At 40.4% G+C, this 115343-nt stretch carries 108 protein-coding genes, 1 pseudogene, 3 riboswitches and 1 other annotated feature (2 of these 113 cut by a window edge); of the genes and pseudogenes, 29 read left to right on the plus strand and 80 right to left on the minus strand.

Annotation, left to right across the window (positions count from 1 at the left end):
- Window positions 1–487, minus strand: the 5' portion of a protein-coding gene (locus ACQKFO_RS19070) for a metal-dependent hydrolase (RefSeq protein ID WP_427600410.1). 194 nt of this gene lie to the left of the window's left edge; 487 of the gene's 681 nt are visible here — the first part of the coding sequence; it begins with the start codon at window positions 485–487; the stop codon falls past the left edge of the window.
- A gap of 169 nt (window positions 488–656) precedes the next feature.
- On the minus strand, window positions 657–1022 hold the full coding sequence (locus ACQKFO_RS19075; protein WP_427600411.1) for a winged helix-turn-helix transcriptional regulator: 366 nt from the start codon (window positions 1020–1022) through the stop codon (window positions 657–659).
- Between the two features lie 181 nt (window positions 1023–1203).
- Between ACQKFO_RS19075 and hxlA the strand changes: the two genes are divergently transcribed.
- Window positions 1204–1836 (plus strand): 3-hexulose-6-phosphate synthase, encoded by a 633-nt coding sequence (gene hxlA / locus ACQKFO_RS19080; RefSeq protein ID WP_044339358.1) that lies wholly within the window; start codon window positions 1204–1206, stop codon window positions 1834–1836.
- A gap of 7 nt (window positions 1837–1843) precedes the next feature.
- Window positions 1844–2401 (plus strand): 6-phospho-3-hexuloisomerase, encoded by a 558-nt coding sequence (gene hxlB / locus ACQKFO_RS19085; RefSeq protein WP_341356776.1) that lies wholly within the window; start codon window positions 1844–1846, stop codon window positions 2399–2401.
- 159 nt (window positions 2402–2560) lie between these two features.
- Here hxlB and ald read toward each other — a convergent pair whose 3' ends face one another.
- A complete protein-coding gene (ald, locus tag ACQKFO_RS19090; protein WP_427600412.1) occupies window positions 2561–3679 on the minus strand; it encodes an alanine dehydrogenase in 1119 nt (372 codons plus the stop codon).
- Window positions 3680–3920: 241 nt separating this feature from the next.
- Here ald and ACQKFO_RS19095 point away from each other — a divergent pair, with 241 nt between their 5' ends.
- Window positions 3921–5249: a purine-cytosine permease family protein gene (locus ACQKFO_RS19095; protein ID WP_427600413.1), complete on the plus strand. Its 1329-nt coding sequence runs from the start codon at window positions 3921–3923 to the stop codon at window positions 5247–5249.
- A gap of 195 nt (window positions 5250–5444) precedes the next feature.
- On the opposite strand, the gene ACQKFO_RS19100 is transcribed toward ACQKFO_RS19095, so the two are convergent.
- The 4 genes from ACQKFO_RS19100 to ACQKFO_RS19115 are packed head-to-tail and all read right to left on the minus strand — an operon-like array spanning window position 5445 to window position 15104.
- Window positions 5445–10733 (minus strand): DEAD/DEAH box helicase, encoded by a 5289-nt coding sequence (locus ACQKFO_RS19100; protein WP_427600414.1) that lies wholly within the window; start codon window positions 10731–10733, stop codon window positions 5445–5447.
- A gap of 6 nt (window positions 10734–10739) precedes the next feature.
- Complete coding sequence (locus ACQKFO_RS19105; protein ID WP_427600415.1) at window positions 10740–11657, minus strand: hypothetical protein; 918 nt, start codon at window positions 11655–11657, stop codon at window positions 10740–10742.
- Entirely contained in the window at window positions 11654–13600 is a 1947-nt protein-coding gene (locus ACQKFO_RS19110; protein WP_427600416.1) for a hypothetical protein, read from the minus strand. Before ACQKFO_RS19110 ends, ACQKFO_RS19105 begins: the two co-directional genes overlap by 4 nt.
- Before the next feature lies 1 nt (window position 13601).
- The gene (locus ACQKFO_RS19115) at window positions 13602–15104 is read right to left on the minus strand and encodes a hypothetical protein (protein ID WP_427600417.1); all 1503 of its coding nucleotides are present in this window, start codon (window positions 15102–15104) and stop codon (window positions 13602–13604) included.
- Window positions 15105–15668: 564 nt separating this feature from the next.
- On the opposite strand from ACQKFO_RS19115, the gene ACQKFO_RS19120 reads away from it, so the two are divergent.
- The 3 genes from ACQKFO_RS19120 to ACQKFO_RS19130 all read left to right on the plus strand — a co-directional run bounded on the left by ACQKFO_RS19120 (window position 15669) and on the right by ACQKFO_RS19130 (window position 20334).
- Window positions 15669–15938: a hypothetical protein gene (locus ACQKFO_RS19120; RefSeq protein ID WP_427600418.1), complete on the plus strand. Its 270-nt coding sequence runs from the start codon at window positions 15669–15671 to the stop codon at window positions 15936–15938.
- 584 nt (window positions 15939–16522) lie between these two features.
- A complete protein-coding gene (locus ACQKFO_RS19125) occupies window positions 16523–18520 on the plus strand; it encodes an AAA family ATPase (RefSeq protein ID WP_427600419.1) in 1998 nt (665 codons plus the stop codon).
- Window positions 18520–20334: an ATP-dependent helicase gene (locus tag ACQKFO_RS19130; protein WP_427600420.1), complete on the plus strand. Its 1815-nt coding sequence runs from the start codon at window positions 18520–18522 to the stop codon at window positions 20332–20334. Before ACQKFO_RS19125 ends, ACQKFO_RS19130 begins: the two co-directional genes overlap by 1 nt.
- 671 nt (window positions 20335–21005) lie before the next feature.
- Here the strand turns inward: ACQKFO_RS19130 and ACQKFO_RS19135 are convergent.
- The 11 genes from ACQKFO_RS19135 to ACQKFO_RS19185 all read right to left on the minus strand — a co-directional run bounded on the left by ACQKFO_RS19135 (window position 21006) and on the right by ACQKFO_RS19185 (window position 33734).
- Window positions 21006–22001, minus strand: a complete 996-nt coding sequence (locus ACQKFO_RS19135) for a hypothetical protein (protein ID WP_427600421.1) — start codon at window positions 21999–22001, stop codon at window positions 21006–21008.
- Window positions 21998–23878: an AAA family ATPase gene (locus ACQKFO_RS19140; RefSeq protein ID WP_427600601.1), complete on the minus strand. Its 1881-nt coding sequence runs from the start codon at window positions 23876–23878 to the stop codon at window positions 21998–22000. Before ACQKFO_RS19140 ends, ACQKFO_RS19135 begins: the two co-directional genes overlap by 4 nt.
- A gap of 484 nt (window positions 23879–24362) precedes the next feature.
- Window positions 24363–24797 (minus strand): hypothetical protein, encoded by a 435-nt coding sequence (locus ACQKFO_RS19145; protein WP_427600422.1) that lies wholly within the window; start codon window positions 24795–24797, stop codon window positions 24363–24365.
- 378 nt (window positions 24798–25175) lie between these two features.
- Window positions 25176–25832 carry an SLATT domain-containing protein gene (locus ACQKFO_RS19150; protein WP_427600423.1) on the minus strand — a complete coding sequence of 219 codons (657 nt, stop codon included), beginning with the start codon at window positions 25830–25832 and terminating at the stop codon, window positions 25176–25178.
- 830 nt (window positions 25833–26662) lie between these two features.
- Window positions 26663–27802, minus strand: a complete 1140-nt coding sequence (locus ACQKFO_RS19155) for a restriction endonuclease (protein ID WP_427600424.1) — start codon at window positions 27800–27802, stop codon at window positions 26663–26665.
- A 267-nt stretch (window positions 27803–28069) separates the two neighbouring features.
- A complete protein-coding gene (gene rbsB / locus ACQKFO_RS19160; RefSeq protein ID WP_427600425.1) occupies window positions 28070–29008 on the minus strand; it encodes a ribose ABC transporter substrate-binding protein RbsB in 939 nt (312 codons plus the stop codon).
- 10 nt (window positions 29009–29018) lie between these two features.
- On the minus strand, window positions 29019–29972 hold the full coding sequence (gene rbsC, locus ACQKFO_RS19165; protein WP_159362499.1) for a ribose ABC transporter permease RbsC: 954 nt from the start codon (window positions 29970–29972) through the stop codon (window positions 29019–29021).
- Window positions 29965–31455 carry a sugar ABC transporter ATP-binding protein gene (locus ACQKFO_RS19170; protein WP_427600426.1) on the minus strand — a complete coding sequence of 497 codons (1491 nt, stop codon included), beginning with the start codon at window positions 31453–31455 and terminating at the stop codon, window positions 29965–29967. Before ACQKFO_RS19170 ends, rbsC begins: the two co-directional genes overlap by 8 nt.
- Window positions 31456–31473: 18 nt before the next feature.
- Entirely contained in the window at window positions 31474–31860 is a 387-nt protein-coding gene (gene rbsD / locus ACQKFO_RS19175; RefSeq protein WP_224939702.1) for a D-ribose pyranase, read from the minus strand.
- Complete coding sequence (gene rbsK, locus ACQKFO_RS19180) at window positions 31857–32747, minus strand: ribokinase (protein WP_427600427.1); 891 nt, start codon at window positions 32745–32747, stop codon at window positions 31857–31859. The genes rbsD and rbsK overlap by 4 nt, the downstream gene beginning before the upstream one ends.
- Before the next feature lie 6 nt (window positions 32748–32753).
- Window positions 32754–33734, minus strand: coding sequence for a LacI family DNA-binding transcriptional regulator (locus ACQKFO_RS19185; protein ID WP_427600428.1), 981 nt, complete (start codon window positions 33732–33734; stop codon window positions 32754–32756).
- 60 nt (window positions 33735–33794) lie between these two features.
- Here ACQKFO_RS19185 and ACQKFO_RS19190 point away from each other — a divergent pair, with 60 nt between their 5' ends.
- From ACQKFO_RS19190 to ACQKFO_RS19200, 3 genes are all read left to right on the plus strand, one after another.
- Window positions 33795–34037, plus strand: coding sequence for a glycerol-3-phosphate responsive antiterminator (locus ACQKFO_RS19190; RefSeq protein ID WP_427600429.1), 243 nt, complete (start codon window positions 33795–33797; stop codon window positions 34035–34037).
- Window positions 34038–34047: 10 nt separating this feature from the next.
- Window positions 34048–34185 (plus strand): glycerol-3-phosphate responsive antiterminator, encoded by a 138-nt coding sequence (locus tag ACQKFO_RS19195; protein WP_427600430.1) that lies wholly within the window; start codon window positions 34048–34050, stop codon window positions 34183–34185.
- Window positions 34186–34606: 421 nt separating this feature from the next.
- Entirely contained in the window at window positions 34607–35254 is a 648-nt protein-coding gene (locus ACQKFO_RS19200) for a hypothetical protein (protein WP_427600431.1), read from the plus strand.
- 445 nt (window positions 35255–35699) lie between these two features.
- Here the strand turns inward: ACQKFO_RS19200 and ACQKFO_RS19205 are convergent, their stop codons facing one another.
- From ACQKFO_RS19205 to ACQKFO_RS19225, 5 genes are all read right to left on the minus strand, one after another.
- Window positions 35700–35867 (minus strand): hypothetical protein, encoded by a 168-nt coding sequence (locus tag ACQKFO_RS19205; RefSeq protein WP_427600432.1) that lies wholly within the window; start codon window positions 35865–35867, stop codon window positions 35700–35702.
- A 278-nt stretch (window positions 35868–36145) separates the two neighbouring features.
- Window positions 36146–37342, minus strand: coding sequence for a M20 family metallopeptidase (locus ACQKFO_RS19210; RefSeq protein ID WP_427600433.1), 1197 nt, complete (start codon window positions 37340–37342; stop codon window positions 36146–36148).
- A 12-nt stretch (window positions 37343–37354) separates the two neighbouring features.
- Complete coding sequence (locus tag ACQKFO_RS19215) at window positions 37355–38191, minus strand: MetQ/NlpA family ABC transporter substrate-binding protein (RefSeq protein WP_427600434.1); 837 nt, start codon at window positions 38189–38191, stop codon at window positions 37355–37357.
- 11 nt (window positions 38192–38202) lie between these two features.
- Window positions 38203–38865 (minus strand): methionine ABC transporter permease, encoded by a 663-nt coding sequence (locus ACQKFO_RS19220; protein WP_427600435.1) that lies wholly within the window; start codon window positions 38863–38865, stop codon window positions 38203–38205.
- Entirely contained in the window at window positions 38855–39880 is a 1026-nt protein-coding gene (locus tag ACQKFO_RS19225) for a methionine ABC transporter ATP-binding protein (RefSeq protein ID WP_427600436.1), read from the minus strand. The genes ACQKFO_RS19220 and ACQKFO_RS19225 overlap by 11 nt, the downstream gene beginning before the upstream one ends.
- Window positions 39881–40000: 120 nt before the next feature.
- Window positions 40001–40107, minus strand: a riboswitch (SAM riboswitch).
- 632 nt (window positions 40108–40739) lie between these two features.
- Between ACQKFO_RS19225 and ACQKFO_RS19230 the strand changes: the two genes are divergently transcribed.
- Both ACQKFO_RS19230 and ACQKFO_RS19235 read left to right on the plus strand, forming a co-directional pair.
- Window positions 40740–41309, plus strand: a complete 570-nt coding sequence (locus ACQKFO_RS19230; RefSeq protein WP_427600437.1) for a glycerol-3-phosphate responsive antiterminator — start codon at window positions 40740–40742, stop codon at window positions 41307–41309.
- A 44-nt stretch (window positions 41310–41353) separates the two neighbouring features.
- On the plus strand, window positions 41354–41821 hold the full coding sequence (locus tag ACQKFO_RS19235) for a GNAT family N-acetyltransferase (RefSeq protein ID WP_427600438.1): 468 nt from the start codon (window positions 41354–41356) through the stop codon (window positions 41819–41821).
- Window positions 41822–41925: 104 nt separating this feature from the next.
- Here the strand turns inward: ACQKFO_RS19235 and ACQKFO_RS19240 are convergent, their stop codons facing one another.
- Entirely contained in the window at window positions 41926–42459 is a 534-nt protein-coding gene (locus ACQKFO_RS19240) for an MgtC/SapB family protein (protein WP_427600439.1), read from the minus strand.
- A 379-nt stretch (window positions 42460–42838) separates the two neighbouring features.
- On the opposite strand from ACQKFO_RS19240, the gene ACQKFO_RS19245 reads away from it, so the two are divergent.
- The 3 genes from ACQKFO_RS19245 (at window position 42839) to ACQKFO_RS19255 (ending at window position 48007) form a co-directional block, all read left to right on the plus strand.
- Window positions 42839–45823 (plus strand): lamin tail domain-containing protein, encoded by a 2985-nt coding sequence (locus tag ACQKFO_RS19245; RefSeq protein WP_427600440.1) that lies wholly within the window; start codon window positions 42839–42841, stop codon window positions 45821–45823.
- A 796-nt stretch (window positions 45824–46619) separates the two neighbouring features.
- The gene (locus tag ACQKFO_RS19250; protein WP_148996070.1) at window positions 46620–47852 is read left to right on the plus strand and encodes a helix-turn-helix domain-containing protein; all 1233 of its coding nucleotides are present in this window, start codon (window positions 46620–46622) and stop codon (window positions 47850–47852) included.
- Window positions 47853–47854: 2 nt separating this feature from the next.
- Window positions 47855–48007, plus strand: coding sequence for a hypothetical protein (locus ACQKFO_RS19255; protein WP_427600441.1), 153 nt, complete (start codon window positions 47855–47857; stop codon window positions 48005–48007).
- A gap of 258 nt (window positions 48008–48265) precedes the next feature.
- Here ACQKFO_RS19255 and ACQKFO_RS19260 read toward each other — a convergent pair whose 3' ends face one another.
- The 9 genes from ACQKFO_RS19260 to ACQKFO_RS19300 all read right to left on the minus strand — a co-directional run bounded on the left by ACQKFO_RS19260 (window position 48266) and on the right by ACQKFO_RS19300 (window position 53754).
- Window positions 48266–48574, minus strand: a complete 309-nt coding sequence (locus tag ACQKFO_RS19260) for a hypothetical protein (protein ID WP_315634306.1) — start codon at window positions 48572–48574, stop codon at window positions 48266–48268.
- 23 nt (window positions 48575–48597) lie between these two features.
- Window positions 48598–49155: a DUF2812 domain-containing protein gene (locus tag ACQKFO_RS19265; protein ID WP_148996072.1), complete on the minus strand. Its 558-nt coding sequence runs from the start codon at window positions 49153–49155 to the stop codon at window positions 48598–48600.
- A 12-nt stretch (window positions 49156–49167) separates the two neighbouring features.
- Window positions 49168–49476, minus strand: a complete 309-nt coding sequence (locus ACQKFO_RS19270) for a PadR family transcriptional regulator (RefSeq protein WP_148996073.1) — start codon at window positions 49474–49476, stop codon at window positions 49168–49170.
- Window positions 49477–49812: 336 nt separating this feature from the next.
- Complete coding sequence (locus ACQKFO_RS19275; RefSeq protein ID WP_315634304.1) at window positions 49813–50451, minus strand: DUF2599 domain-containing protein; 639 nt, start codon at window positions 50449–50451, stop codon at window positions 49813–49815.
- Window positions 50452–50578: 127 nt separating this feature from the next.
- Entirely contained in the window at window positions 50579–51178 is a 600-nt protein-coding gene (locus ACQKFO_RS19280; RefSeq protein WP_148996075.1) for a DUF2599 domain-containing protein, read from the minus strand.
- A gap of 80 nt (window positions 51179–51258) precedes the next feature.
- Window positions 51259–51681, minus strand: a complete 423-nt coding sequence (locus tag ACQKFO_RS19285; RefSeq protein ID WP_427600442.1) for a disulfide oxidoreductase — start codon at window positions 51679–51681, stop codon at window positions 51259–51261.
- A complete protein-coding gene (locus ACQKFO_RS19290; protein WP_427600602.1) occupies window positions 51678–52373 on the minus strand; it encodes a thioredoxin domain-containing protein in 696 nt (231 codons plus the stop codon). The genes ACQKFO_RS19285 and ACQKFO_RS19290 overlap by 4 nt, the downstream gene beginning before the upstream one ends.
- Before the next feature lie 293 nt (window positions 52374–52666).
- Entirely contained in the window at window positions 52667–53254 is a 588-nt protein-coding gene (locus tag ACQKFO_RS19295) for a zf-HC2 domain-containing protein (RefSeq protein WP_427600443.1), read from the minus strand.
- On the minus strand, window positions 53251–53754 hold the full coding sequence (locus ACQKFO_RS19300) for an RNA polymerase sigma factor (RefSeq protein ID WP_427600444.1): 504 nt from the start codon (window positions 53752–53754) through the stop codon (window positions 53251–53253). The genes ACQKFO_RS19295 and ACQKFO_RS19300 overlap by 4 nt, the downstream gene beginning before the upstream one ends.
- A gap of 619 nt (window positions 53755–54373) precedes the next feature.
- Between ACQKFO_RS19300 and ACQKFO_RS19305 the strand changes: the two genes are divergently transcribed.
- Window positions 54374–55180: an enoyl-CoA hydratase/isomerase family protein gene (locus tag ACQKFO_RS19305; RefSeq protein ID WP_427600445.1), complete on the plus strand. Its 807-nt coding sequence runs from the start codon at window positions 54374–54376 to the stop codon at window positions 55178–55180.
- A gap of 289 nt (window positions 55181–55469) precedes the next feature.
- Here ACQKFO_RS19305 and ACQKFO_RS19310 read toward each other — a convergent pair whose 3' ends face one another.
- The 4 genes from ACQKFO_RS19310 to ACQKFO_RS19325 all read right to left on the minus strand — a co-directional run bounded on the left by ACQKFO_RS19310 (window position 55470) and on the right by ACQKFO_RS19325 (window position 60412).
- Window positions 55470–56003, minus strand: coding sequence for an N-acetyltransferase family protein (locus tag ACQKFO_RS19310; protein WP_427600446.1), 534 nt, complete (start codon window positions 56001–56003; stop codon window positions 55470–55472).
- Window positions 56004–56433: 430 nt separating this feature from the next.
- Complete coding sequence (locus tag ACQKFO_RS19315; protein ID WP_427600447.1) at window positions 56434–57705, minus strand: PucR family transcriptional regulator; 1272 nt, start codon at window positions 57703–57705, stop codon at window positions 56434–56436.
- A gap of 106 nt (window positions 57706–57811) precedes the next feature.
- On the minus strand, window positions 57812–59443 hold the full coding sequence (gene pruA, locus ACQKFO_RS19320; RefSeq protein WP_427600448.1) for an L-glutamate gamma-semialdehyde dehydrogenase: 1632 nt from the start codon (window positions 59441–59443) through the stop codon (window positions 57812–57814).
- A gap of 51 nt (window positions 59444–59494) precedes the next feature.
- Window positions 59495–60412, minus strand: a complete 918-nt coding sequence (locus ACQKFO_RS19325; protein ID WP_427600449.1) for a proline dehydrogenase family protein — start codon at window positions 60410–60412, stop codon at window positions 59495–59497.
- A gap of 409 nt (window positions 60413–60821) precedes the next feature.
- On the opposite strand from ACQKFO_RS19325, the gene ACQKFO_RS19330 reads away from it, so the two are divergent.
- From ACQKFO_RS19330 to speE, 6 genes and pseudogenes are all read left to right on the plus strand, one after another.
- Window positions 60822–61118, plus strand: a complete 297-nt coding sequence (locus ACQKFO_RS19330; RefSeq protein ID WP_427600450.1) for a 3-isopropylmalate dehydrogenase — start codon at window positions 60822–60824, stop codon at window positions 61116–61118.
- Window positions 61119–61928: 810 nt separating this feature from the next.
- Window positions 61929–63097, plus strand: a pseudogene (locus tag ACQKFO_RS19335) (cation:proton antiporter).
- A gap of 98 nt (window positions 63098–63195) precedes the next feature.
- Window positions 63196–63768 carry a TetR/AcrR family transcriptional regulator gene (locus tag ACQKFO_RS19340; protein WP_427600451.1) on the plus strand — a complete coding sequence of 191 codons (573 nt, stop codon included), beginning with the start codon at window positions 63196–63198 and terminating at the stop codon, window positions 63766–63768.
- Window positions 63769–63782: 14 nt separating this feature from the next.
- A complete protein-coding gene (locus ACQKFO_RS19345; RefSeq protein WP_427600452.1) occupies window positions 63783–64124 on the plus strand; it encodes a DMT family transporter in 342 nt (113 codons plus the stop codon).
- Window positions 64124–64438, plus strand: coding sequence for a DMT family transporter (locus ACQKFO_RS19350; protein ID WP_427600453.1), 315 nt, complete (start codon window positions 64124–64126; stop codon window positions 64436–64438). Before ACQKFO_RS19345 ends, ACQKFO_RS19350 begins: the two co-directional genes overlap by 1 nt.
- A gap of 15 nt (window positions 64439–64453) precedes the next feature.
- On the plus strand, window positions 64454–65281 hold the full coding sequence (gene speE / locus ACQKFO_RS19355) for a polyamine aminopropyltransferase (protein WP_427600454.1): 828 nt from the start codon (window positions 64454–64456) through the stop codon (window positions 65279–65281).
- A gap of 179 nt (window positions 65282–65460) precedes the next feature.
- On the opposite strand, the gene ACQKFO_RS19360 is transcribed toward speE, so the two are convergent.
- The 14 genes from ACQKFO_RS19360 to ACQKFO_RS19425 form a co-directional block, all read right to left on the minus strand.
- Entirely contained in the window at window positions 65461–66246 is a 786-nt protein-coding gene (locus tag ACQKFO_RS19360; RefSeq protein ID WP_427600455.1) for an HAD-IIA family hydrolase, read from the minus strand.
- 273 nt (window positions 66247–66519) lie between these two features.
- Complete coding sequence (locus ACQKFO_RS19365) at window positions 66520–67260, minus strand: MBL fold metallo-hydrolase (protein ID WP_427600456.1); 741 nt, start codon at window positions 67258–67260, stop codon at window positions 66520–66522.
- Window positions 67261–67271: 11 nt separating this feature from the next.
- Window positions 67272–68081, minus strand: a complete 810-nt coding sequence (locus ACQKFO_RS19370) for a carbohydrate ABC transporter permease (protein ID WP_299739206.1) — start codon at window positions 68079–68081, stop codon at window positions 67272–67274.
- Window positions 68082–68096: 15 nt separating this feature from the next.
- A complete protein-coding gene (locus ACQKFO_RS19375; RefSeq protein WP_427600603.1) occupies window positions 68097–68981 on the minus strand; it encodes a carbohydrate ABC transporter permease in 885 nt (294 codons plus the stop codon).
- Window positions 68982–69079: 98 nt separating this feature from the next.
- Window positions 69080–70354, minus strand: coding sequence for an ABC transporter substrate-binding protein (locus ACQKFO_RS19380; protein WP_427600457.1), 1275 nt, complete (start codon window positions 70352–70354; stop codon window positions 69080–69082).
- Between the two features lie 293 nt (window positions 70355–70647).
- A complete protein-coding gene (locus tag ACQKFO_RS19385; RefSeq protein WP_427600458.1) occupies window positions 70648–72093 on the minus strand; it encodes a spore germination protein in 1446 nt (481 codons plus the stop codon).
- Between the two features lie 181 nt (window positions 72094–72274).
- Window positions 72275–72694 (minus strand): CBS domain-containing protein, encoded by a 420-nt coding sequence (locus ACQKFO_RS19390; protein ID WP_427600459.1) that lies wholly within the window; start codon window positions 72692–72694, stop codon window positions 72275–72277.
- An 11-nt stretch (window positions 72695–72705) separates the two neighbouring features.
- Window positions 72706–73857 carry a KdpD-like non-kinase potassium sensor gene (kdpDN, locus tag ACQKFO_RS19395; protein ID WP_427600460.1) on the minus strand — a complete coding sequence of 384 codons (1152 nt, stop codon included), beginning with the start codon at window positions 73855–73857 and terminating at the stop codon, window positions 72706–72708.
- 70 nt (window positions 73858–73927) lie between these two features.
- On the minus strand, window positions 73928–74503 hold the full coding sequence (gene kdpC / locus ACQKFO_RS19400; RefSeq protein ID WP_427600461.1) for a potassium-transporting ATPase subunit KdpC: 576 nt from the start codon (window positions 74501–74503) through the stop codon (window positions 73928–73930).
- A 22-nt stretch (window positions 74504–74525) separates the two neighbouring features.
- A complete protein-coding gene (kdpB, locus tag ACQKFO_RS19405) occupies window positions 74526–76541 on the minus strand; it encodes a potassium-transporting ATPase subunit KdpB (RefSeq protein ID WP_427600604.1) in 2016 nt (671 codons plus the stop codon).
- Between the two features lie 129 nt (window positions 76542–76670).
- Window positions 76671–78332 (minus strand): potassium-transporting ATPase subunit KdpA, encoded by a 1662-nt coding sequence (gene kdpA, locus ACQKFO_RS19410; RefSeq protein ID WP_427600605.1) that lies wholly within the window; start codon window positions 78330–78332, stop codon window positions 76671–76673.
- 31 nt (window positions 78333–78363) lie between these two features.
- A complete protein-coding gene (locus ACQKFO_RS19415; protein WP_427600606.1) occupies window positions 78364–78441 on the minus strand; it encodes a potassium-transporting ATPase subunit F in 78 nt (25 codons plus the stop codon).
- The gene (locus tag ACQKFO_RS19420) at window positions 78438–78545 is read right to left on the minus strand and encodes a signal peptide protein (protein WP_427600462.1); all 108 of its coding nucleotides are present in this window, start codon (window positions 78543–78545) and stop codon (window positions 78438–78440) included. The genes ACQKFO_RS19415 and ACQKFO_RS19420 overlap by 4 nt, the downstream gene beginning before the upstream one ends.
- A gap of 18 nt (window positions 78546–78563) precedes the next feature.
- Entirely contained in the window at window positions 78564–79028 is a 465-nt protein-coding gene (locus ACQKFO_RS19425; RefSeq protein WP_427600463.1) for a hypothetical protein, read from the minus strand.
- A gap of 363 nt (window positions 79029–79391) precedes the next feature.
- A riboswitch (cyclic di-AMP (ydaO/yuaA leader) is annotated at window positions 79392–79534 on the minus strand.
- A 241-nt stretch (window positions 79535–79775) separates the two neighbouring features.
- On the opposite strand from ACQKFO_RS19425, the gene ACQKFO_RS19430 reads away from it, so the two are divergent.
- Window positions 79776–80144 (plus strand): DUF2294 domain-containing protein, encoded by a 369-nt coding sequence (locus tag ACQKFO_RS19430; protein ID WP_148996093.1) that lies wholly within the window; start codon window positions 79776–79778, stop codon window positions 80142–80144.
- 362 nt (window positions 80145–80506) lie between these two features.
- On the opposite strand, the gene ACQKFO_RS19435 is transcribed toward ACQKFO_RS19430, so the two are convergent.
- Together ACQKFO_RS19435 and ACQKFO_RS19440 are read right to left on the minus strand one after the other, a co-directional pair.
- A complete protein-coding gene (locus ACQKFO_RS19435; RefSeq protein WP_427600464.1) occupies window positions 80507–81337 on the minus strand; it encodes a methyl-accepting chemotaxis protein in 831 nt (276 codons plus the stop codon).
- Window positions 81338–81451: 114 nt separating this feature from the next.
- Window positions 81452–81536, minus strand: a riboswitch (cyclic di-GMP riboswitch).
- A 102-nt stretch (window positions 81537–81638) separates the two neighbouring features.
- On the minus strand, window positions 81639–81884 hold the full coding sequence (locus ACQKFO_RS19440; RefSeq protein ID WP_427600607.1) for a GNAT family N-acetyltransferase: 246 nt from the start codon (window positions 81882–81884) through the stop codon (window positions 81639–81641).
- A gap of 131 nt (window positions 81885–82015) precedes the next feature.
- On the opposite strand from ACQKFO_RS19440, the gene ACQKFO_RS19445 reads away from it, so the two are divergent.
- The gene (locus tag ACQKFO_RS19445; protein WP_427600465.1) at window positions 82016–82762 is read left to right on the plus strand and encodes a DUF2087 domain-containing protein; all 747 of its coding nucleotides are present in this window, start codon (window positions 82016–82018) and stop codon (window positions 82760–82762) included.
- A gap of 22 nt (window positions 82763–82784) precedes the next feature.
- Entirely contained in the window at window positions 82785–83135 is a 351-nt protein-coding gene (locus ACQKFO_RS19450; protein WP_427600466.1) for a GIY-YIG nuclease family protein, read from the plus strand.
- A 111-nt stretch (window positions 83136–83246) separates the two neighbouring features.
- Here the strand turns inward: ACQKFO_RS19450 and ileS are convergent, their stop codons facing one another.
- The 3 genes from ileS to ACQKFO_RS19465 all read right to left on the minus strand — a co-directional run bounded on the left by ileS (window position 83247) and on the right by ACQKFO_RS19465 (window position 87813).
- Window positions 83247–86339, minus strand: a complete 3093-nt coding sequence (gene ileS / locus ACQKFO_RS19455; protein WP_427600467.1) for an isoleucine--tRNA ligase — start codon at window positions 86337–86339, stop codon at window positions 83247–83249.
- A gap of 50 nt (window positions 86340–86389) precedes the next feature.
- Window positions 86390–86646 (minus strand) — a binding site (T-box leader).
- Window positions 86647–86925: 279 nt separating this feature from the next.
- Complete coding sequence (locus ACQKFO_RS19460) at window positions 86926–87015, minus strand: putative holin-like toxin (protein ID WP_219927342.1); 90 nt, start codon at window positions 87013–87015, stop codon at window positions 86926–86928.
- Window positions 87016–87336: 321 nt separating this feature from the next.
- Complete coding sequence (locus ACQKFO_RS19465; protein WP_427600468.1) at window positions 87337–87813, minus strand: Lrp/AsnC family transcriptional regulator; 477 nt, start codon at window positions 87811–87813, stop codon at window positions 87337–87339.
- A gap of 211 nt (window positions 87814–88024) precedes the next feature.
- Here ACQKFO_RS19465 and ACQKFO_RS19470 point away from each other — a divergent pair, with 211 nt between their 5' ends.
- Entirely contained in the window at window positions 88025–88963 is a 939-nt protein-coding gene (locus ACQKFO_RS19470; RefSeq protein ID WP_427600469.1) for a DMT family transporter, read from the plus strand.
- 110 nt (window positions 88964–89073) lie between these two features.
- Here the strand turns inward: ACQKFO_RS19470 and ACQKFO_RS19475 are convergent, their stop codons facing one another.
- The 10 genes from ACQKFO_RS19475 to ACQKFO_RS19520 all read right to left on the minus strand — a co-directional run bounded on the left by ACQKFO_RS19475 (window position 89074) and on the right by ACQKFO_RS19520 (window position 98762).
- Window positions 89074–89328, minus strand: coding sequence for a zinc ribbon domain-containing protein (locus ACQKFO_RS19475; RefSeq protein WP_427600470.1), 255 nt, complete (start codon window positions 89326–89328; stop codon window positions 89074–89076).
- 12 nt (window positions 89329–89340) lie between these two features.
- Window positions 89341–89979, minus strand: coding sequence for a hypothetical protein (locus ACQKFO_RS19480; protein ID WP_427600471.1), 639 nt, complete (start codon window positions 89977–89979; stop codon window positions 89341–89343).
- 79 nt (window positions 89980–90058) lie between these two features.
- Window positions 90059–90967, minus strand: coding sequence for a helix-turn-helix transcriptional regulator (locus ACQKFO_RS19485; protein WP_427600472.1), 909 nt, complete (start codon window positions 90965–90967; stop codon window positions 90059–90061).
- A 70-nt stretch (window positions 90968–91037) separates the two neighbouring features.
- Window positions 91038–91868 (minus strand): sugar nucleotide-binding protein, encoded by an 831-nt coding sequence (locus ACQKFO_RS19490; RefSeq protein WP_427600473.1) that lies wholly within the window; start codon window positions 91866–91868, stop codon window positions 91038–91040.
- Window positions 91869–92365: 497 nt separating this feature from the next.
- Window positions 92366–92959, minus strand: a complete 594-nt coding sequence (locus tag ACQKFO_RS19495) for a YdeI/OmpD-associated family protein (protein ID WP_427600474.1) — start codon at window positions 92957–92959, stop codon at window positions 92366–92368.
- A gap of 35 nt (window positions 92960–92994) precedes the next feature.
- Window positions 92995–93366 (minus strand): iron chaperone, encoded by a 372-nt coding sequence (locus ACQKFO_RS19500; protein WP_427600475.1) that lies wholly within the window; start codon window positions 93364–93366, stop codon window positions 92995–92997.
- A 97-nt stretch (window positions 93367–93463) separates the two neighbouring features.
- The gene (locus ACQKFO_RS19505) at window positions 93464–94003 is read right to left on the minus strand and encodes a GNAT family N-acetyltransferase (RefSeq protein ID WP_427600476.1); all 540 of its coding nucleotides are present in this window, start codon (window positions 94001–94003) and stop codon (window positions 93464–93466) included.
- A gap of 95 nt (window positions 94004–94098) precedes the next feature.
- Window positions 94099–94752 carry a hypothetical protein gene (locus tag ACQKFO_RS19510; RefSeq protein ID WP_427600477.1) on the minus strand — a complete coding sequence of 218 codons (654 nt, stop codon included), beginning with the start codon at window positions 94750–94752 and terminating at the stop codon, window positions 94099–94101.
- A gap of 159 nt (window positions 94753–94911) precedes the next feature.
- Window positions 94912–96702: a YhgE/Pip domain-containing protein gene (locus tag ACQKFO_RS19515; protein WP_427600478.1), complete on the minus strand. Its 1791-nt coding sequence runs from the start codon at window positions 96700–96702 to the stop codon at window positions 94912–94914.
- Between the two features lie 2 nt (window positions 96703–96704).
- Window positions 96705–98762, minus strand: coding sequence for an efflux RND transporter permease subunit (locus ACQKFO_RS19520; protein WP_427600479.1), 2058 nt, complete (start codon window positions 98760–98762; stop codon window positions 96705–96707).
- Between the two features lie 158 nt (window positions 98763–98920).
- Between ACQKFO_RS19520 and ACQKFO_RS19525 the strand changes: the two genes are divergently transcribed.
- A complete protein-coding gene (locus tag ACQKFO_RS19525) occupies window positions 98921–99487 on the plus strand; it encodes a TetR/AcrR family transcriptional regulator (RefSeq protein WP_427600480.1) in 567 nt (188 codons plus the stop codon).
- Window positions 99488–99616: 129 nt separating this feature from the next.
- Here ACQKFO_RS19525 and ACQKFO_RS19530 read toward each other — a convergent pair whose 3' ends face one another.
- Together ACQKFO_RS19530 and ACQKFO_RS19535 are read right to left on the minus strand one after the other, a co-directional pair.
- Complete coding sequence (locus ACQKFO_RS19530; RefSeq protein WP_427600481.1) at window positions 99617–100267, minus strand: YdbC family protein; 651 nt, start codon at window positions 100265–100267, stop codon at window positions 99617–99619.
- 178 nt (window positions 100268–100445) lie between these two features.
- Entirely contained in the window at window positions 100446–100598 is a 153-nt protein-coding gene (locus ACQKFO_RS19535; RefSeq protein ID WP_427600482.1) for a hypothetical protein, read from the minus strand.
- Between the two features lie 107 nt (window positions 100599–100705).
- On the opposite strand from ACQKFO_RS19535, the gene ACQKFO_RS19540 reads away from it, so the two are divergent.
- Window positions 100706–101158: a universal stress protein gene (locus ACQKFO_RS19540; RefSeq protein WP_427600483.1), complete on the plus strand. Its 453-nt coding sequence runs from the start codon at window positions 100706–100708 to the stop codon at window positions 101156–101158.
- Window positions 101159–101220: 62 nt separating this feature from the next.
- Here ACQKFO_RS19540 and argH read toward each other — a convergent pair whose 3' ends face one another.
- Complete coding sequence (gene argH, locus ACQKFO_RS19545; protein WP_427600484.1) at window positions 101221–102615, minus strand: argininosuccinate lyase; 1395 nt, start codon at window positions 102613–102615, stop codon at window positions 101221–101223.
- Entirely contained in the window at window positions 102612–103823 is a 1212-nt protein-coding gene (locus ACQKFO_RS19550; protein WP_427600485.1) for an argininosuccinate synthase, read from the minus strand. Before ACQKFO_RS19550 ends, argH begins: the two co-directional genes overlap by 4 nt.
- Before the next feature lie 210 nt (window positions 103824–104033).
- Between ACQKFO_RS19550 and ACQKFO_RS19555 the strand changes: the two genes are divergently transcribed.
- On the plus strand, window positions 104034–104351 hold the full coding sequence (locus ACQKFO_RS19555; RefSeq protein WP_427600486.1) for a hypothetical protein: 318 nt from the start codon (window positions 104034–104036) through the stop codon (window positions 104349–104351).
- Window positions 104352–104370: 19 nt separating this feature from the next.
- On the opposite strand, the gene ACQKFO_RS19560 is transcribed toward ACQKFO_RS19555, so the two are convergent.
- From ACQKFO_RS19560 to sppA, 8 genes are all read right to left on the minus strand, one after another.
- Window positions 104371–105210: an EcsC family protein gene (locus ACQKFO_RS19560; protein ID WP_427600487.1), complete on the minus strand. Its 840-nt coding sequence runs from the start codon at window positions 105208–105210 to the stop codon at window positions 104371–104373.
- A 683-nt stretch (window positions 105211–105893) separates the two neighbouring features.
- The gene (locus ACQKFO_RS19565) at window positions 105894–107087 is read right to left on the minus strand and encodes an acetate kinase (RefSeq protein WP_148970924.1); all 1194 of its coding nucleotides are present in this window, start codon (window positions 107085–107087) and stop codon (window positions 105894–105896) included.
- Between the two features lie 637 nt (window positions 107088–107724).
- Complete coding sequence (locus tag ACQKFO_RS19570) at window positions 107725–108708, minus strand: class I SAM-dependent methyltransferase (protein WP_427600608.1); 984 nt, start codon at window positions 108706–108708, stop codon at window positions 107725–107727.
- 132 nt (window positions 108709–108840) lie between these two features.
- Window positions 108841–109341, minus strand: a complete 501-nt coding sequence (tpx, locus tag ACQKFO_RS19575; RefSeq protein ID WP_427600488.1) for a thiol peroxidase — start codon at window positions 109339–109341, stop codon at window positions 108841–108843.
- A 130-nt stretch (window positions 109342–109471) separates the two neighbouring features.
- Complete coding sequence (ytfJ, locus tag ACQKFO_RS19580) at window positions 109472–109954, minus strand: GerW family sporulation protein (protein WP_148970926.1); 483 nt, start codon at window positions 109952–109954, stop codon at window positions 109472–109474.
- A gap of 15 nt (window positions 109955–109969) precedes the next feature.
- Window positions 109970–110680 (minus strand): DUF2953 domain-containing protein, encoded by a 711-nt coding sequence (locus ACQKFO_RS19585; RefSeq protein WP_427600489.1) that lies wholly within the window; start codon window positions 110678–110680, stop codon window positions 109970–109972.
- 356 nt (window positions 110681–111036) lie between these two features.
- Window positions 111037–111522: an RDD family protein gene (locus tag ACQKFO_RS19590; protein WP_427600609.1), complete on the minus strand. Its 486-nt coding sequence runs from the start codon at window positions 111520–111522 to the stop codon at window positions 111037–111039.
- Window positions 111523–111593: 71 nt separating this feature from the next.
- Entirely contained in the window at window positions 111594–112604 is a 1011-nt protein-coding gene (sppA, locus tag ACQKFO_RS19595) for a signal peptide peptidase SppA (protein WP_427600490.1), read from the minus strand.
- Between the two features lie 160 nt (window positions 112605–112764).
- Between sppA and ACQKFO_RS19600 the strand changes: the two genes are divergently transcribed.
- Complete coding sequence (locus ACQKFO_RS19600; protein ID WP_315634273.1) at window positions 112765–113565, plus strand: NAD kinase; 801 nt, start codon at window positions 112765–112767, stop codon at window positions 113563–113565.
- A 167-nt stretch (window positions 113566–113732) separates the two neighbouring features.
- On the opposite strand, the gene rarD is transcribed toward ACQKFO_RS19600, so the two are convergent.
- Together rarD and ACQKFO_RS19610 are read right to left on the minus strand one after the other, a co-directional pair.
- On the minus strand, window positions 113733–114650 hold the full coding sequence (gene rarD / locus ACQKFO_RS19605) for an EamA family transporter RarD (protein ID WP_427600491.1): 918 nt from the start codon (window positions 114648–114650) through the stop codon (window positions 113733–113735).
- Window positions 114651–114723: 73 nt separating this feature from the next.
- Window positions 114724–115343 carry the final stretch of an amidohydrolase gene (locus tag ACQKFO_RS19610; protein WP_427600492.1) on the minus strand. 982 nt of this gene lie beyond the right edge of the window, so 620 of the gene's 1602 nt are visible here — the last part of the coding sequence; its start codon lies off the right edge, out of view; the stop codon is at window positions 114724–114726.

The following is a 115343-nucleotide window of genomic DNA, read 5'->3' on the forward strand; positions in this document are numbered from 1 at the left end:
GGAAGGCAAGGTCGATTGGATGACGTTCCCCGATCAGTTTCATGTCGGAGAATAATCCGGTATCCCCTGCATGGAAGATGGTTTTCCCTTCAATCATTAAGAGAACGCCTGCTGGCATACCCATGTAGATGATTTCATTGCCGTCTGTGATCAGACCGGATCCGTGGAACGCCTGTGTTAATTTCACTTTTCCGAAGTCGAATTCATACGCTCCCCCGACATGCATCGGATGGGTTTTCACTAATTGCCAGCTTAAGTAGGTTGCCAGTTCATGGTTGGCGATTACCAATGAATCATTCTTTTTCGCAAGCTCGACGGTGTCCCCTACGTGATCGTTGTGACCGTGTGTAAGGATGATCACATCAGGTTTCTCGTCATCCACTTTAAGATCCGTCAGTTCGTTTCCATTGATGAAGGGATCGATTAAGATCGTTTTTCCATTTGTTTCGATTTTCACTACTGAATGTCCATGGTATGAAATCTTCATTTTGCATCTCCTCCAAATAAACTTATCTATTTTTCTTACTCTCGTATGCTACTCTATGTTATACCCCAATTTTATAAAAATAAGCGAGTAGTGGCAATTAAGTTGTTGTCTCTACTCATATAAAACAGTAATAAAAAAACCAAGATTAACCCTTGGTAAGTGATATTTTCTATTTTACAGCTGATTGATCATCCGTTTCCTTTTCCAATACATTCTCGACATAATCTTTGCCCCAATCATACATAGCCTCTAAAATCGGTAACAGTCTTTCACCATGCTCGGTAAGTGAGTATTCAACTTTAGGCGGGACTACAGGATAAACTTCTCGGTGTACAATTAAATGATCTTCAAGTTCGCGTAGTTGGTTTACAAGCATTCTTTGGGTAATTCCCGGCATAAGGGACTTCAATTCACCAAATCGTTTCGTTCCTTCCTTGCCTAGATGCCATAAAATTAACATTTTCCATTTACCACCGATTACTGCGAGCGTTAATTCTTTCTCACAGTTAAAATTTTTCTCTCCTAAATTTGGCATTTACGTCAACTCCCCTTTATTTCATCCAATAGTATACTTTTTGTCACTATATGCGATAAAAGTGCGTACTTTAAATTTATTTACATACTGATTATACTAAATAGCATGCTAGTGAGTAAATACATTCTCATGACAACACTTAGCATAACCAATTAAAATTTATTATAAGGAGCGAATATAAATGAAGTTACAATTAGCATTAGATCTTGTGGATATTCCAGGAGCCATTGCATTAGTAAAAGAGGTAGAAGAGTATATTGATGTAGTAGAAATTGGTACACCCGTGGTGATCAATGAAGGCCTAAAAGCAGTGAAAGAAGTAAAAGCAGCATTCCCTGACTTAACCGTATTAGCGGACTTAAAAATTATGGATGCAGCTGGATATGAAGTAAGCCAAGCATCTGCTGCGGGTGCTGACATCATTACGATTCTTGGAACGGCAGAAGACGAGTCCATCAAAGGCGCAGTAGAAGAAGCCAGAAAACAAGGGAAACAAATCCTTGTTGATATGATTGCGGTGAAAGACGTAGCTGCCCGTGCGAAAGAATTGGATGAACTTGGTGCCGATTATATCTGTGTACACACAGGTTATGATCTACAAGCTGTCGGAAAAAATTCCTTTGAAGATCTACACACGATCAAAAGCGTTGTGAAAAATGCCAAAACGGCCATTGCCGGTGGAATCAAATTAGAAACACTACCGGAAGTTATTAAAGAACAGCCTGACCTCATCATTGTAGGTGGCGGGATTACAAGCAAAGAAGATAAACGAGCGACTGCACGTGAAATGCAGGAATTAATTCACCAAGGGTAATGAAACGATGAAGTCTACTCAATATTTAGCCAAAGTCGTTGAAGAATTAAGACAAACAGTGCACTTAATCTCTGATGAAGAGGCAGAGAAATTAGTAAACCTGATTCTAGAATCCAAGAAAATCTTTGTGGCTGGTGCTGGCAGATCTGGATTGATGGGGAAATCTTTTGTGATGCGAATGATGCACATGGGGATTGATGCCTATGTCGTTGGGGAAACAGTAACAGCCAACTTAGAAAAGGATGATCTATTAATCATTGGATCAGGCTCAGGAGAAACCAAAACGTTAGTGGCCATTGCTGAAAAAGCAAAGAGCTTGGGAGGTACCGTCGCAGCAATAACCATTTCTCCTGATTCAACCATTGGAGAATTAGCTGATCTGACCGTTACATTACCAGGAGTAACGAAAGACCAGTCCGAAGGTGATTACAAAACGATCCAACCAATGGGCTCTCTATTTGAGCAAACGATGTTGTTATTTTATGATGCCATCATTCTGCGCTTCATGGAGAAAAAGGGATTGGATTCTACTAAAATGTATGGGAAACATGCAAATCTCGAATAGAGTAAAAATACAGAAAAAGCCACATTTCAGGATGTGGCTTTTTCTGTATACTCCCATTTTGTTATGTAAAGAATTGCACTCCAACCGAGGCTTCATACTCTCTCCTATATTTACATAAAAAAGCCGACTGAACATTCCCATGCAGTCGGCTTCGTGGTGTTATTGTTGCTCTAATTGTGTTCTTGTGTCTGAATAGTCTACAGCATGTGCTTCGGCAACGGCTTGGTATGTTACATATCCGTTCAATGTGTTGATACCTTTTAATAGCGCTTCGTTGTCCAGGCTTGCTTGTTTGTAACCTTTGTTTGCGATTTGAACCGCGTAAGGTACGGTTACGTTTGTCAGTGCGATGGTAGACGTACGTGGTACGGCACCAGGCATGTTGGCAACGGCATAGTGTACAACGCCATGCTTCACATAAGTTGGATCGTCATGAGTCGTGATGCGGTCCGTTGTTTCGAAGATTCCACCTTGGTCGATGGCGATATCGACGACAACAGATCCAGGTGTCATCGCTTTGATCATATCTTCTGTTACCAATTTAGGTGCTTTCGCTCCCGGAATCAGAACAGCTCCGATGACAAGATCCGCTTCTCTAACAGCTTGTTCGATATTCAGCGGGTTGGACATAAGCGTCGTTACGTCACTACCGAAGATATCATCAAGCTGACGAAGGCGATCCGGGTTAAGATCAAGGATTGTTACGTTGGCACCAAGTCCGACAGCCATTTTCGCTGCGTTCGTACCGGCAACTCCTCCACCGATGATCGTTACTTTACTGCGGCGAACCCCTGGTACACCTGATAGTAATACACCTTTACCACCGTGGATTTTCTCTAAGAACTGAGCACCGATTTGAGTCGCCATACGTCCTGCTACTTCACTCATCGGAGTCAATAATGGAAGGGCACGATTCAGTTCAACCGTTTCGTACGCGATTCCGATCACTTTATTATCGATTAACGCTTTCGTTAATTCAGGTTCTGGAGCAAGATGTAAATATGTAAATAAGATAAGTCCCTCACGGAAATAAGAGTACTCACTTGGAAGTGGCTCTTTTACCTTCATGACCATGTCCATGGACCATGCTTCCGCTGCAGAATCGACGATGTGTCCACCTGCTGCTACGTAATCTTCGTCTGTGAATCCTGAGCCTAATCCAGCTCCTGATTCGATGTAAACCTCATGTCCAAAAAGAACCAGATTCACAACACCTGCGGGAGTCATAGCCACCCGATTTTCATTATTTTTAATTTCCGTTGGTACACCAATACGCATACTAAGCCAGCCTCCTAAATGCACTATTGCTCCTTGGAGCATTCACTTCCTAAATATAACACTATTCATATATAATAGCGAAGGGCAATTACTCACCCTGTAAGCACTTACATTCTAACAAATAAATAAGGAAATATCTCTATTTTTCTTTAAAAAATTTAATGATTATTTCTTCGCTTTTTTCCAAAAATTCTTTAAAATAGAAACCATGCATCTTAGTATACCCAAAGGAGACTTTTTCATGAAACAACCCATGATCGAAAGACTCGGACTTGAAAAGGTCCCTGCTGAATTAAAATCAACCACATGGATCGAATACTTCATCATACAACTCGCCTTCTCAGTGAACGCAGGAAACTTCCTCATCCCGGCACTGGCCGTCCTTGAAGGCGGACTATCCTTTCAGGCAGCGTTCCTTGCCACCGTACTCGGAGCAAGCGTCGCCTTCCTATTCGTATCATTCTTATCTCTACCGGGCTCCCGCTACGGCCTGCCAGCTCAATACGTCCTGCGGTCCATCATCGGAACCCGGCTGTCGATGCTCATCGCATCCCCCATCCGGTCCCTGACGTCCCTCTACTGGTTCAGCGTCCAAACCATCGGAGGAACCTTTGTCATCATCTCCATGGTGGAAAAAGTAACACCGTACACCATACCATTCATACCGGTCGCCATCGGACTCGCCATCATCATGACCCTTCTAGCCCTCATCGGCTTTGAAGCCGTCAAAAAAGCGACCAAACTATTCATCCCGATCCTCGTGATCGGCCAGGGAATCATCCTGTACCTATTCCTAACGAAAGGAGCCGATTCCCTCACAACACTAAACCAAGGCCAGGAACCCTTCTCCATCGGAACGTTCCTATTCTACTCAAGCCTAGTCTTCGTCCAATACATCTCAGGCGTCAGCGCATCCTCCGACATCACTCGCTACAGCAAAAGCGACCGCCATGGATTCTGGGGCTTATATGGAGGAAACGTCGTCGGATTCATGATGACCGCACTGCTTGGAGGATTGAGTGCCAGCTTGTTCAAGGATTTGAATCCATTTGTTGCAGCAAGTCAACTGACCGACTCCAGTCTGCTTCTATTGGTGATCACGGCTTGTGCAATGGTATCGATGATTTCTATTAATCTAAGTAATGCGTATACAGGAGGATACAGTTTGCTTAACGCACTACCGTCCCTATCACGGATTCAAAGTGCACTGTTGTTCAGTGTAGCCGGAATTATTTTAAGTTCGTTTCCGCAGCTGGTTTATAATGCGCAGGAGTATATTTCTTATCTTGGAATCCTGATAATTCCGATATCGGCGATTGTGGTGGCTGATTATTTGGTTATTAGGAAAGGGAGGATTTCGGAGAGTGCGTTGGTTCAGCTTGCGAGTGGGGAGGCTAATTTTAATCGTGAGGCGTTGTACGTTTTAATGATTGGGATGGTGATTTATTTGGTGATTCCTGATTCGTTTTCGCCGGGGTTTAGTTGTTTTTTTATAACGTCTACTCTTTATACCTTAAATAAAAAATTAGGGAGATTAGAAAAAGGAAATCCTATTCAAAAACTCGGTTAAAGCAAGAGAGTGAATCTGTTGGCCAGATTCACTCTCTAATTGTAAAAAGTTCTATCATATTTTTAGAATACTTTAGTATTAGCCTTCGACTTATTAGAATCTAGAAACAAAAAATGTGATTACACGTTATTCATTTGACTCGTTATCCCATTTTATAAGTCTAAGAAGTAATTGCTCTAGTATCTTTCGAAATATTTATATTAATTCATATACATTAGGTAAATCAAATTTTATTTCATATGGTGAATAGTAGTAAAGATTTTTAGAAGACAACTTTTTTTCAATATTGTTTTTCACCCCAATCATTACACCATCATCTAGCTTAATATACATATTTCCATTTTCCTCTATAAAATTCGCATAATTTTCTCCATGATGTAAATTAAATGCTGCTTTTACAGGTTTAAGAAAGTGAGTTTGCTCTGAAAGAGTATATCTAGTTAACTTCCCATTCACTAAATATGTTAAAAGTTCTAATCCAAGTGGTCTATTTAAGTGCTCATGTTTCATTTGGTTTTGATAATTCCTCATACATTTATAACATGAAGATTCACAATTGTTTGGACAATGTTTAAGCACGTTAAAAGTTTCTTCAATTATCTCCTTAATATACTCTCCTGCTACAAAGGAATAACCTGCACCCCCAGATAATGTATCAAAAATATATAAATCCACATAGCTATCACCTTGTTCATTATGAACAATTCTGTATCCTGCTGTTAATTCTTGAGCATCAATGTCCAATATTCGACTTGCCGCTAGCACTATACCCTCCCCAAGGGTTAGTAGTGCATCATGTAACCATTGCTTACTAGCATTAAAATCAATTTTTCGATCTATATTTAGCCGGATTAAAAATAAATCTGAAGTGAATCTATTACCAAGATAAATTTGATGTAAACTTCCAGAACATTTGGTTTCAACCATACCTTGACGCTGAAAAGGCTTAAAGTGACCTTTAGATAGATCTTGATTTTCAATTACTGGTTTAATAAAGCCACAATCTTCACACATTAAGAATCCACTTTCTCCGTCAATCCCTCTATTTATTATAATAAGATCCTCATTCTCTCTATGCTCAAATTGAATAAAAGCTAGTTTATTTAAATTTTTAAAATCTATTTCTTCAGTTTCATTTGGTACAGGTAATTGAGGAGTACTTGCAAAACTATACTCTTGTGTTAAATCTCCCTTATTTACTTCTCTCCCTCTTTCTGGTGAAAAACCAGTTGGGCGAATGTAAGGCATTGATTTAAGGTCTTCTTCACAATTAGGGCATTTTTCAAGTTGCTCACTAGATATTCTAGTATAATTACATTTTACACAAAGAGCTACATATTCCCCATGTAAATTCAAATCTCGGGCAGGAGCATCTGGGTTTTTAGAAAAAGGATTATAAATACCACCTACACGATACGTTTTTTTATTTATAACAATTTGTCTACCAGGTGCATATTCGCCTAATGCTCTATTTAATTCTAGCTGAGGTCTTTGTTCGATTATTACTTTATTTCGTTTGTCACGCCCTTGAATATATAGACTTGATAAGTCTTTTGGAAAAGCATATGTAGGTAAGAATCCGTGATTAAACAAAAAATTCAGTAATAATTCATCGGGATGTTGCTCACTGAATTGGTCTTCCTCATCTATTAATTCTTCATATGAATTTAACTCTTCTGCAATTTTACAGTAAACATCATATAAATCTTGTGATAAATTATCTGCTGATTCTTTAATGAGCTTCCACTTTTCATCTTCATTAGTTATAGCTTCTTCTGGGATGATACTAAAAATTTCAGGGTACTGTTTAAACTTTATTTTTACTAGCTTTATTAACCATTCCTCAAAACTATCTAGATTAAAAGGTGAAAGGCTTTTAAAGAAATCATTTGTAGTACCTAACGTCTCTGAAATATTACTTATTTTACGTTCCCCGTCACTTGAATGGAAATGGAAATAAGTTTGGATTAAAATAGCATTTAGATGACGCCTAATAATTTTTTTATTATTAATATATATTAATGCTTCCCTTGTATTGCCGCTAATAATCTGCTGTGGATTATTGAAATAATAATGGTCATGTGGACCATCCTGGGCATAGGTTATGACAGTTGATAATGATGAACCTCGCCGACCGGCACGTCCAGCTCTTTGCTGGTAATTTTCACGTTGTGGAGGTATATTCCGCATTCCTACAGCAGTTAAAGATCCGATATCAATCCCCACCTCCATAGTGGTAGTACAGCTTAGGATATCTACAATACCTAAGCTCTCGTCTAATACAATATCTTGGAATGACATCTCATATTGTTCGGTAGTAGCCAGTGCTATACTTGGGTCTTTTTGTGATAACTGTGCAGTATGCTCTTCTACAGTAACATTTGTAATCTTTTTACCTATTAAAACTTCTGTGATGGGCGTCCGCCAGTAGCCTTTTTCAGCTTTTAACATATCGCTATTAGGTGGCAACTCTACAATCGTTTTAGCATTACAACTTGGGCATAAATTATGTGGCACAACTGCATGAATTTGCTTACATGAAGTACATTTATACCATGTTAAGTTAATTCCATCCCTAATTTTCAACTTATCTAAATCTAAATAATATTTATCTAATTGACTTCGACAAAGCTGATCAAATAATTGTTGAATCAATGTTTCTGTGTGTTTTTCACCTACATATCCATTTATAATTGATTTAAGTTGTTTTGAAATAGTATGGCTTTTCTTTCCCCATTCTGAATCATCTCGATAAACACCAAGTAATTCACGTCTATCATATACGTCTAAACTTATATCGATAGCGACATTATCTAGTAATTCTTTAATAAAAAGTATAGCTATCTTTTCTAAATCTTCTTTTGTAATCCATTCTTGGATTTGATTATCACGATAAAGACGTCTCATATTTGCTGGAATTACAACACCAGTGGTTGTGTCATAAATTGAATATCCTGGAGAAGCAATTATTTCTAACATACGCAATTTAAATTCTTCTCGAATGGATATGGAGATTTCATCAAACTCAACGTTAGATAACTCCTGTTCATAAAATTCTTTTACGTAGCTTTTAACGTCTTTAATCAAATCTTTTCTCTGAAGTTGTGAAAATAAAAGTAAATCATTTTCATGAATATAATGTAAAACAGTTGGGTACAATTCTCTTCCGATGGTTGCACGAATTCCATGGCTTTCAAGTTCATATGCGGCTTTTAAAATCAGTTGACGAATTGCATCCTTTTCTACCTCACTTGGAATATCTCGTGCTAAACGTGCAGCTTTTTGGCGCCCATCTGAAAAAATAAGAACCTTTCGCCCTTCGTTTACATTCTCTTCCTTTCCCTCTACGGGTGGCTGAATAATAAATTGTTCACGTATTAGATTGGCAAATGGTTGTTCCCCTTTAATACGCAAATCTCTTATATTATACTTTGCACTTTTTAAGCAACATGGACATTTTTCAAAGGAGTAAGCATTAGAGAAATACCTGTTATGTCTACGTTTTGATATCTTTTCTACAGATTCATATACTTGAATATAGCCTTCCATAGAAGCTGGAGGAACATTATTAATATATCCAGTCTCTATATGTATCCATAATGGAGAAATTCTATTTTTTTCTAGTGCATTTTCATGAGGTTGTTCTACTAATAAATGAATCTCTTTTAGTTTTTCCCCAACAATTCCGTGCCCACTTTCATTCCAAAGATAAGTTGGGTATTGTACATTCTCTTGGATATATCCTTTTATAAAGGCAGACCCACAATAACGATGTGTCAATACTTCATAAACACGACTACCACAATCGCATGTTAATCTATAATCGTCGAAAATTTTTCCGCCTAGCTCTTTGTCTATATCGCTAGTACACTTTGGATTTATACATGTAAAGATGCCTGATAAGCCTCTAAAAAAAACATGTACACGCGCAGGAAGTAAGACACGGCCATTTTTTTGAGCAGAATTTGCTAATAATAAGAGATTGCTAATTGCTTTCTCTCCAATATTCGAATCGATATCTGGACAAATAAGTGCTACCATCTCCTTTAATGAAGTTGCCTGTCCACTAATTTGATTTATCACTTTATCTAACGGTCCAAATTCATTTAATTGATCAAATAAATATTCGGCAAATTTTTTATGTTCTATAGGTGGGTTTGGCCACATCATGGAATCAAAAAACTTTTGCATACCTTGGATATTTCCTTCATAATTCGTTTTGCAGTTAATAAATAAATTACTGTCCATACTAGCTAAGGTCAGCATTTCCTCCAATGTTGCATTTTTAGCTTGAATTCGCATTTCTTTTGTTCCTTTGATTAGCTCATATTTCCTCCTTTTAGGCTTTCCAGTTAATTGTTCTGCAAATTTAATTGGACCTTCTTTTTGATCTTCTTTTCCTAAGCTTGCAGATGTTAATATACATTTCATTCGATCTCGCTCTATGCCTAATCTTGATTGTAAACGGCGTATCAATAAAGCTACTTCAGCGCCACCAGTGCCCCGATACATATGTGCTTCATCTAAAATTAAAATAAATTGATTTTCGTCATTTTCATCTAGCCATTCTTTTGTTTCCTCCCATATAAAGCTTTCAATTGGACGCATAAGCATATACTCCAACATTGAGTAGTTTGTAACAAGGATATCTGGAGGAGTATCTTGCATTTCATGTCTAGTAAATAATTCTGCATCAGAAGGTTGACCATGGTAGCGATCTCTATTATTTTTTTTAGAGTTTTTAAACGCTTTTAAATCTTTTGCTGGCCACTTTCCCCGTTCTCTCATTAACTTAACTTTATCAGGCATAGTTTCTTCTAATTTAATATAATAATCTAAAATATCATTTAATTGATATCGATCTTTACTCGCAGAATGCGCACCTGCATAGGGAGTTCTAGAAGTATACATGCCGAATTGAATACTTCTATCAGCGGCATTATGAAATATTTTCTTAACACGTTCATCACCAAATAAACGACGTAATCTTGTCATTTGATCACTGACTAGTGCATTCATTGGATAAAGAATTAATGCTCTGACTGCACGTTTTTTGAAACCTTTCTTTCTCTCACTGGCTTCTTTATATAAGGTGTTTAAAACTGGATGTAAAAAAGTTTCAGTTTTTCCGGAACCAGTTCCAGTCGAAACTATTAAATCATTATTGTGTGTTATAAAAGACTCCATTGCTTTTTGTTGATGAAGGTATGGCCGAGGAAAAACACCAACTGATGGATTTAAAGATGCTAATTCTGTCATTAGATTTTTTGCAGTCGCAGGGATATCCATATTCATGTATAAGTCTCCTGGCTGATATACAGGAGTTGATTCTATAAAAGGGTCTGTCGAAATTACGCCTGACTTATAAAGTAGCTCTGTCCGTTTCCTTTGTAGAGACGGTTCACTGATTGGATATTGTGTCTCAATATATTCAGCTAGTTTCCGGTGTAAACGTTCTGTTACAAAGCTAATTGTATATTCCATCTACTTTTATTCTCCTTCTTCTCTTAACTTGTAATATTTTAAAATAGAACGCACATTTTCCTTTTGATCATAGGTAGTTATATATTTTTTGGCCCATTTATATTCATTTGGCATAGAAAATAATCTCATTAATATATTTTCTTCTCTAGGGAGAGATGAATTTAATTTTATTTCGATATAGCCGTTCTCTCTTTCACAAATACGGAAAGAAGAATGTATATTCCTACGTGACCGAAGTGCTTGTCTAAGACGAAGATACATATTATTTGGAATCTGAGTCAAATACCATTCCCCATTTTTCCATTGTGCAAGATACTTCTCCGGCTTTATTTTCCCTCCAATTATTCGATCATAAAAAAGTATATAGAAATCATCTTCACGCATATTTCTAATACTTGCAGTTTTGTAAGAACCTTTCTTAGAAAAAACTAGCATTTGGTTAGGTTCAATATCATGATTATTAGTTAACTTCTTTTTATAAAAATTAAAAACTTCATCAAGTTGAGGACGATAGATATATTCGCTATACATAAGTGAATAAGAAAGTTGTCGCGTTTGATGGCCAATACCTAGCCATTTATCATTCCCCATATCTTCCAATGAGCTCACTACCACAGATTGGCCATTTGGTAGCTGAATTGACCTTACAGGAGGTAAAGTGTAATAACCGTTGCCTAAGTGAAATATTTCGCCTTGTTCGGAAAGGAAGTGAATAAATTGTGTACTAGTAGACTCTTTTTCAGAATTAAAAAAAGAAATAAATTCAATAGATTCCTTTTCAAAAAGTCTTCCAAGCAAAGGAATTATTCTATTATGATGTACTCTGTTTGTTTGAAATTCCTCACATAATCCACTTATTAAATGTTTAACATAGTAACTATATTGAATAAGGGTACGTCTCACGGATAACATATCATCCATCAATTTACTTTTACTTCCATTTTGGTATTTTTTAAAGCGCCTCCAAATATTCTATAACTCCATTCAAAAAGCTCATTTTTTGAAGTTAATGTGTTTAACTGATTCAGCCACTCAACAATTTGATAAGGAACTTCCGAATCCTTGCCTTTATAGTCTTCAATCCATTCTCTAAATTCTCTACGAATAGAAAGAGTATTTTGGTTAGTAACGTTTTGTTCAAGATACTCTAACTTTATCTGCCCTGACTGAAGAGCCTTAAAGTTGGTTTTATTCACAAAACAAGATACATAGTCTTTAGAATTGATAAGAGGTGCATATGGCATATTTTTTATAAAGGGTAAGCCTTCCTCTAAGGAATCAATTGAAATAATTGTTAAATTTGGGAGGAAAGGGTCATCGATCCATTTATTTTGTTTAAAGAGTGCAGGTAAACTATATAATGCTCCAGTAGAGTGTGGATTATGAATAATAAGTGATTTAACTATATCTTCCATTGTAAAATTTGAATACTGTTGAATCATCTCATTAAGAGTAAAAGTCTCAATTTCTGGAATCACCGTTAACATTTGCTCGCAAGCAATAGTTAGCGAAATACATTTTGCTAAATCAAAGCTATTTTCTCCAATTATAATAATCGGTTCCCCCAAAATAACAGCACTTGTAGCTGTCGCTGCTAGGGTACCATTTTTATCATTCCCTCTAAAACGGGAGAGATTTTCATTTAAGAGATTACTAAACTCACTATGATCAGAAAGTGTTATCCCCGAGATTGATTGAAAGTTAGCAAATCCTCGATTAGTGATATTATTAATAGGGGAATCAATTGTAGCTGGTAATTTTAATTGGGTAAGTTTCTCTGCATAAATACTAGTAAAATCATCCTGTAAATCCACAATTTTTTGTTCCATTGTTTCCTTTAAATCCGTATACTGTTTTTCAATTCTTTGTAACTCTTGTGATTTTTTATTATAATTCCTTTTTAAATTTTCTAATTTTTGTGTTTCTATATTTTTTTCTCTCAAAAGATCTTTATTATTTTTTAGAAATTCTTGATATTCTAATTCAAATAACTCTTTAACTCGTTTCTCAATAGCTTCTTTTGTCACCTCTAAATCCAGAACTAACTCTTCGAATAACGCGACCTCCACATTCGTTAAGGTGTGACTTTCCATTATTCGTATCGCATGTTGAATTCGATCTTGTAAGTGAGGAACTTGGGATTTATCAGAATCGTACCATAATTTTAATCTTGCAATCATTTTTCTTGATAATTCAGCTAGTTCAGTATTTTCTTTTAGTTCTTTTAGTGCATAACTTATTACACGTTGTTCATTTGCAACATCAATCCATCCGATTAAATTTTCTTTATCCATTTGATTTATACAAAAAAGGCGCATTTGATTTTCAAAGGTTTCAATTATTGGAATGAAATCAACTTGTTGCTTATAATATGGGACAAATTCTGATTCTTTACTCACATAAAGGCCGTTCTTGATTTCCATTTTAATGGGTCCTATTATGTAATCATCTGCTGTTCTAAAAATTACGAATTCAGATAAATTATAAGAAAAATCGAAGCCTTGCCTTAAAATTCTGCCTATACCACACTTATCATTTTCAATTGTTTCATCAAGATCTATTACTTCAAAAAGTGTAAGTTCTTCTATTTCTCTACCTAATGTATATTTACATGAATTGAATTTAGATTCATCAAAAGTTGAAGATTCAATAACTTCATAGAATTGATAGTCTTGATCTTTAGGTATCTGAAAATAAGTTGGGACAAAAACTTTTCCTGTATTTGCAAAAATAGAATGAATATCATCTTCGGTAAAAGGATGTATATTTCCATTTTCATAAATGGCACAAGGGCGCGCACCAGCTGCTTCGAAAGTATTCCCATCCCTTTGTATATTTTTTTTGTAAAATTTAAGTAAAGCAATCATTTTACTGTTTCGACTCCTTTATTATTTGGCCTACGGGACTAGGCATATGTAAACCAAATCGACGAATAAAGTATAAAAGTTTCTCTTTATAGATAAAGTTACTATTTAGCACTATGAGTTTAAGCATTTGCAATTCATTTAATGTACAAAGAATCCTTGGGTAAAGATGGTACTTTTCATAAAACAACCAAATATCATCAACAGAAATTTTATTCGAGTTTACTAAGGGCTTTTTTATATCAACACTCCACAGTGTGGGAATGTCTATACGAATGGGTGCACTAAAATAATGTTCTCCTCCGTGCTTCAATTCATAATTAATATCAAATTCTGTATTAACAACCAAGGATAAATCTGTCTCAACTTTTATCTTTTCTGTGTTCAATTTACTAATTTCGAATAGTACTTCCGTATTGTCAATGAAAACGTTTCCTCTAAAATTAGAGTAATGCTCTAGATTTCTCTTGTAACGAAGAGTAAGTATTTCGGTAATCTCTTGATCAACATATAGCAAATAATCCCCAAGTTCTGAAAGATTTAAATCTACGATACTATTTGGGGGAACCTTTAATATTTTTCTCTGTTGATTTGGACTAATTAAAATAAGTCTTTGCTCTACACGTCTTGAGCCTATATTCGTGACTAACCATGAACTCTTACTACTACTTATTTCAATAGTCGTACCCATTTTTTTAAAACAAGCTGGCTTAATTAAATCTAAATAACACGTAGAACTTAGGAGTGTATATCCAATGATTCTCGCAAACCAATTCTTCAAGTCATCAGAAAACTCTACTGGAGCCATTAATTCATAAATAAAAAAATTATTTTGTCTACAGAAGTTAATAACCTCTAAGTCTGAGTGAATTGATACAAGAGGACCAGCTGAGACCACAAAAAACCTTCCTGAAAGTGTTAATCTACGATATGGGACACTAATAAACTGATCCCGTACTTTCTTAAAAATAATTGGACCCTCTTTCAGCGGTTCAAAACTCCCACTAATTCGTAGCCCAAGTATTTGCTCATATTTTGGTTTTTCACAATAAAAATCATATCTATTTAACAACGGCGCTGCAAAGGAACAATGTTTTCGCGCTGGTAACATGAGTACAGTGTTTAATTTAAAGGCTGTAAGCTGTTCACAATAATACGTAAAATACATATTATTCTGTTGCATTTTAATTGCTTCTGACTGTTGTATTAGTGGAAAGACCAATTCAAATTGGTAATCATTATTTTGTTTTTTTAATTCAAGTCTAACGCATTGCTGTGCAACAATTTCTTGCTCTTGTAAAGAATAATCTCCTAGGTTCTGAGAATATAATTCACAAGTATCTTTCACTTCTTTTGGGACATGTTTACCATGTCTGAAATGTGGTTTGTTTTTTGTACCTGGATAAAAATGAAGTTCGCTATTACAAAAAGAACAAAAATACTTTCTACCTTTAACCGCATCAACTGCCTTGATAAGCTGATAATCGGCAGTATAGGCTCTATCCATGTATTCACCTCTTGAATAAATTCGCTTAACTATATGTCTAAATTGAGTTCGGATATAAAAACTCTAAATTAATATCCAAATAATAAACACTTACACTATCTTCCCTACCTTTAAGTAATTTACCTGTGGCATAAAACAGTTTTCGATAATTCAGTGGTAGTAGATAGTTTCGGTAAAAGGCCAGTCCCCCCGTATGCATATATATAAACGGATTGGTGACCTGGCATTTTAAAAGTTAGAGTATCTTTCATATGATTTATTACAGCTATTATTATACTCATTGTATATTTTCGTAACTAACATTTCTACAAATTTTTACATTTTACTGGTTATAGTAAACAATAGTCAACTGGTTTTACCTAGCCTACAATTTTTTTCTACCCAACTCGCTAAATCACTCTTTTATTAAACTTCTCCGTACTTGCGAAAATTGGTGTCTGACGCCCAGTACATTAATACTTCAACGCACCGAGGATCGACCCCAATATTTCCGACATCTCCCGCTACAGCAAAAGCGACCGCCACGGATTCTGGGTCTTATACGGAGGAAACGTCGTCGGATTCATGATGACCGCATTGCTTGGAGGATTGGGTGCCAACTTGTTCAAGGATTTGAATCCATTCGTGGCAACTAGTCAACTGACCAACTCAAGTTTGCTTCTATTGGTAATCACGGCTTGTGCAATGGTATCGATGATTTCGATTAATCTTAGTAATGCGTATACAGGCGGATACAGTTCGCTTAACGCACTTCCTTCCCTATTGCCATCAAAGTGCACTGCTATTCAGTATTGCCGGAATCATTTTAAGTTCGTTTCCGCAGCTGGTTTATAATGCTCAAGAGTATATTTCGTATCTGGGGATCCTGATCATTCCGATATCGGCAATTGTGGTGGCTGATTATTTGGTTATTGGGAGAGGGAGGATTTCTGAGAGGGCGCTTGTAAGGCTTGCGAGTGGGGAGTCGAATTTTAATCGTGAGGCGTTGTATGTTTTAGTGATTAAGATAGTGATTTATTTAGTGATTCCGCCTTCTTTTTCGCCGAGGTTTAGTTGTTTTATTGTTACTTGTGTTATTTACGTTTTGAGTAAGTTGCGAGGTAGGTTGGAAAGACAGAAGCCTATTGAGAAGCTTGGTTAAGGTGAAAAAGTGAACCTGAATAGTAGATTCACTCTTCACTTATTAGAAAAATTAAAGGCTTTTTCTAAATTTATATTTTATTTAAAATTAGTTTATCCACTCGACATCAGTGACAGTAGGTGGCAGAACAAACAGGTGTAGTAGTGTTTACCGACCCTACAACTTCTTTAATTTATGGATCATCTCCTTCGCTTCGTTAATTGAGCAACCACTATTTGTAAGTCTATCTGCATTAATTTATTATTATAGGAAGAGAGAATTTAGGAGGTTTATAGAGATGTTGATTCCCGACGCTCCATACATATCAAGAGTTCAAATCCAAAATTTCAGGAATTTTAAATCGGTAGATGTAAAATTAACTCACAAACAAATAATAATTGGTGAAAACAACGTTGGTAAAACAAATTTTCTAAGAACCATACAGCTTATCCTTGACCCAAAATTATCGGATGAGGACCGATTTTTAAATGAAAATGATTTTTTCGAAGAGCTTGAATCTCCTATGGAACAAGGAGAGGAAGTGAAAATATCAATCGATATAAGAGGCTTCGAACACAATAAAACGTTATTGGCAATATTAAGTGACGCTACCATAAAGACTGTTCCTGCAACATTGAGGCTCACCTATCACTACTATGCTACAAAAAAGATTGATGGTTCCTATGAATATCAATTTAAAATTTATCAAGGCGAAAAAGAAGATGTCCCATTTAATCATTTACACAGGAAGTATTTAAACATAAAAGTTATACCTGCAATAAGAGATGTAGAGAGTGAATTGAAAAACACACGGAAATCTCCTATCAATCAACTTCTGAACCATTACGATATTAGAAAAGAAGAATTAAAAGACATTGCAGATAGATTAAAAGAAACCAGTGACGAAGTACTTTCTATTGATGAATTAGTTCATCTTACTTCTAGTATTAATAATAGATTTTCTACTATAATTGGTCAGCATGCAGATTCATCCATATCGTTAGAGACCATTGATTTAGACCCAAATCGCATTCTTAACACACTTAAGTTAATGGTTGGGCAAGGACAGCGACCTGTAAGTGATACAAGCCTTGGACTTAATAACATACTTTATATTTCGTTAATATTAATATCATTGGAAGATAAAACCATTTCCCCAATACTCAAAGAAGAGACTTACTTGAGGCTGCTTGAAGAGGAGGGATGTGAAATAGTAAAAGATTGCTATGAACAGAATGATAATAAAAATTATATTTTAAAAGACGAGATAACTCCTGGATCCTTATCTACTCTTTATTCCTTTATGGATACAAATATTGGACAAAATAATGGCTTTACTATTTTAGCTATTGAAGAACCTGAAGCACACTTACATCCTGCACTTCAGCGTCTAATTTTTAAAGATGTGATGAAGCAAAATACATCTATATTGATGACTACACATTCACCCCATATTACATCAGTTGCACCCGTAAATTCTATAGTTCATCTTCGTACAATGAGTTACGGAACTAAGGTAAAGACAACTGCTTCTTTGAATCTAAGTGATAGAGATTGCAAAGATTTAGAAAGATATGTTGATGTAAAAAAAGGAGAAATCTATTTTGGTAAAGGTGTTATTCTGGTTGAAGGAATTGCAGAAGAATATTTAATTCCAAGCTTTGCAGAATCCCTTCATATGCCTTTAGATAAGAAGGGCATTATATGTTGTAATATAAACTCGACAAATTTTAAACCATATGTTCAATTCCTTGATGCTTTAGGCATCCCCTATGTAGCCATAACAGACGGAGATTATTATCACAGAATAAACAAAAATAAAAATGTATTAAAGGTTTTTGGTGACATGTATGAAAATCACCATAGTTCTATTGGGTATGATGGGTTGGATAGAATAAAGAAGCTATTAATTGATACAGAAAAGATTGAAGAAAAAGATTATCCTACCACTTTTAGGAAACAAGATAAATTATGTTCAAGTTATGGTTTTTTCATTGGTGAATATACATTTGAAATTGATATGATGGAAACAGCTTTTAATAACAATTTCATCAATGTTTTTGCCGATGTCTTTAATGACTTGACTTTTGGGGGACCAAAACAGAAACAAAATTTCAAGAGTTCTCTAGATGCTAAGGACTACGTGAGTTGTTTAAACAAAATAGAAAGCAAGCATTCCCGAATCGGAAAGGGACGCTTTGCACAAGGTCTTTCTTCTGAGTGTATAAACGAATGTGTACCTCCTTATATCGAAGAAGCCATAAAAACAATCTTTGCAAAAATGGATGATTTATAATGGACATTTATTCATTAAAATTAGAACAAATAAAGAATGACCCGGACCAGTATGCTGCATTCAAAGCAAACATGAGCACAGTTGTTAAAGCAGGACCAGGTAGTGGTAAAACGACTGTTCTTTCGCTAAAAATAATGCAGTTATTAAGAGAAAAAATAAAAAAGCCGAGGGGACTAGCTTGTATCACATATAGTAATGAGGCAGCCAGAGAATTTACAAGTAGATTAAAAGCTTTTGGCTATCAAAAAAGGCAGAATGTTGTTTTGGATACAGTGCATTCTTTTTGTATATCAGAAGTCATTGTTCCATTTGCTCACCTATATGACACTTCTATCTCCTTGCCATTGAATATAATTGCAAGAAGCGACAAAACAAGACTTTTTAATGAAATACTTGCAGAACGTGGAATCAATAACAAAGCTCTAAAAATTGATGCAATGGATAAGGAAAGGAACCAACAAATTGGTGAAGATAGTTCTATCCAAACGAAACCAAATCAACTAGCAAGAGAAGTTGCAATTGTTTTTGAAAATCGCCTTCAGGTAAGACAACAGGTTGATTTTGTAGAGATTATTAAATGTGCGACAAGACTAATTAAAGAACAAGAATATGTCAGACAATGCCTCGAGGCAAAATTCCCTTGGATTCTAATTGATGAATATCAAGATTTAGGAAAGCCCCTTCATGAAATGATATTGTCTTTGTTCAATAATACAAATATTAAAATCTTTGCAGTTGGAGACCCAGATCAAAGTATTTATGGGTTTCAAGGTGCCATTCCCGATTATATGTTGGAACTGTATGATAATCCAAATTTCATGTCTATTGACTTAAAAACCAACTATAGAAGCAATCAAGAAATAATAAATGCTGCTTCAATAGCTTTAAATTTAGATGATAGAGAATACAAAGCTGGGACAAGATTACATGAGAAAGCAGATTTCCATTTTGTTACTTGTGAAGCTGAAATGGATGAACAATTTCAACATGTTGTCCACAATATAATTCCTGATTGTTTATTAAAAGGGATTCCCTTAGAGGAAATTTGTGTACTTGTCGGTAACGGCGACAATGTAAAAGCCTTAAGCGTGGTAATGTCCAAAGCACAGATACCTCATTATTTAGCAAAAAATGAATTTTTAAAAAGTAATATTATTTTGTGGTTAAAGGACTGTGCTTCCTGGATTATGGATAACACCTCTATTTCATTTACTGACCTTTCTGTATATTGGATAAATCTTTTGGTTAACCACAAGGGAGACATGTCAGAAAAGGATAAACTACATGAAAGAAAACAATTCTTATCTCTTTTACACCAAAGCAGAGAATGTCAGCATAATCTTTCTTACTGGTATTCTTTCTTATTAAATAAACTTAACCTAGACCAAGTTATTATTAGTGCTAAGAATAATGAATCTGAAATAGAAAAAATTAATTCTTTCCAATATCATTTAAAAAATGGGGATTTAAAAGATTATGATTTACTTTCTTTTTCAAGAATTGGTAAACCAGAAAACCAAGTAACTATATCTACTAGACACAGTTCAAAAGGACTTGAATTTGAGGTCGTAATTATGTTGGGCATGGAGGAGGGGGTCTTCCCCTACTACTCCACTATCAACAACCCAAAAGAGTTAAACGAGCAACGAAGAATATTTTTTGTGTGTCTCACAAGAGCAAAACGAGTTTGCTATTTGTTACGGTCCAAACAAATAACATCACGAACAAAATATGGCTTAAGAACTCATCATAAAAACCCATCGATGTTCTGGAAAGAACTGTTTTTATACCAACAAAAAAAGAATACTGTTTAAAACCTTTAAGTTCCCACAAACTCCATAATAAAATACTATAGTAACAACGTTTGCAAAACTGATATCCTCATAAATAATTAATCCTTTAAAGGACCAGATAAACGATTAACAGTTTTTGTTTAGAGGTGAAAAATAAATACCAACTACGATTTGGGTATTAATTCATATGAATTGGTATCCTTTTCTTTATTTATATGAGGTTAGATTTAACAGGTTTTTATTCAAAGTAATTAGTTAACCAGCAGACATCATCTATTTATTTGCTAAACCGCACAAAATGGGGTCTGACCCCAATATTCATGAAAATATTTATAAATGTTATCTTCGAAGGGCTAACAAATTTCATCAAACTTCTATAAAAACTATAGTACTGATAATTTTCATTACCAATTTCGGGATTTTGATTTTGATATCTCTGAAATAATTTTGACACTTTAAAAATTTCTACATCTAATTATTTCTTCTAAAACTACCCTTAAACCGTGTTTATATTTATTATGGGTACCTTATACATTCCTTCGATCTCATTTTGACTTAAAATTGTTGCTGTGTAGGGAAGCTAAGAAAAAGGATTTAAAAGGAATTTGATTTATAAAATTTAAAATACATGAGCTTTTGGAATACCTCATCAATCGATAAATCCCTCAGGACTCTTACAAAATTAACTATGTCTATTCCAACTCTCTTTGTACAATATCTTTTGTTAACTTCGATAGTATTACTTTATTCATTTCATTTTCATCGGGAATTAAATGTTTTTTCATTTCAGTATGATTATTAAACAACTTATTAAAAGTTTCCGATAATTGAGATAAATACAATTCATTATATATTCTTGATTTTATGATTAAATCATTTAGATACCGTTTGTGATAGGAATTATATATATCTTCAATGTGAAAAAGTTGACTATTTCTTTTGATTTTTTCTTTCAATGCTCTTGGTGCTCTATTAAAATTTATTATAATATCGTAATTAGTACTTTCACCTATTATTGATGAATAATGATCTAGGTTTTCTTTTTTATGTATTCTTTTTTCAAAATATGCCATATCTTCGAAACCCTCTTTAAAAGGATTTAAGTTATATTCCATTTTCTTTGTTCCCTTAAAATCTGAATTGCACACTTTACAACACGGTATTAGATTTTGTATTGAAATTGCTAAATATGGGTAGTCAGATTTACTAAAATAGTGGTCTAGTACTGGACGACTTTTCCCTTCATCTGTGTAATAATGGAAAACAAACTGTGAATTGCAATATGGACAAATAGTTACATCTAACTCTTGTAAATATTTATATGCTGACCAGTAATCATATAATCCTAATTCTCTATCTACAAATTGATCATAATCTTTTACAAATACATCTTTACAAATTTCCATGAAATCATTCCACTTAGTCTTGTTGTTATTTAATAAAAATAGTTTTCTTTTATTTACTGCTGATATAATTGAATATAGTACTTCTGGTGTTCCAATTAGTATTTCTTTAATGTTGTTTTTTAAAAAAACCAACAACTTTTTGACATCTAAATCTTTAGCAGATTGTATTTTCTCATTTAATTTATCTTTGCACGATATTCTTTGTGTTTGATTTTTCTCCATACCGATCCCAAATGCATAGTGTTTATTTAATATCTCCTGTGTTAAATCAATTTTCATCATCTCTTCATCTTCCTTAACTCATCAATTTGCTCCTGTAACCTTGCTATTTTACTATCAATATTAATTACATCTGTCCCTATTCTATCTTGCAATATACTAATTATCTTTTTTTTAACTAGAGGCTCTCCAATCGTTTCAATTTCTTTTTGGATTGTGTGATTCTTAGATTTTAATAACTCAACATTCGAGTTTAATATAAAATCAATTAGTTTATTAATCTTATACTTAGCAAAAGTACCACATAGGCCATTCTTTATAAAAAAGGAATCCATAAGTAATGTGTGGATGTTTGAGGCAAATGTCTCTATTTTTTCATCTAGTCCTTTACCTACTATTGTATTTCCCTCTAAATCTTTCTTTAGGAAGATAACATTATTTCCTGGTAGGTCTGACAATACAAATGGTGAATGAGTGGTTAATATAATATGGATTTCCCTACCAACAAACATTTGTGATATCAAGTTTATAAATAGCATAAACCATTCCTTTTGCCATTGTGGATGAAAATACAAATCACCTTCATCAATAAGAATTAATATATTTTCAGTTGAGTCTCTTGATACTGAATAAAATCTTCCGAACAAATTAAGTAGGGCATGTTCACCACTACTAAGTTCAGACCAAAAAAAATTTATATAAGAATAATTAGGAGTTGTTGTGTTGTAAAGCCTTACAAATTCTTTTATTGAAGGATGATTTGTTCTTAGTTTTAGTGAGCCTTTATCAAACAATGAATCGTCATAGATCTTATTAAAATGTTTTTCTAATTTTAACCTACTATTTATAAACAATGATGTTTTTTCCTTTAACTGTGTAATTAAATCTGTTATATCATCTTCTATTGATTTAACAGTATTAATATCATCCAATTTATCAAAAAGTATTTTTTTTAAAATTATATATATTGAGTGGTTCTTTTCTGGATTATACTGATAAAAAAGTTCGTGAGAAGTATCTTCGATTTCTTCTCGCAATGAATTACGAATAAATGTTCCAACATCCATTTTGCTTATTTCAAATAATAAATCAGAGAAAAAAGACATTAGAAGATGTTTTTGAAAAGCTATTTCAAATGAATTAAAATTCATATTAACAAGAATTTCTGTGAATTCATCATCAATATCAGATATTATATTGTAATACCCATAATTTTCAGTACTAGAATACTCTACCTCACCATCATTTATCTCTCCAAAGTCATTCATCGAAATAGTTATATTTTCTGGAATATTCAACCCTGTATTAGTTAATATTCGCTCCTCGTATTCTTTTAAAAAAATGAATTGCTTTGTAAAATCTGAACGTAGTGAATCTGTAAAACTTTCATTATATTTAGTACTAATATAATTAGTAGACAAGTTAATAATCTTAGTACCTGCATTTGCATATTTATTAATTTTATCTGCAGCTCTAGCATCATAAATATTTGAGAAAAAGATAATAGAATTACTGGAACCTAGACTCTGGTTTTGGTAATCTGTATTGTTCATTCTGAACGAATTCGAGATATCCTGTATTTTACCTTCTATTATTAAGAAAGACTTCTCTAAATTACACTGATAATAATATTTATCTTTGACAGCATAAATAACAAAATACCTTGTATCAGGATGGGAAGAGTTTATTGATCCACTAAAAACGCGAAGTAAAAATTCTAAAATAGATGATTTTCCAGTTCCGTTCTCGCCTACAATTCCTGTCACATTTTTTAGATTAGCTCTTTTAAACTCATCATTTAAATTGAAAAAGCCCGAAATATGTTTTTCATTAAAACTGCAGTACAAGTGTTCAGCATTTGAAAAAGTATATTTATGGTCTCCTCCAAAATTACACTGAAGATTTTTTATATTTTTAAAGTTTTGTATCCATATAAACATTATATTCACAATTAAATAACCTCTAAACATTAATTAATAATTAAGTTACTACCTATATTGATTTTTAGTAATCCGAACCTATCCAATCCAACATAGGAACCGAAAAATCAGGGTCAGACCCCCAGCACATTAACACTTCACCGTTCCGAGGGTCTGACCCCATTAATCCCTACAATATATGAGAAGCCCAAATTTTTTGACTCCTCATAGAATTAAGTGGTTAAGTTTATAGAATCTTCACATAAATATGTCATGGTGCCTTAATAGTTTTTTTATTAAATATTATCTTTGTACTGTGCAGCAATGTTTCTTTTGTTTTCATTTATATTGTTCAACATTAGCCCTGTCGCAATTAGAACAAAGGGAGAGAGAATTTTACGATATAGTAAAAAAAATTACCCATAACGTATAAATGTCCTTTTGGAACTGCATCACTACCCACTGGAGATTCTATTATGTAAACGAACCCGTTAGAGCTCCCTTACTATTTGAGTTTAGAACTTAGAAATTCTTTGGCAGTAAATAACATTCCCTTAGTAAAACTTTCACTTTTTGCATCCATAATATCTTGTTTTTTCATTATATTTTCTAGTTCTTTACACCATCTATTAATTCGTTCTTGATTATAATCTTCTTTGCCTTCCTCTTGTTCAATTTGCAATATTAATGTTTCAGCACGTTTATTCAAAATTTTTCTTTTATCATCTCTTACAAGTTTTTGAGTTTCTTGATCTAGTTCAATCTTTTTCTTGATAGCCTCTAATGCAATTGGTATAAATGCTTTCCCTGCTTCAACTGCCATGGTAACTGCAATTTCTTTACCTACTGAATTAAAACTTTCCTTTGTTCCTAGAACCTCAATGTCTTTAGAATCTACTTTTATTACATCTACTTTAGATGGCTTAGCCTTATTAGTCATTTTTATCTCCCCAGTATAATTTTATAAATTTACCAAGCTTTTAATGTAAATACTAAATGTCTTATCAATTGTTTAACCTGCAAAATACTTTTTACCACAACAATAACAAACTCTTGTTTAAAGTTCCCTTCATAAATTTACTTTTTACTCACCTTCAAAATATGCGAAATCTACTTACTTGATCACAAATTTCTTTTTATTTGTAACACCAATATTATTTTCAATTATTAACCTCGCTAACTTTTTACCATATATTAATACTAAAAACGGGGTCAGACCACCAGCTCATTAACTCTAATTCACTGTTCCCAGGGTCTTACACCAGTGATACGGTTCACCACGAGGGATCTATATGAGGTTTTTAGTAATAGCCTCCATTCACCAAAAGTTATTTAAACAGAACTCAATTAAAAATATAAGAACTAAAAGTAAAGGTACAGATAAAAATGCTATTACTCTTTTTAGATACTTCCATCTGTTAAAGATCTTTATTTTCTCATCAGCAGTTTTTACTTTTTCAGTGTTTTCTTCTTCTTCTCTTTTTACCGCCCTCCAATAATCAATATCATCATGGTTATCAGATTGCGTAAGTAAAGAAGCATACCTATTTGAAAATTCCTTATAATCTTCATTAACTATTTCTAACTCTGACTCACCCTCTCTCGTATACGAAGTGTTAGCAAGTTGAATATCTGCAAGTAATCTTGTTAATTCCATATAGTTAGATTGAAATCTACCTACTTTTTCTCCAGCATTTTTTATGGATACATACATCGTAAATAGAGTAACAAAAACTGACATAACTAAAAGTAGAATCGAGAGCTTTTGATTCCCGCTTGGATTCAAAGTATCCAAACCAAAAGCAAATCTGATTGAGACGACAGTAACAATAATAGAGTAAAATATCGTGATGAACCTGTAAAAGTTATCATCTTCCTTATATCTTTTTGACGCTTCGATTCTTGAACTTCTAATTATCTTACTCCTTCTTTCTAACTCTTTCATTAGGTTATAAACATCAGTAACTTCCCTCAACGTAACGACCTCTTTTTAAAGATTTTTTTAATGTTTGTTTACAACTCTTCATAACCATATTCTTTAAATAATGAGTCTAACCTTTGCATTAAATAGTCATGTACTCTTTCTAGGAAAATCGGTGTCAGACCCCCGGTACAGTGCCGAGGCTCTGACACCATCAATCCAGGTACCTTCCCTAATCATCTGAAAATAAATAGTCTGAATTAATTGGGTTATGCAATGTTAATTTTGGCATAGATGTACTTAGAAAGACTAATAAATTGAATAAAATATTGGGATCTTGTTCTCTAAGTATCTGTATATACCCCACTCCGAACTCCCCTAGTAAACTTGGGTCTCTATATTTAAATCTTAACTGACCCTTCCCATCACCATAGTTGGTAATAGTGCCTCTATCTAAAATATAGATTCCGTCTATTTGTTGATGAATGTACAAGTTGTTTTCTTCGTTGAATAAGATTATCTTCTTATAAATAGTTTCTCATGTTAGTTGTGATTTAAAAGCGAATAAAAAAAATGGTCTTTTATCTATAAATCTTTTAATATCTGACATGTTACCAAATACAGTTGCATCCTTTTGCATCTTTATGTGCATGTTTTTAAATCTTTGACATTTCTTAACGTTTTCTCAATATCTGCACTTCCTAAATTACTTTTAACGAATTTGAATCTGTTTTAATTTCATCTCCATTTGTTCTTGTAATAAACTTAATTTATTCTTTAACATTTCCATCCCCTAAAATAAATCTTCGTGCTAAACACTAAGGAATTGGTATCATACCCCGGTGTCTTAATGCGCAAATGTATTATGGTCAGTTACAATAATCTCATTCCCCTTCAAAATATGAAAAGTCCACTTCTTTTACAACAAACTTTTTCTTGTTACTAACCCCAATATTATTTTCTATCATCAACTTAGCTAATTTCCTTCCATCAATCAGAACAATTTTCTTAACATCTACCAATCTTTCAACATATTCTTCTGCTGCCTTTGAAAAGTTAGAAGTGGTAATAAAAATTCCTTTTTTGGCACCTTTAGCATCTAATGCACCTGAGAATCCCATCACTTCTGGACTTCCTACTGTATTTTCCCACCGTTTTGCTTGAACGTAAATATTATCCAGGCCTAATTTATCTTCTTTAATAATGCCGTCTAAACCACCATCATTGGTCCTTTTAGTAACTTCTCCATCACCATGTCCCATTGAAGTTAATAACTCCACGACAATCGTTTCTAACCTCCGCCTATGGGCTTGTTTAAGATGGTCGATTAAATCTTTAATTAAATCAGACTCAATTTCTTCAACTTTTTCTTGAATGGTTTCAAATGGATCAACAACTTTTTCAAGCTCCTCAATTTCATCTTCTTTTTCTTTAGAATTGTCATGGAGAAGCTCTAAACCTTCTTCAGTGATTTGATATGTATATTTACTTACCTCTTCGATATAATCTTCTTTCTTTAGTGAGTATCTTGCTGATCTCATTCTATGAGCAAAAATAAATTCTTTACTATAGGAATAGGTGATGTTTAATTGCTCCTCTGATAATCCAAGTTGATCAATAACTCCGTCGTTTATCATGGTTGTGGTATAAGGTTTTTTATCCCTTAGTACATTTAATAAGGGAATCAAAAGTTCTTTTTGAGCAGGAAGAGAATTAGCAATTTCTTTGTCATGATACTTAACAGATATATTGTTTGTTATTAAATCAGTGGTTTCTTGTTCTGTTCTTGGAATGCCACTGTTTTTAAATATCTTCAATATTTCATTCTTTGTAAGACCATTTTCGCTTAAAAATTTTATTTTAGACAAAACATCAAATGACTCGTCATTGAAAAACTTCTTTCTACCATCTTTCTTTACTGGAATAAACTCTGCAAAATGTTTTATCCATCCTCTACCATTTGCTTCAGACCAACCTACTTTTTTGGACAATGCAATTTGAGTCATATAAAATGTTTTTTTCATGATATAACAACCTCAGGATATTTTAGTTATATTTTACCATAAAAATAGATGTAATTAGTAATTTAGTAAATTTAAAGAAACAAAAACGTGAGTAAGTTGCAGCGCTTTCATATAGTGAGAGGAAGAGTAGGCTCGACCAACTTTCTGCTTGAACAGGATAGATCAAACCTGAAAGAATATGCATGTTTTTTAACATTCCCCACTGGTTTTATCACAATAGAAAAACCTCTTTCGGGCATACGCACGAAAGAGGTTTTCCACCACATTTTATTCTGAAGATTCCTCTACATTCTCCTCCGTCACCAACTTCAACGGCACCGGAATCTTCTCTTTCACTTTCTTCCCTGACAACACATCAGCCCCAGCCTGAACGGCCAACTGACCAATCTTCTCAGGCTGCTGAGCGACAGTCGCAGACAGGTTACCATTACGAATGCTAGTCATCGCATCTTCATTTCCATCAAATCCAACGACTAATACATCACGACCGGAACTCTGGATCGCCTGCAATGCTCCCAATGCCATTTCATCGTTATGGGCGAACACAGCTTTGATATCTGGATTCCCCTGAATCAGGTTTTCCATCGTATTCAATCCTTGCGTACGATCAAAGTTTGCAGTCTGCTTGGCTGTTACATCAAGCTGTTTGTCGGCGATGTTGTGGAACCCGGCTCCACGCTCACGAGTAGCGGATGCTCCAGGAACACCTTCAAGTTCTGCAACCTTTGCTCCTTCACCAAGCTGTTCGACCAGATATTCTCCGGCCATTTCGCCGCCCTTTTCGTTATTCGAGCTGACAAGAGTAGCGACGTCTCCTTTTTCCGCTGAGCGGTCAAGGGTCACGACGGGGATACCAAGGCTGTTGGCGGATTGAACGGCTGTTGAGATGGCCGCTGAATCTGTTGGGTTGATCAATAGGACGTCAACACCCTGTTGAATGAGGTCTTCTACGTCATTGATCTGTTTGGCGGCATCGTTCTGGGCATCGACGACGACGACTTCCATGCCTTGTTTCTTCGCTTCGTCCTGCACGCCGTTTTTCATGGAGACGAAGAATGGGTTATTCAGTGTTGAAACGGATAGTCCGATTTTGATGTCTTCAGGATTTGAGCTTTTATTCGGCTTCGCCCATTCCGGCGGCTGCAGGGAGCAGGCACCCAGGAATAGGAGTGACAAACTGATAAGTAGTAACCATGCTTTTTTCATAGTATCCCTCCTACGCTGCTTTCTTTCGGTCGATGAGAACGGCGATGATGATGACGACACCCTTTACGACCATTTGGAAGAAGGATGAGACGCCGAGCAGGTTCAGACCGTTATTTAACGTTCCGATGATGAGTGCACCAATCAGTGTTCCGACGATCAGTCCTCGTCCGCCTGATAGGCTTGTCCCGCCTAGGACGACGGCGGCGATGGCATCGAGTTCATAGGATGTACCCGCTGTTGGCTGGGCCGAGTTCAGGCGTGACGTCAGGATCGCTCCAGCGAGTGCTGCCAGTAAGCCTGCCAGCGAGTAGATCATCACTTTGATGCGCGGTACTTTGATTCCTGAGATCAGGGCTGCTTTTTCATTCCCGCCGATGGCATACGTTTTTCGGCCGAACGGGGTTTTATGCAGGATCACCCACAGGATCGCGAACGTCAGGATCATCGTGACGGCCGGTACAGGGATTCCAAGGAAGTATCCTCTTCCGAACAGTTGGAATGCATAGCTGTCGCCCAGTCCCGTGATTGGGTTTCCGTCTGTGTACACAAGCGTCAACCCACGGAACATCGTCATCGTTGCAAGTGTCGCGATGAATGGCGCCATTTTACCTTTTGTAATTAATAATCCGTTGACCATTCCCATCAGAGCTCCGAGGATACAGCCGATCAGGATCGCAAGGATCGGGTCGATTCCAGATACCATCATCCCTGCCATCAGGGCACTGGATAAGGCGAGGATCGATCCGACGGATAAGTCAATTCCCCCGGTCAAAATGACGAAGGTCATCCCGTAGGCAATCAGGGCGTTGATCGCGACCTGACGTAATAGATTCAATAAGTTCAAGGGTTCTAGAAAACTAGGGTTGATGATGGATACGGTCGCAATCAGCACAAACAGTCCGAGTAGTGGACCGAGCTTTTGCATCAGATTGCCGACGTGATTCGTTTTGAGTGCGTTATTCATGTGCGTGACCTCCTGTCGCCAATGTCATGATTTTTTCCTGTGTTGCGTCTTCCTTAGAAAGCTCTCCTGCGATGGTCCCTTCATGGACGACAAGGATGCGGTCGCTCATCCCGAGTACTTCTGGCAGCTCGGATGATACCATCACAATTGCGACGCCGCGGTCGGTGAGCTCGTTCATCAGTTGATAGATTTCCCGTTTCGCCCCGACATCGACTCCCCTTGTCGGTTCGTCGAGGATGAGCACTTTCGGACCGATTCCGATCCATTTGGCGATGACCACCTTTTGCTGATTCCCGCCGGACAGGTTCTTTGCGTGGGTTCGTGCTGATTCAGTCTTGATTGTCAGCCGTTTGATGAGCATTTCCACAAAGTCCTGTTCGCTTTTATCATTGATCAAGCCCTTCTTCGTGAAGCTGTATAGGCTTGGAAGGGCGATATTATCCTTCAGGGAGAAGTCGAGGACGAGTCCTTCATCCTTCCGATCCTCGGTGATGAATCCAAGACCGAGCTTCACTGCCTGATCGGGTGTTTTAATGGTGACCGGTTTCCCGTTCACGAGGATTTCGCCTTCATAACGGCCGTCGAGTCCGAAGATGGTGCGCATGATTTCTGTTCGGCCCGCTCCCATCAATCCAGACATACCGACGATTTCTCCTGAACGCACTTCAAAGCTTACTTTCTCAAACAGTCCCTTTTTCGTCAGGTTCCGTACTTCAAGCATCGTTTCACCTGGCTTTGGTTGGCGTTTTGGAAAGCGGTCTGTTAATTCACGTCCGACCATTTTCTTCACGACCTCATCGAAGTTCGTCTCGGGGATCGGCGTCGTATCCACCGTGCGTCCGTCCCGCATGACTGTGATGGTGTCACAAATCGTGAAAATTTCTTCCATCCGGTGGGAGATGTACACAATCGACACGCCGGCTTTTTTTAGCGCACGGATAACAGTGAAGAGCGTATCGATTTCCCGGTCCGTCAATGCCGCCGTCGGCTCGTCCATGATGATGACTTTTGCATCCGTCATGAGGGCTTTGGCGATTTCGATCATCTGCTGCTGCCCGACCGAGCACTGTCCCGCTTCTTTTGTGAGAGGGATGGAAATGTTCAGTTTCTTAAACTGCTTATTCGCAACCGCTTTCATTTTTCTCGTATTAATGAGACCGAACTGTGTAACCGGTTCCTTATTGATGAAAAGATTCTCAAGAACGGTCATCTCCGGCCATACATTCAGCTCCTGATGGATGAAGGCAACGCCAAATTCCTCGGCCTGCTTCGGATTATCGAACGTCATGTCCTTCCCGTCGATGGTAATCGTTCCCTGATCCTTCTTGTGAAGACCTGTCAGGATATTCATCAGGGTCGACTTTCCGGCGCCGTTTTCCCCCATCAGGGCATGGACTTCGCCGTCCCCGATCTTGATGTCGACGCCTTCAAGGACCTTGTTCGTCCCAAATGCTTTATGGATATTCTTCATGCTGATTTGCATGCTACTACCCCCTTTGTTTTAAAAAATGACTCCCGCGTGAAGGATACAATTCGCGTACGGTGTGACTTCCCCCGTCCGGATGACGGCCTTCGCTTTATGGGTTTCTTTCTTGAAGTCTTCATGGGATACATACTGAATCCCGTCGAACCATGATGTCATTTGTTCTTTAACCCCTTTATTTGTTTCGACTTCTTCAGCTAGCGTGACGGTTTCAACTACCATTTCTTCCTTTAACAGTTGGACCACGTCAAGGAAAGATGGCTCTCCAGGTTTCAATGCCAGATCGATTTTCACGACATCTGACGGAATTGGAAGACCGGCATCGGCCACGACGATCGTATCCGTGTGGCCGAGATCGGCTAGTATTTTTGCAATGTGACTGTTCAAGATGCCATGTCGTTTCATTCTGCCAGCTTCCTTTCCACTTCGTCTCTTGTCGGCATTCCGCCCTGTGCCCCGAATCCGGTCACGGAAAGGGATGCTGCGCGGTTTGCGAACCGGAGACTTTCTTCCATTGATTGACCTTCAGCCACCGCTGTTCCAAATGCGGCGTTGAAGGTATCACCGGCACCTGTCGTATCTACCACTTCGACTTTGAAGGAAGGAACGAGGATTTCTTTTGTTCCGTTATGATAGCGAACTCCCGCTGCTCCTTCGGTGATAATGACTTTGTCAGGATATTGTTTCAGTGCTTCTGACGGCTTCATTCCATTAAAAAGCACATCCGCTTCATGTTCATTCGGTGTCAGGTAGCTGGCACCATCGATGACTTTCTGCGAAATTTTCCGTGCCGGTGCGGGGTTTAGTAGCAGCGGAACTTCAATCTTTTTGCAAAGGTTTGCCACGTACTCGACCGTTTCCTCGGGGATTTCCTGCTGGATCATGATAAGATCACATGTTTTGAGGAAATCAGCTGTTTTCTCGACGTATTCTGGTGTCACAAGATCATTTGCTCCTTTTACGACGACAATGCTGTTGTCCCCTTCAGCGAGGATGATATGGGCGGTTCCGGATTTCTGACCTGTAACCGGTTCCACATAGTCGGTATGAACACCGTTTCTCTTAAAGTTTTCTAAAATCTCTTGGCCGTAAGGGTCATCGCCTACGCATCCGATCATGTAGACGTCTGCCCCAAGCCTTGCCGCGGCAACGGCCTGGTTGGCTCCTTTTCCGCCGGGTACCATGTCAAAGCTGTCGCCGAGTACCGTTTCCCCTGCTCCGGGGCGTTTCGCTGATGTCACCACCAGATCCATGGATGAACTGCCAATCACGGCAATTTTCGCTTTTTTCATCTTCCTTCATCCCTTTCGTGTTGTATTTCTCTGTATGAGTTCAACCGGAAGCTGAACCGTTGTATCGATGTCTTTTTCTTTTTTTATCAGTTTAATCAGAAGTGCCGCGGCCTGCCTCCCCATTTCGTAAGCCGGCTGCCTGATCGTGGAAAGCGCCGGATAGGAAAGGCTGCTCTGGGGGATGTCATCGTAGCCGATGATCTGTACGTCTTCCGGGATCTTTTTCCCGAGCCTCAAGGCCTCATGGAGAATGGCGATCCCGACGATATCATTGCTCGCGATGACCCCGTCCGTATCAGGATAGGTGGCGAACAGTTCCTCTGCCCAGCCCTTTGCGTCTTCAAAGGAGAACGAGGTCGTGGACATCACCGTGAAATCAACGTCTGTTCCGCTTAAGTACTCGACGGCCCCACGGAATCGGTCCTGTGCCGGCTTCACGTGAGCCGGTCCCTTCATGACGGTGATTCGCTTCGCCCCTTTTTCAACTAAGGTCTTTGCCGCCAGGCGCCCCCCTTTGCGGCCGTCGGCATAAACAGCCGGATAGTTGTCCGTGATCCGGTCAAGGAGGACGAGTGGAAGATTCAATTCACTATACAGCTGATCATGCTCCACATGATTGGTCGCAGAGATCATGCCGACGACATTGTTCTGCACGAAGGTCTGGATATAATCCAGTTCCTTCTGAATGTTCTCGTCGCTGTTTCCAAGGAGGAGCCTGAACCCGGCCTCACTCACTTCATCCTCTACCCCTCTCGCCAGCTGCGGGAAGTACGGGTTCGTGATATCCGGAAGCAGCAGTCCGATCAGTCTCGACTCCCGTTTATAGAGAGAGCGTGCGACCTCGTTCGGGCTGTAATTCAGCTTCTCGATTGCCCGCATCACTTTCTTCCTCGTCTCGGCTCCTACATAGCCGTTATCATTGAGCACCCGGGAGACCGTCGCCACCGACACCCCCGCTTCACTCGCCACATCCTTGATTGTTGCCACGCCTGTCACTTCCTGTTCGTTTGTTGGTTATTGTGTAACCGGTTACACATACATTAACATATGTTTGTAAACGTTTGCAATTCTTTAATCTTAAAACTCATTAAGTCAGCATTTTGTTACAACTTAATTACTATGGACGGGTGTCTGAAGCACCTGAAAGGAGCAGGCAAAACCACGTTTATACATATCGATTTCATCGATGAACTGTCGAATACAAAGAACGCAATTAAATACATCGCAGAAATCTGGAAGCCTGCAGGGATCATTACAACGAAGAACAACTCGATCAAATATGCGAATTGAATAGGGATAAATGGCGATTCAACGTCTCCTTCTGATTGACCGTAATGCTATTGAAGAAGGAATGGACATTGAACAGAACTGTAAGCCCGATGCGATTAAAGAGCTTCCCGGTTTGATGCCGACTGTCATTGATCAACTACGAATATGACATCGCTCCCTATTATTGCGGATGGGTTGATTAGTACTATGGAAGATATTTTGAATGGTTTGAGAACGCATAAGGAAAGGACTTCTATATCTAAAGGCTAAAATGATATACTCTATAAACTCTTGAGTGGTAGCCTGAAAAAGCAAAAAAGACTCTTCTATTAACGAGTCTTTTTCCATTTCCAAAGGGGTAACTTTATAGCTTATTCACCTTTAAAGCCACCTATAATGGATGTTTCAGTTTTTGGGATATAAAACCATCCTCTGAATTGGATATTTAAGGATTATTTAAGGACGTTATTTATGTCGGTGGATTTTTATTATGGTAATATATAAATATTCCGGAATAAAACACAATATTTGTAAGGAGTCTCCTTAAAAAAGATAAATAATATATATACAAAGGCGGACTGAACTGAACAGTGAGAAAAGCATTTATTTTAGGAGCAACAACAATAATAACTTTAGGATTTTCTAATGGATCTCTATCAGCTATCGCTCATGCAAATGAAAATATTTCAAACGAAATTACAGGATTGCAAGTAGCTTCATTAACTGAAGATGCTTCAGAACTTATTTTAGAAGTAGCACCTTATGTTCATAAAGATGAGCAAGGTTTTCTATATGTAGATCATAATATCCCACAAGATATATATACAAAAAATGAAGTTGACGTTTTAGAGGAATCTTTTAGAGAAATTAACAGACAAGTAGAAAATGGACTAGTAGTAGTTAATGACGATTTATCAATCTCTAATAAATCTAAATTCCAAGCTATGGCTAGTGCTAGTACTAGTAAAGGCTATACTTCCAAAACTTATTGGTGGGGAATAAGAGCTACATATACTGACTCCCAAGCTAAAAAAGCAATTAAACAATTGGAAGATGCATCAGATCATGAACAAACGCTAGGTACAGTATTATTCTGGTTACCTCCTGTAGCTGGTATTGCAGGTATCACAGGGTTATACTGTAAAAACCTTGGGAAGTCTATGAAGTCGCATAATAAAGGAAAAGGTGTTATCCTTGATATGACTTGGGCTTTGACATATAAAGTTAAGTCTAGATAAAATAATATTGTGAAAATTGGCGGTGAGCGTATGTTGGAAAATATATATCTATTAATTTTTATTGTGTTAACAATTATGTATATATATATTTTTTATTCTAAGAAAATTAAATTTAGATTGATATATGCTCTATTATATCTAATTGTATTTGTAGTGTTTTTTCGGATATACATGAATTAATGTAATATCACGTAGATATTAGTAAAATAGTTTAATTGAAAAGGAGGGCGCTTAGAAACGCTCTCCTTTGTTAATTTCGTTAGCTGATGAAATACACCTTCTACAGATCCCTATAAACTTTTCAAAAATACATTATATATATTTCTTCCACACTACCTAATCCTTTAATAAAATCACTGAAATAATCGATAAAAAATTCGAACTAATTTGACTCCTTAAAGGTAAATTAGTTCGGACTTTACTTATAAAAATCTCGAATGCGCTTTTAGTGATGTGGAATGATTATTCGCTCAAATCTTCTTTCATGGACGGTGGTTTCTCCTATTTCATCCATCGCTGTTAATTCAGCAGAATAGGAATCGAGATCCATCCCCTTTTGAATTCGTTCCTGCAGCTTCTCACTGCCGAGCAATTCGGCCGCCTGCTCGTCCATTTCCTGGGTTTCCTGCTGATTACTTATTTCTGCCGTATCGCTTGAGGTATTTCCTTCGGGTTCAGCCTCTTCTTAACCGCTTGCTCCCAGTATAGTTCGAAAAAAATTTTCCCTTTGTCAGTAGTTTTTTCATGTCATTTTCCTATCGTTGGTTTCTACGATACAATCTCTCATTCATTATCCGCTTAGTATTTTTGTTAAACATTGGAACATTCTTAATTAAACGCCGCATATCTTCCACACAAAAAGACAGCCCTGATTTGGCTGTCTTTCCATCCTTATTGACTTGAACCGAACTCTTCCCATATTTCCTCCAAAAGCCCCTTATCCGTCAGCAGTTCATACCCCGTCAGCGCAAGTGCCTTTGCCCCGATCACAAGGGCACGGTCACCCTCGGTGGATTTAGCCGCTTCCCTGAATTCGTTCGTGTGGACGACGAGGGATTCGGGGCCGATTTTGATATAGGGGTGGATGGTCGGGACCACCCGGCTGACGTTTCCGGCGTCGGATGAGCCGAGTCCCTTTCGTTCCGTATCGTCGAAGTATTCCCCTAGTGACTCGATGGAGCGCTGGAATACTTTATCGAAACGACGGTTGAGCTGAAAGTGATCGACTTCATTTTGGATTTTGATGACATTCAGTTTCGTCCCGGTGGCAAGTGCCGATCCCTCAGCGATCGCTTTCACTTTCTTCGTGACCTCGTTGCACGCTTCCCTGGTTGCAGCGCGTATATAGAAGCGGGCTTTTGCATAGTCAGGGACGATGTTGGGCGCGTCCCCGCCGTGGGTGATGATGCCGTGGATCCGTACATCATCGGTCACGTGCTGACGAAGGGCGTTAATGCCGTTGAACAGCTGGATCACTCCGTCGAGGGCATTGATGCCGTCTTCAGGGGAAGCTGCCGCATGGGCAGACCTTCCTTTAAATTCGAAATCAAGGGGATCCACCGCCAGGGTTTTCCCTGTCTGCGTTGTCCGGTTGAACGGATGGACCATCATGCATGCATCCACTCCTTCGAACAAGCCTGCCTTTACGAAACTGCCCTTCGCACTTCCGTTCGGACCGCCTTCCTCGGCAGGAGTCCCGAACACCACCACTTCCCCTCCTGTTTCATCGAGTACGGACGACAGGGCGATGGCCGCCCCGCAGCTTGCCGTCCCGATGATATTGTGACCGCAGGCGTGACCGAGTCCAGGCAGTGCGTCATATTCAGCCAGGTAGCCGATGACCGGCCCTTCTTTCCCTGAATGTTTGCGTGCCACAAAGGAAGTCTCATGACCCGCCACTCCCCTTTCAATGGAGAACCCATTGGCTGCAAGGAGGGTGGTCAAGGTCTCTGAAGCAAAAAACTCTTCGTTTCCAATTTCAGGTTTGTCGTGGATCTGATGGCTGGTCGACACGAGTTTCACAGCCAATTGATCGACTGCTGAGAGGATGTTGTTTTTACGATCGGCAATCGCTGCTGGTTGACTCATCTCTTTTCCCTCCTAATGCAATTCACTGACCGGCACGAATGTCGGGATCAGGGAATCTTTGTATGTTTTCTTGATATGTTCTGCTACGTCATCTTCCTGATAGAGCTCCACAATCTTTTTATAAGTCTTATTGTCCTTATCTTTTTTCTGCGCCGCAATGATATTGATGAACGGCTTGGATTCCGCCCCTTCGATATAGATGCTATCATCAACCGGTACGAACCCTGCTTCAACAGCCACACCATTATTGATGATCGATGCTGCCACATCCGGTAATACCCTCGGTGTCTGGGCAGCGACGACCGGTGTGAATTCAAGGTTTTTCGGGTTTTCTTTTATGGCTTCCAGACCTTGTGACTGGTCAAATCCTTCTTTCAGTTGTATCAAGCCTGCTTCCTCCAGTAGGAGAAGGGCACGGCCAAGGTTCGTCGCCTCTTGAGGAACGGCTACTTTACTGCCTTTCGGTAAGTCTTCTACCGATTGATATTTTTCCGAATAGATTCCCATCGGCGCGATGATTGTCGAGCCGATCGGTACAAGGTCCAGGTTATGTTCTTCAACGAAAGAATCAAAATAGGAAATCGTCTGGAAGGCGTTCAGGTCGATATCCCCATCGGCCAGCGCCTGGTTCGGCCTCACGTAATCGGCAAACTCCACAATCTCGATTTCAATCCCTTCCTTCGCTGCTTTCTCTTTCATATACTCCCAAATCGGCACCCCAGATCCATTCACTCCGACTTTAACGACTTCTTTTTCACCTGAGCCGGATGCACTGTCTCCCGAGCAGCCGCTCAATATAAGGGTGATTATTAGAATGCCGATACTTGCAAGGCTGATTGATTTTTTCATATTCCTCTCTCCTAACGTCTTCTGATGATTTTTGATAATGTATTTCCTGCTGTCTGCAGTCCCTGCACCATCACGATTAAAATGATGACGGTCACGATCATGACGGATGTTTCAAATCGCTGATAACCGTAAGCGATGGCCAGATCCCCGAGGCCCCCGCCTCCGACTGCCCCGGCCATGGCCGATGCACCGACAAGGCCGATGGTCGCAATCGTAATATTCAGGACCAGTGTACTCAATGCTTCCGGAATGAGTATCCCGAAGATGATCTGCCACGGCCCGGCCCCCATGGACTCCGCCGCTTCAATGACACCCGGTTCCACTTCAAGGAGCGAGCTCTCTACCAGTCTTGCTATATACGGTGCCGCAAATACGACAAGCGGCACGACCGCTGCCGCCGTTCCAATCGATGTGCCCACTACCAATCTTGTAAAGGGGATGATGGCCACCATCAAGATGATGAACGGGATCGAACGGAACACGTTGATGATGCTGCTCAATATGGAAAAGACGATTTTATTTTCAAGTAAGTGCCCCTTTCTCGTCACCACGACGATGATGCCGAGGGGAAGCCCAATCAACGTTGCAAATATAAGGGAGAATGACACCATCGCCACGGTATCCCATGTCGCTTCTATAATTCTTGGCCAGAATAATTCCCAGTTAACTTGCACGCTTCTCCACCTCGCTTACTAATAATCTGTTCTTCCAATAATCCAGGATTTCTTCCGTTTCTTTCTTGCTGCCGATGATCTGTACGATGAGATTCCCGAACGGCTTACCCTGGAGTTCCGTGATCTGGCCGAATAACACATTGATGTGGGCATCGAATTTCTTTGCCGTTTCGGAAAGGATCGGCGTGCCCGTCGAATCACCCTTGAAAATGAGGCGGCAGATGCGCCCTGCTTTGCTGTCATTCAATTTGTCGAGAACCGATGCCGGCAGCTGATCATTCATGACACTCTTCACAAAATTTTTCGTCGTCGGGGTCTGCGGGTTGGAGAAGATATCGAAGACGCTACCCTCTTCAACGATTTCTCCATTTTCCATGACAGCGACCTTATCACAGATTTCCCGGATGACCCCCATTTCGTGGGTGATCATCACAATCGTAATGCCATACTCCGCGTTGATTCTCTTTAATAAGTTCAGAATCGAATCCGTCGTCTGAGGATCAAGTGCGGATGTTGCTTCATCGCAGAGCAGGATCGAAGGCGATGTCGCCAGGGCTCTTGCTATTCCCACTCTTTGCTTCTGCCCTCCTGACAGTTGATCCGGATAATGCTTCGCTTTATCTTCAAGTCCGACAAACGCGAGCAGCTCCTTTACTCTCTCGCTGATCTTTTCTTTTGACCATTTTGCAAGTTTCAGAGGATAGGCGATATTCCCTGCCACCGTCCGTGATTGAAACAGATTGAAGTGCTGAAAGATCATCCCGATGCGGTGCCGCTCTTTCCTCAGATCGATTGCCGACTGATCTTTCAGGCTGCGCCCCTCTATGAAAATATCACCCGATGATGGTTTCTCTAAAAAATTGAGACAGCGGACAAGCGTGCTTTTTCCCGCTCCGCTGAATCCGATCACACCATAAATCTCTCCCTTCTTCACTTCGAAGGAAACATTTTTTAAAGCGGTGAATGGGCCATCCTTCGTCTCGAATACTTTCGTAACATTCTGAACTCTGATCATACAGGACTTGCTCCTTTCGCTATGTATTCTTCTTGAAGCCTGTGTTTGAAGGACTTGGCAGAAAATAAAAAGTGCCCCCCTTCATAAGAAGAGAGGCACAAATATGTATATGTCCCGCTCTTCTCATCTTTCAAGTCACATGACTTGATGGAATTGGCACGGTATTCATATAAGAACCCGTTGCCGAGGTATCACAGGGCCAGTCCCTCCACCTCTCTGGATAAGAAGATATTGCTTTATTAAGTTAAAGTTATGATGCTTTTAAGCATTAGGGTTATGGTAAAGGATTCTAATTGGTTTGTCAATCCGGTTTTTGAATTAATTGTATTATGTTGGACAAACCGGGGACGGTCCTTACTCTACTTTATGGCTATAAGAGAAATTGAGATTAGTCGAAAGAAGAAGATAGAATCGTAATCTGCCACACTCTACGATAAAGAAAAATAAGCGGAGATTTTCCGGTTACATTCAGTTTGGAACTAGATTTGAGGGGAAATAAGCGGAGGTTTTCCGGTTATACAAAAAAAATCACCCCTTATTGTACTTATAGAGTCAATAGGCGGAATATGTCCCCTTATTTCAACCTTTTTTAATCGTCATGGCGAATTTAAGCGGAATATTTCCGTCTATTGATTAGCTCTGATACTTAACCGGATCTCACTACCGATAATTGTGCTAGTTATCTTTTAACAGGCAGTCTAATATATTCACCTATAAAGGTACCATCCACACTCTCTAAAGGAGCGACCAATATATCATCAATTCTCAGATCATCGCCTCCATTAAAGAAGAATCCCCAAACAACTATGCTATACTAAAAGAAAAAACAATATTCAGATTATTAAAAGGGGCCAATTCCATGAAACCTAACATTATCGACATCGTCCAATCCCAAGTCATCGCTTCCATAAAGGAAGAAAAAGACTTGGAAAAGGCCATACAATCAAACGCCAACATCGTGTTCATCCTAACCGGCAATTTGATTACGATGGATGGGTATCTGAAAAAGTTAAAGGAATCCGGTAAAACCACGTTTATCCATATTGATTTCATCGATGGATTATCCAATACGAAGAGTGCCATTAAATACATAGCAGAAATCTGGAAGCCGGCTGGCATCATTACGACGAGGAGCAACCTGATCAAATATGCAAAGGAAGAAGGCTTGATGACGATCCAGCGCCTTTTTCTCATCGACCGCAATGCCCTTGTGAAAGGGATTGATATCGCACAGAACTGCAAGCCGGATGCGATTGAGGTGCTTCCCGGTCTTATGCCGTCTGTCATTGATAAACTGACGACCATGACTACGCTGCCCATCATCGCTGGTGGCCTAATCAGTAATAAGCAAGATATTCTGAATGGATTGAGAGCCGGTGCACTTGCCATTTCCTCTGGGGATCCTAAGCTGTGGAATCTGGACTTTTAACCAAAATGGTTAGTTAAATCAGATTAAAATAACTGAGGTGTCGTATGTCAGATATAAGTATTAAATTAATCAGTGATGACAATTGGCGAGAAGCACTTGAACTATCCGTCCATGATGAACAACTGAAATATGTTTCATCTATTCATCCTCCCGTCGCTATTGCCCTTGCTAAAGCGTATATAAGACCAGGTGGAAAAGTGGTAGAGCCATATGGCATTTACAATCAAAATAAGATGGTGGGCTTTTTCAATCTGCATTATACTCCAGGGAGTAGAGATGATTACTGGCTGTTTCATTTTTTCATAGATAAAAGATTTCAAAGAATAGGATTGGGTTCAAAAACGTTAAATGAAGTAATCAGACATATAAAAACCACCAATCATTCTTGTCATCGTTTGAATTTAACGGTTCATCCCGAAAATGAAGCAGGGAGGTTATTTTATTTAAAATTTGGTTTTTCGGAAGAAAATATAATGACCTTTGATGAGCCCACTTTTTCCATTTTGATATAACAATAAGAAAAGGCATACGAATTCATTTGGGAATTCGTATGCCTTTTCCTTTGTAATGATAAATTTTTCGTAACTGAATTGCTTACACTGAGGTTGACCTCACTTTAAGTTCCTACCTTTTTTTCTACGTCCTCTGCCTTACTTTTTTTCCGGGTCCAAGGAAAGCGCACTGACGTGATTTCATGCTCTTCAAAGAAGTTTCCTATCTTCGTAATGATGAAGGTTACAAATGTCGCGAAGATGACAATGGAATAGAAGCCGGCTCCGATACCTATCCCGATTCCCCCAACGTAAAAAATCATCGCAGCTGATGTCAGTCCTTTCACCCGTAATCCATCTTTCAGGATCACACCTGCACCGAGGAACCCGAGCCCGGATACAATCTGGGCTGCCAGTCGAAACGGATCCATCACCTTTCCACTGTCCGGTTGACTGAGCATATTCGCCCCTTCGATGGACACGATCGTGATCAATGTACAGGCCACCGATACATACGTGTATGTTTTTAAACCAGCGGGCTTATTTTTCGATGTCCTGTCCCACCCGATGATGAATCCTAATACAGCACTGACCAAAATCCGGAAATAGATATCATGCTGCCAGAAAAATTCCGTTGCTTCATTCATGTAATGCGCCATCTCGCCATCCTCCTTAAATGAAAAAGAGACCGCGCCACAAAACGAATGCCTGACTTCTCCACCCCAATGTGAAAAAATCATACAGTTCGCTTCATAGGTGATCTCTTCTCCTCTTCCTACCAAGCTTCATTCCTCTTAATATTCCTTTTATCATACACCAATCTTCCCTTCATTTCAACGATATATCTAAAAATTCCAAATATTACAGAATGACCATTGCCACCCCCAGGCGCTCATTGTATGATGGAGTTAGTAAGATATATATCGGGTAGAGATGAGGAGAACCCTGTGTCAATCGCGTGTACGATTATCGTGCACCCCATTGCCATGGGGTTCTTTTCATTTATACACAAATACCATTTTAAAGGAGGAAATAAAGTTGAAAAACAGATCAATCAGCCGGATAGTTGTCCTTCTTGCTTTAGGAATCTCAGGACTTTTATTGCTTCAAGTTCACAGCGCAAATGCGAATGAAACCACCCCGCCTCTTGTCATCACGGAAATCGTCACCAAATCAGCAGGCATAGGGCAGCCCTATGAGTACGTCGAAATCTATAATACCACCTCAGAAGCCATCAATCTACAAGACTATCAGCTCCAATACTTCACGAGTAACTTCTCAAGCCCGGCCAACCGATGGCCCATCGATGACAAAACCATCGAGCCGAAAGAATCCCTTGTACTCTGGTTAAAGAAATTCGCTTATCCTGATGTACCGCTGTGGGATTTCAACTCTAACTATGACATGTACCTCACTCCCGATGACGTATACGAAATCAAGCTGACGACTTCCGGTCAAGGACTGCATGACAGCAGCCTTCGCCAGGTAGGGCTTGCGGATGCGGAGGACAATATTCTCAGTACTGCGTTGATCAATGATGGGGAAGTCGATGGCATCATAAACCGAAGCATCATTTATGAAGCAAACAGCTCACCGGCAATGACGAAGCTCCGCAACGGAGAACAACCAACTCCCTCCGTCCTTTTGACTGAACAGGTGGCAGGTCCTGCGACACCAACCAACGTGACTGCAACTCCCGCCAACCAATCGGTTACCCTTGATTGGGAAGCTTCAGAAGATGCAGTCTCCTATACTATCTACCACTCTGATGGAACGACCACTTCTACAGACGCCCCCACTTCAATCATTGAAGAATTGGAAAATGGGCATGCATATACTTTCCGGGTGACGGCTGTGGACGCAGAAGGAAACGAATCCCCGGCAACAAAGGAAGTCCGGGTTGTCCCACAGGAAGTCGTGGACAGAGAAGCTCCCGTTACTCCAACCGGACTGAAAGCAACTCCAGGCAGTGATCATGTCAAGTTATTGTGGACCGCCAATACAGAGAGTGATCTTGCAGGATACCACGTCTACATTAACGGAACACTTTACGGTACAGTCGCCCCTGACAAGAAGAGTTTGATTATCTCCCCTCTGGAATTGAACAGGGAGTACTCTTTCGAAGTTACGGCACTCGATCAAGTCGGAAACGAATCGGAAGCTACAGCACCACTCGTCACAGGACCGTCAGAAAACGTACCGACACCAAATCTACTGATCACCGAATTGATTCCGAACACCGATAACTATGCAGGCTACGATGCATTCGAATACTTTGAGCTATATAACAACAGCCCGGACCCGATCGATTTGAAAGGGTATCGTTTCTCCTCCTATAACTGGGATGAAGAAATCGGGGACACTCACATCTTGAAGCCTTGGGATACAGTAGTGATCTGGACTAGAAACGCAAGCATCAACCCTATTTCCCTGGAAGCATTCAACTATAACTATTTCTATTCGTACAAAAGCAAGTATCTTCAAGAAGAGGATACGATCGTCCTTGGTGATATCGCTGGTTTGGTCAACGGGGGTAATACACTGACCGTTTATGACCCTGATGGACTTGAAGTTGTCAGAGCCGAATACTCTGGAGAGGACGTTTCTTTAAAACAAACCGTCACTTATACCTATCCAAAAGATAATACCCGGACAATGGAAAAATTGGCAGCTGGCCAATATCCGACTCCGGGATGGGTTGTTGAAGATCAAGCACCGGATCGTCCCGTGTCAGATGAAGAACCACCGCAATCACCGACCAACCTTGAGGCAGCTCTGGGCAACGGAGAAGCCGTTTTGACCTGGGACGCTTCAACTGAATCCGATCTATACCGTTATCACATTTACAAAGATGGCGAACTTGAATACTCCGTAGATCCATCCAAGACGGAATTTACACTCTATACATTGGTTGGTAATCAATCGTACTCGTTACAAGTAAGCGCCGAGGATACATCTGGAAACGTATCGGAGAAATCAGCGCCTGTACTCGTAACGCCGGAACACCAGATCATCACGCAGCTGGAACGGTGGGAACATGAAAAAGATCCCGCCTACCAAGGTTTATGGGATATCAGTTCCGACGGACCGGTAATCGCAGGACTATCCCAAGGGCTCGTTCCTCAAGGATTGACCTATTATAAGAAAAAAGACTGGCTGCTTACCGTCAGCTACGTCGATGATGGGATTCGGCCGGGTACCATTACCGTAACAGATCGTACAACTGGAGAATTGGTGAAATCCGTTGTTCTTTACAATACGGACGGCACACCGTATACCGGTCATGCAGGCGGAGTCACCGTCAGTCGTGATCACGGCTGGGTCGCATCCGAAAATCACTTGTTCACCTTCAATTTAAGCGACCTGGAACAAGCAGAAAATAACGGAGAAATCCAGTTCAACAAACAGATTCCATTACCGGTCGAAGCGGCTTACACCGTTTATGATGAAGGCATTCTCTGGGTCGGGGAATTCTACGAGGCAAACTCCTATCCGACTGATCCATCGCACCATATCGAGAACAGGGACGGGGAAATGCACTATGCATGGATGATCGGATATGATTTAGAACGAAATAATGACATGCTTAGTAAAGAACAGTGGAACGGCTCGCCTGACCACAATGCCGTGCCGGATTACGTTCTCTCGACGACAGGGAAAGTCCAGGGAGCCATCATGCAGAAGGCGGCAAGAAATGGCGTCACCCTTAGTACCTCCTATGGAAGAGCCAACGACAGCGTGCTGTACCGATATGAATACCCGTTAAAAGAAGATCCTCATGCCCATGTTTCGGTTGAAGGAAAACAAGTGCCTCTGTGGTTCCTTGATGGCCACACGGCAAAACCGCGTCAGAGCATAGAAGCCATTCCAATGCCTGAGGGAATCGTGGAAGTACAAAAAGAGCTCTACGTGGTATTTGAATCCGGTGCTGATAAATATCGTTATACGACCACCTACCCGATGGACCGGATGCTTAAGATTGATATGAAGAAGTTGATGAAGGATGATAAAGGTATTGAATAGTGAGAGGAAAAAGAAGTAGCGTTCAATTTAGTGGATTTCGTTTAGGGAGGGAAAACTTAAAATCATAACTGGATTATTTTAAAATGACAGTGCATTTAGCATTGTATTCAATAATAGAAAAGACCTAGAATCATAAGAATCTGGGTCTTTTAAAAAAGGCTCTTTTCTCAAATATTTTTGCTTTTTAAATAAAATGGAGAATGGGGTCAGACTCCCGGTACATTAATGCTTCCCCGTGCCGAGGGTCTGACCCCAATATGATTTCCTTAACCGATGTTATGCGTACTTTACCCACTTTCACTTTTATACTTGGACAATAAATATAAAAACTTAAAATTAAAGAGCAGTCCAAAACCTTTTGGACTGCTCTTAGATTTAAGTATTTGATTTTGTAATTCCCTTGGCTTTATCCACTCATTGTTTTTTAACAGATCTTTAAATACCACTCATATTCCTCCTTTTCACACGAATAACATAGGCTAAAACAACCATATAAAAAATTTCACCCTACTCGTCGCAAGATATTAATGTTGAAAAAATTAAAGGTTTTCCCCTAAATAATCTTCATTTTTCTTATTTTAGTTTCAGGCATAATACCATGCTATTCTATTGATTCTACATAGCCTAAACGTTCATTAGCTGCAGGAAAATGCAAGAAAAAATACTTGTTTTAAAGCACTTAAAAAGTTTTTGACGCTTCTTTCAACCAGTCTTGTAAATTACATTTTCACACAAAATGTTACAAATTCTGATAATATGTAGGTAAAAGGAGGTGTGAAATATACAAGAGTTTACTTTGGGAAGTCGAATTAAATTCGAGAGAAAAAAGCAAGAGATCCCTCAATCCGCTCTGGCCTATGGGGTATGTTCAATATCTTATCTTAGTAAAATTGAAAACGATAAGATAAATCCGAATCCTGAAATCGTTTCTCTTATTTGCGATAAGCTAAATATACAGAACATCCAATCAGATGATCCTAGAAAGCTAATTCCAAGATTTAGAGATGATATCGAGAGGTTATATACTGCAATAAAATATTCTGGAGAAGAAGAAGTCGTATCCTTATTCAACAGGATTGAGAAAGATTATGAATCACTTACTCTCCCTTCATTCTATCTTGTGAAGAAACTATTTTCATTAAGAATCGACTTGCTAAGGGGTCTAGTTGAAAGGTCTGAACAAACCTATTCAGAAATCCTGAATTTAACCGAATATCTCGACCCATTTTCATTTGATTTTTATCATAGGTTCTGTGGATTATATAACTACATGCTCGGAGACCTAAAACTTTCTCTTCATCACTACAAAGAAGCAGAACTATCATTGGAGAGACAGGACATCGAGGAGGTATATTACCAGATGGGCCTGGTATATACTAAACTTGAAAATATATCTTTATCGACCTATTACACAACCATGGCTCTCTCTCGATATGAGAATATATTAAATTACAGATTATGTAAAAATTGCAATCTTCTCCTGGCAGTAAACTATCGCAAAATGGGGGAAAACGATAAAGCTTTAGCTATGTACCAGGCCATCTTAAATGGATTAGACAATAATTCAGATGAAAAATTAAAAGCCAAAGTATTTCACAATATGGGTCTCATACATAACCAAATGGAGAAGTATATAGAAGCGGTAAAATATTATAAGAAATCTATTTCTTATAAAGGGGAGAGCGGGGACCCAAGTAATACCTTGTACCTTTTAGCTAAAACCCATTTACATCTGGATGAATACAGAGAGGCTCAGGAAATCGCTTTAGAAGGTCGTAGATATTCTTCTAATAAAGAAAACACCGAATATCTTATCAAATTTCAAGTTCTTCAATTTTTCATAGAAAAAACTGAGAAGTCCGCCGCTTTTGAGGAATACATGCAATCAACCGCTTTACCACACTTTAAAGCAAAAAAAGATCGGGCAACCGTAGTTGAGTTCACTCAATTATTAGCTGATTATTACGAAAACAACCACAAGTACAAAAGTGCTTACCTATTACTTAAAAACCTATCAAAGGAGAAATGAAAATGAAACTCAAATTAAAGTCTTTATTTATTACTACACTCTTATTACTAGTCGGCACTACTGTTGCAACATCCACATTTGCTGACGATGAACTACCAGATCCTCGAGTGGGCGATATTAATACAATGACGGTCAACACATCTTCTTCAAAGTAATCTATCGTCATAAATGTTCTGTTATGTATTAAGCAACCTCCCCTAAGCCATATTAATGAGGAGGTTGCTTTTGTTCAATTCAGCCTTTATATGGAATCAAATAATTAAACCCCTTTGATTATTAGTGGTAAGAAGTTCGTTCGAGAGCGAAAAAAAGCCCATTTTTAGTTGATTTTTCGATGCCCAATAAACATTGTTTTGAGCTGTAAGCCCTAATACAATTAAAGTGCTTGTTCCTGTTCCCCTGAGTTACTATCATTATCTTTTTTTGTTATATACAATTGCAGTAATTACATTAAGTCCTATAGTTCCTATAGCTAGTAGGGATGAAAGACGGACCACACCTTTAGAAGTGTCCATAAGCGCTGACCAATCCTCTATTCTGACTAAGTAATCATTGTATAAAATTTGAAAAATCAGGGCTACTACACAGGCACTAATACTTACTATAGAAAATATAACCCAAGTATTGTTATTTTCTTTATTGCGCTTTGCCAGACTTGCAATAGGCAATATCCATGCAATCAAACCTAACAAAAGACTACCGATATTTAAGAAACCATACATTGTCATGTCTCCTTTTCTAAATTTTAATTTTCTTCAATTATTTTCTTAAGTTTGATAAAGCCCGATAAATACTTCGTTGAGTAAAGAGTTAGCATTAATCCTCCAAGCGATACCAGCGATACAATGAAAATGATTCCTAATGGGAAAAATCTATAATGAAACATATTTAATGCTAATACACACGAAACTAAAACGGAAATGACCGATAGCGGGATAAGTTGAACTAACTTACGTTTGATAATCTTTCTGCACATAGCGATTTTCGTTTCACGATCACTGAATATTTTCTCTTCGCTACACTGTAGAGCAGGTTTTGAAAAATAAAAGCTACCGTCTTTTTCAGTGATGAAGTCCCATCCAAAATCAGCAAATAATTGTACATATTCACTTTTACGCTGTTCTTTAGGATTAAAGTCAATCTGATAGGTAACAGCTTCTTTATTGCATTCTTCAAAAAAGTATCTCTTACCTTTTATATCAGTCAATCTCCATCCTGCATCGTGTTGGGATGATAAATATTCTTGCTCCTCCTCAAAATCTGAAATATAGAAATTCTTTCTGATTGATTTCTTCTTAAGCATAATAATATCCCCCTATGCTCTAGTGTTTTTGTATAATCTCTCAATACGCATGATTTCTATGTCTAAGATTTCACGTCCTAAATCAGTGATTTTATAAAACTTTCGCTTGCTCTCTGTTTTCACAAAAACAATTAGTCCATCTTTTTCCATTTTGGACAAACTAGTATAAACCGTCCCTGCACCTAAAGCTATTTCACCATCTGTAAGATCTTTCACATATTTCATGATACTATAACCATGCATTTCATTTTGCAAAGCAAACAGAATATAAAAGCTAGTTTCTGTCATTGGCATATAAAATCTACGTATTCTTTTGTCCAATTAAACACCACCTTTTTATATCGTAGTATGATATAAAAATTATATCGTACTACGATATAATTGTCAAAACCTCATTTGCGACGAAAGCTTGCTGCAAGCACTCCCACCCCAAGGTAGTAGCGGACACGTTTTTTTGCTATTACAGGAGCAGGGGAACAGCAAAAAAGTACCCACCCTAAGTTGATGTGGCGCTAATAGATTGAGTGGTCGGTATTACCAAAAAAGTGCTCCTATAAATAGGAACACTTTTCTTATAGCTTTGTATAAGCCATCTACCGGGCTACCTTTCTTAAGTGAAAAAGTTGTTTTTACCAAAAACGTATTTATTACATTTAATTACTCTGGATTGCAACGTGATGTAAACATTTTCGTTCCAGAAACAATCGGTCTACCCACCTCTAAATCCCAGCTTCCTGCTACTGCACCAAAAACATCATAATCCCAGTGGCATTTATATTGGTTCCATAGGCTTCCGTTGTCGTTGCGGATACCATAATAATTTCTTCCTAATTCATCCCAAGCAGCCTCCATTGTTGGTCCCCAAAGTCTGACGGACCACTTTGGTTCCATTGAATATGTCCAATAATCACCACGTTTATGATACCATACGTCATTAAAGTATTCGTCAAGATTTCCGCTAAGACTTGCGATTTGCACCATAGAGTTATCGCTAAGACTTGCATTTTTCACCATAGTGTTATCGCTTAAAAGACGCTTAACTACATCATTTTGCTCCTCTTCTGGAAAGGTTTCTAAATAAGCTTCCAGTCTCTCTCCAATTTCATCAATCCATTCACGGTTATCTTCTTCGTATTGAGTTCTTTCCTCAGAAGGTACAGCGTCAATTGTTGCGATTGCGTCCTTTAAGTACTCAAATTCATTCGTTTCAGTTGCTGCGGAAGCGGGAGTGAAATTGCCCAACACCATCAGTGTAGTTAATGCGATGAAAACCATTTTTTTAAATTTGTTTTTCATTATTGTTTCTCCTCTCATAAAAAATAATTTGTAGTTTTTCAATACTTTATTGCCCGTCGGTTCTTCAAAATGTTGCCTCTCTCAACCGACTCTCGCATTTAGTGGGTAAAGGGGGTTATTTCTTTTATTATGGATTACACAAAGCAGCAATTGTCTTAATTAAACCTACATCTGGTCGCCCTTGTTCAATATCCCAATCTGATTCAATGAACGCTTCAAAATGGCACCAATATTGATCTTCCAAACTATTTGTATCAATGTTTGAATAATAGTTTGTCAGTTCAGTCCATCCAGCACTAGCATAAGATCTCAACAATCTAGTAGATGTTTTTGGCCACATACTATAAGTCCACATACCATTTCTTTTGTGAAAATAATGATCGTTGAAATATTTGGAAGAGACAGCCATTGTACTAAATTGATTATCTCCATCACGTAAATTTAACAATTCAGCTTCTTTTTCATCTTCAGGAACACTAGCCATATGAGCATCAAGTCTGTCGTTTACGTCAGCAATCCACTCTTTATTTTCTTCGTAAAAACTCTCTAGTTCATCAGGGCTTACACTTTCAATTTTTGCGATATCTTTTTCCAGTTTATCAATTTCCGTTTTCTCTTGTTTCAGTTGATCAACATTCATATTTCCTTTAGTGTTCTCAGCCGCGAAAGCAGCAGACGTACTTAGACTCATGATTGCTACAAAGAACAAAACAATTAACTTCTTCATCCAATTTCCCCTCTCTGTTTTTAGTTATGTATAGAATGTCGAATTTCTAAGTCCCTACATTTTTCTCACCCCTTTCAAATTCACCTAAGCGGTTTGATTGATAGCAGAATGGCTATTGTCATAAACGCAATCATTGCTAAGAGCGGTATTGTAATAAAACCCCAGATGTTTATATATTCCATATTGCAAGGTACCCCATAATTGCAAGACTCTACCTTTAATCCTGGAACCTTCTGATGGAGATAATGATAGAGTGATAGGAGACTCCCTATTATAGCTATAGGCAAAACATATCTTTTAACCGCAGAATCTTTTAAAAATGTACCTATACCCAGAATCACTATTAAAGGGTACATGAGAATACGTTGGTACCAACACAAATCACATGGGACAAATCCTCTAATTTCACTAAAATAGAGACTTCCAAGGGTCCCGGCTATGGATACTAACCATGCAAGGTAGAGCAACCAATTCGACGATGCTTTATTCTCTATTTCTTTCATGTCCCTTCTCCGTGCCCATTGATCGCTTTTTCAATCTCTTCATAGTCAAATGGGTTTTCTAAAAGTCTTCCATTAATCATTAGAGATGGTGTTGGAGATACCCCATGCTCTTTAATTAGCTTCTTATCCAACTCCAACTCTCTTGCGAATTCAGGCTTTTTCATATCTTCATTTAGATCCTCTATTGCAATGTCTGTGTGTTTTTTTATAAGTTCTTCTATTCCTTCTTGGTCTATTTCTCTTTCTTTTTTAATATGACGGAACAAGTTGTCATGAAACTTCCAATAGGAGCTGGGATCTCTCTTGTGTACTACCTCTGCAGCTAAAGAAGCTAGTTCCGAATCATCATGATAGAGCACATTTACGAAAGAAAATTTTGCTTTCCCTGATTTTATATAGTCTTCTTCAATCATTGGAAAGACCGTTTCATTCCACGTCTGACAAGCCGGGCAAATAAAATCTCCAAACTCTACTATCTGAACACTTACCTCCTCATCTCCAAGAGTAGGCTGGTCTTTAATTGAGTTTTCATTGAGTTCAACCTCTACGACATCTGTACTATCCTTATCTTCATTCGTGGTTGCTGTACTCGGTGTACTTTTAAAATTAAAAATAACAATGCCACAAAGGACAATTAAAAATGTTGTAATGATAACTATGAATTTATACCCTTTAATAATTATTCCCCCTATATGAACAGAACCGAGTAGAGTTTATGTTCAATTGTTTATGATTTCCAGTATTTCTTATACATTAAAACTAACAAGTAGAATAAGGAATGTATATGTATTATTGTTGAGAAAATCGAAGGTGAATTTATAACAGAAAAGTAAAAATGCCTGATGTTTTTTCAATATATATTTAGAGCAAACTGAATCACTATTATGTACAATATTAAGTCTATGGATATTTTTCATTAAGATAAGAAACACAAAAAAACTTGTAGAGGTAGTCCCCCTACAAGTTTCTAAATCTTAATTGCCTTTTACCGATGTATTAACTTCTTTACAGTAAATATTAGAATTAGAAGAACTAAGCCTACATTTACCCAACGCATATACAGCCAGAACCATCCACCTGAAGCCTGAATTACGTTTCCACCATAGTCATCTGCATACACACCCAGATTAAAGAATAGTTTCAAAGAAATTATTATAGAAAACAAACTTGCTATTAAAACCGTAATAAGAAACGATTTATTATTCATATTGCCCCTCACTCCTTCATTTTTAGTTCTAATCACGAAAAACACCAACGCAATACCCAATACAACTAGCGATAGCATTAGGTTAAAGAATACTAAGGAACCAATGAAAACACCAACCAGCAAAGACAACAATATAAGGTTGTTCATTCTTCGTTTAACACCGTTCAGTAGCTGCTGATCGGATTTATCGTCAATTGAACCTGTTGATTCGTCTGTTGGCAGAACCTTTTCAATACCCTCCAAGTAATCCTGACATTCTTTACATGACTCCACATGATCCTCAATAAATTGGTTTGTTTCTTCACTTGTAAGATCCTCTTTATACATCGGAAGTAAATCTTTAACTACACTACATTTCTTACTCAAGTTTCTACACCTCCATCAAGAATATATGACAACTTACCCTTAGCTCTATAGAAGTTAACCCTTGCCCATAAATCAGTTTTATCAAAAATGTCACCGATTTCCTTAAAACTCAATTCATTATAAAAACGTAAAATCATGATTTCTTGTTGTGGTTGTTTCAGCTTTTTTATTGCATTCATTAAGCGGATAGATTCTTCTTTTTTTTCATATATTTCCTCAGGTGTTTGCTGGAAAGCCAAACTCTCTTGAATAGTAGCGGGATCTATATTTCTATCAATCTTCTTATTCTTCCTCATATAAGTATAAAATGTATTCTTGGCAATCTGGAATAACCAAGTAGACACTTTGCTTTCACCTTTAAAACGATGTATTGACTTAAATGCTTGAAAAAATGTCTCTTGGGTCAACTCTTCAGCGAGATGTTTGTCTCCAACTAAATAAAATAGGTATTTAGAAATCTGTTTTTCATGTTTATCGTATAATTGTTTAAATTCATCCAATAATGTACCTCCTTTCAGTGCTGTCATATGTTTAGTAACTTCATAAAGAAAAACGTTACACATTTATGAAAATTTTTAAAAACCAAGAGAATTTACAACGGGTTCCGTATAAGGTGAGAATACCTTTAATCATACCGAAATAGCATCAGGAATAGCAGTGTGAATAACACTGTATTTAACAATAAAAACCCAAGCCAATGTGACTCTGTGTTTTTTACGATTTTATTAACTTCTTATTCCGTTATAGCCCCCGTTAGTTAAATGCGCCCCTTTTATTTCACCTCTATCCTTTAACCAATCTGTAACTTTCTCCCACATAACTTTTTGCAACTACTAGTAATTGACCACTATTAGGTAGTACGTGTCTGACAAATATTTTTCAGCCCAATCAAAACCTTTAGGGAAATGACATCTTCGCTGATCCCTTTACCATGTCTGAAAAACGAATCTATTTGTACCAGAACCTTTAATGTATTCATCTTCTTTTGGGTATTAATTGCCCATATCCAAATCATCATATTTCCGGCATTAAACGATTCTAACAGGAGAATACAATCAGTTTATCGAATCTAAGAACCAGGACTAAATTGTTATTTTTTGTTACAAGAAGGAGGAAATAATGTTGGAGCAGAACTATGTACAATTAGCCATTGAGAATCGTGTCGGAATCATTACATTAAACCGCCCGGAAGCAGGGAATTCAGTCGATTTGAAAACTGCAAAAGAATTAATGGAAGTCGCTGTTACTTGCTCAGAAAACGAAGAAATACGTGCAGTAGTTTTGACTGGAGTTGGAGATAAGTTTTCATTTGGTGGGGATTTAAGTAGTTTTGCGAATGAAGGCGATGAAATCGGAGCTCATTTGAAAATTGTAACCGCCTATCTCCATCAGGCCATTTCCCATTTTGCCAGAATGAATAAACCAATTATTGCAGCTGTAAATGGAGTAGCGGCAGGCGGAGGAATGAGTTTGGCGTGTGCGTGCGATCTTGTCTATGCTTCAGAGGATGCAAAATTTGTGACCGCTTATAACCAAATTGGTTTGACACCGGATTGTGCTGGAAGTTACTTCTTACCGATCCTTGTTGGGGTGAGACGTGCTCTCGAATTATTTTATACCAATCGTCCAGTTGGTGCGATGGAGGCAAAAGAGTGGGGAATCGTCAATGATGTATTACCTACTGATAACTTAATGCCATTTGTCCTTGGTTTAGCTGAAAAATTAGCAAATGGACCAATGAATGCTTTTGGAGCTACCAAAAAATTAGTGTATCAGTCCCACCAAGAATCACTAGAGTCACAAATGACTTTAGAGTCTCTAAGTATTGCGGAGAGGGCAAGTAGTAACGAGGGTAAAGAAGGGATTTCGGCATTCCTGGAAAAACGTCCAGCAGATTACACAAAAGAATTGAAAATCAATCATTAAAGGAAAGCACATCAACCACCATTGCAAGTGGGTGGTGCTTTCCTCAAGAAATAGTGGATATTCATCTGTATTTGGGAATTAAAAAATGCTATAAACGTCAGTATGTTTTATGAAGGTAAAATGAGCCAAAATACGCAAGTAGTGAATAAAAACTTGCATATTTTTGGCTCTAAATATTTATTCTTTATTGTGCTAGAGCACCCGTTAATTGAATAACGAGGGTAAATCCAATAATTTATATTTACTGGTGTTTGCTTAACTAACTCTTAACAAACACCATATTAGGTTATTATACAAATTTGTACATAAGAACATCATCAATATATTCACCATGATTTAACTTGTATTCTTTAATTAAACGACCTTCTTCCAAAAAACCCATCTGCTTGTACAAGGAAATTGCTCTTTGATTTGTTGAAAAGACCCCTAAACTTACCTTTTCAATTAATGGGTTTTCTTCTGCCCAGTCTAATAATGCCTTTAAAAGCGCCTTTCCTATTCCCATGCTTCTGTAATCTTTGCTTATCGACATTGAAACAGAACCAGAGTGTGATAATCTCTTCCTAGTTTGCGAACGAAATTCTATCGATCCTACAACTACACCATTCACTTCCGCTACAATAAGAGTTTCTTTTATATTATCCAATATTCTTTGTATTCGTACTTTCTCCTCATGTAATGGCGTTTTTTCTACTTCTTCTGATACTGCGATAAAATATTTGCCCTCAGAAATAACAGATCTTCCAATATCCAAAAGTACCTCGGCATCCTCTAATTGTACATTTCTAATTATGTATTCTACATTATCTTTAAACATTGGCATTAAAACCTCCAAAGTGATGATCTCAAAGAAATAAATACGACATCGGATTATAATATCCTTCTTCAACGATCTAGCCCTATTGTTGAAGATCTGCTAAATCCATTTACTCCGTTAACTCCCCTTTACTTGATCAAAGGGAGGTTATTAATTGCATTTCAAGCATTTTCAATCTCACCAATACTGTGCTCATAAAAGGATGGTTCTCCATAAACACAGACTTTGGATGAACAAGTCATTTAGCACCCTAAGTAGCACACCATTTTTTAGTAGTTCGCTCTAATTAAACACACAATTGAATAAAAACATTGTAAAAACAACAATAAAGCAGGTCTAAATCATTTGCGATTTAGCCTGCTTTTTGTAATTCTCTCCAAAACGGATACCAATACTCACTTGGAACTATGGTGTTCTTTTTCTATTCAATGAAGCGTCATATCCCCTTCAAAGCATCCTTATACCTCTGATAATAAGCCTCCACATTATTGAGCAACAATAACTCCGTATACAAATACACCTTCATATTAAAATCATTAAAATCAATCGTAGTCAGATCCTGTATCTTCTTGATCCGATAATTCAACGTGTTCGGATGGATGAACAGTTCATTGGCGGTCTGTTTCCCCTTCCCATCATTCGCCAGATACACCTCAAGTGTCTTAAGAAGGTCAGTTTGTTTCTTCACATCATTCTTGATCAATACCAACAAGTCATCACTGTAATAGTCCTTTGATGTGTTTTTCTCATAGAGCGTTGGCAAGTAACGATAAATACCCAACTGAGCAAATTCCCGCGGCATTGATTCCGGACGCGGACTGATGAAGTTAGCCGTTTCAATGACTTCCGACGCTTCCAAAAAGCTCTTTCTCATTTGATATAACGTGGTGTATTCCTTCCCGATCCCGATCAGGAAGTGGTAGAATTCTTCTACCCCTGTTTGTTCTTTCACCTTTTCGACTAGATCTCTGGCTAGTTCCAGGGAGGAAGACGGTGTGTCTGCTTTGCCGTAGAGGACGAGGATCACCTGGTATTCCGTTCGTAGTGAATAAATCTTTGTGTTGAAGCTTGATTCCTGGACCAACTTCTCCAATTGGTCGAGCATAGGCTTATAGTCCGACGATGCGATCGAGTACACCGCTACCGTGAACCGTTCAGGCAGGGTCAGCTTGACGAGGGATGCATCATGGCGGAGCTGGCTTTCACTTCCGTACTCGTGCTGCAGGAGATGCCACAGTACTTCTTCTTTTCTGTCCTTTTTGATATTGACCTTTGCGAACATATCATTGATCAGGTTTCCAAGATGAGCGGAGATTTCTTCAAGGAAAGCGAGCTCTTCATTTTCGAGAAGACGGTTGGATTCTTGAACCCAAATATATCCCATCGTGTTTCCCAGGTACTTTGCGGCAATGACGACGCGCTGGTGAAAACCTAACTCTTCCATCGCCTGTACCCGGATCGGATCCGTATGTTTCTCGAGCTGGTGGACGATGCCCTCTTTTTTCAGTCGATCGATGATGAAGACCGGACATTTTTTCGTGAGGATTGTCTTAAGCTGTGTTTGATCGAACTTATTAGAAGAGGAACTGTATGAAATCAGTTCGAAATTTTTGTTTTCAATGATGACGGGATTGCCTAATTTTGAGCTGATCAATTCCGTCGCTTTATGAATGTCTTCTGTTTGGAGGATGATATCAAGTGCTTCCATAGGAATCTTACCTTTCCACGAGTGTTTGTGATTCCTATTATAGCGTTAAATCCCTCAATAAAAAATGAAAAGCTCCCCCTGATCGGGAGAGCTCATCGTATTCGAATTATTCCTCATCCATAAATGGATAGGTAATGTCTGTTGTTGGCGCGAAGTTTTCTTTGATGATACGAGGACTGGTCCAACGAATCATGTTGAAAATAGAGCCTGCTTTATCGTTCGTACCTGAACCGCGTGAACCACCGAATGGTTGTTGGTTGATCACCGCACCCGTTGGTTTATCGTTGATGTAGAAGTTACCAGCTGCACCGGAAAGACGGCGTTCCAAGTGCATGATCGCTTCACGGTCTTGTGCAAAGATCGCACCCGTTAAGGCATACATGGAAGCAGTATCCACTGAAGTCAGTGTTTCTTCTAATTGTTCGTTTTCATATACATAGATCGTTAAAACAGGTCCGAAAATTTCTTCGGTCATCGTTTTGAAGTTTGGATTCGTTGTCACGATGACAGTCGGTTGAACGAAGTATCCAACAGAATCATCATACGTACCACCGGCAATGATTTCAGCTTCTTCAGAATCAGCCGCATAGTCGATGTAGCTTGTGATGGAATCAAAGGCAGCTTTGTCAATGACCGCACCCATGAAGTTCCTGAAGTCTCTTACATCACCGACTTTAAGCTTCGCCGTTTCTTCCACGACACCATTTTTCACTTCTTCCCACATGCTTGCAGGGATGTAGGCACGTGAAGCCGCTGAACATTTTTGACCTTGGTATTCGAATGCACCACGAACAAGTGCAGCCACTACTTTGTCTGCTTGAGCCGTTTCGTGAGCGAAGACAAAGTCTTTACCGCCTGTTTCCCCAACTAAACGAGGGTAGGATTTATAGTTTGTGATGTTTTCCCCGACTGTCTTCCAGATCGTCTGGAACACGCTTGTTGATCCAGTGAAGTGGAATCCGGACATGCGTGGGTCTGTTAATACGACTTCTGATACTTGTGAACCACGGGATGGAACAAAGTTGATAACGCCCTTAGGCAGTCCAGCTTCTTCCAGGATACGCATGAAGTAATAGTTTGATAGTATAGCCGTTGTTGCCGGTTTCCACACAACCACGTTCCCCATGATGGCAGGAGCTGATGGAAGGTTACCACCGATAGCCGTGAAGTTAAATGGAGAGATCGCTAGTACGAAACCATCTAATGCACGGTATTCTAAACGATTCCAAATGTTCTTCATGCTGTCCGGCTGCATTTGATAGATTTGGTTCGCATAGTCTACGCCAAAGCGTAAGAAGTCTGCTAATTCTTGTGCAGCATCAATTTCCGTTTGGTACGCTGTTTTGGATTGACCTAACATCGTTGCAGCATTGATGACATCACGGTATGGACCAGAAATTAAGTCAGCCGCTTTCAAGAAGATGGACGCTCTGTGCTGCCATGGCATATTGGACCATGATTCTTTCGCAGCCATTGCCGCTTCCACTGCATCGCGAAGTTCTTTTTCACCTGCTTGTGAATACGTAGCCAACACATGTTTGTGATCGTGTGGCATTACCACTTGCTTCACTGTATCTGTCTTGATTTCCTCACCATTGATGATGACCGGGATCTCAACCTCTAGACCAGCTTGGCGCTCTAATTCAGCTTTTAGCGTTTCTCTTTCTTTCGTACCTGGGGCATATGTATTACCAGGCTCATTTGTAGGTTTTGGGATGTTGTACACTCCGTTACTCATTCTCTTCACATTCCTTTCTGATTTCAATCTGTCTGGATGTTTTTTAATAGTTTACTTGCTGAAAATTCCCTTCAATGCAAATGCGATGTTTGCCGGCCGTTCTGCCAGGCGTCGCATGAAATACCCGAACCAGTCCTCGCCATATGGCAGGTAAATGCGGACGGTGTATCCTTTTTCCAACAATTCGGATTGCAGTTGGTTCCGCATTCCGTAAAGCATTTGGAACTCGAAGCGGTCATTCGGGATATTGTGTTCTTTCACTAATCCGATGGTGTAATCGATAATCGCTTCATCATGGCTTGCGATCGCTGTATAATGACCGTTCAAGAGCTGCTTCTTGATGAGATGCTTCAGATTGTCATCCACCTTTTTCTTCTCCTGGAACGCCACTTTACCCGATTCATTATATGCACCCTTCACAAGCCTCAAATAAGGGGAACACTGATTGAGATCATCCACATCCTTCTCTGAAACATAGAGATAAGATTGGATCACCGTCCCCACATTGTCGTACTTTTGACAGAGCTTCTTGTAAACGTCAAGGATGGCATGGCACCTCGAGGAATCCTCCATATCGAGAGTGACCGTGATTCCGCTTTCTTTTGCCTTCGCAAGAATCAACTCCATACTTTCCATGACAAGATCTTGACTGATATCCAATCCCAGGGAAGTCAGCTTGACAGAGATTTCAGTCTCCAGCCCATGATAGGCAATGGCACTGATACTCTCAATACATCGTTGGACATTCTCCCGCACCACCTCTGTAGAATCGACGAACTCACCAAGATGATCGACCGTAACCTGGAATCCCTCTTCGTTCAATTGCGTAATCAATGGAATCGCCTGTGCAAAGGTTTCTCCCCCTACAAGCTTATTAGCCCCAAATCTTGACCCCCACCGTTTGGCCATCTTATCCAACGCCTTATTGTGAGAAAGAAACAAGAAAAAACGCTTACTGATTGCTTCCATGATTACAACACCTCCTTATAGTGACTGTTACCTCAAGTGTGAGGTGATTAAACGAAGAAATGTAAATCTTAAGAAAATTATAAAGGGAAAAGAGGCTCTGAAACAACGTGCTCGGGACACAAATATTTGTGGGTGGAGTTATGGTGGGAGCACAAAAGGGGGGATAAATTGAAACTTCCCGTTATCCGTATTCGTCTAATCCATAAACATATGGTAAGGAGAGTTAAAAGTGGAAAAGAAAAAAGAAAAGCATGATACCTTCCATCATCTTCGGTTCTATTATTTTGTTCTCTGTTCTGGTGTTGACCTTCTTTATCCTTAATGGAGATCTAGAGGGTATCAGAGATGGATTCACTGACGATGTTATAACGTTTAAAGATAATAAAAATACGTCGATGGGGGGAATGAAATGACAAATCTCTTTATGATCCTTATGGGGTTTTTCATTGTCACTTCAAATATTTTTGGGTATTTTTCATATAAGAAGAAGAAAAGCTTATATTCTGCTGCCTTCACCATTCTTCTTCTGGCGGCTTTGTTTGCGTCAATTGGGGGATTATTGGCACTGTTAATCATTCGAGATGCCTTTGCGGTATTTTATGGCCTGCAGGTTGGCTATTATTTACTTATTAATAGCCTGGTTGTTTTATTGATTGCTGTGGTGGTAAGCGTTATAAGAAAATACAACATTGGAAATGAAGTCTAGGTTGAGAAGGAGTCTGCGCTTTCACAATCACACCTCTAAAGAGGAAGGATGAAGGAAAAGGTGGGGTGTGAACTGTCCCTGCCTTTCCTTGTGAATTTTTTCGAGATTAGCAGAAAAGTAGAGTGAGTTTAAGTACCATGATTTACCAAAATACGCAATTATGTTGGAGAATGACGCAATAAATAAAAGAACGACGCAATTATCCCGAAAATGACGCAATCACCCCTTAAAATGACGCAATTATCTGGGTGATGACTCAATGAAGCACAATGGAAGTCCTTCCAAAGATGATTATGGAAGAAAAATCGGTATAATTTAGGATAAGCACGGCCTTGATGATCAGCTGCTTACCTTTTCCTTAATGTTTTTGACTATATTTTCAATAGATGCATTCTCCGTACTTATATATTCTCCAAAAGCGTTTTTCGAATATGCCTTCAAGCACTTATCCGTTTGTTGAAAATGTAAACATGCTTCATCAACCCACTACGTCGATTCCTGAATCAAATCGTTCTCAAATAATGTAAATAAATTAATGAACAATAACACCGCGCGCCCAGGTGCATTCTCTCCTTGAGGAGGCTACTATGACCTGCGTCGTCGCTGCGTAACTTCCTTCATACTTCGCCTTCTTGGGTTTCACTAAACCAGTTTGATAGTTTACATCTGAATAAGATGTTGTTAGTATTACCTTACGAACGTTCGTAAGGTATCTTAAAAAACTATATATAGGTGCATGACATGGAGGAGTCAGTCAACCCGGCCCCTCCATGTCTTTTTTTATCTTAAGTGAATAGGAGATGATTTAAAATGATTGTCTTACAGATTGTACTGATCTTACTAGCAACGAAAGTGGCAGGTCAGATCAGCGTTAAGTTAGGTCAACCCTCTGTCTTAGGTAAGATTATTGTAGGGATTATCATAGGTCCTGCAGTTTTAGGGTGGATACACGCTGGTGAAATGATAAAAACGTTTAGTGAAATTGGTGTTCTGCTACTTATGTTTTTAGCTGGGCTAGAAACCAACTTAAAGACTCTAAACGAAAATAAAAAAGCGGCAATATTCGTTGCAGTTGGCGGGATTATTGTACCTATCCTATTAGGGTACGCAGGTGCTGCACTTTATCATTTTTCACTTGCTGAATCTATTTTCATTGGTTTATTGTTATCCGCTACATCGGTCAGTATTTCAGTGCAAACTTTAAGAGAAATTGGTTGGTTAAAAAGTAAAGAAGGATTCACTTTGCTGGGAGCAGCTGTATTGGATGACGTTATTGTGGTGATATTGATTGCTGTTGCTCTCAGTGTTTTTGCAGGTTCAGATACAAATCTCGCGTTCCTTATTTCAAAAAAGATTCTGTTTTTTGTGATGGTAATTTTGGCTTCTAAATGGTTGGCACCTTCATTTATCAAGCTATTTTCAACCTTTAAAGTCACCGAAACGGTCTTAAGTGCAGGGTTAATTGTTGCCTTTGGTTTTGCTTATTTTGCTGAGTATTTAGGAGTTGCCGGCATTATCGGAACCTTCTTTGCCGGGGTCGCTATTTCTCAAACAAAATTTAAAGAGGAGATGGAACATAAAGTTGAACCTCTAGCAAATGGATTATTTGTTCCCTTCTTCTTTACAAGTATCGGTCTAAGTATCTCGTTTAGCAGTATGAGCAGCCAAATAGGCTTTATTGTACTCTTTTCAATCATTGCAGTTGTATCTAAATTTGTTGGATCTGGCTTAGGTGCTAAGTTCTCAGGCTTCAACAATCGTTCTCAATGGGCATTGGTGCTGGAATGATATCCAGAGGAGAAGTTGCATTAATTTTGGCTGCAATGGGATTAGATAGTCAATTGTTACCTGTCGATTACTACACATCTATTATCGTTGTGATTATTGTAACGACGATTGTCACACCTCCATTATTAAAGCTATTTTTTTTCGCAAAAGAGGATAAACTGTATAAAGATGATATGACTGCAAGTATATAAGAGGACTTCCTCTTTTGACGATATTGTTACCCCTTAAATTGACGTTGAAATATCTTTTTGTTACCATTAACTTACGAACGTTCGTTAGGAGGATATACATGAAATCAAATCAGTTAAAAGAAATAGCTTTACATCAATTTGCTTTACATGGGTATCAGGGAGCTTCTCTTGCAACAATTGCGAATGAAGTAGGGATTAAAAAACAATCTATCTATGCACATTTTAAAAGTAAAGAAGATCTTTTTATTAGCACATATAATGATTCTCTAGAAAATGAATTGTATTTCGTTAAACAATTTATCGAAAAAAATCATTCTCTATCGCTCAAAGAGATTCTATATAGCTTTCTTAATGAATATTTAGGGCGTTATCAAAAGGATCCCCATATGAGTTTCTTTATGAGAACATCCTTTTTTCCACCGTTACAACTTAAAGAACAAATCACAAATGGTACAAACACGTTTGTAAATGAATTAGAATCTTTATTTTTAGTCATGTTCGAAGATAAAAAAGATGTCTTAAACCCAAACGTTGCTCCTGATTCTGCAATGATGTCCTTCTTAACAATATTTGATGGTTTATTAGTCGAACTTCTATATGGATTCCCGGATCGCCTACAAAAGCGCTTGTCTAGTTCTTGGGATATCTATTGGCAAGGAATTACGAAATAAAAGGAGAGAGTCAATTGAATCGTGCTTGGGGTTTATTAGTTCTAGGTTCCATCGTGGAAATATTCTGGGTCATGGGATTAAAACACGCTGAAGATTTACTCACTTGGACAGGAACAGGTATTGCCATTGTTTTATCCTTTGGTCTATTAATTAAAGCCACGTCACAACTTCCCGTTGGAACAGCGTATGCGGTCTTTACTGGACTTGGTACCACAGGAACTGTGTTAATGGAGATGCTCGTTTTCGGAGAGCCCTTTCAACTTGTAAAGATGATCTTAATACTTGTTCTTCTTACAGGTGTGATTGGACTTAAGCTTGTAACGGGGAATACGGAGCAAGAAGGGAGTGCTTCCTAATGGGATGGATATTTCTTGTCTGCGCAGGACTGTTTGAAGTTGTAGGCGTCACAGGTCTAAACCTGATATTACGAAAAAAAAGCATCATTTCATTTGCAGTTTTCATCTTTGGAATGGTCAGTAGCTTTACCTTCTTAAGCTTAGCCATGCAGTCTCTGCCAATGGGGACCGCTTACGCCGTATGGACAGGAATCGGAACCGTTGGGTCAGGACTTGTTGGGATCCTATTTTACGGAGAATCAAAGAGTATAGCTAGAATTGTATTTATGGCGATGGTTTTAAGTGCTGCAATTGGCCTAAAGCTTATTAGCTAGTTAGGAGAATGTAACATGACATTATGGTTTACAGAGAAACAAACTTCTTCATTTGGAATAACAGGAAAAGTAAATCGAACATTAGAAAGTGGACAAACGCCTTTTCAACGATTAGATATGGTAGAAACGGAGCAATTCGGAAACATGTTGTTATTAGACGGTATGGTCATGACAACAGAAAAAGATGAATTTGTCTATCATGAAATGATCGCTCATGTACCACTATTCACACATCCCTCCCCTAGGCATGTTTTAGTAGTTGGGGGCGGTGATGGCGGAACAATCAGAGAAGTATTAAAACACACGAGCGTAGAAAAAGTAACACAAGTTGAAATTGACGGTAAAGTAGTAGAGTATTCGAAGAAGCATTTGCCTCACATTTCGGCTGAATATGAAAACCCAAGAGTTGAGTTAATCATTGGCGATGGATTTGAACATATTATCAAGAGTGAAAATAGGTATGATGTGATCTTAGTTGATTCTACTGAACCTGTTGGACCAGCTGCAGATTTATTTACAAAGGGCTTTTATGCAGGTATTGCAAAGGCTTTAAAAGAGGATGGCATCTTTGTCGCTCAAACAGATAACCCATGGTTTAAAGCTGATTTAATAAAAAATGCCTTTCACGATACAAAAGAAATTTTCCCGATTGCACGCCTCTATACGTGTAACATTACAACTTATCCAAGTGGTATGTGGACATTTACAATGGGATCGAAAGTATATGACCCATTAGAAGTGCCTATTAATAAAATTTGTGATATAAACGGAAAATACTATACATCAGAATTACACTATGCAAGTTTTGTGTTGCCTAAATTTGTTCAAAATTCATGTGAATGAAGGGTTAGTATTTCATAGTCAAAAGCTCAGTCCTTACTAAGGTTCTGAGCTTTTGTTTTTCTTTTAGTTAGGCTGTTTCTGTATGTATTGTTGCTTTCTTGACCAGGACAGAGCGGGGACGGTTCCGTCTCTACAATTCCCCCAAAAGTAGAGTAAGATCCGTCCCCTCTTAGCTATTCTTATATCATTTTTTCCGATAATAAATCCTTAACCGACTCCATCACATAATCCGGCGTCCAAACCGTCCCCCTTAAATCCTCCTCTGTTGTGATCCCGCTCAGCACAAGGGCCGTTCTCATCCCGGCTTCGATGCCCATCCGGATATCCGTTTCAAGGCGATCACCGATCATGACACATTCTTCCGGCTTTAGTTCTAATATTTTCAATGCTGCATTGATGGTAAGAATAGACGGCTTTCCAATCTGCACATCGATCTTTCTACCGACAACGGCTTCCACTGCCCCGATCATTCCGGCACAATCCGGCACATCGCCAACCTCTACTGGACAGGTCCTGTCCGGATTGGTCGCAATCATCTTCGCACCAAGCTTGATTGACTGATAGGCAAAATTCAAATGGTCGTAATGAAAATCCCGGTCCCATGAGAGCACGACGATATCCACCTCTGATGGCACCATCCCTTCCCTGAACCCGGCAAGTGTCAGCTCATCCTTGATCGACTGTTCACCAATGACGTATAATGTGGCACCCGGATGGTGTTCCCGTAAATAGTCAATCAACGTAACAGTCGGATTCAATATATTCTCCAGGCTTGCCCTGATATTGAATCCATTCAATTTTTCCACATAACGATTACGCGATTCAATCGTTTTGTTTGTGAGGAACAACACCTTTTTTCCTTCATCGAGAAGAGAGTTAATGGTGGTGTCTGCTCCCTCTATCAATTGCTTACCGAGATACACGGTCCCATCCAAGTCAAAAATATACCCCTTTAGATTCTTCATCTGTACCCCCTCCATTCAATAAGAAAAGCGTAAGCGCCTTGTTCAGCCCCGACAAGCGTTGGAGGGCCGACCGGTGAAGTCGTTCTTTGACTTCATTGGGCGGACCGAAACGTCTCGAGGGGCTAGGCGCTGGAGCTGGCCATTTCTCAAATTTTAAGTTATTCTCTCTTATAACAAGAAAAATTCCTTGAGCATGACGATTTCTCCAATTGAACAATTGGATTTTCGCCATCCCCAAGGAATCTCCTGATCTCTATCCTTGTATCTCTTCAATTACACTTGTTGTGTCATCAAATCTTCGCCGATGATGACCCTTGAAGTGCCTAGCTTTGCCACTTCTTCTTCATACGGTTCTTGGTCGGATAAGTGGACGAGAACGAGTTTCCCGATCTTATCGACATCATACTTCTCTACAATTTCAACAAGGCTGCTGTGATTGCCTGTCACTTTACAGGCAGAAGTCGCTTCATGGATTAACATATCTATATGGTCATACTCACCAATCCGTGCGTTGATTTCCGAATCGCTTGAATACACGACAACCCGACCGGCACATTGCACTTCAAGCCCCACAGTAGGAACCGAATGAAGGGCCTTAAAGCAGGAAAACGTCATCCCGCCGCCAGCGAGAAGTTCACTTTCACGATCACCGTCAAAGGTTTCAACCTTAATGGTAAAAGCAATCGGCCACTGATCTGCTTCCATCGTTGACAGCCATTCCTGCAGTTTTTTTTCATTCCGATAATCACAAAGAATCCTTAATGGCTTTTTCCTGTCCTCAAGCCACATCCCCCACAGCAAGGAGGGCAATCCATAAATATGGTCAATATGAAAATGGGTGAACACCACTGCATCGAGCTCCCCTAAATCCACCTGTAGCTGCTTCAGCTTCCTGCAAGGATTGCCGCTGACATCGACCAGCACATGATAGTCATCATTGGAGAAACAGACCGATGTATTGTCGCGTCCGGAACCTGGATAGGCACTCCCGGTTCCTAAGAAATGAATGTCCATCTCGTCACCACCTATTTAATTCCTGAGTGCATAAAGCTTGATACGAATTGTTTTTGAAAAAGGAAGAACGCAAGCACTAAAGGCATGATGACCATTACCGTACCGGCAGCGACCATTCCCCATTGTGCCCCCGTTTCATATGATTGTGCAAAGAGGGCCAGTCCGACGGTTAATGGGCGGGACTCGACGGAATCAGTGATGATCAACGGCCACATGAAGTTGCTCCAATGATGGCTGACGGATACCAGGGCAAATGCGATATAGGTAGGTTTCGCCGATGGGATGTAGACATGCCACAGTGTTTGATACCATTTACATCCGTCCATTCTTGCCGCTTCATCAAGATCGAACGGGACTTGCTTGAACGTCTGGCGCATTAGGAATACCCCGAATGCAGAAGCCCAATATGGCATCATGACGGCGAGTTTTGTATTGACAAGCCCAAGTTGGCTGATCACCTGATAGTTCGGGAATAACAGGATTTCGGGCTGAATCATCAGTTGCAGCAGGAACAGGATGAACAGTACATTCTTCCCTCTGAAATTCACCCGTGCAAACGCATATGCCGCAAGCGTAACGGTGACTAACTGGACAATCAACACCCCAAAAACGATGACGAATGTATTGAAGTAATACTGTAAAAAGGGTGCAGTCTTCCATGCGTTGACATAGTTTTCAACCGTGGGATTCGAGACCCAGAACGGAAAGCCTCCATTGATCACTTGATTCCCGGGAGAGAAAGAGGTGATGATGACCCAAAGGAGGGGGATGAATGAAAGTATCCCTAAAAAAATGATGATGCCATAGTTCAATTTTTTCATCGAATCTTCCCCTCCTTAATAATGAATTTTCCGATCAAGGTACAAATAATTGAATGCTGTGATACCGAGCATGATGACGATCAAAATCACGGTCAGCACCGCTGCTTTACCTAGATCCCAATTCGTGAATGCCGCTTCATAAATATGGTAGAGTAATAGATTGCTGGCGTTATCCGGCCCACCCTTGGTCATTATGTACAGGTGGTCGACGTTTTTGAATGAATTCGTAATCGCCACGATCATGACGAACAGCGTCGTCGGCATCAGCAGTGGGAAGGTGATATGACGGAACATCTGGAACGGTTTCGCCCCTTCCATCTCTGCCGCTTCATACACATCCCTCGGTAAATTCTGCAAACCTGCCAGATAAAAAATCATGAAGAAACCGGCATCTTTCCATATGATCATGACAATCATCGCGATCATGACGGTATTCGGATCCCCCAGCCAGTTCGTGTCATCCCTGCCGAACATATGCAGAAAGTTATCGAGCAGTCCATATTGAGGGGTGTAGATGAAAAGCCAAATATTTGCCACCGCAATCAACGGAACGATCGTCGGGTAGAAAAATGACGTACGAAGCAAAGAGCTTCCGGCCATTTTTTTATTTAACCAGATGGCAAGATACATCGCCAGGAACAAACTTGTTGGTACTGTACCGATCATGAAGAGGATGTTATTCAGAATGACCTTCCGGAATATCTCATCCTCGAAAACTCCTTTATATTGTTCAAGTCCCGAAAATTGCAGCCTGGTCATCGGGCCACTGTAGAAGCTTAACTGGATCGATTTGAGCGTCGGGTAAAACGTAAACAAACTCAAAAATATGAAAGAAGGAAACAGGAGCCCGTAGGCAAACAGATTATTTCTCGCCCCGGTGCTGAGTTTTCTTTGCTTCATTGTCATCTATCGGCCCCACCTTTCTTGTGAAGCAGGAGCTCAAGTCAGCACAAAGCCCACCTGAGCCTCACTCCATTCACTCTTCGGTCACTATCTTATTACTGAAAAGGCTCCAATACTTTTTCCGCTTTCTTCTGTGCATTGTCCAACCCTTCGTCAACCGGGCTTTGTCCCGTCAGGATCGATTGAATATGATCATTGAAGATTTTCTGCACCTCACCATTTTGATAGGTTGCAAGTTCACTTTCTGCGTACTCGAGCTGCTCGCGGGCAACCAGTGCAGGAGGGAATTCCTCTACATACTTCTTCAACAAGTCAGTCTCATAAGCTGATTCGGTTGTGGCTACATATCCTGTATCGATCGACCACTGGGCAACACGCTCAGGCTCTGTAAGGAACTTCATGAACTTGATTGCCGCTTCCTTATTCGCTTTTGGAAGATCTTTGAACATGTAGATGTTTCCTCCTCCAGTAGGGGAACCATACTCATTGTTCGCCGGCAGGAAGGACACACCGAAATCAAAGTCCGCATTGTTCTTCACATTCGTCAGGTTACCAGTCGTATGATACATCATCGCCGTTTTTCCACTCAGGAAGTCAGAAGGAACCGTCGCCCATTCAATGACACCCTCAGGCATGATTTTATGTTCCTTTCCAAGGGATAACCAAAATTCCATCGCTTCTTTTGAATATGGTGCATTGAAGTGTACTTCCTTTCCATCTTGAGACATGATGTTGTCTCCAGTCTGAAGCGCTAAAGCCTGGAACATCCAGTACTGGTAACCGGTGCTCGGAATTTCAAGTCCCCACTGATCCTTACCTCCATTTTTCGTCAGCTTCTTCCCGTATTCCACCAGCTGATCCCAGTTTTCAGGTGGAGCTTCCGGATCCAATCCCGCTTCTTTAAATGCATCCTTGTTATAGTAAAGGACGATGGTACTGCGCTGGAAAGGCAAGCTGTACACCTTATCATCAATGGAAAAATTCGCCATGAATCCGTCGTAGAAATCATCCAAATATTCTTGCTCGAACATCGGCGTCAATTCCTCGATCAGGTCGTTCTCAAGCAATGTGAAAAGGTCTATTGAAAATAACACAGCAAGCTCAGGTGAATTTCCTGCCTGCGCCGATGCCATGACCTGGGTCATAGTCTCAGCATAACTGCCACCATATTTCGCATTCACCTTGATGTCGGGATTCTCTTTCTCGAAATCAGCCACAAACCCATCAACGATCTTCGCAACATCCCCGCCAACCGCTACCGGGAACCAGAAATCAATTTCAGTCGTTTCATCCCCCCCGGTTTCACTGCTGCCGCACCCGGCAAGAACGACCATCAACACTAAAACGAATGATAAAACCTTGAACTTCATGCCAATTCCTCCCCTTTTTTTCATAAAAAAACCCATGAACAATAAACTGCATCACAAATAAGTGTCATGCATTTCATTGGTCACAGGGATTCTCCGCATCTCTACCCTTAGACGATAACCTGTCTAATATATATGTCTGATTATTCACAATAATACAATATTAACTAAAAGTTGGCAATGGCATTTCTTTTTTTTACAAAATAATATGGGACAAAGGGACAGGTCCCTTGTCCCAATTGTTTGATTCGACTAAACTCATTAAATGGGACAACGAACCTGTCCCCATGTCCCTTTTAACCTTTATCTTTCGTATAACTATGCTTGCTATTAGTAAGCCTCTGTAAATCTTCCCGATAAAACGTATCCTTTAATTCCTTCATCTTAAAAGGAATAATAGGAGAAAGATAAGGAACGCCTATCGATTTCAGACTCGCCATATACAACATTAGAATGGTTGTCCCAATGATGATTCCATTAAAACCAAAAAAGTTAGCCGTTAATAAAAATACTATTCTTAGGGTGGCATCAGGTCCCACGAGTCCTCTGTTAGCTCCCAGGAAACTGGAAAGAGCGGTTATCCCTATGACGATCAGACTGACGGGGTGGATTAATTTGGCGGTGACCGCCGTTTCACCAATGACGATGGTCCCGATTAAAGACACCAATATGACCGCACTTTGTGGAAGACGAAACGAAACATCTACTAATATTCTGACCAAGAATAAAAGAATGGCGATTTCCCAAAAGGTTGGCAATAGCTCATCGTTTGAAATGATTGCTTTCGAAATCTTGTCGGGTAAGTCATCTTTATGAAAATTTGCTAACGCTATGTAAACCGCCGGCAGGTATACTCCTATTAGAAAGGCGATAAAACGGATGATTCGGCTCGTGAATCTACCCATTGAAATATGGTAATCATCGGGTGCCTGAATAAAATCTATAAATAGAGCAGGAGCTATGATGGCGAAAGGGTACCCATCCACAATCACTACCACTCTTCCTTCAAATAAGGATGAAACTGCCCCGTCCATTCGTTCGGAATGTCTTAACCGTGAGAAAAAGGTTTTTGGCTTCCCTTCTAATACATCCTCCACTACTCTTTCACTAAGGACATACTTTATGTTTAGACTATTTAGCCTCTTTTTGACTTCTTTTAATATCCCTTTATCCACAGTACCTTCTATATATAAGATCGACACAGATGTTGGTGAAGTGGAGCCAATCTCCACTGTTTCCACACACAAATCCGGTGTTTTTAATGAACCTCTGATCAAATTGATATTTGTTTTCATCTTTTCTGTTAATCCAATTTGAGGACCTCTTACCGAACGTTCTCCAATGGACGCTTCCACGCTTCTTTCTGCCCACTTTGGAGATGGGATTATGATTCCTTCCCGAATCCCGTTAATCAGCAAAACTGTATTTCCTTGTACGATGGCATCGGTCAACTCTTGATAATGAGTTGTCGTCTTTACATCTGCCGATTCAACTATTCTTTCCATGATTAGTTTGTTGAGCGATTCATTACTATCTTCTGCCTTGAATCGTTCCAATAATGGCTTGACCACGTAATCCTGAATAAGGTCTACATCGATTATTCCGTCCAGGTAGACAACATTCATTTCAAGGGAACCATCGCAGCCAGCCTTTATGTTTCTTATGATAAGGTCAGATGTGTCGTGAAAGGTGTTCTTTATGTTTTCGATGTTTTCTTTTAGGCACATTTCTATTTTAGGCATCCTTCATCCTCCCTAAAAGTTAGTATGAGGAGTTGTCAAGATACTATACTTTGTGGAGGAAACCTAATATAACAAGCGTTAGTACACCAACAGTGTACCTTTTAGCAAACAGTAAAATGGTACACTGTTGGTGTGCCTGTTTTCGTTTTTCCTTTATGCTCTTTTTCCTGGAAAATCACTTTCACAACTTAGGTTCGTCATTCAACATCTGCCCGAAACAATAATCAATGATTTCTCTTCTTCTGATGATCCCTATAAAGTGATCCTGATCATCGACTACCGGGACAAAATTCTGTTCCATAGATTTGGAAATGATATCTTCCATCTCTGCATCTATATGAATCGGTTGATGTTGTCTGTGCAAAGGAATGTCAGAGAGCATTACTTTACTGGTATTTTGAAACGTGAGTCCGGGTGTGTTTTTTATTTTCCATAGGAGATCCCCTTCTGTCAGAGTACCTGCATATTTCCCATCCTCACTGATCAATGGGACTGATGTGTAACGATGATACTCCATCTTCTCGAGTGCCTGCCTCATAGTCGATTCATATTTAATATAGGCAACGTCCCTTTTGGGAACTAAGAAAAAAGCGATATTCAATTCGATCCCCCTCATGATCTTCCATCGGCTACGATGTGCAGATCGATATTCGTTGTTTCCCGCATGATCGTATTGACGATTGATCCTTTCCTTATCTCCTCCCATCTCGTTCTGGCAGATTGCCCTAATAAGATCTGCGTCACGTGATACTTTTTTGCAACTTCAATGATGACAGCAGCCGGCTTCCTATTTTGCTGTTCTTCGAATATCAACTTGGCATTGAACTGCTCGGCAAGCATTTTCCATTCTTTCATTTTTTGCTCTCTGACCAGGTTTCCCTCGGATGTTTTCTTTGAGGTTACATTCAAGATATACAATTCCGCCTTTAAGCGATGGGCCATTCTCCATCCTCTTCTGATCAGCTTTTCCGCTGTGGGCCCGTAATGGATGCAAACAAGGATCTTCTCATTCACCCCGATGGGACCCTGCTGAAGATCACCGCTTATTTGCTCAATCCGTTCGTCCACATCATTTGCAATCTCCCTTAAGGCCAGTTCCCGAAGTGCTGATAAGTTGGTTGTGGTGAAGAAATGGGTTAAACTTTGTTCAATCTTTGCCTGCGTATAAATTTTTCCATCCCTCAGCCTCTTTCTCAAGGCTTCCGGTGTCACATCAATCAGTTGGATTTCGTTGGCCTTTTGAATAAACGTATCCGGCACTCTTTCTCTCACTTTCACACCTGTGATATGCCTGACGATATCGTTCACACTTTCCAGGTGTTGAATATTCACTGCTGATAGGACATCGATTCCGGCATCAAGGATCAAAGCTACATCCTCATACCTCTTGGAATTGACGGAACCTGTTATATTCGTATGGGCAAGTTCATCAACAAGGACGATATCCGGTTTTCTCTCAATGATTCCTTCAACATTCAGTTCGTAGAATTTCTTTCCTTTATAATACATGATTTTTAACGGCACCTGTTCAAGATCTTTCAGTTGAGCCTCTGTTTCTGCACGACCATGGGTCTCGATTAATCCAATCACCACGTCTTTTCCTTCTTTTTTTAAATCAGCCGCATCCTGGAGCATTTTATAAGTCTTTCCCACTCCCGGTGCAGCACCGACATATAATTTGAATTTCCCTCGTGTGGATTCTGTGATTGTCTGAAGAATTTCTTCAGGGGTCCTTCTCCTGAAATATGGATGATCCGTTTCCATCTGTTCACCTCCAAGCAGGACACATCAAGATGAGAACCCGACCAACGAATTGGTCAGGGTTCTGTACGATTTATAATAACTTCTGTAAATCCAGGTTAAGCAAGAGGACATTGACGCGTTCTTCTCCGAAAATCCCCCATTCCTTCCCTTGGGTATTGTCTTCGATCAACTTCTGCAACTTTTCTTTGGATACGCCTGTGAGCTCTGAAATTCTGTTCACCTGCGCCATGGCTCCCTGAACAGAAATATGTGGATCCAGGCCGGAGCCTGAGTCTGTCACAAGATCGACGGGAACCTCACTGATCGGTGTATCCGGGTTGGCATTTTTCCACACTTCCAATGATTCCTCTGTACGGTTGATCATATCCTCATTGGACGGGGCATAGTTATTCGATCCTGAACCAGAGGCATCGTATTCAATGGCGGACACCCTTCCATGAAAGAGGGTGGGATCACTCACGCTTTGCCCGATCAATGCCGAGCCCACCACTTCATTTTCTTCATTATAAACTAAGCTTCCATCCGCCTTGTCCGGCATGATGGCCTGTGCTATTCCCGTTGACGCCAGTGGATACACCAAACCTGCGAGCACCATGATGGTAAGGCTGGACCGAATAATCGGTCCGATAAATTGACTGTTTTCCATCTTACATCTCCCTTTCCTTCTTTTATATGAATAATGAAATCGTCATATCAATCAGTTTAATTCCTATGAAGGGTACCAGGACCCCGCCAAGACCATAGATCGTCAAGTTCTTACTTAATAAGGCATTGGAACTCATCGGTTTATATGCGACTCCCTTCATGGCTAGGGGGATCAATAAAGGAATGATCACGGCATTAAAGATCAGTGCTGACAGGATGGCCGATATGGGTGTAGACAGACCCATGATATTCAATGCTGTCATCTCTGGAATCGCAAGCATGAACATGGCAGGGATGATGGCGAAGTATTTCGCAATATCGTTGGCGATACTGAACGTGGTCAGCGCCCCCCTGGTCATAAGCAATTGTTTTCCGATTGAAACCACTTCAATGATCTTTGTCGGATTCGAGTCCAAATCAACCATATTCGCCGCTTCTTTTGCAGCTGTAGTCCCGCTGTTCATGGCGAGCCCCACGTCTGCCTGGGCGAGTGCAGGCGCGTCATTCGTACCATCACCTGTCATCGCTACCAATTTCCCTTGGGACTGTTCATATTTAATCACTTCAATTTTGTCTTCTGGTTTACATTCCGCTATGAATTCATCCACCCCTGCTTCACGTGCAATCGTGGCAGCCGTCAACGGGTTGTCCCCTGTGGCCATGATGGTTTTGATCCCCATCTGCCGGAGCTTTTCAAATCGGTCTTTCATTCCCGGTTTCACCGTATCTTTCAGGTAGATCAATCCAAAGATTTGTCCTTCCACCGCTACGGCCAATGGGGTACCACCTTCTTTCGCGATTTCTTTCGCTTCTTCGTCAAGATTTGAGGGGATTCTACCTCCTTGAGCTTTCACCCACGTCTTGACGGAATCGACAGCTCCTTTACGCACCTGGCGTCCATCTTTCAAATCTACCCCGCTCATTCTCGTTTCAGCCTTAAATTCAATGAATTGTCCTCCTGATGCTGCTGAAGCATCAAGCTTGGTTCCCTTCTCTTTCAGCAATTCAATGATGGAACGTCCTTCAGGTGTTTCATCTTGTAACGAACTGATCCCCGTCCAGTAGAAGAGCTCTTCTTTCGAAGCATCTCCCACCGGTATGAAATCACTGGCCATCCGGTTACCGAATGTAATGGTACCGGTCTTATCCAAAATGATCGTGTTGATATCCCCTGCTGCTTCCACTGCCTTTCCGGACATAGCAAGTACATTGTACTGAGTCACACGGTCCATACCCGCAATCCCGATTGCTGATAATAATCCCCCGATGGTCGTCGGGATCAAACAGACCAGGAGTGAAATCAATACAGGGATTTCAAGTGAAAATCCCAGATAGTTCGTAAAGAAAGGAAGAGTGACGACCACAATCATGAATATCAACGTCAAGCTTGTTAATACCGTATTCAAGGCGATTTCGTTCGGGGTCTTCTGACGCTCTGCCCCTTCCACCAATGAAATCATGCGGTCTAAGAATGATTCACCCGGGTTGCTGGTGATTCGGACTTTAATTTGATCACTGACGACTCTCGTTCCTCCTGTGACAGAATTGAAATCGCCCCCGGCTTCCTTGATGACAGGAGCGGATTCACCGGTGATCGCTGATTCGTCCACAGAGGCAAGGCCTTCAATCACTTCACCATCCCCTGGAATCATCTCACCTTGTGAAACGACAACAACGTCGCCTTTCTTGAGAGAGGTAGAAGCCACCCTTTCCGTTTTGCCATTTCCTCTAAGAAGATTGGCGGACATCTCCTGTTTTGACTTTTTCAATGAATCGGCCTGTGCTTTTCCGCGGCCTTCTGCCAATGCTTCGGCGAAATTGGCAAAGAGCACTGTAAATAAAAGAATCAGGCTGACTGTCACATTGAACCAGGGTGCCACATCACTGGAACCGAATGCATCAGGTGCTACACAAAGGATTAATGTAATGATGAATCCAATCTCCACTACAAACATAATCGGATTTTTAATCATGATTCTTGGATCAAGCTTAACGAAAGAATCTTTCAAGGCCTGCATGACCATTCCTTTATTCTTCATGTTATTTCCATCCTTCTGTTCAATTGGATTGGGCCGCTCGGGGGAAAGACGGTTTCGTTCTTTCCCTCTAAACTCGGCGACCTTATTTGTCTCTTTCAATAATGGATTTGCCACTTCTTCCACTCCCATCTACAATGTCAGATATTCTGCTACCGGCCCCAATACGAGTGTCGGGAAGAACGTTAACGCTCCGACTACAAAGAACGTTCCAATCAGGATCACACCGAATAAGGACGTATCCGTTCGGAAAGTTCCGATCGTCTCGGGAACCATTCTTTTGGATGCGAGGGATCCTGCAACAGCGAGCATTGTCACCAGTCCGAAGAATCTTCCAATATACATGACGATTCCTGTAGAGATATTCCAGAATGGTGTGGCATCCCCAAGTCCTTCAAATCCAGATCCATTATTGGCAGCGGATGACGTATATTCATAAACGACTTGGGAAATCCCATGAAAACCACTGTTCGAAATGGCTTCCACCCCAAGAGGAGAATAAAGCGCAAGGGCAGATGCCCCCAGTATCAACAGGGGATGCATAAGCATCGTAATGGCAATCAGCTTCATTTCCCTGCCTTCGATTTTTTTACCCAGGAATTCCGGAGTGCGTCCAACCATCAACCCTGAAAGGAACACGGCGATCATGGCATACATGAGCACATTGATGAAGCCGGCGCCGACTCCACCGAATACGGTGTTCAACAGCATATTCGTAAGGGCCAGCATCCCTCCGATCGGGGTTAACGTATCGTGCATTGTATTGACGGCACCTGTTTCCGTCGCCGTCGTGACCATGGCATAAAGAATCGATTGACCGGTACCGAACCGCACTTCCTTCCCTTCCATACTCCCTTGATCGGTCTGGATCCCCATGGCATTCAGTGCCGGGTTTCCTTGAGATTCATAGAATAGGGCCGTTGAAAGGAACACAACGAAAACCATAACCATCGATACAAACAGGACACGTCCCTGCTTTGGATTCCCGACCATCTTTCCATACGTAAAAGGCAGGGCGGATGGAAGCAGGAACATTAACAGGATCTGAATGAAATTACTGATGGCATTCGGATTCTCAAAGGGATGTGCGGAATTGACACCAAAGAATCCTCCCCCGTTATTCCCAAGTTCTTTAATGGACAGGAACGTTCCGACAGGGCCACGGGCGATCTCCTGCGTACCGCCTTCAACCGTATTCACTGTAACCGATGGTTCAAGCGTCTGCGGAACCCCGAGCGCTATGAAGATAAAGCCCGCAATAAAAGCGATCGGCAAAAGGACTCGGGTGATGGACCTGAATAAATCGACAAAGAAGTTTCCTATTTCAGCTCCTGAGAGTCCCCTGACAAAGGCGATGGCTACTGCCATGGCCGTTCCCGGTGCTGCAAACATCATGAACAGAATTCCGATCATCTGTCCGAGATAAGAAAGACCGGATTCCCCGCTGTAATGCTGTAAATTCGTATTGGTCATAAAGCTGATTGCTGTATTAAAGGCAAGAGTGGGATCCATTCCCGGGTTGCCACTCGGATTCAGGGGCAGGACCCCTTGCAGCCTGAATACAAGATACACAAGGAAAATCATGAAACCATTCGTTAAGACAAGGGCCAATGCGTATTGCTTCCACGTCTGGTTCACTTTTTTTATCCCACTGACTTTGAAGAGTAGATGTTCAAATGGTCCAAATAGTTTATCTAAAGGCGTTTGATTATAATCGAACGCCTTTGCCAAATAGACCCCGGCCGGCTTTGCAATCAGAATCATGGCCGCTAATGTAATGATGATCGATAGAATGGTCGTAATCACCTGTGATACCTCCAACTAATTAGAATTTTTCTGGATGAAACAATACATAAAATAAATAAAGTGTAATCATGGCCGTAATCCCAAGTAACAGCATCATGAGTCCTTACCTCCCTGATCGACAACAGTGGAAGACCAGTTGGCAAGTCCCGACATAAGCGCCGGAAGAATGATGAATAGAGCGATCATTATAATATCCAACATGTGTAAAACCTCCTGACATTATTTGAAGAAACAAGAAACATTCCTGCTCTTTGTATACACCACATATCTTGCGCCGATCGACTGATACAGGCGGACTGGATATCCTGGAGTCGTCGTAACGACAATGATGGGTGCGGATGTACTGTTTTGAATAATCTTCATCATCGGTAATGTATCGAAAAAGCGATTCTCAAACACGATGACTTTATCGAAGTGATGTCGATGATCAATAAATTCTTCATTTATCCCCAAACCCATGACATTCTGGAACCCTCTCCCCTTTAGAATGTCAACAACTTGTGGAATGGGGGAAACAAAACAGCAATCATGGGAAAGATCTAAGCAGCCCTCTATTTCCTGCAGCATTTCACATGTCGGAATACAAACAAGCGTCTTGCCTTTATGCCGTTCCTGCGTACACACATTCATCCTCCTTTCTTCTGCGATCATCACATCTCTAAGATTCCTTACTACAGAGATCATTGGGGCACACCTTAGAAAAAGACATGGACGGTCATCCAAAAGATCCCCTTACAGGAAGAAAGATCCACCTTCAGAAAACAAAAATAGACCAATGCTCACTTTTCCCTCAGTTGACAGGCAAGAGTAAAGATGGATCAGCATCCTGAAAGAATGCGATCCCCTGACATCTCTTGTTCATCTGAAGAAAAAGTACACATTGGTCTACTTAACACCTAGCCGGCTGTTATAGCCTTCTATGCATTCTGTCTTCCATGTTCACTTCTTCAAAATAGGCATAATAAAAAGACCTACTTATTAGTCAAGCTGCCCCTTTTGCCATTATGAAAACAACAAAAAAAGCCCCCTGAAAAAGGTGGTCTTTATGACCTCCTTCGCTTTAGCCGACGAAGTTAGCTGACGGGTAGGATGGCGAAAGAGTTTTAATCTCATCCCTTCTACATACGTAGAATTAACCCCACTTGATTGGGTCCTCCGTTCTCGTTTCCGAGACTAGGCCGAAATATTGAGTTGTGCTTTACAAGGAATATATTACTCCCGGCTTATTGAATTTGTAAATTATTAAAAATCTCTAAATCTAGTCAAATAGGTTTATTTTTCTAACGAAAATAATCAAATGCTCTAAATATCTAACTGATTCGAATTATTTCGGCTGTTTTATTCAACGCAAAATTAATGATTGACAACTTTTAACACGTCTGAGTAAGATAATCCTTGAAATTGATCTGATAGTGGCAAGGGGGAGAAAACGTGAAAATCTCTAAACGACGATTAGAGGCTGAATTAAGCGAAGCCTTCATAAAAATGCAAAGAGAACTGATCGGCCGCGGTCCACAGGAAACCCGGACATACATCTTAGAGGACATGGTTATTGCAAGGTTCAAGGGCGTGTTAACGGTTGAAGAAAAACACCTTGTCGAACACGATAAAGGTAGAGTCCTCGTGAAACAAATGCGTCAGGTGTTGAGGGAAATGTACAGCCAAAACATCGAAGAGATAGTAGAACAGCATACAAAATGCAAAGTCCTTTCGAGCCATAGCGACATCAGTACGAAAATGGGAGAGCGTATGGAGGTATTCGTACTCGATAAGAATCTTGAAAAGCAGTTAGAAAATTAAACAACTCAATGTATATTTATTAGTAAATTCGAAAGTCTCCTATCCTTTTATTAATCTAAGAAGCCCTGAATCTATCGAGTCGCATACTCAAAGATTCAGGGCATTTAAGATTGTTATCCTGACACCTGTGGGGAGTTCCCGTCCCTTGCGATCCTTGCAGGCTACCTTCACATATTCCTCCGTCAAACCATTACATTCCAGGACTTCTTCCATTGACTCCAAGACAGAGTGGAGACGGTTCCGTCTTAACCTTTCCCTTACGACCGTCCCCGGGTTACATTTAAAGAGCCTATTTAACCATAGTTGTTCGGAACAGACTCTTTATATTCTCAAATAAGTAACCCAGAACCCACTACCTACACTTACTCTTTATTTGTAGTAAGGTTTTCTAACTTGTTAATGGTTTGATCAATTTCATTTTTAGATTCTGTCACAATTCTTTGTAAGTCTTCTGAAATTTGATTAACCTTTATTAGTTCATTTGTAATATTTTCAATGTTAGCATTAACCTCTTTAATGGCATTATCAGCACTCACAGAGAGCTTCCTAACTTCCTGGGCTACTACATTGAATCCCCTTCCGTGTTCGCCCGCTCTGGCTGCTTCAATCGCCGCATTTAAAGAAAGCAAGTTGGTTTGAGAAGATATATTTTTTATCGATTTTGACGTTTCATCAATTAATTTAATTTGTTCCCTTAAAGACTCTAATGCTTCTACTTTTTCATTGGAATTGGCCATGACTGAGTTTACTAGATTATTCGGCATGCTCTTTAATTTGGAAATGATCTCTATCGTTGTATTTTCCCTTTTTGTAATATCTGTGGCAATCTTCAGGACTCCTTGTACAGACCCATTTCCATCTAAAATAGGAATATATGTTGCTTCCAGCCAAAGTTTGTTCCCCTGTTTATCAACTCTTTCAATTTTTTCTTGAGATTTTTTCCCTTTCCGGAGGTTGTCCCACAACTCTGTATATTCTTTGCTTTGGCTATATTCCATCGTGCAGAACTGTTTGTGATCCATCCCCTGCATTTCATGTACCCGGTAATTCATTGCATCAGCGAAGTTATCATTTACCCAAATTACCTTTCTGTCTAAGGAGAACTCTATCATAGCCAAATTTGTTTCAAGAGCTAATAGAACATCCTTTATATCTAAAACTTGGGTGCTTGCCTTACTAGTTAATTGGCTCATATACGTATCCCCTTCTTTAGAACATTTGCTTATGTACTCCATTATTCATTCATCTTTAGGTTTCTGGGCATAGAAAGTAACGTTCTATAATAAAAAAAGCTAATCAAACAGTAAAGTTCAATTAGCCGGTTGCGCTAGTTGCTCCCCGATTATCCAAGCGCCCACATACAGATAACCATTCATCGCATCTAAATTAATATATTATATATATCGACACATTCAAAAATATATTTAGACTACAAATAAGTGAAGAAATAGATTGATGGTAATTATGGATGCAGTGGGGACCGTTCCGTCTCTATCATATTCCCGAAAAGTAGTGTAAGAACCGTCCCCGGTTTGCGCCAAACTTGCCTCTTTTCCGGACAGTCTTGAATCCTAACCGTTCATAAAGTTTTATGGCTCCCGGATTGTTTTGATTCACGTGGAGAGTGGCGGATTTCATTCCATCTTGTCGGAGGTCTTCTAAGCATTTGCAACTCAATACAGCAGCGATCCCTTTTCCCCGCCACTCCGGAATCACACCCATTTGAATGATATACCCGATTGGTTGGTCATTAACATTCTATTTGACAAATAACAAACGTTTTTATATTATGTTTATAAAATAACAAACACATTTAAATTTCGTTTATATAATAACTTCATTGAAGATAAAAGAATAGGACGTGTTAAGGAATGGAGCTTTCCAACTCGTTTTGGAGTGCCTCTTTGGAAGAAATGAAAAGAGGTTTTATAGAAGAAGAAGATTCCCTTATTTGTCTTATGTGCGGAGAGGTCATTGAAAAAGGCATGGTCTATCCTTACGAAGATAAATTTTACCTCGCTGAAAAATATATGGGTGTTCATATTGAACGTACCCACCTATCCGTATTCGATTATTTAATTGGAATGGATAAAAAACTCACGGGTCTTACCGATCACCAAAAACGTTTATTGACCCTCTTTTATCAAGGAAAAAATGACAAAGAAATCAAGGAAGAATTGGATATCGGAAGTGCGTCCACTATCCGGCATCACCGGTTTGCTTTAAAAGAAAAGGAGCGTCAGGCCAAGACCTTCCTGACCATGATGGAATTGCTGAAAGAAAAAGACGAAAATGCCCCGACGTTTGTCCCTGTTCATAAGACAGCCACCATGGTGGACGAACGGTACAATATTACACAGACCGAACAGGATCAAATCGTTAAGAAGTACTTCTCTGACGGGGCATTGACGAAATTTCCCCCAAAGGAAAAGCAAAGGCTGGTCATTCTTCGTGAGATTTCGAAACAGTTGAAGAAAGACGATATGTACGATGAAAAAGAATTAAATCATGTATTAAAAGACATTTATGACGATTATGTACTTATCAGAAGATATCTCATTGAATATGGGTTTATAGACCGTAAATCCGACGGAAGCAAGTACTGGTTAAAGAAGTAAAGAACTAACAGGAGGTCTAATCATGGATCGTAAAAGAGAGTTAAAACAACAGTATAAAGAAACACCGGTTGAAGCAGGTGTCTTTCAAATCTTAAATCAGCAAAACAATAAAATCTATATCGGAAGCACGAAAAACTTGAAGACCCTGAACGGGATCAAGTTCATGCTTGAAAACAATGGATTCACCACCAGCAAAGGGTTACAAACCGAATGGATCCAGTACGGGAAAGACGCTTTTACATTCGAGCTATTGGAAAAACTGAAAAAGAATGATGATCCATTTGTGACTGAAAAAGAAGCCCTGGAGGAGTTGGAGGAAAAGTGGTTGGAGAAACTGCAGCCATATGGAGAACGAGGGTATAATCAGAAGTAGGTAAGGTGATCACCATACAATACCTCAGACTTTTTTTCTCTGAGCATTCACATCTCAAGTCAAAATATGGGCTTACCCAAATTCGGATAAGCCCTAAAACGGTTATGTGAATTACACTCCTACAAATATCCCTATGCTGTCACCATCAATCTCGACTGTCTTCATACTTCCTCTTTTCTCAAACACCACGCTCTTAATTAAGAGGCTACTTTGCAGTAAATCTTCGAATTGCTCCACAACATCTTTCATTGATTTATCAACATCCAGGACAAGATTCACACGCTCTTCCACAGCAAGATTCAATTCTTTTCTGTATTGCTGGACGGCGCGGATGAGCTCCCGGGCTTTCCCTTCTTTCCGCAGATCCTCTGTAATGGTTGTATCCAGGAAAACACTGAAGGTTGTGTTTGAAGCCATTTCCAACCCTTTATGTGTTTTTTGATGAACGATGAGATCATCTTTCTCGACCGAAACCTTTTCCCCGGTTGGAGACTCAAACTCAAGATACCCTTGTTCTACAACCCTGCTTGCTTCTTCATGATCTAACGATTGTAAATGTTTCTGCACAAGGCCCACGAGCTTACCGAGTTTCGGGCCGGCAGTCGGGAAGTTCAGCTTTAATTCATATTGCACGGAATCACCTGCTTGGTCCTGCAATTGTACATTCTTTACATTGATTTCATCTTGAATGATGTATTCATACTTCCTAAGTAATTCCGTATCATCCTTCGCTCCCACTACCGTAAGCCTGGATAGAGGCTGCTTTGTTTTGATATTCGTCATATTACGGGCAGATCGGGCAAGTTCGACTACTTGTAAGACGCGATCCATTTCCGTTTCCAATGCTGGATTGATGTCTTCTTGATTTACTTTAGGGAAATCGGACAGATGGACGCTCACATTGGTTAAGTTCATGTGGATATCTTCTGCGATAAACGGTGTAAATGGAGCCAGCAACCGGCTAACATTTACTAATACCTTATTTAAAGTATGGTAAGCAGCCAGTTTATCTTCATTCAGCCCTTCGCTCCAGAAGCGTTCACGTGATCTGCGGATATACCAATTGCTGACTTGATCCACCAGGATGGATAGTTCCCTTGCCCCAGCGGTAAAATCATAATGATCCAGATGGTCCGTTACGTTTTCAATGACCGAATTCAATCGGGATAACACCCATTTATCGAGAAGAGATGGATTACCATGCCCGTGTTGATCAGGGTCGAACCCATCGATCACTGCATACAGGGTGTAAAAGGAATGAACGTTATTCAGCGTGTCGACCAGTTTCGATTTTGCCTGGCTGACGACGTTTTCTGAGAAGCGTTTGTTATTCCAAGGAGCACTATCTGCAAGCAACGCCCATCTGAGAGCATCTGCCCCAAACTTTTCAACGAGATCCATTGGATTGATGACATTCCCTTTGCTTTTAGACATTTTACGTCCGTCTTCATCCAGTATGTGCCCGAGTGATAACACACGCTTATATGGGGCTTTCCCTGTGAAGAGAGAGGAAACCGTCAACAGGCTGTAGAACCAGCCCCTCGTTTGGTCCACGCCTTCGGCAATCACATCTGCCGGGAATTGTTGTTTGAATAGCTCTTCATTCTCAAATGGATAATGATATTGTGCAAACGGCATCGAACCACTGTCAAACCAGACATCGATGACTTCTTTCGTCCTGTTCATCTCATGTGTGCATGACGGACATTCCACGATTACTTCATCGACATATGGTTTATGAAGTTCTAGATTGTCCTTCCAACCCCTTATCGCATGTTCTTTTAGATCCTGAATGCTTCCCGGGACATACTGATGATCACATTCCCCGCAAACCCAAACGTTCAGTGGTGTTCCCCAATAACGGTTCCTTCCCAGGTTCCAATCCACCATATTTTCAAGGAATTTCCCAAATCTTCCTTCTTTCATATGATCCGGATACCACTCGACGGATTGATTGTTCTTTAAGATGGTCTCTTTGATGGCCGTTGTCTTGATGAACCATCCTTCCATTGCATAATAGAGGAGTGGTGAGTCACAGCGCCAGCAGTGTGGATAGCTGTGTTGATACTTCTCCTTGGAAAAGAGAAGATGGCTATCCGAGAGCATCTTGATGATCTTCACATCGCTGTCCTTAGTGAACTCTCCTGCAAGAGGCTCGAATTCGTTGGTATAACAGCCTTTTTCATCGACAATATTGACAAAGTCCAAGCCGCTTTCCTTGATTGCATGGTAATCATCTTCACCGTGAGCGGGAGCGAGATGAACAATCCCGGTTCCGCTGTCATCGGTCACAAACGATGCCGAAATTACTTCATGCCCGCGGTCAAGCTTGAGATTGTTGAACGGCGGCTGATACGAAACCCCTACAAATTCATGGCCCTTATGCTCACTGACCAACTCGAAGTCGTCTCCCAACACATCGTTCACAAGATTCTTTGCCAGGATATACGTCTCTTCACCCCGCTTGGCTTTCACGTAATCCACGTCTTCATGGACGGCGAGGGCCACATTGGCAGGAAGCGTCCAAGGTGTTGTCGTCCAGCCCAGAAAGTATTCATGCTCTTTTCCTTCCACCTTAAATTTAGCCGTCGCGGATAAATCCTTTACATCCTTATATCCTTGAGCAACCTCATGGGAACTGAGGGAGGTTTGGCAGCTCGGGCAATAAGGGGCGACCCGGTGCCCTTGATAGAGCAACCCTTTCTCATGGATCTTTGAAAGAATGTGCCAGACACTTTCGATATAATCATTCTGAAGGGTTACATAGGGATCATCCATATCCACCCAGTATCCAATTGCCTCCGTAAAGGTGCGCCACTGCCTTTCATAATCGAAAACACTCTTTTTACATTCTTCAATGAACTTCTCAACACCGTATTCCTCGATTTCTTGTTTACCGGACACGCCGATTTTCTTTTCGACGCCCAATTCCACCGGGAGACCGTGTGTGTCCCAGCCTGCCTTACGTTTGACTTGATATCCACGCATCGTCTGATACCTGGCAACGAAGTCTTTGATCACACGTCCGAGGACATGCCCCGCATGAGGGAGGCCGTTTGCTGTCGGAGGGCCTTCATAGAAGACGAACGACTTTTGCCCTTCACGGTTTGCTACTGACTGTTTAAAAATATGATTCGTATTCCAGAAATCCTGGATCCGCTGTTCTCTATCGACCGACTTTTCGTTTACATTCACCTTTTTCATGTCATCACCCTCTATTTTTTTGTAAATAAAAAAACCCGCCCCTAACCAATGTTAGGGACGAGTTATAACCCGCGATACCACCCTGATTCTGTCCATAAACTGTATTTCAAGTTTACGTGACAGCACTCATGCAACGTACAATCCATACGCGTTCCTTTTAACGGCGGAAACCCGTCAAAGCTTAAAGTACCTTCAGCTTTGCTTCTCGGAGAGGATATTCAATATGATCTGAACGTTGACTTCCACCAAATCGTCAACTCTCTGTAGAACAGATTCCATACCTACTCGTTCTCGTCATGGAATGTAAGTGATCCAATATATGTTAGAACAAATGTAAATGATACAGGTTAAATTTGTCAATATTTTTATTTTATTATAGACGGTGCTTCATCCATTTATTCACTATTCTTTACTAACGTATGAACTTATGTATATAATAAAAGTAGTTAAGTACACTAAAAAAGGAGCCTGACGGCAATCAGGACTCCTCCACAACATAAACTGCATCGAAAGTGCAGCGGCTCACTTCAGAGTCAATCGAAACGAAGTAATCATCAATGATCCTCATGAGCGGTGGGGACGATGGTTACTTCTTTTTTTGTGTAACCGCGACAATTGCTACAATCAATGTTCCAAAGGCAATCATGATTTGTAATACATCTCCTACAGCAATCATTAGCGTATCACCTCCCTTCACTCGGGAGTGTGAGCCGCTACCCCATCTTCCGTATTATGTTGTGTACTTCCATTATATCACAGGCAAACGTGCGTTTGCTCCCTTCCGAATGGACCAGTCCGGAAATTTGGAAGGGGGGCGATGCTCGTCCTCTATTCTGTTTATACAGGTAAGAGGACAGAACGACTAAGAAATCGGGAATGAGTGGAGAAGCTGCAACAAGATATATGTTGATTCAACCTCATCATAAACAGCCGTGTCCGCCCCACAGCATTCCGCCAATGGGGCAGACCCGTCACCATTTCCCCGTCGGATTTAGTTTTACCCCTGTATCGGTAACACCGTAGAATCCTTGATCTCCCTCAACGCCAAGCTCGTTTGAATCTTCGTGATCCCCATCTCATTCAGCCTTCTGATGAAGAGCTCCAGCCCCTTGCGATCCTTGCAGGCAACCTTCAAGAGATAATCATATTCCCCGGTCAAGCAATGACATTCCAGGACTTCTTCCATGGATTCCAATGTCTCTTCCACTGCTTCCAACTTTTCTGTCCGATGTTCATTCGTGCTCATAAATACGAAGCACAATAAGTCAAATCCCAGTTTTTCATGGTTTAGAATGGCTACATGCTTTTTGATATATCCATCCATTTCCAACCTTTTGATTCTTGCGTGTACGGCTGGTGCTGATAAATTGACCCGCTTCGAAAGTTCCAGATTACTGAGTTGCCCATCCTTTTGAAGCAAATCCAAAAGCTTGAGATCCATTTGGTCCAAAACCCTGCTGACAATCGATTCCATGCTCCATCCACCCTTTTCAATTGTTCCAAAAACCACTGATAAAACGATGTATAAATGAATTTTTATAATCTAAATAGCTATTAAACTTACAATTTTTTCGATTAATTCTAATTATACAATATGTTCTTTTGTATTTTCAGGAAAATGTTAAAATTATTCTTATAGACAATGTCATTGTGCACAATGGCTCTTTGCATAGGGGCTGAATGACGTGAAATATTATTATCTGTTGTTACTGACAAGTCTTCTCTGGGGAGGCAATTTCATTGTGGGGAAAACGCTTGTGGAACATGCATCCCCGGGAACGTTGACCATATTAAGATGGGCCATCGCCGTCGTCTGCCTGTTCCCGATTGTCTGGTGGAAAGAAAAAAAGCTGGTTCCACCCATTCAATCGATCCTGCCGCTAGTTTTCATGGGCCTGACGGGGGTAGCCCTTTTTCAGGCACTTCAATTCATGGCTTTGGAAAAGACCTCTGCCACCAATGTTGGCCTGATCTCGACGTTAAATATGTTCTCCATTGCCGGAATCTCTTTTATTTTTCTAAAGGAAAAGATGAACGCATTTCAACTGTCATCCATGTTCATATCGCTCTTTGGCGTGTTGCTTGTCCTGTCCAAAGGGAATGTGGAGATGGTCTATTCCCTGCAATTTAATGAAGGGGATCTCTATATGCTGTCTGCTGTAATTATGTGGGGAATCTATTCCGTTTGCAGTAAGTGGGCAATGAAATCCGTCACTCCCATGATGTCCATTTTATACTCCGGTATATTTGGCCTTCTCATCCTTCTTCCTTTTAATCTTTCTACTTTCCAGGTGACCGATGTTAACGCTTCTTTCGTGCAGTCAATCTTATATACCGGCATTATTTCCACTGTTGTCTGCATGGTCTTATGGAATATCGGGGTGAATAACCTGGGACCGAGTACTTCAGGGTTGTTCTTGAACTTCAACCCTGTATTCACAGCCTTATTGGCCTTCGTCTTTTTGGGAGAAAAAATGAATGGACTACAAGCTGTCGGCAGCATCATTGTCATAGCAGGATGTGTCTTGTTCTCTCTTTTCAAGACCAGGCCTCGTTTCATCGAAGAAAAGGGGATCGAAGTCCCTTCAAAGTTGTTAGCTAATGAACCTGTCAAAATTTCATAGAGAGAAGCAAAGCAGTGCCTCATTGAGGCACTGCTTCATTTTTCTATCGAATTGTGGAAACCGCTTCAGATTTGGGTTACTTTAGCATAATTCTCTTAAATGTATAATACCTATTGCCACCTGTACAATTTATGAAGATTTTTTACATACATCCCTGCCATAAACTTCGGTAAACCCATTTCGATACATTTATTCTTTACAAATTGTTTCATTTCTTCTACTGTGATGTCTTTTTGGGTGAATTCCCCTTCTTGATAACAATGCTTACAGTACATCGAACTTCTTTCTGAATTCTTCTCAGTACCGCGGTCTTCCATTTTCTTCAAGGGCATGGCACAACTCTGACATTTTTTATATTCTTTCATTCTTCCACCTCACTATTTAACGTTATTACGCTTCCAAAGTTTTGTAGATTTTTTTACTCTTTTTAGCTGAGGCGCCGTCAGATAGGGTTCTCTTTTTCGTAACACATTCAGAAATCCCTCTCTATTTTCATCTGTAACAGCTACCATTGTGCTTTCAGAGTGCTGAGGCACTTCTTTTGTTCTACAATTCTCAAGGTGCTGGAGTAAGAATGGAAAAATTGCGTCATTATTTTCCTTACTAACCGCGGCGAGCTTCGCAAGAGTTAGAACACCTTTATCAATCGTAATGACCGAACCAATTTTCATGGCACTCTTTATTGTGTGAAGATGAGCCATGATCGTTTCTGAAGATTCCTCAGTGATCGTTGATAATGCTGTCATTGCACCCCATACTAAACGATTATTACGGCTTTTCAGCAACTCTATAAAGGTCAGTGCATACTTACTTATCAGTTCTGGTTTAACCTGTCCGATTTCATACGCTACTTTGATACAGTCATGTTGAACCTTTTTATCTTTGCTAGACAGGCCATCAATAATCTCTTCTATACCTGCATGATTTTCTTCATGAGCTAACGTGTGTGCCAGCTCAATATTTGGCTCTTCGTCATTTCTATTAAGCTGGGAAGCTAATTGATTCACTACTGACATGTTGATCCCCCCTATTTATTAGAATTGATTCATATTGATACCGTATCACACGTAAGCCGACACCATTATGTCGTATTTCTTAATATTTATCATAAATTTTCTTTGCTCTTTCTTTCATAATCTCCCTGATATGTTCTGGCTCAAGAACTTCTATTTCGGAGCCAAGACTTAAGATCATACGATAGACCCAATCATCTTCAGGGAATGATTCAGTCAGATAAACCCATCCGTCATCACCGAATTCTACAGAATCTAAATCGAAATAATCCTCCAACTCATTTAAGGCATGTTGAGTGAACTTTAGTTTGATGGTAACCATTTCACGATTGTGCTGGTAAAAGCTTTCATGTTCGCTTCGTTCTCTTTGCTCAATTGGTTTAGATGTACGTTTCATGTTTTGCATTCTGCCTAATTTAAACAACCGATATTCATTTCTTAGTTTACAAAAAGCATACACATACCATTTATTGATCTTTAGAATCAACGTAACAGGTTCAATTTCTCTTTCTGTATAGCTACCATTAATATCTATATATTGAAAAGCGATGACTTTATTGGATTCAATCGATTGTTTGATCATATTTATTTTTTCTTTCCTTTTTTCAGTCGGTCCCCAGCCACCGAAATCTAACCAAACGGGTGAAGTTTGCTGAACGTTCCCATTTGACTTTATGGATGTCAGCTTTTCAATAATTTGTTTTAATTGGTTATCATCATAGGTTTTATAGACACCATTTAATGCAGTGAGCAGCAATTCATATTCTACATCATTAAATAAGCCTGTACTGATCTTGTATTCCTCAAGAATTCCATAGCCGCCGTTCGAACCTTTATAGGAAACAATCGGAATACCCGCCAGGTTAATTGATTCGATATCCCTTTGAATCGTCCGTACAGAGACCTCGAACTCTTCAGCAAGCTTTTTTGCCGTTATTCTGTTGGTATTTAATAACTTGATGATCATCGCCAGTAATCGCTCTACCTTCATGTTTCATTGCTCCATTTATTTATGATTATATTTTATTCTCAGGTCACAAAATTTTATCCATTCTGATAACTCATTGTGGACCATCTGGACTAACTATATCGTCTATCATTTCCCTATTCGTCTTCAACAAACTCTCCGGAAGATCGTTTCGAATGCTCTTCAATCCAAAATAATATGTATCCGGTGTATCCTGAAGCAAACGATGATGAATGTTTAAATCTTTGTCCGTTAGGCTGCTGACTAATTCTTCAATAAAAGTATCTTGTGTCATCATATCGACTGCACCAAGGTGAAAAACGCCTGAAAGTTTATGGAGGATGATGTATTTCAACTGTTTTGCAAGGAATTCATCCGTTAGATGATTACACTCCAGATTGCTGTATACATCGATTGAGTTATTCTCAATTCCACTTCTGACTTGATCCAATCTCGGAGAATTCTTCCCCCATATTTGTGGAATTCGTATCATAACCGCACGTTCCTTTAAAACTTCCTGCAGCATATTTTCACACTCAATTTTGAACTGCCCATAAGGGGATGCAGCGTTAGGAGAGTCTTCTTCTGAATGATGCTTCGTGAAATCCCCATCAAACACATTTGCCGTTGAAAAATAATAGAGTACGCTTTCAGTGTTTTCGATTTCCAATGCAAGCTCCCTATGAAATTCAAGCTGTTGATCAAAATCACCTCTTAGACATGAAACGATGCTATCGGGTTTGATGGATTGGACGATTTCTTTCATCTTATCCATATCGCTGATGTCTAATTGAAATTGTTTTTCTTCAGGAAGATCCACTGGTCTAGTTGCATAGGTCCCATATACATCAAAGGAATCTTTGCCCTCTTCCACCAACGCTTTCCCCACTAATCCACTTGCGCCTAACACGAGCAGTCTCCTCATGTGACATCCCTCCATTCACAGAAATTGTATTCTCACTTTTCATATTCTATTAGACTCCTGTGAAAACCCTTTAAATGCCCAATAAAAAAAACGCAATCTTATTAATTGCGTTTTCCTTGAGGACCGTCACCTTTTAAAATATAGGAACATAATCAGGAAAATGATTAGTCCAATAAATAAAAGATAGCCCATCCCCATGCTATACACGAAGTAAACCTTAACGTGAAGGATAATCCGGATGATATGAAACATAAGGATGCAAACGAGCGATACAATGACGATATTCACAAGCCTATCTCTATTTCTGTTTCGATACATAGAATCAGCCCCAATCCAGAGCTCAGTACAAGATGGAACTTGTACCATCAGTCTTTCTATATACCTATTTTGCCTTCGTCCTAATTATTCATGTGGGACGAGGGGACAGGTCCCATGTCCCATTTGATTGTTTCACTGAGCTTACAATCTGGGACAATGAACCTGTCCCCTCGTCCCTACTAATCATTCATTCCCTTACCTTCAAGAATATGCTCCATATATTTTTCAATCCTCGACTCACGGGTTTTGGATTGTTTGGCTTTAGAGAAATAAAGAATGTAGGCTCGTTGCCTTCCCGGCGTCAATTCTTCAAATGCCGTCTTCAAGGCAGGGACTTCGTCGAATTTAGTTTGAAGTTCTTCTGGGATACTGTATTCTTCCGTCTTTTTTAACTCCACTTGCAAACCGGCCTTTTCCACTTCAATGGCTTCCTGGATATACGCTTCCAAGATTGGCTTCATTTCTATGATTTCTTGAACATTCGTGAACCGAATCTGGCGGGCAGCCTGCACATTCTCCGTTTGTTGGATGAGAATCCCGTCGGGGTCCTTCAACAGAGCCCCTTTATGAAACAGTAGTGCACAATAATCTTTAAACCCGTGCATTAATACAATGTTTTTACCCTCCAGCGTGTAACAAGGATGCATCCACTTGATTTCTTCATCCAGCTCCTCAAAGCCAAGAAGGATGCTTCTCAACCTCTCAAATTCTTCCTTCCACGTCTTGGTTTTTTTTATAAAACCATCAACCTTACGATTCGGCTTTATCATCATGGAACACTCCTTCTTCTATGAACTCTAAGTGTTGGCTACTTACGCCAAAAGGCCGTGTATTCTGCTTTATCCTGAATATTATATGTAATCATATCCTCAAGCAATTTGTAATCCACCGGGTCTTTCCACTTAATTCTAAACAAGCCCTTGGTGGCACTGTAGCCGGCTTGTTCAATCCTTCCGGCAAACTCCATCATGGTTACCGCCTCAGGTGCAACGCTTACATGATGCTTCGCTGCGTCAATACCGATGATAAATGTGCCGTGATCGGTAAACATAGGGGTATTCCATTTCATCACTGGTTCCATTTGCGGGAATTTCTCCATAACCCACGTCAGGATTTCTTCCAATCGATTGCGGTGATCAGGATTATCGATACCTGCTAAATATGGTGCAAAAACGTCCATCTTGTTCCCTCCTACTATAAATGATGCCGTTTAAGATAAACCTTATCTGATTTCACTATATATTTTCCAGGGGGGATAGTCAAAAACTCCCCTAACCTCAGCGTTGACTTCGTAAAACCGTGATAAATCCGTCCAGGATATCATGAGAAATCGAGAACCCTTTCCGCTGGTAGAATTCCAACGCCTCTTGATTCCCATTCGATGTGAACACAAAATAATCCTCCACACCCTCGTAGGTTTTCAACCAATCCATAGACATGTTAAAAAGCTTGGATCCCACACCGAATTGCCGATACCCCTCTTTAATATAAAATTGGGATAGGCATCCTACGCTCTCTTTCTTTACTGATGAAAGATCGAAAAAAGTGGCAAAATCATTCGAGTACGCTTCTTTAGGAGAAATGTTGGTATATACATAGGCTACAATTTCATCATTCTTATCATGATCTTTCACTACCACTATGTAATTATGTAAGGCACTTTTGATGGATGACAGCATCCTGCTATCAAAATTCATACTGTCAAACCGTTCAGGTGTAATAGATGCCTTTGATTGTTGAAAGTCCATCAGTTCATTGCATAGATCCCGGCAGTATTCTGCCTGTTCTTCTGGAATCACTTCGTATTGTAGATTCATCTTCAAATCCCCCTTAAATCAACTCTAGTCCGGAAACGATTCATATGCTGTTCCATTTTATTTTAGCTTAAAATACGTTCGGAAGGAAAGAAGCATTACAAAATACGGGTAGACTCCCCGTCAATTAATTTGATATTAATATACATCGATGATCCTCCGTCAATATGATTGGGGACGCCTGATAAGTCGAGTAATTCCTTCAGCTGAATGGACTTTTCGCTATTTGCTTCTATTGAAATGCTATATGGGCCGTTCACATTCATGGGTGATGTCAATCGTGTATCTTTTTTCATAAAAAATGAATCCAGGAATTCTATCTGGAATGATACTGTTTCACCACTGCGGTTATGGAAAAGGAGTTTACATTCCCCATTCAATACTTCTTTGCTCACACGCTCATAATCGCATGTACCTTTCCCATCGTAGGAAATGGCTGCAATACCATCGGCTAACGTTTCTTGATACATCGAAATGAGTAACAACGGTAATAATGTGTAAACAATTAAAGCGATTACCACCGTTTGAAAATGGTATTTATTTAGTCCCCTGACGAGTAAAATCATGGCGAAGATGAATAAAAAGGATCCAATGATACCAAGGACATTATATCCATCATATCCGCTGATTGGAAATGACATGAAAGTAGTGCGCGCATGTATCATTTTATTATCAGGAAACGGGAAAAATAAAGACATACATATACATAGAATTACAGCTGAGCCAATAAGTGCTCCTTTGTTTTTTACCATACTTTCACCTCCATCCACTTGAATTTCTAAAAAAATCTGTTCTTTTCCATACCAATTATTTCAAAATATTCAAAATTACACAATCTTTTATCCCACTAAAAAATGACACAAAAGTGGTTACTATAGCCACCTTTGTGCCAATCATCAAATACATTCAGCTTACTTAAACAAATCCATCAGCAGAGCCCAAAACCCTTTCTCTTTCTTCGGCTCTGCTTTCTTCGTTTCCTGTTCTTCTTTTTCAATACTTTCCGTCTTGATCACAAATTGCACGGATGAAACCTTTTCGTTCTTTGAAGAAACGAAGGATACAGGCTTGAAATCCGATTTATCGTATTCAGCCATCATCTTATTGATTTCCTCTTGCATTTTGTCCGGAAGGTTTTTCGTTTCCTGATGCAATTCGCTCGTTCCACTGTGAAGCTTTGCGACTCCACCTTCTAATTCGTTTGTTCCCCCAGCCAGTTCGGCAATGCCTGAATGAAGCTTCCCGTAAGAAGTGGATAGCTGACCCACGCCTTCTGTATAGCGGACCAATCCGGAGTGGAACTCGCCGTAGTTGGAGGACAGTTCACCCAGTCCTTTTTGCAGCTGGGCAAACCCGCTCATATCCGTTTCCTTTAATGATGCTGAAAGATTATTCGAGATGGAAGTCAGCTGTCCGCTCATCTCGTTGACGGAACCACTCACCTGATTCAAGGTCGGTTCCACGGCAGCGAAGGCTTCCTTGACGCTCGCATAGGTCCCCTTCACTTTTTGCGCGGCTTGATGGGACTCCACCAGTTTATCCACTACCTTTGGATCCGCTCCACTTTCATATAATGCGGCAATTTCTTCTTCCGAAAGCTCGGAAGCAGGGATTCCCGCCATCGCAGCGTCCAATGCAGCGTATGCCTGTGAATAGTTCTTTTGCAAGGTCGATAACCCATTCGCAGCTTGCGTAAGGCCATCCGCCAGCTGCGTGAGACCACCCGGCAGCTCATTCAGTGCGGACAAATCCATCTCAGCAGGATTCGCAGCCAGTGACTTATTGATGGTGCGCAGTGCATCACCGATAGAATTCGAGGCTCCCACAATTTGAGATGAAGAACCGTTCAATTCACTGATGCCATTTTTATATTGAGCCGAACCGTCGCGCAGGCTCGATGCCCCATCGTTCAATTGGGACACACCATTTTTCAGGTCGGCCACCCCGGTATTTAACTTCCCGATGGCACCAGATAGCTCCGACATGTCATCGGTCATATTTTCTGTTCCCGTCGTATCGATTGGGAGTGTGGAAGGGACCGCGGCAATTTGAACTCCCTCGAACTCAAAGTCCGCTACATCCGCTTCCACGCTTAGCTTTTTCTCTTTTCCAGGCATGACGGTAAAGGTGATTTGCTTATTCTTCCCAGCATTCGCCACCATTCCGTCTGCGGCTTCGATGTTCTCATACGTATTCGGCAGGTTCAAGGAAACCTGCAATAAATAATTCTCATAAAATACAGTACCTGCATTCTTATTTTCAGAAGTATCAATGTTGATTTCGAGATGTCCGCTTTTTCCTGCAAGCTCGGATGGATCGATTTTCTTCCCATCCAAGCTATATGATACCGCCACGTTCCACGGTAATTTTGTATCTTCTTTCATATTTCCTTGATACGTGAACTTTCCTTCTGGGGCATCCATTTCAATCTTCTGCCCCTCAACCTCAAGCTTCTTCAGATCCGTCAGATTCTTTACGCTGCTGAATTCCCCGTAATCGAGGATCTTTCCCGCACGAGCTACCTCGAAGGTATTCACGACATAGATATGATCCAGGTTCCCGGCTGCGTTCAATGTCGCGTACACGACTTCATCCTTCGAAGTGACCTTTCCTTCCGTTGCCGCTTGGGCAGGTACACTAAGAAATGAAGGCAAGAATAGCATCAATGCGAGTGCAGAGTAACGTAATTGTTTTTTTCTCATCATCATTTCTCCTCATAATAATTTGCTTTATAGGTTGTTTTCTTAATGACTTTATCGAATACCAACAGCATCGCCGGCAGGACCAAGAGGACCATGATAAAGGCCAGCAGCGCTCCCCTGCCCATCAATAGACCGATGGATCCAACGATCGGATTGGAAGAGGTGATCCATAAAATGAAGCCGACACTCGAAAGGATCGCTGCCGAAATGGAAATCGAGAACGTTTTTTCGTCCAGGGTTCTCACAATTGCTTCTTTCGCAGACATTTCCTTGCGATAATGGGTATAAGCCTCTGTGAATAAAATCCCATAATCGACCGTCGCGGCAAGCTGTACCGTACTGATGATCAAGTACCCGACAAACACAAGCGGGGTATTCGTGAAGTATGGAATCGATAAATTGAACCAGACCGCCGCTTCAATCGTGATGAGGAGCACCACCGGAATCGTGATCGATTTAAAGCTGAACAGAAGCACAAGTGCAATCGTCACGACCGTCAGCACATTCACGACCACATTATCCTTGTTGACGGTATTCTTAATATCATAAAGCGTCACGCTCTCCCCAAGCGCCAGAGCTTTATCCCCGTAATAATCCGCCGCTGCTTCTTCCACGTTCTCTACGATGGCAAAAGGAACCTCTCCTTCCGTCCCCTGATTCGTATTAATGACGATCCGGCTGTAATTTTCAGAGTAGAATTCATCCGTGATCGATTTGTCCAGGTACTCAGGGGGGATCTCAGAGCCAACCTGGTTCACATACGCCATGACCCCTGTTACATAATCGAGTGCCTCGATATCCTCAACAAGTTCTTTTTCTTTTGCCATATCTCCTTTTGGAACTAAAAGAACGATCGGCGTCGTTTCACCAAATGCTTCCTCCACCTTCTTGAAGTCACTTCCGACACGGGTGTTTTCCGGCTGCTCACCTGACCCGTAAATGAATGTAGTATTCGTTTGCCCCAGGAATGCAGGGACCAGAATCGCAAATACAAAGATCAGGCTCGGAACCTTCCATTTCAATACCTTGTTCCCGATACCCGTGAAGCTTGGTACAAAGCTCTTATGTTTCGTCTTATCCATCCATTTATAGAAAACAAGCGTCAGTGCAGGGAGGAACACCATTACACTGATAAAGCTCAGGACGATCCCCTTCACCAGGTTCACCCCGAGATCCGACCCGATCTGAAACTCCATGAACGTAAGGGCGATAAACCCGAAGAACGTCGTTGCCGCACTTGCCGTGATCGCAGGAAAACTCTTCTTCATCGCAAGCTTCATCGCTTCTTCAGGATCATCCGTCACTTTCCGGTAATCGGAAAAGCTATGTAGCAGGAACACCGCGTAATCCAGCGACACCGCCAGCTGCAGGATCGGCGCAACCGACTGGGTCACGAAAGAAACCTCCCCAAGGAAAATATTCGTTCCCAGGTTGATCAGAACCGACACCCCGATCGCCGTCAAGAAGAACAGTGGTTCAACCCACGAAGTCGTTGAGACGACCAGAATCAAAATAATGAGGGGCACCAGTAACATCCCTGCATACATCGATTCACTACCGGCCATTTTCTGAGAGCTTGCCGTATTGGCCGCTTCACCGGCAATCGCACCATCGCTACCGATCAGCTCATAGATTTCATCGGTGATCCGGACCTCGTCGCCGGTAGCGACACTGATGGAAAACAGCGCATTCTGATCACTGTAGTAATTCTCGACCGTCTCCTTGTCCGCCACTTCCAAAGGCGTCTTCAGGTCGACCATATCATCCAGCCACATCACATCCGATACACCGTCTATGGCTTCCAGCTTTTCTTTGAATTCGAGTGCCTCCTGTATCGTCACACCCGTCACCATGACCCGCGTATCAGGAACGTCACCCGTGAACTCCTTTTCCATGATGTCCATCGCCTGTGTCGACTGGGCATCATCAGGCAAATAATCGACCATATTATAATTGACCTTCACAAAAAACTGCGCCGCCGTTGACAGCACCGTCACCAGCATAAACGCAATCAGTACAGCTTTCTTATGCTTTATGATCCAAGATGCAATATTTATCATCTTTCATCCTCTCTTGTCTCTTTCACATTTTCACATTATCATTATAATAAACACCGTGTTGGATATTCAACGGACAGTTGCATAAGGAATGTTCAATACTCAACACATCACTCATATCTGTTGTTTTACTCAGAAAAGCAGGAAAGGAACGTTGATCTTTGAACTCAAAAATGGACCGACGAAAAAAATATACACGTATGGTTTTAAAAGAAAGCCTCTTGAAACTACTGCAGGATAAATCAATCTCAAGCATCACCATTAAAGAAATCTGTGAAACCGCAGACATCAACCGATCCACCTATTATGCCCACTACTCCAACCAATACGAACTGCTCGAAGCAATCGAAGAAGAATTCATCGAAGACCTGACCGTCACACTGGGTAAGTATAACTTCTCAAAAGAAGAAGAAGCCCTCCAAATGACTGAAAAACTATTCGAATACATCGCCGACAAGAACGACATCTGCGAGGCCCTTCTCAGCGAGAACAGCGATATGTACTTTCTCAAAAAAGGCATGATCATCACCCACGAATTCATCTTCAAAAACTGGATCACCGATAGCCGGATGGATCAAGAAACCTATGAATACATCAATATGTTCATGGTAAGCGGAAGTATTCATGTCATCAAAAATTGGGTGGAGAATGGCATGGATAAGACACCTGAAGAGATGGCGGGGATCTTGCACCGGTTTATCAATCGGGGGTTGTCTGGTGTGCGGTAAGGATATTGTTAACAAAAAAAGCCTCCCCGAAACCGTTATTAGATTGCTTTTGGGTAGGCTCTATTATCTTTATATTAATGTGGATGCTTATATTCAATCCTGCGTTCGTAGAATCATGTACCCTTTCATTCAACTACCGTGATTACATGGAAGTACCCGCCACGCTTCTTCAAGCACAAGTTCTTCTCCCTTTATCTCCTGCACATCGGTCTGCATCTTAGCTGCATTAACGAATACCGGAAAATGCTTTTCCACATATTTTTGATGGGATCTCTCATCTCCCCAGCAGGTAAACACCAGAAAATCTTTCATTATCTTTTTAGAAATAGCAAATGTTCCCCCAAGCAACCCTTCAGCTACGCTCATACCCTGATTCCAGAGCGTCTCTTGCATTTCAATAAAATGATCACTATGATCAGGTTTCACTTGTACCCTGGCCATTCGAACATATTTCCCCTTCTTTAACGCATGAATGATTCTCTTTTCCGAGCCAGGGATCGTAATACGTTCTTCATATAAAGATACATCTATAGACTTATAGGTACTGAATTGATTTGAATGGAGAAGGATTTCGTCATGTGCCTTATCCATAAAATAATGATAGGCTTCTTGATTTTCCCAAAAAGCAAAAACACAAGCTGTTAATGGTTCCTTCTTACTCCAGCCTCCAACCTGGCCCAAAAATCCATTCAGTGGACTCAGCGCTTTCCATATTTTCTGCTCTTCGAAAAAATCTTCCTTACTTTCCTCGTTCACTTTACACGTAATGACTTTAATCATCATTCTAACTCCCCAATACAACAAAGTAGAACCGCATGAATAACGTATTTCCTCAACATCTACTATTCATTCTACTGTAAAAAAGGAGCATTTCGAATAATATAAACACGGCAAATATAAAAAAACAAGCAGGAAAATATCCTGCTTGCACTCAGCTTCACATATCGAACACTTCTACCTACTTCTCATTCTCTTCATTCTCATCCGTGCCATATTGACCATTCTCCGTATCAATGACTCCGCTCGTATAAGAATCCATGATCTGCTGGCTCACCTGTTCATTTGCCTGCTCATCATACGAAAACTGCTCTTTCGGATCCCTCTTCTTCATGTCGATTCCCCCTTATACTAAGTAATCTATTCCCTAATATTGTTCGGAAAATCGTTACAGATATGCGTGGAAAAATATAGTATGATAAAGGTAAGGAGGGGATAACAATGAGTTTAAAATATCAGAACATATTAGTAGCTGTAGACGGATCCAAAGAAGCCGAATGGGCTTTCAAAAAAGGGATTGCCATCGCCAAGCGGAATGATGCTATTCTTTCACTCATACACGTGATTGATACCCGTTCCTTCGCAGCAATCGAATCCTATGATCGGACGGTAGGAGAAAGAGCTATCAAGTATGCTGAAGAATTGTTAGAAGAGTACAAAGCAGAAGCTGCAGACGCAGGGTTAACTAAAGTGAAAACCTATGTCGAGTACGGTTCCCCGAAAGTGATCATCCCAAGAGAAGCAACAAAGAACGTAGGAGCAGACCTTGTCATATGCGGCGCAACCGGACTCAACGCCGTCGAACGATTCCTCATCGGAAGTGTGTCAGAGCATATCACACGTGCTGCCCATTGTGATGTTCTTGTTGTAAGAACAGAAGAAGTAGATGAGTAAGTTGATAAAAAATAAGAGAGCGGTTGAATGTAGATTGTCACTACGTTCAACCGCTCTCTTTTCTAGACTGATTGAGCAGAATAGGTTTTCAAATGAGATTTCCCCTTCTCAATCTGTACCTTCACCTGTTCAAACCCGGTACCACCATACGATTTTCTTCGTTCTACCGCCGAATACGGAGTCAAAATCGAATAAATATCCTCTTCAATCAGTGAAGAAAATTCACCGTACTCTTTCAATGTAACATCCTTCAGGTAGCAGCCTTTTTCAATACAATAGAGAACCAGCTTCCCGACGATTTCGTGGGCTTGTCTGAACGGAATCCCTTTCGTCGCCAAGTAATCGGCAAGTTCCGTCGCATTGGAGAAATCATTTCCTACCGCTTCTTCCATTTGTTTCGTGTTCACTTTCATCGTAGAGATCATTCCAGTGAAAATCTTCAGGGATCCCACCACCGTTTTAACGGTATCAAACATCCCTTCCTTGTCTTCCTGCATATCCTTGTTGTACGCAAGGGGCAAACCTTTTAAGACGGTAAGTAGAGAAATGAGATTCCCATTCACTCTTCCTGTCTTCCCTCTGACAAGCTCCGCCATATCCGGGTTTTTCTTTTGCGGCATGATGCTGCTGCCTGTCGTGAAGCTGTCATCAAGCTCGATGAATCGAAACTCTTCCGTGGACCACAGAATCATTTCTTCCGCTAAACGGGAAAGATGGGTCATCATAATCGAGCTGTTGCTCAGAAATTCCAGGATGAAATCACGATCACTTACGGCATCGAGACTGTTTTCATAGCATGAACCGAAGCCGAGCAGCTCTGCTGAATATTCCCGGTCGATCGGGAATGTCGTCCCAGCCAGTGCCCCTGCACCCAATGGAGATATATCAATTCTCTTTAGAGAGTCAACAAGTCGCTCCTTATCCCGATTGATCATCCAGAAATAACACATCAGATGATGAGCGAAAGAGATCGGCTGGGCACGTTGAAGATGAGTATATCCAGGAATGATCGTATCTACATTTTCTTCCGCCTGAAGAATGATCGCCTCCTGAAGATCCTCAACGAGTTTCACAATCTCCTCCACACGTCTCTTTAGAAACAGATGCATGTCGGTCGCGATCTGGTCGTTACGACTTCTGCCTGTATGAAGTTTACCGCCGACCTCACCGATTAAATCAATCAGCTGCTTCTCTAAATTCAGGTGAATATCTTCATACTCGACAGAAAACTGAAGTTCATTCTTTTCGGCCTTTCCGTACAGCACATGAAGTCCGTCAAGGATTTGATCCGCCTCACTTACAGTCAAGATCCCGCATTTCTTTAACATTTTTACATGGGCGATGCTGCCTTCAATATCTTCTAGAACGAGCTCCTGATCGAAAGTGATGGATGCGTTGAATTCATCCACCCATTCTTCAGGCTTCTTTGTGAAACGTCCTCCCCAGAGCTTGCTCATAGAGTCACTTTCTCCTTCTTTTCAGCGTTGACCATTGCTGAGACCTTTGTCGGCAGACCCCATAATTGAATGAATCCAACGGCTGCATCATGATCGAATTCATCTGCTTTTGTATACGTCGCAAGTTTTTCATCATATAAGGAATTCGGTGATTTTCTTCCTTCCACGATCGCATGGCCCTTGAATAACTTCACGCGTACGACACCATTCACATACACCTGAGTTTGATCAAGGAATGCCTTCAGTGCTTTATTCAGTGGAGAAAACCATAAGCCTTCATAAATCAATTCCGTCATTTTCTTCTCGATCACAGGTTTGTAATGAGCAAGCTCCTTCACAAGCGTAAGATCTTCCAGTTCCTTATGTGCCTTTAACAGCGTGACGGCGGCTGGACACTCATACACTTCACGTGACTTGATCCCGACTAGGCGGTTCTCCACATGATCGATACGTCCGACGCCATGCTTCCCAGCGATGACATTCAGTTTGGAAATGATTTCATGCAGTGGATATGCAACGTGATCCAATTCGACAGGTACGCCTTGTGAGAATGTAATCTCCACAACATCAGCTTCGTTCGGTGACTCTTCAATACTGGACGTTAAATCATATGCATCCTCAGGTGGAGCAGCCCATGGATCTTCAAGAACACCACATTCATTGCTTCTTCCCCATAAGTTCTGATCGATGCTGTAAGGAGAATCAAGATTGATCGGAATAGGAATACCTTTGTCCTTCGCATATTCAATCTCTTCTTCACGTGACCATTTCCATTCACGAACCGGTGCAATCACTTCTAAATTAGGATTCAATGCAGCGATGGATACTTCAAATCTCACCTGGTCATTCCCTTTCCCTGTACATCCATGTGCAACCGCCGTAGCATTTTCCTGCTCAGCGATTTCCACAAGTTTTTGGGCAATCAAAGGTCTTGACAGAGCAGATACCAGTGGATATTTCCCTTCGTATAGGGCGTGACTTTGTAATGCAAGCAGGGCATATTCATTCGCAAATTCTTCCTTGGCATCAATCACAAAGCTTTTTGAAGCTCCTACTTTCAAAGCCTTGGCTTGAACAAAATCTAAATCTTTTCCTTCCCCGACATCCAGGCAACATGCAATCACTTCATATCCTTTTTCCTTTAACCATTGAACCGCGACTGACGTATCTAAACCACCTGAATAGGCTAATACCACTTTTTTATTCATCCGTATCTCCTCCTGTTGATTTTATATAAAATGAATATTTATTCTTTAAGATGAATTTATATTAGCAGTTAATGAGAGATACATCAATACTTATTCATAAATTTGTATAAATATTTTATCGGTGGAATGTGAGAATCCCGTTGTACTGGGCTTGTCGGTTATTTTATTGTAGGATGAAAGGAGAATGAATCGTAAGGAGCATCCATATAGATGAAGAACGAATTTTTTTCATATAATTCAAGGCTAGGAATTCAACTTCCCCGGTTGTCGAAGGATTGGACTTCTTATTCTTCTCAAGAACAAGAAATGGTACTTCTAGAATGGGAGCGTGTGAGGGGAATGATTCCTGATCGGATCCAGGAAATAGAAGTGGAGATTGAGAGACTGCAGGCGGAATTAGCTCAGGAAGAAAATTTCGACAGATCCTGCATGATCAATGGAGAGATTTCCGAGAGAGCTTCAGAGATCAATGATTTATGGATCTGGTACCGGACCACTCCGGATAAAACACAAAGGGGAATGATGTGAGCACATCATTCCCCTTTGTTTATTGGTCATTTTTCTTATCACGTAAATAGCGGTACTGATAATATTTTTCCGCAAAATCGGTAATTTTTCTGGAAAGCTGATAATTCGAACCCGCTCCGATGGCGATGCTGACAAGGGGAAGACCCGACCACTTCTTCCCTTTAAACATAGTGATAGCCATGGCTTTAAGCGCCTGCTTCATGGACCCTTCCAGCCACGTGTAATCCGTCAGCTGCTCCGATCCATCATAGAAGTAATTGCTGTCCTTTTTATTTAAATCCTCCATCAAATCCTCCCACGCAAGGGCACGTAGCCTTGCCGGTAAGGTAGCCGCATGAAACACCTTCAGTGACGTCATCATCTCAAATGGGGTTTGAACATCAAATCCATAGGTGATGGCAATGAGCTGCACCGAACGAAGATTGATGACAAGCATGGCAGGCAGATCCGAACCGATCGCCACCAGGCCGCCGGTACCGGTCACCCCTCCTTGCAACAGAGAGTAAATGCGATGTCGTCCCGCATGCTGCTCCGCTATGTAATGAAGCTGATCAATCGTTAAATAATGAAGATCCTCGACCGTCTGAATGTCTTGATTAAAGGCTCGTGCCGTCACAAGAATCCGCTCACGGGCGTCATTTTGCATCTGTGAACCTTGAATAAGAGAGTGCATGTGGAACAACCAGCCATCCAGCCGCTGGAAAAATTGAGCCTGAACATCTTCAGGGATGGATTCAAATGCGTAATCCAACCATTTCACATATGTATGCTCCAAATCATTCGCTTCGTATTCAAATAATTCTGCTCTCCACGTTTTAATCGACTGCCATACCTGATTATCTCGTTCTGACCAATTCACTTCTCCCACTCCTTTTTCATTCGTTAAATTACGTATAGTATACCATATCCAGGGAGCACAACACTTATCCGCGAGAAAGTATATTGAATACTCTGTTATTTATTTTTATAAAAGGCTCTTTTAGCAAAGATTTTTGTTTTTTAGCATAGAATCTGCAAGGGCTTTGTCAACCAGGTTTATGCTTGATGGTGAGGGGAACTGCTCCGCTTGCAGCTAGCGTTCGGCCGAGCCTCCTCAGCTTCGCTTCCAGGGTCTCGGCACGACCGTACTTCCGCAGGAGTCTGAGCAGTTCCCCTCACCATCTTTAACAGTTTTTTCATGACAGAGCTTCAAGGTGTGCAAGAAACCAGAAAAAATAATCCTTCTTCCTTAAAAGGAAAATCACTCTCTACTTACCTTAAATGAGATTGTTTGCTAAAATTCTTGTTTTAAATTGTTTTCCATTAAGAATTCATGCTCAGAAAGTTGATTGGAGCGGAAGGATGCTCGACTCCTGCGGGAATAGCTGGACAGGTGAGACCCCACAGGCGCAGCCGAGGAGGCTCACCGCCAGCCCCGCGGAAAGCGAGCATCCTGGAGCGGAAATCAACTATTACTTTCTCCTCTACAATAACAACATACTATGCGAAAAAAGCCTTATAAAAAAACAGGATCCCCTTGAAAGGCGATCCTGTCTAAGTTTATTAGATATTCCCTTTTTCCACTACATCACGTGCAATCATGACTTCTTCGTTTGTCGGAATGATCATGACTTTTACAGGTGAATGCGGGTAGTTAACGAATGCTTCTTTACCGCGGACTTGATTACGCGCCGGATCCCAGTATACGCCCATGAACTCCAAGCCTTGAAGGACTCTCTCACGGATTAGCGTACTGTTTTCACCGATACCTGCAGTGAAGACAATTGCGTCTACACCATACATGCGGGATGCATAAGAACCGATGTATTTATGGATACGGTTGGCGAACACTTCAAGAGCCAGTTCCGCACGCTCGTTACCTTCTGAAGCCTGTTGCTCGATATCACGAAGGTCACTTGAGAACCCGGATACACCAAGCATACCGGATTTCTTGTTCAGGATGTTCAATACTTCATCAGCCGTTGATCCCGTTTTCTCCATGATGAACGGGATAAGGGCCGGGTCGATATTACCTGAACGAGTTCCCATGGCAACACCAGCTAAAGGAGTGAAGCCCATTGACGTATCGATTGATTTACCACCTTCGATCGCTGCGATACTCGCGCCATTCCCAAGATGACAAGAAATCAAGCGGACTTGCTCTTTCGGACGGCCAAGCATTTCCGCTGCACGCTCGGACACATACTTATGGGAAGTACCGTGGAAGCCGTACTTACGGATTCCGTAATCCTCATAGTACTCATAAGGAAGGCTGTATAGAAATGAGCTTTCCGGCATGGATTGATGGAACGCTGTATCAAAGACAGCAACCGCAGGTACATTCGGCAATACATTATGGAATGCCTTGATACCCGTCAGGTTTGCCGGGTTATGAAGTGGAGCCAGATCAGAAAGTTCTTCGATCTTAGACACTACTTCGTCGGTGATCAGAACGGATTCATTAAAGACCTCGCCGCCATGTACGACACGATGTCCGATCCCGTCGATTTCATCAAGTGAATCGATGATGCCAAAGCCTGTCAGCTTTTCAAGCAGCATCTTAACAGCCACTTCATGGTTCGGGATATCTGTCACTTCTTCACGCTTCTCATCATTCACCGTTATATTAAATACCGCATCATTCAGTCCGATACGTTCAATAAGACCTTTAGTAATGACCGTTTCTTCAGGCATATCAAAAAGCTGAAACTTTAAAGAAGAGCTTCCAGCATTAATTGCAATCACTTTTTTTGCCACGTTGTATCGCTCCTTTTGTTTTCGATCTCTTGACTCTTATTTATTCTGTTCATTGAATCATTTTTTATCTCTCAATTCCCCATTAAATCACTGACTCCCCCCTATTTCAAGAAAAAGCTTGAAATGACATCGTTTACATGTTAAATTAAATATTTTCGCAAAAATTAGAATAAAGAAAAGCGGAGGGGCTTTGCCCAGAGGCGACAAGCATAAGGCGAGAACACCGGAAAGGCGCTCTTTGCCTTTTTGGTGTTCTTGACTTATGACCTCGAGCCTCTAAGACCCGGAGCTGGACAATTCGAAAAGCGGAGGGGCTTTGCCCAGAGACCAATCTATCAAAATAAGGGGAGAATTTCCTCTTATTGAGGAATGATGCTAGAAATATGGAGTAAATAGGGGGAATGAATCCGCCTATTTACTCCAAAAGCATGAAAACGGACCATTCTACCTTACCTTAACCGGAAAAACTCCCCTTATATCCCCCGTAAATGACCCTTCTTTGCATGATAACCGGAAAATTTCCCCTTATTAAAACAACTCTCTATATACCAACAAAAAAAGCAGTCTCATTCAGTTACGAATAGGACTGCTCATTGGTGTGTTTATTTAGTTTTAGCATTTGCCTAAAGGCAGTCTACTATTTATTTTGTGCAAGCCACTGATCGATCTTAGACATGATGTCCTGCAGGGCTCGTTGATTCGATAGGCTTGGCAGCTGTGCAAGCAATACTTCTTTAGGTGGCTTCACGCCATCTTTTTTCTTTTGAAGGATGAGGATGCTTTTCGCTGAGTTTTTGTTTTTGAACAGGGAAAGAGGCAGCTGTAAGAAACCTTGGATATCAGCCTTTTCTTTCAAATACGTTTGCAGCTGCGCGCTGTACGGAGATTCGAAAAGTCCATTTGGCACGATGAAGAAAAGGTATCCCCCGTCTTTCGTATGCTTCAGGCTTTGTTCCATAAACAGATGGTGGGCATATGAATGGCCCTCTTCTGCTTTCAGCTCATAGTCCTGTGCGCGTAGATCGTTCGGGTAATAGCCGATTGGCAGGTCACATAATACAAGGTCTACAGGATCGATGAACAGCGGTTCGATTGAATCCTGATTAAAGAGCTGTAATGGGTGTTTTTGAAGGTCTGCTCCTACATAGGCAAGTTTGATCAATACTTCATCAATTTCCACCCCGATGGATTGTGTTTCTTTTCCCGGCATTTGATTTAATACCGTCGTCAGGAGATTTCCTGTTCCGATCGCCGGATCCAGGATGGTCAGCTTGTCCATGCCCCGGGTGAATTTATTGACTAAGTAGCTTATAAATAAACCAAGGGAGTCCGGTGTCATTTGATGGTTGGGCTGTACATTTTCTTTCATTCCTTTTAGTATCGCGAACTGAAAGGCTTTACGGATATTTTCATTCTCCAGCTGAGAAAGACTCACTTCATCGTACTTTTTGTTCAGGCGTTTCTTGGTCAGTTCACTTACTTCCTCTTGCAGGACGTCACCTTGAAAAAGGTTTTCTCCTGTTTCGGCAACGGCTTCTAAATAACTGCATGCTAATTCCTCTTGCAGCAGTGTAGCAGTTTCGTCGATTATTCCAAATAATGATTCGACTGGCGAATTAATCATCGGCATTCATTCCTTTATCACAATTTCATTCATCTATTTTACCTCTGTCCATAACGTTTGTAAAAAAAACAATGCTGACCATGGGTAAATCAGGTCAGCATGTCTAAGCATTGTTCAGTTGGGACGGAATTATTTAGCGTTCTTCACTGCTTCAACGGCAGCTTCATAATCCGGGTGGTTCGTTGCTTCGCTCACATATTCCACATATGTCACTTCATCGTTGCTGTTTAACACGAACACAGCACGTGCAAGCAGACGAAGCTCTTGAATGTGTACGCCGAATGCTTCACCGAAAGAAAGATCGCGGTGGTCGGAAAGCGTTTGAACATTCTCGATGCCGTTTGCTCCGCACCAGCGCTTTTGAGCGAATGGAAGATCCACGGAAATCGTCAACACTTCTACATTATCAAACTTGGTTGCTTCTTCATTGAATTTACGTGTCTGTGCATCACAAACACCTGTATCGATGGAAGGAACGACACTGATCAAACGCACCTTGCCTTTGGAATCATTCAGTGTGACTTCCGATAAATCATTAGCTAATACTGTGAAGTTAGGAGCTTTGTCCCCCACTTTTACCTCATTACCTAATAGAGTGACAGGGTTGTTCTTAAATGTAATGTTTGCCATTATTTGTTCCTCCTCCATAATAATATGTACATGTTTATAGTACAGAAAAACGATACGGTAAAGCAAATCATAGGGGTTCTTTTTTTAAAAAAAGTTGAGCTTACTCATACTCGAGTAAGCTCTCTATCTTTTACAGATCAAGTTTTTGATTGTGATTACCCTGACTGTTGTTGTCCTGCTTGTTATCGTCCTTTTTCATCATGCCCTGAATCTTTTCGATGGCACCGGGAGCTAAGTCCAGCAGGCGATCGATCAGATGTGTGCTTTCATCTAAATGAAGCATCTTGATTCCCTTTGAACTGACGATCAAGAAAGCGATCGGGGTAATGGAGACACCGCCCCCGCTACCTCCACCGAATGGCTGCTGCTTCTGGGATGATTGATTGCTTCCGCTATCTCCGCCTTTTCCGCCACCATCATCTTTTCCTTTACCACCATCAAGGATGAATTCACTTCCGCCTGCCGCAAATCCAAAGCCAACCTTTGATACTGTCAGGATGACACTTCCATCGGGTGTTTCAACGGGATCACCGATGATCGTATTCACATCGATCATTTCTTTTAAATTTTCCATTGCCGTGGTCATTAGACCTTCAATAGGATGTTCTGACATGTAAAGACCTCCTTATTAAACTGAATGTTTTTCTCCAGAAAGTGTGGAAAGGGGCTTTGTCTTGAACTTAGCCATACCGCCTCTCCAGTACCGAAGTATCTTGAAACCTACTAGGATAGCATTCCCTATGCGAAACTGGATAATACATGAAAATTGTGTTTGAATCACAGCGTGCTGGAAAGTCGGAGTCACCTCTATGACGGGCATGGATTGAAGGCGCATATAACCGCTCAGAATGCCGATGATACTCCCTTTTATCCCCCAGATCGTCCCTGTTAACGTCCCTGTTGATGCTGCATCACCAGTGCCGAATAACGTTTTCCAATGTACATGATCCAGTTTGACTTTCTTGAGAAACGACCTGATGATTCGGTGAAGTGACTGGACATGTATGATGATCTCCTTCGTATCATTCAAACTATCTATAAAATCATTTGGAGTGATTTTCTTTTTAGAAGTCTTTTTATTTGATGGATTGCTTTCATTACCTTTTTTCGTTTCTTCCTCAATCACGATATTCGGACCATCATCATCGAGTTTGACTAACGGGATATCGATTGTATATTTTAGCAAGCCAAACCATGCCCTAAGCTTCACCTTGAAATGGTCATTATCATTTCCGTGGTACAGAGAGAGAGTAACGGTCAGCTTCGTTATAATAAGAAGAAATAATATCAACAAGATAAGTGCCATAACGATTAGTAACGCCCAAATCCACCAGCTCATATTTTCACACCCTTCAACCTCTTATTATGGCCTTTGCCTGGGAAAATAAACTAAGGAGGAGAGATTTTGTATGGGGATCGGGCTTGTATCATGGGGAAGAGAGAAATATTTGATGAATATTGGGGCACTTGATGGTAATCTGAACGTCTGCTTTTTAATAATTGCGCCGTTTCCCATTGTAATTGCGTCGTATTTTTAATTATTGCGTCTTTTCTAGCGTTATTGCGTCGTTTTTCAATTATTTGCGTCATTCTTAACTGTTATTGCGTATTTTTACATTTAGTGTAAACCCGCAACACTTCTCTCAATTAAAAAAACCAAACCCATATAAACAGGTTTGGTTTCAAAACAATGATTTAAAGTGCAGGCTTAAACTCCAGCTGTTTCTTTTCCTGAACAACCGTCGTATCAGCGAACAAATCATGTATTCCTTGCTTTTTATTCGTAAAGGCTACAACCACGTAGAGAATAAAGATCGTGGTAGAGATAAATCGGCCGATCAGCTCCCTGAATATAATCGTTCCCCACGAAGGCTTCCTTCCTTTTAAATCGATGACCCTAATGCCGAACACCATTTTCCCGATCGTTTGACTGAAATATTTTGTCATCAATATGAAGTAGCCATAGAAAACGATACTCGTTAATATCGAAATCGGTGCAAACATGGAGCCTTCTGAAAGTGAAATATCCAATAGTTTAAAGACTGGATTCACTACTAAACGTGTTATGCTGCCAATCACGATAAGGTCAAGTAAGTACGCCCAGAACCTTATCCAAAATCCTGCTAAGTAATATCCATCGTGATTCACGAGCCTTGATGGATCAGGAGAAGAGGGATCGATTTCGATCCGCTCCCGCTCTTCATCTTGTAGTACAGAACGATCTTGTGTGTCACTCACTTCATTCACCTTCCTTATTCAGAGTATAGATACATTAATCTCGGAGAATTCGGCTTAGATAGCAGCTTCATTAATGCAGCTGCTTCCATGTCCTGACCTATCATTTTCTTTGCACCCATACTGAAGAATTCGGAGAAAGGATCGCCTGCTGTATATTCAAATACTTGAGCACCTTTTAACTTATAATCTTTTTTCATCGCTTCAATGGTATCCTCTACATAGCCGAATTCGTCAATCAGATTGACTTCTTTGGCCTGGATTCCATCATATACTCTTCCGTCTGCAATCTTCTTGACCTCTGCTTCTGACATATCGCGGCCACTTGCAATGACATCGACGAAGCCTTCATAGGAATTATCGATCATGGATTGAAGAATCTTTCTCTCATCTTCCGTCATTTCACGTGTCGGGCTCATGATGTCCTTATACGGTCCGCTCTTGATAGTCACGAAATCGACTCCATACTTCTCTGCGAGTTCCGAATAGTTGATGCTCTGCATGATCACACCGAGTGAACCGGTCAGTGTTTCTTTGCTTGCGAATATTTTCGTAGCCGGTGCAGATATGTAGTAACCTCCGGAAGCTGCAGTGCCTCCCATTGATACATAAATCGGCTTTTTCGCTTTATCCATGATTTCAACAAGCTTTGAATGGATTTGAGCACTCTCCACTACGCCGCCACCAGGGGAATTCACTTTTAAAATAATCCCTTTGACAGATTTATCTTTTTGAACCGCATCCAGCTTATCAATAAAGAGTTCATGGTTGTATCCCGGGCTTTCAAATAGAGAATTAGCGCCACCCGTATCCTGAATGACACCCTCTACTTCTAATACAGCGATTCGTTTCTGGGCATTCCCCTCATCAATCACTTCTTCTGAAAAAGGGTTGTCTGTTGCGCCAAGCATGTCTTCAAATGCTTTATTAAAATCACCGGTCGCCGCAGATGTAGCGAAATTGACTACGACAGAAACAAAGAATAACCCAACAGCAATACCTAATGCCGTCCATCTTTTTGCATTCATCTTGTATATTCCTCCCTTGTTTACCCTATCTTATGTAAGGATATAAATATCATTCTCATGTGAAAACATGATAGAATATTCACTAAGTTAGATTCTAGCAAAATTTCATGGAAATGGGAAAAATTATCTTATTTTTTATTTCAGGGAGGTACTACATACGATGAATAACCGTCGAAATATTTATTTCTATGCCTTAAATGAAAAAGGGATGCAAGCAAAGCTGGACCGATTATACGAGCTTGCCAACCGGTATGATTTCAACATTGTCGATTCTCCAAAGACAGCGAATATCATCGTCAGTATCGGAGGGGATGGAACGTTTCTTCAAGCCGTCCGCCAAACCGGCTTCAGACAGGATTGCTTGTATGCAGGCATTTCTACAGGTGGCACCCTGAGTATGTATTGTGACTTCCATATTGATGACACATCCAAAATGATTGAAGCGATGACAACCGAGCAAATCGAGGTACGCAAATATCCGACCATTGAAATTACGGTCGATAACCAGACCTCCTTCCATTGCCTGAATGAATTCAGCATCCGCTCCGGCATCATCAAAACCTTCGTCATGGACGTTTTCATCGATGATAATCATTTCGAAACTTTCCGTGGAGACGGGATGATCATTGCGACTCCGACGGGTAGTACGGCTTATAATAAATCGGTCAGCGGAGCAGTGGTGGATCCCATGCTGCCTTGCATTCAAGTGAGTGAGATGGCGTCCTTGAATAATAACCGATACCGTACGCTTGGGTCTTCTTTCATTCTTAGCGATAAGCGCCGCCTGGTTCTCAAGATCGTTCAGGACGGTAATGACTATCCTGCAATGGGAATGGACAATGAAGCTCTTAGTATTCAACACGTGGAAAAAGTCGAAGCGAAGCTAAGCGATAAAATCATTAAAACGGTGAAATTGAAGGATAATTCTTTCTGGGAGAAAGTGAAGCGTTCTTTCTTATAAAATAATGGGGTTCTGATATCCAATCAGAACCCCATTTTTCTCTCTATTGGGCTAAAACCAGGCCAAGTTGTGCCACTTTCCCCGTTTGTTGTGCAAAATGGTGAACAAAACCAAGGTCCGTCCCTATACAAAAAGCTCCAGCACACGCTGGAGCTTTTTGCATTTTATCAAGCGGACAATCTCGCTTCCCGTCTTCGCTTTCTGGCATACTGCACTCTTGAAGCTGTGAAGATGGTCAAGGCGAGCCATATGAACATGAACGAGATGAGATGGGTGAATGAGAATGTTTCGTTATAGACCCATATGCCGAGTATCAACGTGAGGGTCGGTGCAATGTATTGCAGGAATCCGACCATATAAAGCGGGATTTGTTGAGCACCCTTTGAAAAGAACAATAAAGGGATGGCGGTTACCGCCCCGGCACCCATCAATAAGAGGTCCGTCCCTAACGATACATGGAAAAGGGACATGGAACCTTCATTGTACATGTAGCCAAGGTAGAGTAGGGACACTGGAGCGATGGTCATGGTTTCCAGGGTCAGGCCGATGGATGATTCGACCTGGATGAGCTTTTTGGCTAATCCGTATAGTCCGAAAGAGAATGCAAGACCGATGGCGATCCATGGAAATTCCCCGTAGGAGATCGTGAGGATCAGAACCCCGACCGCGGCCAATCCAAATGAGACCATTTGGGCTTTTGACAAGCTTTCCTTCAGGATGAATACCCCTAACAATACACTCACTAGTGGATTAATATAATACCCCAGACTCGCTTCCACCATTTGATTTGTATTCACTGCCCAAATATAAATGAACCAGTTCATACTGATCAATAAAGAAGCAAGTAGTAACGCAAACAGCTGCTTCTTTTTCGTAAGAGATGTTTTTAAATATAAGGAAAAGTCCTTCCAGCGTTTACTGACGAATAAAAATAAGAGCATAAACCAAAAGGACCAAAAAATACGGTTAGCGAGAATCTCATAGGCGGAGACATGATTCAACCATTTCCAATAGATCGGGAGAATTCCCCATAAAAAATAGGAAAAAGCCGTGTAGATGATTCCAGCTTGATCGTTTTGCTTCATAAAAACACCCCCAAAACTATTTCTATTTCCGAAATATCTCCATTATATCCATGAAAAGTTTTGGGGGCAATGATTATTTATTTTTTTTATAAACGATTGACTCGTCTACCACCGTCATATCAACTACCTTGTTTAACAATTGATCCGCATCCACTTTAAATGGATCGATGTCTAAAACGGTAAAGTCCGCCGTATATCCTTCACGTATCTGCCCTCTATCACTTTCATGGTGACAGGCATAGGCACTTCCCTTTGTAAATAGGGAGAGGGCTTCATACATCGAAAGTTTTTCTTCGGGGCGATACTCTGTTTTGTCAGGATCCAATGGATTCGTTCTCGTAACCGCCGCATGAATTCCCCAAAGAGGATTAATCGGCTCGATTGGCGCATCAGATCCACCTGCACATGGAATGCCTTCTTTCAGCAGTGTTTTCCACGCATAGTTATACTGCATGTTCTCTTTTCCAAGTCTCTCAACCACCCAAGGAAAATCCGACGCAACGAACCTTGGTTGAATATCAAGAATTAACGGAAGACCCTTTACCTTCTCGATCAGCTCTTCACGCAGGATTTGGGCATGAATGAGTCGATCCCGTCTTCCAAAGTGAGATGGCTCTTCTATGATGGCATTCAGTACATTTTCAAAAGCCTGATCACCAATCGTATGTACGGCAATCGGAAGATCATACTTCC

It is taken from the genome of Rossellomorea sp. NPDC071047 (genome assembly GCF_050270195.1).
Lineage (GTDB): Bacteria > Bacillota > Bacilli > Bacillales > Bacillaceae_B > Rossellomorea.

Bases quoted from the DNA above. Each gene is read 5' to 3' on its own strand.
- ACQKFO_RS19075 (WP_427600411.1), bottom strand. From the start codon at position 1,022: ATGCCAAATTTAGGAGAGAAAAATTTTAACTGTGAGAAAGAATTAACG.
- hxlA (WP_044339358.1), top strand. From the start codon at position 1,204: ATGAAGTTACAATTAGCATTAGATCTTGTGGATATTCCAGGAGCCATT.
- hxlB (WP_341356776.1), top strand. From the start codon at position 1,844: ATGAAGTCTACTCAATATTTAGCCAAAGTCGTTGAAGAATTAAGACAA.
- ald (WP_427600412.1), bottom strand. From the start codon at position 3,679: ATGCGTATTGGTGTACCAACGGAAATTAAAAATAATGAAAATCGGGTG.
- ACQKFO_RS19095 (WP_427600413.1), top strand. From the start codon at position 3,921: ATGAAACAACCCATGATCGAAAGACTCGGACTTGAAAAGGTCCCTGCT.
- ACQKFO_RS19100 (WP_427600414.1), bottom strand. From the start codon at position 10,733: ATGGAATATACAATTAGCTTTGTAACAGAACGTTTACACCGGAAACTA.
- ACQKFO_RS19110 (WP_427600416.1), bottom strand. From the start codon at position 13,600: ATGATTGCTTTACTTAAATTTTACAAAAAAAATATACAAAGGGATGGG.
- ACQKFO_RS19115 (WP_427600417.1), bottom strand. From the start codon at position 15,104: ATGGATAGAGCCTATACTGCCGATTATCAGCTTATCAAGGCAGTTGAT.
- ACQKFO_RS19120 (WP_427600418.1), top strand. From the start codon at position 15,669: ATGATGACCGCATTGCTTGGAGGATTGGGTGCCAACTTGTTCAAGGAT.
- ACQKFO_RS19125 (WP_427600419.1), top strand. From the start codon at position 16,523: ATGTTGATTCCCGACGCTCCATACATATCAAGAGTTCAAATCCAAAAT.
- ACQKFO_RS19130 (WP_427600420.1), top strand. From the start codon at position 18,520: ATGGACATTTATTCATTAAAATTAGAACAAATAAAGAATGACCCGGAC.
- ACQKFO_RS19135 (WP_427600421.1), bottom strand. From the start codon at position 22,001: ATGATGAAAATTGATTTAACACAGGAGATATTAAATAAACACTATGCA.
- ACQKFO_RS19140 (WP_427600601.1), bottom strand. From the start codon at position 23,878: ATGTTTATATGGATACAAAACTTTAAAAATATAAAAAATCTTCAGTGT.
- ACQKFO_RS19145 (WP_427600422.1), bottom strand. From the start codon at position 24,797: ATGACTAATAAGGCTAAGCCATCTAAAGTAGATGTAATAAAAGTAGAT.
- ACQKFO_RS19155 (WP_427600424.1), bottom strand. From the start codon at position 27,802: ATGAAAAAAACATTTTATATGACTCAAATTGCATTGTCCAAAAAAGTA.
- rbsB (WP_427600425.1), bottom strand. From the start codon at position 29,008: ATGAAAAAAGCATGGTTACTACTTATCAGTTTGTCACTCCTATTCCTG.
- rbsC (WP_159362499.1), bottom strand. From the start codon at position 29,972: ATGAATAACGCACTCAAAACGAATCACGTCGGCAATCTGATGCAAAAG.
- ACQKFO_RS19170 (WP_427600426.1), bottom strand. From the start codon at position 31,455: ATGCAAATCAGCATGAAGAATATCCATAAAGCATTTGGGACGAACAAG.
- rbsD (WP_224939702.1), bottom strand. From the start codon at position 31,860: ATGAAACGACATGGCATCTTGAACAGTCACATTGCAAAAATACTAGCC.
- rbsK (WP_427600427.1), bottom strand. From the start codon at position 32,747: ATGAAAAAAGCGAAAATTGCCGTGATTGGCAGTTCATCCATGGATCTG.
- ACQKFO_RS19190 (WP_427600429.1), top strand. From the start codon at position 33,795: ATGTTTGTAAACGTTTGCAATTCTTTAATCTTAAAACTCATTAAGTCA.
- ACQKFO_RS19195 (WP_427600430.1), top strand. From the start codon at position 34,048: ATGGCGATTCAACGTCTCCTTCTGATTGACCGTAATGCTATTGAAGAA.
- ACQKFO_RS19205 (WP_427600432.1), bottom strand. From the start codon at position 35,867: ATGGACGAGCAGGCGGCCGAATTGCTCGGCAGTGAGAAGCTGCAGGAA.
- ACQKFO_RS19210 (WP_427600433.1), bottom strand. From the start codon at position 37,342: ATGAGTCAACCAGCAGCGATTGCCGATCGTAAAAACAACATCCTCTCA.
- ACQKFO_RS19215 (WP_427600434.1), bottom strand. From the start codon at position 38,191: ATGAAAAAATCAATCAGCCTTGCAAGTATCGGCATTCTAATAATCACC.
- ACQKFO_RS19225 (WP_427600436.1), bottom strand. From the start codon at position 39,880: ATGATCAGAGTTCAGAATGTTACGAAAGTATTCGAGACGAAGGATGGC.
- ACQKFO_RS19230 (WP_427600437.1), top strand. From the start codon at position 40,740: ATGAAACCTAACATTATCGACATCGTCCAATCCCAAGTCATCGCTTCC.
- ACQKFO_RS19235 (WP_427600438.1), top strand. From the start codon at position 41,354: ATGTCAGATATAAGTATTAAATTAATCAGTGATGACAATTGGCGAGAA.
- ACQKFO_RS19240 (WP_427600439.1), bottom strand. From the start codon at position 42,459: ATGGCGCATTACATGAATGAAGCAACGGAATTTTTCTGGCAGCATGAT.
- ACQKFO_RS19255 (WP_427600441.1), top strand. From the start codon at position 47,855: ATGAAACTCAAATTAAAGTCTTTATTTATTACTACACTCTTATTACTA.
- ACQKFO_RS19260 (WP_315634306.1), bottom strand. From the start codon at position 48,574: ATGTATGGTTTCTTAAATATCGGTAGTCTTTTGTTAGGTTTGATTGCA.
- ACQKFO_RS19265 (WP_148996072.1), bottom strand. From the start codon at position 49,155: ATGCTTAAGAAGAAATCAATCAGAAAGAATTTCTATATTTCAGATTTT.
- ACQKFO_RS19275 (WP_315634304.1), bottom strand. From the start codon at position 50,451: ATGAAAAACAAATTTAAAAAAATGGTTTTCATCGCATTAACTACACTG.
- ACQKFO_RS19280 (WP_148996075.1), bottom strand. From the start codon at position 51,178: ATGAAGAAGTTAATTGTTTTGTTCTTTGTAGCAATCATGAGTCTAAGT.
- ACQKFO_RS19285 (WP_427600442.1), bottom strand. From the start codon at position 51,681: ATGAAAGAAATAGAGAATAAAGCATCGTCGAATTGGTTGCTCTACCTT.
- ACQKFO_RS19305 (WP_427600445.1), top strand. From the start codon at position 54,374: ATGTTGGAGCAGAACTATGTACAATTAGCCATTGAGAATCGTGTCGGA.
- ACQKFO_RS19310 (WP_427600446.1), bottom strand. From the start codon at position 56,003: ATGCCAATGTTTAAAGATAATGTAGAATACATAATTAGAAATGTACAA.
- ACQKFO_RS19315 (WP_427600447.1), bottom strand. From the start codon at position 57,705: ATGGAAGCACTTGATATCATCCTCCAAACAGAAGACATTCATAAAGCG.
- pruA (WP_427600448.1), bottom strand. From the start codon at position 59,443: ATGAGTAACGGAGTGTACAACATCCCAAAACCTACAAATGAGCCTGGT.
- ACQKFO_RS19325 (WP_427600449.1), bottom strand. From the start codon at position 60,412: ATGGAAGCAATCAGTAAGCGTTTTTTCTTGTTTCTTTCTCACAATAAG.
- ACQKFO_RS19330 (WP_427600450.1), top strand. From the start codon at position 60,822: ATGACAAATCTCTTTATGATCCTTATGGGGTTTTTCATTGTCACTTCA.
- ACQKFO_RS19340 (WP_427600451.1), top strand. From the start codon at position 63,196: ATGAAATCAAATCAGTTAAAAGAAATAGCTTTACATCAATTTGCTTTA.
- ACQKFO_RS19350 (WP_427600453.1), top strand. From the start codon at position 64,124: ATGGGATGGATATTTCTTGTCTGCGCAGGACTGTTTGAAGTTGTAGGC.
- speE (WP_427600454.1), top strand. From the start codon at position 64,454: ATGACATTATGGTTTACAGAGAAACAAACTTCTTCATTTGGAATAACA.
- ACQKFO_RS19360 (WP_427600455.1), bottom strand. From the start codon at position 66,246: ATGAAGAATCTAAAGGGGTATATTTTTGACTTGGATGGGACCGTGTAT.
- ACQKFO_RS19365 (WP_427600456.1), bottom strand. From the start codon at position 67,260: ATGGACATTCATTTCTTAGGAACCGGGAGTGCCTATCCAGGTTCCGGA.
- ACQKFO_RS19370 (WP_299739206.1), bottom strand. From the start codon at position 68,081: ATGAAAAAATTGAACTATGGCATCATCATTTTTTTAGGGATACTTTCA.
- ACQKFO_RS19375 (WP_427600603.1), bottom strand. From the start codon at position 68,981: ATGAAGCAAAGAAAACTCAGCACCGGGGCGAGAAATAATCTGTTTGCC.
- ACQKFO_RS19380 (WP_427600457.1), bottom strand. From the start codon at position 70,354: ATGAAGTTCAAGGTTTTATCATTCGTTTTAGTGTTGATGGTCGTTCTT.
- ACQKFO_RS19385 (WP_427600458.1), bottom strand. From the start codon at position 72,093: ATGCCTAAAATAGAAATGTGCCTAAAAGAAAACATCGAAAACATAAAG.
- kdpDN (WP_427600460.1), bottom strand. From the start codon at position 73,857: ATGGAAACGGATCATCCATATTTCAGGAGAAGGACCCCTGAAGAAATT.
- kdpC (WP_427600461.1), bottom strand. From the start codon at position 74,503: ATGGAAAACAGTCAATTTATCGGACCGATTATTCGGTCCAGCCTTACC.
- kdpB (WP_427600604.1), bottom strand. From the start codon at position 76,541: ATGAAGAATAAAGGAATGGTCATGCAGGCCTTGAAAGATTCTTTCGTT.
- ACQKFO_RS19415 (WP_427600606.1), bottom strand. From the start codon at position 78,441: ATGATGCTGTTACTTGGGATTACGGCCATGATTACACTTTATTTATTT.
- ACQKFO_RS19420 (WP_427600462.1), bottom strand. From the start codon at position 78,545: ATGTTGGATATTATAATGATCGCTCTATTCATCATTCTTCCGGCGCTT.
- ACQKFO_RS19425 (WP_427600463.1), bottom strand. From the start codon at position 79,028: ATGATCTCTGTAGTAAGGAATCTTAGAGATGTGATGATCGCAGAAGAA.
- ACQKFO_RS19435 (WP_427600464.1), bottom strand. From the start codon at position 81,337: ATGAGCCAATTAACTAGTAAGGCAAGCACCCAAGTTTTAGATATAAAG.
- ACQKFO_RS19445 (WP_427600465.1), top strand. From the start codon at position 82,016: ATGGAGCTTTCCAACTCGTTTTGGAGTGCCTCTTTGGAAGAAATGAAA.
- ACQKFO_RS19450 (WP_427600466.1), top strand. From the start codon at position 82,785: ATGGATCGTAAAAGAGAGTTAAAACAACAGTATAAAGAAACACCGGTT.
- ileS (WP_427600467.1), bottom strand. From the start codon at position 86,339: ATGAAAAAGGTGAATGTAAACGAAAAGTCGGTCGATAGAGAACAGCGG.
- ACQKFO_RS19460 (WP_219927342.1), bottom strand. From the start codon at position 87,015: ATGATTGCTGTAGGAGATGTATTACAAATCATGATTGCCTTTGGAACA.
- ACQKFO_RS19465 (WP_427600468.1), bottom strand. From the start codon at position 87,813: ATGGAATCGATTGTCAGCAGGGTTTTGGACCAAATGGATCTCAAGCTT.
- ACQKFO_RS19475 (WP_427600470.1), bottom strand. From the start codon at position 89,328: ATGAAAGAATATAAAAAATGTCAGAGTTGTGCCATGCCCTTGAAGAAA.
- ACQKFO_RS19480 (WP_427600471.1), bottom strand. From the start codon at position 89,979: ATGTCAGTAGTGAATCAATTAGCTTCCCAGCTTAATAGAAATGACGAA.
- ACQKFO_RS19485 (WP_427600472.1), bottom strand. From the start codon at position 90,967: ATGAAGGTAGAGCGATTACTGGCGATGATCATCAAGTTATTAAATACC.
- ACQKFO_RS19490 (WP_427600473.1), bottom strand. From the start codon at position 91,868: ATGAGGAGACTGCTCGTGTTAGGCGCAAGTGGATTAGTGGGGAAAGCG.
- ACQKFO_RS19495 (WP_427600474.1), bottom strand. From the start codon at position 92,959: ATGATGATAAAGCCGAATCGTAAGGTTGATGGTTTTATAAAAAAAACC.
- ACQKFO_RS19500 (WP_427600475.1), bottom strand. From the start codon at position 93,366: ATGGACGTTTTTGCACCATATTTAGCAGGTATCGATAATCCTGATCAC.
- ACQKFO_RS19505 (WP_427600476.1), bottom strand. From the start codon at position 94,003: ATGAATCTACAATACGAAGTGATTCCAGAAGAACAGGCAGAATACTGC.
- ACQKFO_RS19510 (WP_427600477.1), bottom strand. From the start codon at position 94,752: ATGGTAAAAAACAAAGGAGCACTTATTGGCTCAGCTGTAATTCTATGT.
- ACQKFO_RS19515 (WP_427600478.1), bottom strand. From the start codon at position 96,702: ATGAGAAAAAAACAATTACGTTACTCTGCACTCGCATTGATGCTATTC.
- ACQKFO_RS19520 (WP_427600479.1), bottom strand. From the start codon at position 98,762: ATGATAAATATTGCATCTTGGATCATAAAGCATAAGAAAGCTGTACTG.
- ACQKFO_RS19530 (WP_427600481.1), bottom strand. From the start codon at position 100,267: ATGATTAAAGTCATTACGTGTAAAGTGAACGAGGAAAGTAAGGAAGAT.
- ACQKFO_RS19535 (WP_427600482.1), bottom strand. From the start codon at position 100,598: ATGAAGAAGAGGGATCCGAAAGAGCAGTTTTCGTATGATGAGCAGGCA.
- ACQKFO_RS19540 (WP_427600483.1), top strand. From the start codon at position 100,706: ATGAGTTTAAAATATCAGAACATATTAGTAGCTGTAGACGGATCCAAA.
- argH (WP_427600484.1), bottom strand. From the start codon at position 102,615: ATGAGCAAGCTCTGGGGAGGACGTTTCACAAAGAAGCCTGAAGAATGG.
- ACQKFO_RS19550 (WP_427600485.1), bottom strand. From the start codon at position 103,823: ATGAATAAAAAAGTGGTATTAGCCTATTCAGGTGGTTTAGATACGTCA.
- ACQKFO_RS19555 (WP_427600486.1), top strand. From the start codon at position 104,034: ATGAAGAACGAATTTTTTTCATATAATTCAAGGCTAGGAATTCAACTT.
- tpx (WP_427600488.1), bottom strand. From the start codon at position 109,341: ATGGCAAACATTACATTTAAGAACAACCCTGTCACTCTATTAGGTAAT.
- ytfJ (WP_148970926.1), bottom strand. From the start codon at position 109,954: ATGTCAGAACATCCTATTGAAGGTCTAATGACCACGGCAATGGAAAAT.
- ACQKFO_RS19585 (WP_427600489.1), bottom strand. From the start codon at position 110,680: ATGAGCTGGTGGATTTGGGCGTTACTAATCGTTATGGCACTTATCTTG.
- sppA (WP_427600490.1), bottom strand. From the start codon at position 112,604: ATGAATGCAAAAAGATGGACGGCATTAGGTATTGCTGTTGGGTTATTC.
- ACQKFO_RS19600 (WP_315634273.1), top strand. From the start codon at position 112,765: ATGAATAACCGTCGAAATATTTATTTCTATGCCTTAAATGAAAAAGGG.
- rarD (WP_427600491.1), bottom strand. From the start codon at position 114,650: ATGAAGCAAAACGATCAAGCTGGAATCATCTACACGGCTTTTTCCTAT.